Genomic DNA, 115,343 nt, shown 5'->3' with positions numbered 1-115,343 from the left:
ATTTGAACAGTAAATCTCGTTAAATATAACCTAGATAATCCAGCGTTACCAGATAAAAACATTCATTACTTACATAAATCATCATTTAAGTAAGTTGAGGTTTTTAAAGGGGTGTGAAGTTGATGGGAATGAGTATTTATGTAAAATATTTTGGGTGTTTAGTTGAGAAGCTGTTTTATAATACATTAGGTACATTATTGAAATATATAGTTTTCTCAATATGCTACTGAAATAGGAGGGTTACCCTAGCTTAAATAATTATCAAGGAGGACTGTTGTAATAGAGAACCAAACAAAAACATTAATATCAACCGCTTAAATCCTTCATTCTTGCTAAGAACTTACCAGGGCTAGTATGTATGTGTGAAAGTAATTCAAAGGCATCTTTTTCCAATATAACTCTATGGTGGAGCGCTGCAGGTATAAAATTTTCCTTTTGACTCAAGTCGCCAATAATTATAACGCGATTGAGGTAATGTGCAGATGCTAAAGCATCTAACTCCTGTTGGACTGCATCAACTTCGTCAACTTTTACTAGTATAACTGCGGAATGATCAATAAGCTCTTTTACTACATTTAGCCAATCATCATCAGATTGTAATCTGAGAGACCAGGTATTTGTGAGAGCCAATTTTTCAATAGCCGCGGAAAAATCTTCCATTGTATTTGTTGGTGAGTCTGAAAGAGCAACCGTATCATGCAATAATGAAATCCATTTAATTCGGGATATATTTCTAATTTTTTTAAACAAGATGTGAGAATCTAAACTTGAACTTCCCATATATAAAGCTATGGGAAAGTTCATTTTGAAACATACCATTATAAATGTAGCAATGAATAGACTAGCGAAAGCGAAACTAATCAGTGGGGTCCAATAGAGGAGAGCAATAAACACTATTATTAAGAGATAGGGACGATATGACCACCCTTCTCCTGATTTAGTATATAAAAAGCGATACCAACGATAAAACCAGATTTGCCTGATAGTATTGTGGAATTTAGAGCCTAAATTACTATAGTTTCCTACTCTATTTTGTGATTCATTATAACCATGTATATTGCCAGGATGGACTGATATTTCACGTATGACACCATGAATTGTATGAGCTATAACTAGAATTGATATTGAAAAGAATAAAGCTGCTGTTGCACCTTCCCACGCATAATATTTTATCAAGACTACCCAAATCATAAATAAGACTATTAAATAAAGCCATAGGTAGCCATTGAAGTCTTTGTTTAAACTGATTTGGTTAAAGTCGTATTCATCTACTTTCGATTGTGCTTTTAGCCACTTATCAACACCATCCTTGCCAAATTTCACGCCAAGATTCAAAAAAGTTCTCAATAGCAATGCTTTTATCCAATTATTTATCATAACAGACCCACTAAATTTTCGTGTCATCATTTAACTATTTGGTTATGATCGTCATGTATAATTATTGTAAATTGCCAGCTTCTTTTAACTATAGACAGGGTAAATGTATTTAACAGCAAAGCTGCTAGTAAATAAGCGTGAGCTTATATGATCAACTTTACCACTTTTAGGAGCAAACTTTAGCTGTCAAAATAGTTGGGCAGCCGTAAATTAGCTCTGAGATATTGAAAAATATGCAAGACTAAGGCAGTTTTTTTGTCCCTTTTAGAACAAAAAAACAACCTTTCAAATTTACCTAAAAAAAGACCAATTCACTATTGATTTCCCCGTAAATTGGTCTTTCCTTAATAATGCTATCCAAGTCCAAAAGGAAAGCACCTATTGCAACACTCCCACCAATGAACTGCTGCAATAACAACCGTTACTACTAAAGCAAACGTAGTAACTTAAGTCGCAACCCCCGAGTGCTAGAGACACCCAGAGGTTGCTAACCACCACGAACTTCTCAAGGAGTACGTAATGGCTAAATATCATCATACGCCAGAGCCTGCCTCGGCAAAAGTAAAATATCCCATTTATCGGCAACTTACCGTACAGGAAACGGTTTGCAATACTGCGTCGAAAACCCGTGGCATAGGGATTAACTATGTGCCCGTCAAGCTGGAGCCTTGTGTAGTGCTCAGGGGGAAATGGCTGCACCTGGCCGGTTTCCCTACAGGGCAAAAGGTCAGTATTGTTGTCAACCAGGCGGAGCTAGTTATCAGGCCGAAACAGTCGGAGCTAAGCCAGGCTGTTGAAAACTAACCCCGTGCTTTATTGAAAAGCCATAAGGTAAGCTGCTGTATTTTAAACAGGTACAGCAGCTTTATCATGACTGCAGCGATCGGTTCAGAGCAGTCCAACATATAATGCATTGGTCAGATGTTTACGGTAAATACTCAATTCGGCATGTGGGGGCAAATTGGCGTTAAAGGCATGAATTAGTTTGGCTGATGTTTTTTGATGGCTGTTTGTTTATTGAACTAAATAATTGCTTTGATTAATTTAACAACGTAACATTTTAAAAATAACTAGCAAGGAAAAGCTAATGTCTGACTATATGGAGCCTAGTTCTTCGTGTTTCCGTTTTCGTCCCTGCCTTGCCTATTTGCTTTATCCGTATTCAGTCTGGGAGCCGATGTGTTTGGTTGGTTTAAGAAAAAAGAAGCCTACCTTAGTCCTGAAGTTAAAGGGGTAGTGACAGAAAACGGCCAGCCCGTTGCCAATATTCAAGTGTCTCGTTTATTAATTTATGTAGATGAGGTTGAGCGTATTGACCATGTAAAAACTGATGATAAAGGGCAATTTTACTTCCCCGAGAAAACCATAATGTCTCGTATTGCTGTTAATGAACTGGCTGAGCAGCGAGTGTCTCAAGATATCTATATTGAACGAGATAAGCAAACTTATACCCTTTGGGGGGCTGACCAAACGACTTTCAAAGAAGTACCAGAGTACAGTAAGAAACTGTCATCCTTAAATTGTGACTTAACCAATAAGTTAGTCATGTTCGAATTTGCTCACTATAACCCAAACCGTAAAAATATGGCCTCCAGTATTTGTCGATGGCAAGAAGATTATCAGCCATTTTTATTGCATGACGGGGATAAAAAATATTATGTCAATGACGGGGATTTAAATAATTTAACCGAACGAAAAACCGATATGGAAGGATACTAACCATGAATGAAACGCTTTTCTCTGCAACAGCACAGAAGTTTCAATCGTGAATTACATAGCGATTTTATAAAACGCGCAATGCGAGACATCCACAAACCTGCATTTATCCATCAAATACCCCTAAATAGTTTAATAACACCAATAAAACACAGGCAAAACTTGAACTCATGAAAAGCCAGTAAAAACAGCACCTAGAATTTGGTCAAATTTACTCGTATTTTCAAATAGTAAGTCTGAATTGGCGTAAAGGTAAGAAAGCGGGCCTTTTTCTAATTTCCGACTCAAACGGCGGGGTGTTGCCTGTGCTGATGCAACATTAATAATATCCCAGCCACTGGCGTACTCCATACCCAAAGAATTTTTGTTTTTGGTTTTTTCCTTAATTTTCTTACTGTTACTTGTCCAAATAGCACATATAAAACACAAGACAAGAGTATAAATAAGAAGTCAAAAGCTAATAACTTTGAAAATGTACTCATAGTCTTATATTCCTAAAGTATTTATTATAGCGTCGTACCAGTTGCCGCTAGTTTGTTGAAGTGTGTAATTTGCCCCTAGTGATGCTCCGGCAACTGCGCCTACCACCAGAATACCGCCGATAATTAATCCTACCCAGCCTATGGGAGTCGCTGTGATTAAAAAACCAAGCCCATAACTGCCTGCATTAATCATCATAGTTCCGGCAGCTGCACTTGCTATAAAACTGGTGGATTCTATAAAAAGTTGCTTGTGCCAGTTGCCACCGGCTCTATGGGTATTTTGAATATTACCAAGGCGACTCGTAAAGTCGATCACTGCCAGACCGTTACCCAAGAACTTGGTATATTTGGCAAATTGAGCTATTTCGCTGGCTTGTGCCTGATTGGTAACGTCAAGCTTAGTGACATTTCGGCTGCATCGATGATACTTTTTCCTCTTTCCTGGTTGCTCAAAGCGGTGCCTTGTTCTGATTAATTATTCTGCTCGAACCTTTTTTAAGGTGAGAGATTTTCCGTAGTGATGGCACTGGTATGAATGTGGTGGCATCGCATTAGTTTCTGATTATATTATCGGTCGTGTTGCTACTAACAATGTTGCGATAACCTAGGCCTGATTATCATATTAAAAGCTCTTCAATATTGAGTTCCAAGTATGTGCAGACCGAAAACATCTCGGTGAAATCATGGTTGGCAGTGATGAATATTAAACATCCGGAACAAATTTCAAATGATAAAAGTATTCCTGCTGATCTACAGAATTAGTCTTTACTACCCGGTTAAAGACAGGCTTTCACGAGTAAGTTATCTCGTACTTACATTTATCGATTGAGGCTTATGCTATGAAAGTAATACTCAGTTTTATAATATTCATGTCATTATTGTTTCAGGGAGAATTACAGGCCAGTAACAGGGATGCGAGCGACCAAATATGGAAAGACTTCCGCAATATTTTTCCTTATTCATTTCAGGGGATTGCCGCGGAAAAACTGAGCGGGAATGAGTATGTTATCATAGCTTCAGAGCCCCCTCCTCATGTCACCCCGGAAGACTTGGAAACTCTGCTCCCAAACGCTTCCTATAAAAAGCATACTGTTGGTTATAAGGGCTGGGTTATGGATGCCGTAGCTCAGCTTGAACTTACCGATATCAAATATGTTGAACTGATACAGGATCTTCATAAGCTTTACTATGACACGACATATAAAGCCCATGTGATTGATATTGCAAACAGCATCGAACAAAAAAAAGAAACTCCTCAATTAGATTATGAATTTTTCCCAGGCGAGCTTGAGATGTGGTTAAACTCAGGTATGACCAAGGGCGGATATTTTTTTAAATCACTCACGACTGCACAATCGCAAGCTATTTCAGATATTGACCTTGATTACGTAGATGTATTTCATAGTTCACCTTATGGTATGGTAGGGCTTTGGATGCCTGATAATACCGAATTGTCATGTTGTAGAGCCCAACTCAGGCAATTTGCTGTGGACAGCGATTTGATTATTGGTGCTATCAGAAACCAGAGTGGTTTTATACTGCTTGCGCGTGCTCGCCAAGTGTCATTAGAAGCTTTACCTCCATTACGGGCGGAAACGATCTTGCAGTTAAGTCAGGTACGTAGTAATGAGTTGATGCAGACCATAAATCCGGCGACACTCAGTAGTTTTGTTGTCGGTGGCGATAATAACATAGAGCGTTGGGAGCTTAATATTTTAAGCCCCGAGTTAGACAATACAGAATTTGGCATGCTACTCACTATTGCCGATGTATTGCTAAAAAGCTGGTCTTTAAATGGCCTTAATGCTGTGTATGGCTTTCGTGACTATCCCGCCCCCAAATCCTGGGCATTTAAGGAAAATTTAATCACACTTCTTAACGCCGATTCACTTATCTTTAACTATGACTCGGAAGCTGCAGGTTACATTGCCAAAACGGATAACGGGCATACACTGTACGGAGTTAACCGTACAGGTGTGCTTCCCTTGGCATATTTACCGGATGAATTAATTGTTGATGGTACCATGCCTCCTAAAGTGCAAAAAGCTGAGCTTGATGGCTTTGATTGGTTTGCCAAGCAGCAAGATCCATATCTGGTCAGGGTTGTTCAATATACTGCAATATTACAAGCTTTCAGGGCTTGCAGAGAGATAGGGGAAGACTTTGCATCAAGAAAACTACTAGAAAAAGGCCCGTTGATGCAGAGCTATCGCATGATCATTGAGTCTATATTAAAGAAAATCACACAGCTTGATAAAAAGCAATTGATGACACTGGCTGACAACATAGCCGATAACCCACATAATTGGAAACTCTTTAAGCTAGAAGCATTATCTTATAGACCGGGCATATCTCAAGAAAGTTTAAATTCCCGTTACCAGGAGTTTTTAACAGCTTTCAAGCCCAGGTTGTTATTTGATTTACAAAAAATCCAGCGAAGTGCAAAAGGTTTCGAGGCTGCCTGGTCGCAAAGGCTGACCAATGCTCGCTACCTGACTGATGAGGAGACCCAAAATATCTTAGAGTTTGTACGGTCGGGTTTGCCTAAAAGTCAATGGCCGCACTTTCAGGAAAAAAATCTATCTTTGGGAGAGATAGAAACCGTGAGGGGTTTACAATCTACTTTTTTATCACTCTCTAGTGCATTAAGGTTGGATAATTATCTTGCAGCACATCAATCCAAACAAAGTAAATACAGCTGGATACACACGCCCGTCTTGATTTACGACCTGAATAAAGGGATATTGGCTAACTCACAGGGCGGTCACAACCTCAAAACATTTACTGAACGCATCACTGCTTCACCTCTAATGACTCGGGGAAAAATTGAAAGAGGGAGTAACGGTGTCTGGAAAGTACATACTGATGACCTTTCGAAAGTGAGATTTTTGGGGCGGGGTAGAGAGCCTGTATTAATGGCTTCTGCTCCTAAGCCGGTAAGTTTGGCGACAAAATTTTCACTGAATGAGAGTTTTCATTTTTGGGACTCGAAATTTTGGCGGGGCCATACCCGTGCTGTATTGTCTGCCCGGGAAAAAACGTTAGTCCAAGATATCTTTGCCCAGCAGCCAGGTGTTCTGGCGGTTATTCGTAGGAGTGACGGTACGTATCTGATAGATAATGGCAAATTTGTTACAGTAAAACATACCCAGCGGGAGTTAATTGATAGTGTTCAGGATTTGGCAGGAGGTAGAGCCAGATATAATGTGATTACTGCGGGGTTCAAACCCAATGAAGTTGACGGTCTGGTTTATTCTTTAGCTTCGCGTCGAGCTCCCCCGGGAAAAACAGGTCATTTTCGTATAAATCGAGGCGGGCGTGACCCATACCTTTTTAAACTCATTGATGAGCCGTTTTCGCCGAAAAAATTAGATGCAAACTCTGCAAAAGTTAGTCGGTTTAAACCTAAGGCGGGCTCGCTATATGGAGAAGTTGTGTTTCAGGTGAAAGGGCTTCAAGGTCAGCAACGAAACATAAAGTTCTTCGCAAATGCCTACAATAAAATCGTCAAAGCGACTTATTGGACAAAGAAAAAAATATCTGGTTGGTTTAAAAATTCAGTGCAGGAATCTCAAACTGCTTTTGAGTTGAAGCAGAGTCTTACCGAGAAGCTGCGTAATGATTTAAAAGAAACCTTTCCTGGACATAATTTTAAAGATGCCAATATAAAAATCTATATCCCAAGTGAGTTGAGTGGCGAGTACATAACAGAGAAGATAATGAAAGTCCGGGAGGAGTTGTCATCATGACATTAAATGCAGGCAAGCATACTTCCCTAAAGGATTGTACGCTTTGTTTTGGGGTCCCACTGAATAAAGGTGAATATTACGATGCCGCGGATGCGGCACGCTTTGACTGGATTCCAAGCCGCTGTAATGAAATAAGCCAAGTGTATAATATTAGTTATGAACAGGCAGTTGAAAAAGATTGGCGTGATTATCTAGCAAGCGGCATATGTGACATCCTTAATGCCCTTGCTGATACTGCGGAGGCTTTACAGATTGACGTCCGAAGAAATGCAGGTTTGCGAGATGTTCATTATTCGTTACAACATCAAGAAGTAACTATTTTGATTGCTCATTGGCGATCCAGGAACTTTGAGGTTGAAGATATCTTCGATTCTGAGCAGATCATTTGTTTGGCAGATAAAGAGTCTGATTGGACGTATCAAGAAATAAAATATGCACTTAAACGTTATAAAAAACACGCTATAGCCGATACCAGGAACTGGGTGAAAGAATCTTTGTCGTTTTTAGTAGACCGGACTAGGACAAAAAGAGAGAAGCTGGAAAATAATCGATGTTCATTATTTTCCTTTTTTGATACTTCTCCGGATATCGGACGACCATGGCTGGAATATGTGTTGGGAGCTAAATTGCGTCAAGGAGAATCAATGGAGCTTCGCGATAAGATGCATACTGCGGAGTCTATCTGGAAGCTAATTCCTAATGATAAGCACCATATTCTTGATCTTTCCTCCTGTAATGCCACGGAGTTAACACAAATTATTTCTGTTGAGCGGCGATTGTGTCATGCGATTGCTCCTTTTCATACTAAGCATCCACAGCTGGCAGGGCATCTGATAGGCAAGACAATCAATCACTTGAAAGATTGCTCATATTTGGACGCCCGCAGAAAAGCATTGGATGAGATAAAGGTATTGATGGATCTGTGACAAATAGACAGGAGAATGAAACCTATGAATCAATCGAAAACAACAATACCTCCTGATGTAAATGCGTTGCTTGATAAATGGATATCAAATTCTGAAAAATACTCAGCAGCCCATAAGGTTGAGGCAAGCACTCTTAAAAAGCGGCATAGCTTGTTAGGCACATCAAGTATGATATTAATCGCTATTGTTGGTACAAATATTTTCACTGATATTCAGCAAGTGGCTACAACACCCGAATTAAAATGGCTGTTGGCATTTTTAAGCATGGTGGCATCGATATTTGCAGCATTGGTCACTTTTTATAACTTTTCTGAACGGTCGGCAAGCCACCAGTCAGCATCAAAAGAATATGATGACATTGTTTGCCAGTTAGAAATTTTAAAAACATCTGTTATGGCTATGAAGCCCATTGATTGGCGAAATAACTTAACTGCATATAGCCATCATATAGAGGCAATAGGCCGTCGTGTTGAGCTGCCGAGTTCAATGGTGATACATAAAAAGCTTGCTCATAAGCCGAGAGATTTTTCTCTTGGCTCAGGAAAAGGAACAAGAATTATTGTTGAACGAATTCCCAGGGAAGGTTACGTTGAGGAACTTAAGCAGGTATTTATTGCCAGCTGTAATCGGTAAGTAAAATAGTGTTACGGCTAGATCTGTCCTGAATTTTGGTGCCAGAGTTTAAAATAAACATTGAACTCTGGCCCTTACCTATTGATGTTTCTTTTATTTTTATTAAATAAAGCCTGCCTTAGGTAAATTTTTTACGTATGCTTTCGTAATACTTTTGCCTTTTTCTGTGGGGAGCGAATATATCTGGACAGCCATTCAAATTTTCCTTAAAAAAGACAAATTCACTATTGATTTTCCAGAAAATAGCTCTTTCCTTAATAATGCTATCCAAGTCCAAAAGAAAAGCGCTTATAGCAGCACTTCCATGAATGAACTGCTGCTATAACAGGCGTTACTACCAAAGAAAATATAGTAACTTAAGTCGCAACCCTTGAGTGCTAGAGACACCATGGCATAGGGATTAACTATGTGCCCGTCAAGCTGGAGCCTCGTGTAGTGCTCAAAGGGAAATGGCTGCGCCTGGCCGGTTTCCCTGCCAGGCAAAAGGTCAGTATTGTTGTCAATCAGGCGGAGTTCGTTATTAAACCGAAACAAGCGGAGCCAAGCCTGGCTGTTAAAAACTAACCCCGTGCTTTATTGAAAAGTCATAAGTTAAGTTGCTGTATCTTATATCATGAGAGGAATAGCTCACTTGGCTTTGTTCAACACCTAATACACAGGCGCACGCTTACTATAAAGCTTATCCGCTGAGCATTAGAGTTGATGATAAATACACTCTATAAAACCACCAAAATGCGATAGATAGGGTATTTTAGATAAAACTGATATTTTCACATAGCCATAAACATGGCGCGATTAATAATTGCTATCCAGCTTCAATAGTCATAATTTAAAGAAGTAAATTATTGCCCCAGCCCCCCAGAATATTACATTGTTCAACATGAATAAATAGAAGCCGAATGTAAATAAACGCCGGGCCTTCTTAGGAACTTGATCCCTTTTCTCTAATAGATTAATTCGTTTAGCATACCAGTCATTAAAAAATACCGGGCCATAATGTAAACAGCCCTGACCTGCCAAAAGCAAGTTTAAAGAAAAATATCGACGACCATCCTCCAGGATATCCTCAACCTGGGGTAGCCATTTTAATTTCAAGTAAAAAACAAAACCGATCCAAACAAGAAAACTAAGCGCGCTAACACAAATAACAATAAACATTATCCAACTTAATAATTCAGCATTCATAATGACTTCACTTCATATAATTTATTACCAGCCCATTCACCTAGCATACCTCCGGCGTATCCCCCTGCGCTCCCGCCACTGGCACCAGCAACTACAGAACACCAAAAGAAACTTGTACCGCCGGAGGGTAAACTAAACACTAATGTACAGGTGCCCCAAGCTGCCAAATATCCCCCAGCCAGACCGCCTAAAATATTAAGCCCCGCTTTGCCCGACTCGGTATGTTTTGTCTTACTACACGTTGCATCATCACCTTCGATGCAAGCTTTACGGATATTGATACTGGCATCTAAACCCGTTAATGCCATACCAACATAACCCACTCGCTTTAGGTTTTGGGCCATTTTAGTCACGGCTTCATGATTTCGGGCAAACTCAGGTATAGTTTCAGCAATCCCGCCTAGCTTCTTCCACTGTCGGATGGTACTTTTAGAACTTAGTCCAAGATTACGGCGAATATCACCAGAAACAAGTCTTCCGCTAATTTCAGGTTGCGCTACCCGAGCCAAGGCCGCGTCTAAGCTAGCAAAGTGCATTTTTCGCCGTTGAAAAAAGATTTGATTATTCAAATTTCCCTGTCGGTTATAGCTAGTAACATAAGTTTCTTCTATATCCTTCAAAATAAGTTCCACTTGCTTTACATGAGCAGTCCATGAGGTATTTGCAACCCCAAGTAGTAATCCAGAATAGGTACCAATACTAGACAGCAGATCATAACGTTTTGCTAATAACTCCCTTTCTGAATTTGAGAGTTGTAGCAAAGTGAGATCCACTTGTTCAGCAACGGTTAAAAACGCTTGCTCTTCTATCGTGCATTGAGTGGCATCAGCGGGAGAAAGCAGTACCAGCTGTCCGGGCCAAACTTCGCCGTTTTTAATATGAGAATTAACTAGCTTAAAATGCTCAAAAACTATTGGCTTGGGAAAGTCATAGAGGATCATGATCAGCTGATCCACCGGCATTGATTTCTCAACAATATGAATCGCGTAATCTTCAGGGATAGGCGTGGGGGCCAAGTTTGCAGTAGTCATCCTTCATTCCTTTGATTGTAGACTTCAATGTTTTTGATTCTGCTAGCGATGTAACTCACATAGAATAGCGTATAAATAAGCAATGTGGGATATCCGCAACTGTCTTTATTTCCCGTTATTTTTCTGGCAGTGAAGCTCGCTGTGGCCCAGGCTCGGTGTTCTCAAATTTTGCTTTTCGGAGTAAGTAAGCAGCGGATAGCCATTAATTGGCAAGAAGGTAAATTTTGGATGTCCATGTTTGATCGGCGGCTTTTTCCTAAAATCATTGAGTTGGCCGATAAGTTAACTCGTCACAAACTGAGGTAAAACTAAAACCTATAATTCATTTCTAATAATACTTGTCGCCCAGGCTGCGGATAGTCATCAGCAATGCTACCGTTACTTGGCTCTCTTGCTTCAGTATCCAAAGCATTGTTAATAATAATGGCCGCGTCTACTCCTTTAATAATGTCTGTAAGCTGCAACTTACTAGTGATCCATGTATAACTTGCTAACTTGTCTCGTGTATCAGTTATTGCCCGTACTCGATTACCAACCCATTTAGCATTAAGGTTCCATGACCAATTACCTGAAGGTTGCCAAGCAATGCCTAAATAGGCCATGTTTCTCGGTATATCAGGTGTATCAACGCTTGCTTCATTTTCTGATTGAACAACAGAGTAATTAGCATCTAAAGAAACATTATTATATGGCTTCCATTTAAATGATAATTCAGCTCCCTTTCCCTTTAGCTCGCCAATATTTTGCGCTACATTGCCTCTTTGTTCTTCATCAAAAACAAACTTAACTAAGTCTCTCGCGTGATATTTATAGAAACTGGCTGATATCAGCATATTCTCGTTAACGAAATATTCTAAGCCCATGCCTGTTTCGAGCGTTTCTACTTTTTCAGACTGTAAGGATGAGTTACCAAGACCTACAGGGTTATTTTGTGAGTATAATTGTGCAATTGAAGGTGCTTTTATTGCAGTGCCGGCAAAAAACTTCATCGTCAAGGCATCACTAGTTTGCCAAATTAATCCTAACCTTGGGTTTGTCCTGGCTCCGAAATCTGAATAATTATCATACCTTGCTCCCAGGGTGAATTGTAAATTAGGCTGTACCTGCCACTCATCTTGAATAGATAAATAATAGAAATTTCTCTTAACATTAGGTAAATAAACATAAGGCGTACCGCTAACATCGGTTAAACGACCGGTTACCACGGTTTCAGTTCCTAAAAGTACACTCGGGCCAAAGTTTTTACGTTCAGTGGCATTAAACTTTAAGCGCTCATAACCCGTTTCCCAGCGAAATAAGTGGTTTTCATTAATATTAAACAAATGGGTTAGCCGGTATGCTGTTACATTCCCTCCCGATGATGGCGTACCTATATAACCATCACTAAATAAAGCCACAGTTGTCGGAGTCGAAAAATCCAGGTTACCGTCAGCCCCAATCGGTAACACGCTGCCTGCCGGGAATACATTTAAGTACGACTGATTCCATTGGTTTTTATAACTAAATGTTGCAATTAAATTGCTGTCAACATAATCGCTTAAGTCATATTTGGCCAAATACTGATTATGCTTTGTTGAAGCACTCCCTTTTGAATCCAAAGCTTGTGCAATTCCTCCTCCTAAACCCATATCAAAGTTTCGCCAAGTGAAGTAATTTAAACTTAACTTATGCCAACGCCACTTTGCCATTGCACTCATTACTTCATAGTGTTCGTCAATTGGCCCTGGAGCTTGTGATGCACTCGTAGCAAAAATACTGTCAAAAACCGATTGCAAATCAGTGTTAATAATTCTTTTGGGGTCATCATTTGACTTGCTGTAATCAAATGATAATTGTAAATGGCCATTACCTATGAACAATTCATGCTTAGCAAACAGATCATAGCTATCAAAACTACCAATGCGTCCGCCAACGTTTGTCTTCATCTCATTTTGTTGATAGGAGACCAAATTAATAATACCTGCAAAGGCATCCGCACCATAAACGGCTGAACCAGGCCCTTTTATTACCTCAATTTGTTTGAAACTTGTAAGTGGTAAATGAAAACCGTTGGCAATACCACTACTTTGCATGTTGTAAAAAGGCTCACCATCTATCAGTATTTTAACTTGAGAAGAGTAATCTCCGGACAAACCACGGATTATGAATTGTTTATGATTATATTGGATCTGTGATTCACTGACATGCACGCCTGGCACACTTATTAAGACATCTGACAGAGTACGCGCTCCACGAGCTTGCAATTCGTCATTAGTGATAATAGTTACTGTTGCCGGAGCTTTGCTTGTTTTCTGCTTAAACCCTGAGGCGGCATAAACGACAGATATTTTTGATAGTTCTTCAAGTGACATATTAAAAAGTAACTTTGTTTCTTCGGCATAAAGAGCAGGAGCCACAACAAGCCAAATAATACAAAAAAACATTCTTGTTATAGTCATATTGATAATGACCACCGCTAAACTTTAGGTTAGCTTTAAGTTTAAGAGCTATCTGGTTATTAGCTAGGCTAATTCAACATGCAAGTGCACCAAAACCCATGAGATATTATTAATTAAAACTCTTCCGAATTAAAAAAGGTTATGTGGATGGCAAATAAAAAACACTTAAATACCCTTAAATGCTAAGCGATTATATGAAGATGGTGTTGAGGTGATCCGCATAACTTCAGCCCGAAGAGCAAATAAGAATGAACGTAGAATGTATGAAAAAGGACATTTTCAGCATTGGTTTAAGAAAAAAGAAGACTATCTTAGCCTGAAGTTGAAGGGCTAGAGAAAGAAAACGGCCAGCCCGTTGCCCGGCTCAAAGCCAGGCATAACCTAGACGATACGAGAAGTGCCACTGCCTGAAGCTGCATCCATATGCGCAGAAAATAGTTCAACGACTTCTTTAACCGCTGGCATCAGCAATGTTTCCGGTTTTACTAAACAGTTGCATTGCCATAAAACGTCGACTGGAAAATTAACTTTAACCAAATCACCATTTGCTATTTCGTCCCGAAACAAAGATTCCAGGCCAATGGTAATAAAATCAGAATCAGAGATGATGGTTTTCGCCATTGAATAATTGTCGCAACGAATATCAGGCAAAATCTCCGCATCCTTTACAAAATCAAGCAATTCACTTCCCATTTTACGGGGTAGATGGGGAGCAATAATGCGGTATTGTTTTATTTTTTGCAGGGGGACTTGATTATACTGGCAAAGGTCGTGTCCGGAACGAACCATAAAAACGAGTTTTTCCGACATGGTTAACGGGGCAGTAAAATCTCCGGCTAATTCGTCTGTCAGGAAAGGTCCAATCGCTATATCTATCTGGCTATTTTGTAACTGATTAATCAGCACTTCGGGGGATTCTGTAATCACTGAAACTTTGAACTGATATTCTTTTTTGGCAAAGTCGAGTAGCATCTTAGGCAGGATTAACTGCTCCACTATTGGCCCGACGCCAATGCGAATACGACCACCGACCATATTAGCCATTAATTCCAAATGACGCTGGATAATTTGCAGTTGCGTTTCTAAATTCTCTCCTTCTTTTAGTAAAAACTTGGCAGCTTGGGTCGGCACCATACCGACACTATTACGATTGAACAAACTCAATGCGAGTTTTTGTTCAAGGCGGCTGACTTTTTTGCTTAAGGTTGGCTGCGACATATGTAAAACTTCTGCAGCACGGTTAATGCTACCAACTTCATTGATAACTTTAATTAGACGAATGTCTGATATATCTATCATGGTTGCCCCAAAAAGCGAGTAAACTCGTTAGCATTATGTTCATTCTTAACAATTAACCTTAGCTAACGTAAGTGAGAGCATAATTCACAAGTGATAATTTGATACGGTAATATTTATTCATTTTTAATTGCATTAACAATCAAAAATCTGGGGTTAATCAGGCTCTGACAAGCCTGTGAAATATCTTTAACCCTTTGTAAAAATGGCCTGATAAACACAGTCGCAAAATATAATTTGCCCACTGCAATTTATACTTTGGAAAATAACTACTGACGCTTGACCACCGGTGCTACTTATATTTTTTGTATTCATGCAGGCACCAATGGGTTAGGGCATCAACGTATTCCTCACCCGCATCTTCAGATGAAAAATGGGACGCATTTTCAAAAATAACCACTTTGTTATTGGGAATTGCCTTGGATAAGACATCTGCGTTTTCTACTAAAACAAACGGATCTTGTTTGCCCCAGGTGATAAGAGTAGGGACTTTGATATCTTTCAATCTTTTTTCAATCCAAGGTAGTTCGGTTGAATAAGTCGCAAAGAAACTAATAGAGCTTCGATGGCTTGCATCGTTATGAGTAATGTCATAGTACTCTTTGATCGCCCGCCTGGAGGGACGGTACCGGTAGTATCCTTCTTTAACTGCCGTTAAAAAATTAGTCTTCATAACTGACTTTTTATTTAAGCCTTTTGCTAGCCACCTGACAAAACCAAACTTAATCACGGCCATCAAAATAGGAGACAGCTTGGGCGGATAAGTGCCGGGGCCATCAAAAATATTGATACTTTCAAAACGTTTCGGGTGATTAATTACTGCTGACAGTGTAATAGGCACGCCAACATCAGGCCCCACCAGATGTGCTTTTTGAATCTTAAAGTGATCCAATACCCGGATGATCACTTGCCCCAGGTTGCTAGGTGACATATCGCTTTCTTTGGCTTTAGATAAGCCGAAACCGGGTATGTCAAAGGCAATCACATTAAAGTGGGCGGAAAACTTTTCTAAAGATGACTCCCACATGCGAATACTTTGAGGCAAACCATTTAGGAGTACAAGAGTCGGGGCATCCTGCTTTTCTTTGTATAGGTATCGTATATCAAAACCTCCAACTTTAATAAAACGGGGTTCAAATGCATCTAATGCCGGTTCGCGCTTATTGGATGAATAATTGTTCAGTGCTTTGTTGAGTAATGCCTGGCTCATATTGCTGCCTTATAAACTTTTTCAAAGGAAGACAAAGATTAATCCGTTACTTTGCTATTGATATTGAATATTGGTTACTAATATATACTAAGGTACAGTATTGATTGTTGAATCACAATAAGGCACTATATTGGTGCTTAGTTACCTTTTAGTAACCCATGAGAGAGGCGATATGGCTGAGAGTAATAAAACGGGAAAAAGAATCTTTTTACAAAGTGAGGACTGCCCCATTCGTAATGTCGTTGCTCAAATAGGCGATAAGTGGTCGATATTGATTATATTTAGCCTGGCTGATGGCCCTGATCGCTTCAATTCTCTGAAATCCAGAATTGAGGGGATATCACAGCGCATGCTAACGCAAACCTTACGGGACCTGGAAAGGGATGGATTTGTAAAACGTACTGTCTACCCTGAAGTTCCGGTTAAGGTGGAATATGAATTAACCGAGCTTGGAAGAGGGTTATGCAAGTCTGTTTGGGGACTTGTATCCTGGGCGAATACGCACCATGACGAGATTAAAGCGGCACGCCGCAATTACGATAACAAACCATAAACAGCCGGCACGGTTTTTATTGGCGCTTAGGTGATGCGCCCGATAAAAGCCGTGAGCCGCTCCCTAGGTGTTTACAAATAAATCATCTTCACATCCTACATGTGCAAATACATTTTAGAATAACAGGCTTAATTAACTCTTAAGAACGCCGGGAAACATCCGTTTAACCGCGATTTAAAAAGCCCTATGAATAATCTTTGTACCCCCTGCTAAAACTTATAATTACTACCGTTAAGCATAATTCTATAAGCTTGTTAACAAACTGAGAGGTTTAATTGTTAGGACGCGAAAGTAAGCGCAGTTAAAAGATCTTTGCCGCTAAAATCAGTCACAACCCTGTTCAGCAAATGTGGTACTCGTTGGAAAAAACCTCTGCACCTTCTTTTAGTCAATAACGGTTTCAATGCTTGCTATTGCAAGCATACGACCTGTTTTTAATTTTGACGCACACATCTATGTTAAGAGGTTTTTGCGTGAACATCAGATTTAACTTAATCAACAATATACCCGTTAAATTAACAAGAAGAATGATCAAATGCTTAGTCGGCGTTTCACTGGCGATGACATTTACTTCTGGTCAATCCGTTTTAGCATTTGACAATACCCTCTATGGAACTGACGCAGGTGCTTCAATAACCACAGGTGAAAGTAATACGCTGATTGGAGCCAGCGCGGGGAAATCCATTACTTATAGCGACTACAACACCTTTATTGGTGACCAGGCAGGAATGACTAATCTTGCCGGCAAAGATAATATTTTTTTCGGATATCAGTCTGGGCAAGTTAATTACAATTGCAGTGACAACACTTTCGTTGGCTATCAAACAGGATTAGTCAATTGTCCGAGTGGTAGCGGCAATGACAATAGCTTTTTGGGTTATCAGTCTGGTTACAGTAATACTACCGGAAGTGACAATACTTTTTTCGGTTATAAAGCCGGCTATGGCAATACAACGGGCTCTAATAACGTAAGTTTTGGCTATCAAGCCGGAGAAGGCCTCACCGTGTCCGATGAAAATACAGCGGTTGGTCGAGGTACGCTAAGTGCTGAAACACAGACAGGTTACGGTAACTCTGTATTAGGCCACTGGTCTGGCGGCAGTATTACCAGCGGCGTTCATAACACTTTAATCGGCCATGACATAAACCAGGTGAGTGAAGGCAACTTCAATACCTTAATTGGTTTTGAAAGCGGCGAATTTAATGAGCATGTTGATTACAACACATTTGTTGGTGCGCAAGCGGGCTGGAATAGCAATCGCAATATTAATAACGACAATGCCAGCCGAAATACTTTTTTTGGTGCCAGTGCAGGAGAAGATAACAGGAGCGGGGCGGACAACCTGGTTATTGGTACCGGCGCCAACATTATGAATACAGGTCTCGATCGTGGAGTAATAGTTGGTGCTCTTAGCAAAGCATATGCAGATGAAACCGTCCTGGTTGGTGCTGATCTCTACGCCGACGGAAAAGGCGCTATTGTATTGGGCGCAGGCGGAAGTGGCAGGTATACCGATGCCATCAGTATCGGAAATAATAATTATAGTCGGGCGGCCAATGCTCTACAGCTTGGTGATTCCAGCACGCTAAGCTGGGATGCCGCAAGTGATGTGACTGTTGATTTAGGCGATGTCAATTATCGTTTTAGCGACCTCTTCAGTAGCGCGGTTACCCTAGTTGCCGGTTCGGGCAATGCATCCTCCTGGAATTTTAGTGCCGACGCAGGAGAAGACTATGGTGACAGTTGGCAGTTGCTCGCTGCCGATGGTGGTACTTTCACTATTGCCAATAATATCAGTGGCAGCCAGGTGGAAAAATTAAGTATCAATAGCGGAGGCGATTTAAGCCTTGGCGGCGTGCTCTATCTTAACTCTGATAAACGTTTAAAAAACCACATACTTCCCATTGCTCATGCACTGGCCGATACTTCCCAGGTGCGATCCGTGCTTTATCGGCTACGCGAAGAAAATAATGCCAAGGCCAAACATTTGGGATTAATTGCGCAACAAGTTGAGTCTGTTTTTCCTATGTTAGTGAATACCGACAGTAATGACCGTAAATCGGTTAACTATATCGGCCTGACGCCTGTATTGGTTGAGTCAGTGAAGGAGTTAAATGAAGCCAACCAGTCGCGCCGCCAACGACTGGCACTACTTAAAGCGCGGAAGGCGCGCATCCAAAAATTATTAGTTTCAACGACAACCTCAAGCGCGTCGCAAAAGGGGGATTCATAATGATTTTCCTTAATGGCAAAAAAGACATGACTAAAACTTTAGCGATATCCTTGATCTTGCTACTGTCAAACAATCTCCAGAAAGTACGGGCAGAAAATGTCACTTACGGCACAAATGCGGGTGCCTCTTTGTCTACCGGAGATGAAAATGTGCTGCTCGGAGACAGTGCCGGTGCAGCGATGACATCAACGGATAAAAGTGTTGCCCTTGGTGCAGGTGCCGGTCAAGCAATTGAGAATAGAGACTATTTAGTTATTGCTGGCTATCAAGCTGGCTCTCAGGACACCTATTTTTACAATAGTGTATTCATGGGAACCAGAGCTGGTTTTAGTTTTTCCAGTGGTTATGCTGCTTTATTAGGCTATGAAGCCGGTTATGGTCTCAGTGACAGTGGCAGGCAGGCGATTGCCGGAAGTGGTGCAGGATTTTCCGGCGGTGATTCGAGTGATGATAACGCCTATCTGGGTTATCAGGCAGCCTATAATCTTGCTGGTGAGGATAATATCGCTGTCGGTAGCGGAGCCTTATATGGTAATACTACCGGTGTTGCACCAGCAGCGAGTGTGGCATTAGGATATCGGGCCGCATACGGAATTGGTAAAAATGCCGGCAATGTCGCCATAGGAGAAGGGGCTGGCTATAACCTTGGCAATGGCGGCTACAACACGCTAATCGGTGCGCGTGCAGGTGAAAATGTTCAAGACAATAATAATGAGACCTATGACTATAAAGCCAGCACCATGGTCGGCTCACTGGCTGGGCTAGAGACTCAAAATGGTGCCGAGGCGAATAGTTTTCTAGGGGTTGCTGCCGGTTCGGCCAATCAGACCGGTGATTACAATGTCGTCATTGGCGCTTTCGCCGATTTTGCCGATTGGAGCAGTTATAGCGACAGTCAAAAAGAAACAATCTTTACCTCAGATTTCGGCACGCCCACGGGGTTAACCGCGCTGGATACTGATGCGAGATGGGGGACTTTAGTTGGCGCCTATGGAATGCTATCCGGTGATGTCGCAACAGCGATTGGTTATAGTGCTTCTGCGACTGCCGAACGTGCTTTGGCATTAGGGTCAGGAGCCAGCGCCAGTCATAGCCAGTCTATCGCAATCGGATACGGAGCAAGCAGTCATGGCGACTATATCGCTGTGCTTGGCAATACCAGTACTACAGCATGGCATCCTCATGCAGACGGCGTGACAGCATTGGGGAATAGCAGTTACCGTTTCAGCAACCTGTACAGTCAGGCTGTAAACGTTGTCGCAGATAGTGACAGTAGTGCGCTCGTGACAATCGCCGCAGATGCTGCGGCAGACGCAGGCGACTCCTGGCAATTAAGCGCTGCAGACAACGGTGACTTTTCTTTAAGTAATGATATTAGCGGCAGCCAATCAACCTTGTTTAGTTTAAATAATGGCGGTGACCTGACAGTCACCGGCGATGTTAATGTGCTTTCCGATGCCAATTTCAAAAAAGACATTTCCCCAATTGATAATGCCCTGATTTTAGTCAACCAGTTATACCCGGTGAGTTATTACTGGCGCCCGCAAGCATTTCGCGATGACCGTCAGCATTTAGGACTCATCGCTCAAGAAGTCGAAATGTTATTGCCTGAAGTGGTGAAGACCAATACCGACGGATATAAGTCGGTCAATTATGCAGCACTTTTACCTTTACTGGCACAAGCCGGTGGTGAATTAAACAACAAACAAGACGTACAACAACACCAGTTAGATTCGCTCGAAGCGCGACTGGATGCCATTGAGGCGGCGCTTGTCAGCAAGCGAAATTAAGGGGGAAGCATGAATTTCAATAAAACATACTGGCTTGCTGCCGGTTTAATCGGCTTATCGCTTAATGTCGCTGCGGATAATACTGAGCTTAATGCTAATGCCGGCATTACGACAGGAGATAATAACACGTTAATTGGTGTTGATGCCGGTCGTAATACCACCACTCAAAATGGTAATACGCTTATTGGCAATCAAGCGGGTTATAACAACCAGGCCGATGAAAATCTATTTGTTGGTTACCAAAGCGGTTATAACAATACCACCGGCGCACATAATAGTTTTGTTGGCACTCAAGCGGGTTACAGCAATGTCACCGGTGAAGACAATACCTTTTTAGGTACAAAGTCCGGATACGAAAATACCACGGGTTCGCGTAATACTTTTATCGGTGAAGAAGCCGGCCTTGATAATACCAGTGGTTATGACAATACATTTTTGGGCGAAGATACAGGTTCTAATCATTTATCAGGTTATCGTAATACTGCCGTAGGTGCCTCCGCTTTTTATGGCTCCGGGAGCGCCAGTAATGATGGTTGGGGTAATACCATGTTCGGCAGTAAGGCAGGGTACGGGCTTGGAAGTGGTATTCGTAATACTTTTATCGGTAAGGAGGCAGGATACGATGCCGATCAAAGTCATTTCAATACTATGGTCGGTACGCGAGCCGGTGAAAACACAGAACATGGAGACTACAATACCTTCGTGGGTATGCTTGCGGGACGTGATAATAACCGTAACAGCGAAACAGACAATGCGAACCGAAATACCTACTTGGGTGTTGGGGCGGGTTCGGTAAATTGGACCGGCTCAGATAATGTTGTATTGGGTGCCTTTGCTGATTTTGCAAGCTGGGATGACAGTTCAGAAGATATAGAAACAGGGTTTTTAGGAGATAGAGGCGATAGTACCGGCATGCCCAACATTGCCCAACTTGGTCAAGGAAGCAGTTACGATCTAAGCCGAATTACAATAATAGGTGCATCTGCAGTAGGAAGCGCGAGCGACGTAGTTGTCATAGGTTACGGCGCTGAAGCTAGCGTCAATGCCACTGGCGGCTCGATTGCTGTGGGCACTAACACCTATGTTAATCATAGCAATGCGGTTGTTATCGGTGATAATGCGGCTAGCCATGCCGACAATACAGTTGTTTTCGGTAATGATAATACTACGAGTTGGGAGCCCTATGTCGATGGTCAAACTGCCCTCGGTAGCAGCAATTACCGTTTTGCCGATACCTCAGTAAAAACGGTTAATACCATAGGCGATACGGATAGCGCAGCTACCTGGACATTGACGGCAGATAACGGGGAAGACGATGGCGACAGCTGGCAAATTAGCGCAGCAGATAACGGCGATCTGACCTTCAGTAACGATGCCACTGCCAGTTATGTCGCAGCACTAAGCTTAGCGAATAATGGTGACCTAAGCATAAGCGGCGACCTGAGTTTAGCTTCCGACGGTCGTTTAAAAGCAGGAATCACGCCTATTGAAAACGGCTTGCAATTAGTTTCTTTGTTGCAAGGTGTAAGTTATAGATGGAAAGATGAACTTCATCGCGACAATCGTACGCATTTGGGGTTTATCGCGCAAGAAGTCGAAGCAGTGCTGCCTGAATTGGTGAGTGAAAATAGTCAAGGGATCAAGTCAGTCAACTATGTAGAAGTAACGCCTTTGTTAATTAAGGCGCTACAACAATTGGATGCTGAACGTATCGCCGTCGATGCTGAAATCGCGCAACTGGAAGCAGAAATTGAACTTCTGGCAAAGCAGGCGGGGCTTGAATAATGAAAAATTATGGTCTTAGCTTACCAATAAGCAAGCTGCTGATTGGTAAGCTCTTTATCGCTTTTTTAATGGCTGGAAATGCCGCATTGGCCGGCGAGCTTAATATTGCAGACGGCGGAAAATTAACAGGCAGCGGAACCGTTAGCGGCGGAATCGTAAATCTGCAATCGGGCGGCGTAATTGCTCCGGGAAATAGCCCGGGCTGTATGCTGGCTGGTGATTTGTCGTTAAACAGCGGCGGCTCATTGGATATCGAAATAGAAGGGACGAGCGTATGTACCGAATACGACCAGCTTGATATTACCGGCAGTGTTAGTCTTGGCTCAGCAGCACTGACTATTGATGCTGGTAACTACAGCCCGAATATCGGTGATACTTTTACCCTTATCAATAATGACGGTGCTGACACTATTAGCGGTACTTTTGATAGTTTACCGGAAGGCGTTGAAATTGACCAAAGCAGTTACGTTTTTTCTATCAGTTATCAGGGGGGAGATGGAAATGACGTTACCCTGGCGACCCTTTTTAAGCAATCTATCGATTTCAGTGTTATTGCTGATCAAGAATACGGTGATTCGCTGACGCTTTCAGCCACTGCCAGTTCTGGTTTGGCTGTTTCTTATTCGTCAAATACCCATTCGATCTGTACTGTAAACGGCAGTACGGTTTCTCTGATCAATGTTGGCACTTGTTCTATCCTTGCATCGCAATCGGGGGATGCCAACTACCTGGAAGCTGATGATCTAACCCAAAGCTTTACCGTTAATAAAGCCAGTCAAACCATTACTTTTGCAGCACTGGCCGACAAAAATTCAGGTGATGTTGATTTTGATTTAGCTGCTTCTAGCAGTTCGGGGTTAACCGTCAGTTTTGTATCGAGTACGTCGTCTGTATGTAGTGTTTCTGGCACAAGGGTTAGCCTGTCAGATGTAGGTACTTGCAGCATCACGGCTTCACAAAGTGGTGATACTCATTATTCTGCTGCCGCCGATGTCAGCAGAAGTTTTAGTGTTCTTGATGCCACTGCACCAGTGATCGTATTAAATGGTGATGGGGCTATCACCATTGCACAAGGAAGTAGTTATTCCGATGCCGGTGCAAGTGCTTCGGATAATGTCGATGGGGATATTTCAAGTTCAATTGTGAGCATTGAGTCCGTTGATACCAGTAAGGTCGGTAGTTATACCGTGACTTTTAATGTGACCGATACCGCGGGCAATGCGGCGGTTGAAGTGACCCGAACTGTGACGGTGACCGATCAAACCGTGCCGGTAATTTCATTGATTGGTGATAGCAGTATCACCATTGCCCAAGACTCGACTTACTCAGATGCAGGTGCATCTGCCAGTGACAATAATGATGGCGATATTTCGGCGAATATAGTTATGAGCGGTTCGGTCAATACCAATAGTATCGGCACTTATACCCTAAGTTATGATGTAAGCGATGCCGCAAATAATGCAGCGATTACCGTTAACCGCACGGTTGAGGTGACAGGTACCGATACCGATGGCGATGGCATAGGTGATAATGCCGATACCGATGACGATAACGATGGTGTTGATGATAGTGACGACGCATTTCCGCTAGATGCTTCAGAGGACACTGATACCGACGGTGATGGCATTGGAGATAATGCCGATAGCGATGATGATAACGACGGTGTCGATGACTTAAACGATGCTTTTCCAAATGATCCATCAGAAACCACGGATACTGATGGCGATGGTGTTGGTAATAATGCCGATACCGATGATGATGGTGATGGCATTTTAGATGAAGATGACAATGAGCCGTTAATTGCTAATACCAATGATAACCAGGCCCCGGTTATTGCTGATATTGAAAATGTAGAGTTTGAAGCAACAGGTGTATTAACCCTTGTTAGCTTAATAGCGCCGGCGGTAAGTGATGATCGTGATACTTCACCCAGTATCAGTTCAAATATCACAGGAGGTTTATCACTTGGCGAGCATGTGGTTATTTGGACAGCGACCGATTTTGCAGGCAATCAGTCAACTCAAGAGCAGTTAGTCACTATTGTCGATACCACGCCACCTGAATTTGGCGAGTTGGCTAGATTAACAATAAATGCTCAAGGGCAAATCAGTGATATTTCAACAGAGGTAAATATTACCGCCATTGATTTGGTTGATGGTGATATTAGCCCGGTTATTTCAGGGGAAACTAAGTTTGTTTCGGGGCGTCATAGCGTTGAATTATCAGCTGTCGATAATGCTGGAAATAGTGCCACGGCCTACTTAGCTGTTGATATATTACCTGAAGCCACTATTGCACCTGTAGTGAATATTGCTGTTGGCGGCAGTAATCGCCTTGATGCTTACTTAAGCGGTCAAGCGCCGAGTGGCCCTGTTAAGGTGGACTATCAAGTATCAGTAAATGATATTGTCATCGAGCAATCGACGGTATCAATCAATACCGGATTAACTGGTGGGTTTTTAGTGAATCTGCCTGCAGATGTCAGCGCCAATGATAACGTGGTCGTTGAACTGATAACGGCAAGTAACGCTTTTATTGGCCGCAATAATCAAGCGCAAGTTCATGTCGTTGAAAAGAACCTTGCACCTATGCTTGAAGTTAGCATGAGCCAACAAGGAGGGCAGGTAAGTGTGATTGATCCGAGTAAGGGATTAGTCACCGTAACGGCCAAAATTGAAGATGTAAATGCACAAGATACTCATGATATAAACTGGTCATCATCTGAGCCATTATTAATCGATGCGAGTAACAGTCTAACTTATGCGTTTGAGCCAGGTACTCTCGATCCCGGAAGTTATAACCTTGAAGTTACAGCGCGAGAAAATAATACTCAAGAGGCCTTATCAGTCACTCAAATAGTGCAAGTAGTGGTGGAAAATTTACCCGGGCTTTCTTCAGCACTTGATAGTGACCATGATGGCATTGTCGATGAAGAAGAAGGTTATGGTGACAGTGATGGAGACGGTATTGCTGATTATTTAGATAGTGATAGCAATATCAGCCGTTTACCTATTGGCAGTAATAGTTATTCAATAGAAACAACGCCAGGCTTAAAAATGTCTCTTGGCTCATCTATCAGAGCACTATTTGGCTCTGGTAGCCGGGAAGCTATTTTTACTCCTGATGATGTCATTGAGCTTGCTTTAACAAGAGGCTCAGATGCAAGCGATAATCATTTTGAAGCAATATCTCCGCTATACAACTTTATTATTGGTGATTTACTAATACATGGTGATTCAGTGGCGGTGATTATTCCTTTAGAGCAAGGTGCCTTGCTGCCCGAAGGCGCGGTATATCGTAAATACAACATGCGCGATGGCTGGTTTAACTTTGTCGAGGATACCCGTAATAGTGTTAGCTCAGCTTTAGCAGATGTAAATGGTAATTGCCCCGCGGCGTACGATGCAAGTTATACCTTAGGACTTAGTGTCGGCGATAACTGTATTCAGCTCATTATTGAAGATGGTGGTCCTAATGATGCAGACTTTATAGTAAATGGCTCAGTGGAAGACCCGGGTACGCTAGCTATAGGGCAACCAAATCAGGCGCCTGCCATAGATTTGGCTGAAAGCTATGATGTGGATGAAGAAACTGCCATCACTCTTGATGCTTCAAATACCATCGATGCCGAGGGGGATGTATTAAATTATTCATGGACTCAAACTTCTGGTACACCAGTTGAATTAACCGATACTGCCAGTGCAGTGCTAAGTTTTATCAGCCCGTCTGTGAGTAAAGATGAAGTGCTTTCCTTTGAGCTGAGTGTCGGTGATGGCAGAGAGACTAGCATTGCCAGTGTGGAAGTGACCGTTTATCAGGTTAATAAAGCGCCGGTTGTCACTATCAATAATCATGCCGCTAGCTATCAAGAAAAACAAACAATTACGCTGACAGCACAAGGAAGTGACCCTGATGGGGATATTATCAGTTATCAGTGGCAGCAGTTATCGGGATCTGCGGTTAGCATTGAAGATATTAACCTGGCACAAGCGATCATTACCTTACCGGAAGTGGCAAGTGATGAAGAGATTGAGCTTGCAGTGACGGTAACTGACGGGCAAACAAGTACGAGTATGACAACAAGCGTTACTGTTGTTAATGAAGCTGAAGTTATCCTGGTCACACCTGATAAAGACAGTCGTGGCGGTTCAATGGCTTGGTTATTAGCTCTGATGCTGGTCGTCAGCTATAGAAAATTTTCTGGCTTGCAGCAAGCTGCTTAATTCATATTTTTCAATTCGTTATTAAACATAATCTTTGAGCCGTTGTTCAAACTCAATCATAAAACGGCTCATTGCTCCTTTCTTGTTTTTAATCGGCATTGACCATTTCTTCGAGGCATCTTTTATTGCCAGGTAAATGACCTTTTTAGCAGCGTCGTCACTTGGAAATCGCTTTCGCTTTTTAATCGCTTTTCGGATAGCACTATTAAGTGACTCTATGGCATTGGTGGTGTAAATAGCCTTAGCTATATCTTCAGGGTAGCCAAACCAGGTATTGAGGTTATTCCAATGTACGCCAGGATTTGCTGATTCTGTGATATTTGCTATCCCAGTGCTCTGCGAACTGGTCAAGGGCTAGGAGGGCTTCATCCTCTGTTGCTGACTGATAGATGCGCTTTAAGTCAGTCGTAATGGCCTTATAATCTTTCCAGGGAACGAATTTCAATGAGTTACGCAGCAGATGCACAATGTACAGCTGAATCAGTATTTCCGGGAAGATGCGATTAATCGCATCGGGAAAGCCCTTGAGGCCACCTACACAGGCAATAAGGATGTCTTTGACATCTCGGTTTTGAAGCTCTGTAAGCACACTGAGCAGAACTTAGCATTTTCGTCTTCAGGCAGCCATATGCCCGGTAATTTCTTATGGTCTTTGAGGTTGATGCCTAGGGCAAGAAACACCGCTTTGTTTATCACTTGCTTATCCTGGCTGATTTTGCCCATGATGTAATCAAGGTAAACAATAGGGTAAACGGCATCCAGTGGCCGAGACTGCCACTTTATCACTTTGTCGATAACCGCGTCGGTAACCAGGGAATAAGCGCAGGCGATACGTCTGCACCATAGAGTTCATCGAGGGGAAGCAACAATCTTTCTTGTGGTCATTCCTTTAACTTACAGGTGTTAGCCTACAGATGTAAGATTTTGTCATCTATCGAGATGAAGCTGGATTGGTGTTTTTTGGCTAATTGAGGCGCAAAACTGCCGTCTCTGTCACGCGGTGTTTCCAGTTTAAATTAGGCATCTTCAGTTTTGATGATCTTGCTAAAGTGACCGTTACACCGATTGTTTGAACGAGATTTTTCATGTTTGGCATAACCGAGATGATTTTCCAATTCCGTATTGAGGGCGGCTTCGACGGTGATTTTGGCAGGCATCTGTCTGAAGTCGGTCAGATCTTGCCCGGATTTGATATTTTTTAATAGCCTACCCGACAAAGGCTTCAAGTTCTTTATTATTCATAATCTGCCTACCCTTAACTCTATAAAAAGTCGTCGTGATAGGCAGTTACATAAAATTTAAGCTAGTCTCGCTAACCTTTTACTTCTCAACTATACGATGTTTGATTGAGTGCTACTTTCTCGTTCGAGTTTGTCTCGCTACCCCGACAAGACCCAATAAAAATATTGCTAAAGCACCTGGCTCCGGTACTGGCAATGCTGCCTGAGCACTAAAAACACGTGTCGTGGCCGGCTCATGGGCAAGAACACCTTCACCTGGTGATAACATGGATAAACTCATTGCGCCACTGCCATCGTCAGTTTGTCCGAATTGCAAGCTATAGTTATTCTTTTGAAAACTAATCAACCTGTTATCGTCCGTTAAACCAACTAAAATATCGAATTGCCAAAGGTCGTTACCTAAGTCAGTAAAAGTAAAAAACTGTGCAAGTAATTCATCGTCGTAGCTTAAAACAAAGTCATCAATTAACTGGTAACCAAGATATGCTGTGTCATATGAAACCCAAAGAACATCTGACATTGAGACGCCAGTTTCGAGATCTGCTTCACTGTCAACGGCAATACTAAATTTATCACCAATTTGACCGTTTATATTTATTGGGCTAAATGAGTCAATTTCAAAGTCGAAGATAAGAGTTGCCGACGCTTGCGCTGAACAAATTGCCAACAAAAATGATATTGCCATACTGCGAATACTACACATTTTCTAAAATCCTTCGTTTTAATCTAATACAGTCTTGAATTCTTACTTAATTCAAATGGGGTTAAACAGCCCTTTCGTTTTGCAGTCAAGGTCTGTCAAAAAATCATGCTGCGGCGTATTCCGCTATACATTTTATCGTGTCGGTATTGTAGGTATTCGCAACCAAGTGCGGAAATGAAATTTTTTGGCCACCCTTCATAAAAACAGTCATACTCCATCGTCTGTTCAACCACTGATACACGGGTGAACAAGCAATTCAGAATGTAAAGTTGCCTGTTTAACTACCATAACAGGCCAACAATTCATAAATCATTTTCAATGAATACGCACAACTCACATCTATAAATCTTATTGTTATTTAATTACTTAAGACGACAACCAATAAGGCTCTTTTTAAATAGCTAGTGTTTTAGCCGGATACTTAGCTAACTGCATATTTGCTTTTTATCATTACCGCCATCAAAAGTTTGGTTTTGCTATAAGCATTTGGTTGCTTGTATGCGTACTGGCCGTGTTGGGGTTAAAGCACTGTGGTCAGGGGGGATTAGTCTGATGGAGTTAGTTGAGTCTTTGAAATTACTGAAAGAGTTAGATGATTTGTGTTCAAGAAACAGCCCATAGCAAGCTAAGTGAGAGGGAACAAGGGCAAAACAGACATCTTATCCCTGCTTTTAATTATGTAAATCTTTCTCTTCGCCGAAAAACTGTTTTTGTTAACCCGTCCGGGTAACAAAGTAGGGCGGAATATGACCCGCTTGCCCTCCTAAATAACATCAACACTTTAAAAGGCCCTTTGCGGAGCCGTTATTTCGCTTGCTATAACGGCTTAAACGATAATCCTGTCACCTGGCAACCTAATTGCTTTGCTAAATCACAAGAGAGCTGAGTTCACTGATAACAAAGTCATAAGGAATTACCAAGATGAGTGCCGGTAGATCAAGAAAAAGGCCTCTAAGTGGCAACTCATCGTCTTCGTTTGTCCCGTTACCAACCGCTTCCCATCCTCCACCGGCTAAGCGTCACCATAGAGCACAGCAGGGCACAGAGGAGGCTCCGGCTGTCGCTGTGGCCGTTATGCAAAGGGTTGCGCATCCGGTCACAGCTCCCCCTTTGCCTCAGTCACCCACTCAGACATCGTCACCTATGCTTAGTTCGCCACCACCGGCAAACACTGCGGCGGCAGCGGCTGCGGCGGTTTCTCACCCCAGAGCATATCAGGCATTACCGACTGCGGCACCAGCGCAGAAGTTATCACCGGCATTACGGCCTTCGCCACGAACTCTGGCAGCAAGGCCTGCCCGGGCAAGCACAGCAGCAACAGATCCACTTGGCCCACAATACGCTCGGCTACAAGAAACATATCCGCAATTAAGGCATACCAGTGCTCGTATGTATCAACGGCGCCAAACAAAAGATTATTTTGGCCGGGTCGGGCAGGAGTTTACGCCAATTTATAATGACGCATCCGAGGATATAGCCGGAGACAAAGGACCGCCTTTGGTGGTAAACCCGCACCAGGGCGAGGATGTGGCAACACCACCGCCTTCACCGAGCAGACATGAAACCGCGATGAGAACACATGTTCCTGATGAAGAATATAGGCCCGGGCAGGACTTGATGGTTAACCTGGGAGCTAAGATGAGAGGAAGAAGATCTAGTTATGATCAGTTCGACGAGGTTTTCGACGACCGTCATAGGACCAAACCATTAAATCAAGCAGACCGCAATGAAATAAGGGCGTATGCGGCATTGACCAATGACTACCTGCAAAGTCAGGGAGCACCAGTTACTCCGTCAAGAATAGATAAAAATGTTGATCGGGTAGCAACAAATATGCAAAGCAGAAGCAGAACACGCGATAGCCATAAAGGGAAAAAAGCCAGCAAAAAAAAACCGGCAATTCCTAAAGGGCCTAAGGTCTTGCAAAAAAAAGTATTTGGCCATGTACCGGATAAACCATTAACCGCCCCGCGAAAAGCCGCCTCGCAAATGGGCGTATTACCTATGAGCAATAAGGCCAACTATATAACCGGGCGCGAATCCGGCCTGGGCGACTTCGTAAGGCATCAAAAGCCTGCGGCAAGGTTCTTGGTACGGGAACGAGATAACCAATATTATCAATACCACAGCCCAAGCTCTGCAGCTATGCTGCCTTCTGCGGCAACCGCTACATCGGCAGCGGTACCGGTGGCAGCAACGACAACTTCAGCCGCGGCATCAGTGGCAACGTCCGCCACCAGCAGCACAACATCAACAGCTCCCCTAACTGCTTTACCGGTACCTGTTGCGACACCAGCCCCGAAAAAAACTAAGAGCTAGCAGGAGCCGCCTTAATATAACCTGAACCCGATAATCTAAGCCGGCACTGTCCTTTTAACGGCTCTCGGCGTTAAAAGAGCGGCACTGATTTAATTAAAAACTGCCGTAAAGGGTTAAGCGCAAGAGAAAAAATTGACCTAAAAAAAGACCAGTCCACCATTGACTTCCCCGCAAATTGGTCTTTGCATTAAAAATGCTATCCAAGTCCAAACGGAAAGCAGTTATTGCAACACCTCCGGCAACGGACTGTTGCAATAGCAGGCGTTATTACGAAGCTAAAGCAAACGTAGTAACTTAAGTCGCAATCCCTGAGTGGTAGCACACCCAGAGATTGCTAACCACCACGAACTTCTGAAGGAGTACGTAATGGCTAAATATCATCATACGCCAGAGCCCGCCTCGGCAAAAGTAAAATATCCCATTTATCAGCAACTTACCGTACAGGAAACGGTTTGCACCACGGCGACGAAAACCCGCGGCATCGGCATTAACTATGTGCCCGTCAAGCTGGAGCCCTGTGTCGTGCTCAGGGGAAAATGGCTGCGCCTGGCCGGTTTCCCTGTAGGGCAAAAGCTCAGTATCGTTGTCAATCAGGCAGAGGTCGTTATCACACCCAAGCAACTGGAGCCAAAGGTGACGGCTAAAAACTAACCCCGGGCTTTATTGAAAGGCCATAAGCTAAGCTGCTGTATTTAAAGCCGGTACAGCAGCTTTATTATCATAGGTTCAGTCGGCTCAGGTCCGTGCAACATCCAAAGTCTCGGCAGGCATTTCCGGTCAATATCGAATTCACCATACGGGCGAAAACGGGCCATACAGGCGCACTAGGTTTGATTGATAAGCTGACACCTCTAAGATTAAGTCGATCATGTATTCTTGCAATAATCCGCTAATCCGCTAATCCGCTAATCCGCTAATCCGGGAAACAGGGCTTAACGCCATCAGTAAGCTGCATGTTCAGATCTCTGCCGCTGGCCAATGCTTTATCACATTTGCCAAGCAATACGGGACATACACAATTTGCACAGCTAAAAAGCTGATGACTATCAATCAGGTTTTAGCTGTCAAATTCATTGTGGGTTTTAAATCCGGCGCGGCAACTTTATCATTGAAGATCCGGTTATGGTGATATGGACCAACGTCTGTAAGCCTTATAAAGGCTACTATCATGAAATTATAACTACTGACATTGATGTTCAACGATTAAGCTATTTGAATTAACTGGCTTAGGTAAAAGCAACAAGTTTAACGTAAACCTTTAGCCACCAGGTAGTTCAACAAGGCTTCTGGCTCATCGGTCTGGAACATGCCGACACCAAGTTCCACCAGCCGCCCCCAGTGGGCGTCGGGATCTTTTATGGCTAACATATCAATATGTCCGGCGGCTTTTTCAGGGGTAGCTGATAAGGTATTCACCCATAATCTGGCTCCTATTTCAGCGATATCATCAGCCCCTTCTATAAGATAAGCTTCCATCTTGGCCTTAACTTCAAACGCCACCGGGTTATAGCTGATATATTGCGGCGCCAATATACCCAGCGGCCCATTGCCTTGGGTAATTTTAGGCATAAAGTGAATTTGGGGTAAAAAATTAAAAGCGCTTAGTTTGGCATTGCCCGCCGGTACTTCTATTTTGATAATTAACTGCTTTTCCATGCCTAATGATGAAGCCTCTTTTACCGCCGCCACAAAAACATCTTCTTTGGCATCAAGGTTAATCAGAATCTTGCCCTGGGTGCTGAGTAAAACCTCCTTAAATGTCGGAATACGTTGTTGAGTTAACATTCCCTGCTGACCATTACCCGTTTTTAGTTGTAGCTTTTTTAATTGCGCCAAGGTCAGCTCTGAAACTTTGCCGGTGCCATTGGTGGTTCGATCTACCGTACTGTCATGCATCAACACCAAAACGCCGTCTTGGCTTCTGCGCACATCAATTTCAATGATATCGATCCCTAAGGCGATACAGTCGTCGATAGATTTCAAAGAGTTTTCAGGTGCTTTTTGCCAACAGGCGCGATGCGCGACAATCATCACCCCGGCATCGGGGTTTTCCAGGCGGTTTATCAGACGTTCAATGTTCGAAGGGGGCAGGGCGCAAGAAGCCAAAAAAAGTAGCAGTAAGTTCACACCGGTTATGCGCAGTGACAAGTATGTGCCGACAATATCTTTCATGGGTAAAGCACACCTATAGTGATCTGAAATACAGCTGTTATTGCTATTGTTGTTCCTGGAGTTGAAGTGGACCCCAAGCGGTAAACGGCTTATGCTTATATCATTTTAAACCTTTGCTAACTAAAGGCAGTGCCTTACCGAGCTATAGGTAAGTGGATGGCAGTTGTCTGGTATGCCGTTACTTAGTCAATTGGCTCTATTTAGAATATGACCCGAAATTAAAAACGCATACTGAGTGTCACCATAAAGTTCCGTCTTGTCTGTGGGATAAGGGAATTTGCCCAACCTTGCGAACGATGCTCAAAATCGTCACCGCTAGCCGCCGCTTCTGCGCCGGAGTGGTAATATCTTTCATCAAATAAGTTTTTAACTTTTAGCCCAATTTGAAAAGGCTCGAACCGATAGCTGATATTTGCATCGACGGTTAAGTATTCATCATTTTTTCTACCTTTTGCACGTAGCGCGTTTCTTAAATAAAGTCGCTTACTTGCTACCCAATTGGCTTTAACATTGACATTAAACGATTCTGCTATTGGGACGTTGATACTTGCATTGATTTTGTGAGGCGAAATATCTCCAAGATCTATATTCATATCACTACAGGGATCGTATGACAGCGTGTTGCTTGCAGCGATTTCATGACAATTTTCGATCCCCTGACCTACCCACAAATCCAGCTCATGGTCGTAGCTAACACTGCTTTTCGATTTAGTATAGGTATAGTACAGGTGTCCGGTAATATTACTTGCTCCTTCAATAAAGTTATCGAACTGAAATTTACCGCGATATTCCAGACCTATGGTACTGCGTTTCCCTGCATTTTCTGCTTCTTCTTTTATTACATTGTCATATCTTGCGGTGAATAGTGACAAGTCATGCAGCCAATTGTCTTGCTGGTACATATAGATAAGTTCAAGGTTTTTCGCTTCTTCGGGTTTGAGGTTAGGGTTTGCAGCTCGGCCGCTCCATCCTCCCCAAAGCTGAATCGGTGCCGGCTCCTGAAATGCAGTGCCATACAACAGCTTTATGGTTGATTTGTCTGAAAGATAATAAATAGCAGAAGCTCTAGGATTAACTGTACTGCCATACAAGCTATTTCTGTCGTATCTAATACCCGCATTTACTCGCCAATCGTCTATGCTCCAAATAGCCTGCAAATATGCCCCTCTATCCGTTAAATTTGCCAAGTTTTCGTCTGGCATCTTACTTAATGTATCAGGCTGAATATTTATTGTGCTATCGGTGTTGAGTGCAACACCATCTCCAGCAGTTTCAGGCGTATCGGACGAGCAAAAAGTTTCGGCATAATAACCGCATGCATCATAAGCTTTGGTGAGTTCTTTATCTTCTAATTTGATCCCTCCGCTGATTATTAATGTGTCGCTATAGCCGAATTCGTAATCTTGTTTAAATAGCCAGCTTTTATTATGTGTTCTCCAATCTGAAATAGTCAGATATGAGACTACATCCGGGCCAGACAAAGCATTTGAGCCAGGAAAAGCTTCTACCCAGTAGCCGCCATTGCCACTGGTTCTGCTGAGCACAAGGGTATTAATTTGAAGTTGTTCGTTAAAGTCTACTGTATGCCGCAAGTAATATTGTTCAGAGTTTCGATACCATTCAGCACCGGGTTGCGCTCTGTCATGAGGATATTGCGGACCCCAACCATGACGCATATCCCAGGTAATAACACCCAGTGTAAAATCCTTAAAACTTACATCGGCGAGAATACCCCATTCTCTCTGCGGATCGTGGTAGCTACCAAAGTCGTTGTTATTAGAGCTATGGGGACAACCATCCGCCGAGCAATTATTAGCAAGCGCTGTGTCATATATTACCGGCCCCCAAATATCTCTGTTGCTCAATAGATCGTTACTGACAAATCCCCAAGGTGATAGATCATCTATGCCAGCTTCATCACTTAAGTAATATTTAGCAGAAAGGTTATAGGTAAAGTGGTCACTATTGCCGCCAGCGGTTAAATCGACACTTTGGGTATCGTAACTTCCTGTTTGAATATTCACTTTGAAAAAATCATCATTCTGGTGCGTATCTTTGGCATCGAGTGTGATTAAATTGATGATTCCTAAAAAAGCATTAGGTCCATACACTGCCCCTACCGGGCCATATAAAACTTCGATCCTGTCTATGTTTGATAAAGGGTAATTTTTTGAGAGTGTTGCCTCGTGGTACCATAAATGATTATCTACTATGCCGTTAACTAGCATCAGGGTTCGTTGAGTTAATGGCGTGCGATACCCGCGTTGATACGTTATGACGCCACCATTACCATTAGTCACTGTGCTATCGAACCCTGGTAAGTCCAAAATTATTTCGTCAAGACTGGTGTAACCACGTTGTTTTATATTGGCTGAGGTAATGATAACCATGGCGGCTGGGGCATCACGCAGAGTTTCTTCAATACCAGATGCTGATGATACCGTTAAATTGAGTAAGTCTTCTAAGCTGATATTTTGCAGTTTGTAGGGTTCATCGTTTTGTGCATGACTACCTGAATGAACCAATATTGTGCCGGACAATAGCAGAGCTGTTAGATTTTGTTTGTGATGTTTAGGGGTCATACGTTCCCTTTAAATCGACAACGCGCAGTGCAATAACTATTTGCCACACTATCTAAATTTTGACATCTAATAGTTAGTAAAGCACTTGCTCTATTCTTTGAGACTAGGATAGATCGCCTGTATGTCAAGAGTGTCAGAGGGGGCAGGTGTAACAGCTTTGTTCTCGCTTAAAAGAACCTATAAGGTCAGTGTCATTGACTTGAGGGTATATCATCAATAATTTCTGAGTTTTACACAGCAATGCGGGACATCCTCAAACTTGTATTATCAGCTCAATCTCAGCCAGAAGACGGTCCCCACCAGGCATGAGTGCAAAAACAAGATCTGGGATCCCACGTTTTTTTTGCTGGCTGTAATGGTGGTGTAATACCTTTTTACAGTCATCTGAGTCATCTTATCTCAAGCTAAAAAACAAAAGCTAAAAAACGGGACACTCATTAATTAAATTACGAATGGCCAGTGGCGTGCAGCTCCATGGCTATCAATTTATGGATGCCCGTAACAGTCCATTTAAAAGGAATATATTTATGTGTACCGACTTTTCTATTAAAGCACTGACATTAGACCCTAATAAAATCATACCTGTTATTGGCCGCTCGATGGAGCTGGGTCCAAATTTAAAGTCAGAACTATTTTTCAGAGGAAAAGGCTTTTCATACAAGCAGATGGCGGCTCACTCACTCGAACGATTATTAAAGGATAAGGACCGAACACAGTTTATTCCTCGCGCCGATATAAAAAGGATTATCCCTAATCTACTCACTTGGACCGGCAAATATAACTTTATGGCACTTAATGGTTTTGCCACAGAAATAAGCCAAGCCCTACAGGGGGCTGCCAAAAAAAGCAGTGAAGACAACGATGATTTATATTCAAACATTGCGACAAATGGCATGAATGATCAGGGGCTTACAACGGGCACTATGGTATTGGCTCAATCAGTGTATCAAAATCCATTTGATGAAGATGCTAAACCTGTCGCCTCGAAAGGCGTCGTGTTTTATCAGAGCATTACAACTTGGATCTTATCGAATTGTGCAACCTGCCAAGATGTTATTGACAGTCTACAGTACGGCTCGTTGACCATTAACTCGAATGGCTCATCTCTGGTTGAGAGTCATGTTAAAAACAAAGATAAGATCTTAGTGGCCAATCCCTTTGAGCCGAGTTCTGTACCCAGTGCAATGAATTTTCATTTTCCCGTGCATGATGCACAAGGCAATAGCATTGTACTTGAGTATGTTAAAGGGCAATTGCAGATCACAGACTTGAACCCTATAGGAGCACTGACAAACGATCCCTTGATTGGTTGGCAGCAAGAGAATGTTATCAATAATTATGTCAATGTGGTGCCATTTAACTTTCAGGATGATGAAGGTGTGCCTGATACACCAAGTATCAAGACGTATAAACAGGCTGCTTATAAATTCCAGAGTTTTTCACACGCCCAAGGGACGGGGTTTTCGGGTTTACCCGGCAGTTCTACACCTGTTGACCGCTTTGTCCGTGCGTCGATGATGACTAATTTTTCATTTCCAGTCTTCCAATTGTTAACTCAAAAAGAAATTGACGAAGCGAATAAGTTTAAGAAAAGTTGCAACTGCTGTGCACAAATGTACAGGGAACAAGCGCCGATCGATGCTGATATTGCCGTCGGGAAAGCTGACGCAACCACACTGGCTTTTCATATTCTCAATACCGTTGATATTCCTCTTGGTACCAGCAGAGACTCAAGAGGAAAGAGTGTTCATGACTATACCCAGTGGGTCACTGTATCAGACTTAACCAATCGCACTTTTTCTGTGCGTATGTATCAATCGCCACAGGTGTTTGAATTTGACTTACAGAAGTTAGATTTTAAAGGGCTTGAATCAATTTTATATAAACTGGATGATTACATTCAATCCCTCGATTTAACTGAGGCGGTCAACCAGCTTGCAACCTTGCAACAACCAACTGAAGAAATTATTTAATGTTGTTTATGTCGTAGCCTTGGTGGTATGGCCGAATAATTCCTCCTGGATTCAAGTTAAAAGTGGTGTATTTGAAACTTGAATCCAGGTTGTTAATTATTGTTCCTATAAAAACTATTAGGCTCAGACTTTACTGCTATGGGTTATCTTGCTGAGAATCCCATATTCCTATAACGTTCCGATTAATAGCAACTTCACCAGTATTTTGTTGCTGCTACAGGCTTGCTAATAACCGGTATTCGAAGCCGGGCTCATGCTCTGTACCTGACGGAAAAAGCGATTGCTCTATGCCCGCAGCCGGGCAGTTATACGACACACAATACGGCAGCCCCGTGTTATGCTCGACAAAAAAGAAGCTAAGCCGGTTATTTTGCCATTGCGGTTGGTGAACACGCTTAACATCAAATTCGGGATGCTGGCGGTACAAAGGGGCAAGCGTTTCATCAAGCTGCTCTTGCAATAACCGTGATTGATAACTCTTTTGAAACTCACCAGCATTGGTAATAACCCTGTCGTGCTCTCCCCGGTGTAGAAACAGCAGGATCTTGGCCGTTATCTCTGCCGTTTCCGCCTGTCTCAGGCAAGGGTAGTCTTGCAGCAGTTGTGCGCCATGTGAGTAAGCCTTGCCGCTCACCAAAATGCTAAATGAGGATTTTTCTCTGTTATCCGCTTGCTCACAGCCAATAAAAAGGCTGTCGGCAATTTTCCATTGAGATTGTGTTTGTTGCATTGTGCCTCCTAGCTATATTGGCTCATGTCGGTGAGTATCGAACTAGACGCTGAAAACCATTTATCGGCATCTTGAGTCGTCATTATCCCATGTTCATCTATCTGAACAAATTTTACGGTACTGGTATGCGAACTTAAGGTATAGCCAAATTGTTTATGGTTATCGCCTGTGCCCCAGTTGGTATCTGCGACAATAACCGTCTTTTCATCTGGCAGCATATTGCCCAGGCTATCACGTGACTTCCACAACGCTTCATCGAGTATATCACTGGCTAACTGATCCGAGTTATCCAGTTGTTCTGTGCTTAACTGGCTGTTTACACTGTGGTCGCTTGAATACTGCCTAAAATATTCATCCATGGCGGTCATCATACTTTCAATGACAACTTCACGAAAATTAAGATCGTCGACTTCGTCATCTTCATTGCCGATAGAGATCTCAACCTTAGATGTGATAGTCTCTTTAAAATCATCTGTGATGTCCGGTAAGTTCGCAAGCACCGTTCGGGCATACGCTAATAATTCGCCTTGGCTTCCTGTGCCGAAGTCATCTAGATTATCGACGCCTATATCATAGTCATCGCCGAAAGTTGCTGCCATCCAGTCGGGAATATCATCGCCTGAGGTCACACCTGCCATTAATTCCGGGCTGAGCTTAAGTAAAAACGCATGGTGCCCGGTTTGAATAGGCACAGAGAAGTTTTCATTGGCTGCCAGCTTGTTTTCCAATGCGCTGTCATCATTCATACTTCTTAACGTTGAGACGATAAAATTTAACGAGTCTATGGTTGCGCCTTGGTCCCCATGGCCCATTGTGGCTTGGGTCGGTTTGTCGTCCAATTCAAAATAATGCTGCATGGTCACCCGGGTATCGGCACCTGACTTGATCCCCCATGGTTCATAGTCGTCTTCTTTAGAATCAGGGGCTGTCGATTTCAATTTTGCCTGGCTGTAGGCAATAAAGTCATCGTCGCCGGCATAGGCTTTCAAACCTGTCCCCAGCTGGGTAAAGAAGGATTTGGCGGTGTCGTCATCGGCGTAGGTTTCATCTTGCTTTAATTCGTCCACCGCCTTGTCGACAATTGTCTGCATCATTTCTTTATACTGCTGCTTATTATCGATTGAAACTAAGTCGTTTAGACGGTTACCTGACGGGGAAAAGTGCATTTGGAAGCCGCCGCGATCTGAGCTGCCGTCTTCCGATAAACCGCTACCTGCTTGATAATCGGCGTTATACAGTACATGCACATGTTGCTTGACCTTGGCCTGGATCTGGCTCACCAGGGCATCGCTGAGGCCTTGCTCGGTAAGGGAGTCATCTAACTCTATGTCAAAACTGTCTTTTAACGCGGTCGCTTTGGCATCTAAGCTGAGTTTTGGTGTGCTATCCAGGCTGCCAAACATCATTTGATAGAAGCTGTTATTGGCCAATTCATCTGCGGTGCCATGCTCTGCCATCGACGATACCGTGTATTCCCAGGCGCGTAACAAGCGGTTGTCGGTTTCAGACGAGGCCAGGCTGTTGGCGGCTACCCAGGCTTTGGCATAACCCTTGGCTTTTTGCAATAAGGCGCCGTCGATTTCGTTGCCTTCGGCTAAACCAGATTTTACCTGTGCCAGTTGTTCTTCGCTGATATCAAATTTAGTGCGTAATACCTGTTTCAATATTTTTGCCGCAGAGATCTCTATCGTGTCTGCGGCTTCGGTATTTAATGCGGTAATGGCATCTTTGACTTTCTGCAGCTGAGATTCTGCGGCGATACCGGAAGCTTTCATGGCACTTTTAAAGCTGGGGTTGTCCATTAAGCCCACTGCCTCATCGAGATCTTGACCGTCCATTTTGGTGATCTGGGCATCGGCATTGATGGTTAATTTCGCTTCTAACGACTTGCTGCTTACCGACATATTGATGGGGGTTTCAACGCCGCCACGGGTCAGGGAGCCTTTTTCCATCAACGACTTCATGTCGGTCATAAACTGCTCCGGTTTATGATTTTTGACCAGAATGGCTGTCGAGGTGCCAAAACAGCTACCGGCACTGCCCTGGCGCAAGTCGCACATAAAGGCCGTTAACGCGGCCCGTCTGGCATCCGCTTTGTCTACGAAGGCTGTGGTGCCCAATCCTAATGTTTGGCGAATGGCATTTTTGGCACTGTTATGGGGGTTGTAATCTTTACAGACATTGGTTAACCCGGTCTTTAACTCATCGCTGTCTTTTAGCTTGGTCAGCATGTCGGCCATGCGTTTTGACTGTTTGGGATTAACAAGATCAGCTTCTAATTGTTCGATCGCCGTATTGAGTTTATCCCCGTCAATGGTGCCGTTTTCCTTGATGACCTCTGCGGCAATAGAGCGTGCTTTTGCTATTGCTGCACTGGAGGAAGTATCACTCATGGAGGATTCGACAATTTCCATGGGAACATCGTCACCAATGAGGGGAGAATCCACCAGCTCCAGCAAGCGATCCCGCATGGTGCGCACACCTGACTCGGCAAGCCCCTCGCGGTTGCCGATATCCGGCGTCTGTGCTGAGGTGACCGATTTTCCGTCCAACAGTGATTTTACCTCCAGATGCTCGGCATCAAGAGATGTTTGTTTAAATGCCGACGCCTGATTAATCGTATCCATTATCAGACCCCCTAAGCTTGGATCATGCCAAAGGGCATGTCGGCAAATGCATTGGCTAACGGCGCTGTGTTATCGGTAAGCTGGTTTGATGCTGCGATATCGCTATCAGCGCCGAGGCTGTCGCGAAATTCTTCATACAGGGTGACAAACCGGGCCACGGCCAGTTCAAAATGCGCGTGGCTGATATGCTCAGTAGTTAAAGTCTGGCACAATAAAACCTGCTCCTGCGAGCTGTCCAGCGCCAATCTGGCGCCGGCTAAGTTTGAGCGAAAGTTGTCATGCAGCAAGCGGGAAAATAAGGCGGCTTTATCGTCAAATGGCCCTTTAAGTACAATGCCGATAAGTTCAATTTGGTCACGGACAACATCCAGTTCAAAAGTCACGATAATATCGGATTCTATTTTGATACTGCTTCTGCCGTTGTGATCCAGCACCAATTCGCCCAAACCTAAGTCATGGTGAAGCTGTGCCAGCACTTCTAATGATTTCATCTTCTGTTCCTTTTCAAGTTCAACACCCTGTGAATACTTGTCGGGGAACAATAGCTGATTGTTACCCAAGCAAAACACCTGTATTAACTGAGGAACAGATTGACGCAATAAGTTGTCAATTTTTGAACAATAATGTTTGAAAATTAACCCCCCATTTTAAATACGAATAATTATGCTGGTGTTTGTAAAGTATCTAGCAGGTGATAAGGTGGTGGCTGAAAATCAAATTTTAGTTGTCTGATTTTGTGCTTAAAACAGAGGAAAAACTTAAAAGTCTGTACGGGTATTATTGACTACTACAATTATTTATGTTGTATAAGTCTATGTATAAGAAGATAAAATAATGCGGTTCAGCATATATAAATATTCTCAGCTTAATCCTGGCGCAAACCGGGCCAAGTAGCTAAGTAAGATACCAAGCGATCTTTAAGGATGATGGCTGAAGCCGATTTTTGTGGCCCATAAGAGGCCTGATAATAGGTGGCATCGCTGAAAAATATCCGGCTGCCGTTGGCAAAGGGCTTAATTGCGGTTATCACGCCGGAAGATTTCGGTAAATTAAAGTAGTCTTCACTAGCCGGGCCTGCTACCAAAATATCCCAGCCATATTGCTCAAAAACTTCACTATTTCCGGCATGCCAGGCAACTTTTTCTTTTATCTGGGGTTTATTCGGCTCAATATGAATCCAGTTCTCCCATACGTCGGCAACATTATTAGTGTCGGCATCAAGGTCAGAAGCTAAAGGAGTTGATGCAAATATCGGATGTGATTGCCCACTTGGGGTGAGCATACCATCTTCTAAATGGGCCGTATCATAGAGAGTGGTTAAAAAACCTCCGTTAAGGCCTTCTTGCGGTACATCAAAGTCAGCTACCCAGCTCCAGGTAAAGCTGGCATGATTCTGCTGGGCCAGGAAAAGCAGCTTATCATTGTTATTTTTGATGAAGTCGATAAGCGTCTGCCGATACCTTACCAGGAGGTCAAATTGAACATATTTAGAGGCGTCAAAGCCGATCACTATAACATCATAATTGCTCAGGTTTTCTAAATTAAGCACCACATCCCAGGTCGAGTTATCCCAATCTTGCCACTCGTGCGCTCCTCCAAGGTGATATTGATCATAAATAAGGTTATCGAAATAAATACCTTCCCGGCTAAAGAAGTCGATGGCGCGTGGGAAAGGTTCGGGGTCAAACAGTGCTATTTTAACGTCGGCATTGATAGCGGGTTGTCCAGTAAGCTGAACCGTCACCTTAACTTCCTCTTGATCGGCTTCTAAGTCAACAAAAGTGGAGCCAAAGTAAACCATCTGAGTCGCCTCGTTTTTATCGTAAGCGTTAAAAATAAGCGGCGACTGCAAAACATTGAAGGTGATGTTATTGAAGGTATAGAGGCCGGCTTCATCCGTGATAAACCGGGCCAGGGTCAGTTGTCGCTCTTTAGCATCTGTCGGCGTCTGCTCTACTGTCTGCACCGGATTTAAGGTTGGGATACTGCCTATGACGGCACCGGGTACGGGCAAGCCTTGCTCGTTGATTACCTCTATGCTTAAGGAGCCTATATTGACAATTTGTGCTTGCCCTTCGCCTGGTGGATTTTCCGGCTCAGGCAACTTGATGGTTTCATCTACCGAGCATGCTGGGGCAAGCAGTACAAAAATGATGAATATTAACGGGTATAGCCTGATATTTTTCATTGACTATCTCCTTTGTTAAAACCTGGCGGTAACAGACAACACCGCTTGCCTGCCTTCAAGCGGAATATCATGGGGTAAAGCCTGGGCTTGCGTGATATCCACCGGGCTAAACCGTTCACTGTCAAACAGGTTGTCTATGGAAAGTGACAGTTTGAGCGACTGAGATAACTGATAATGGCCGCTGAGTTGAACCCTGTGGTTATCTGAAATGGGCTCCCGGTTGTCCATCGGCTCGCGCTTCATTTTAGAACGATATGTATAGTTGCTCGCCACACTGAAAGCGTCGGTAACCTTGGCACTTATGCCCAAATTAAACTGGTGCTCGGGGTAGAGGGGAGCCCCCGTACCTGAGCCTTCCTTTGGCTGATGGTAAGTATAATGTGACCAAAGATCATAATCTTGCCAGACTCCTTTGATTTCTATTTCAATGCCCCGGGTGCTGCGTTTACCCTCATTTTTAAATTGATTGGTGTCTGTATCGAAGATCACTTCGTCTTTGGTACGGGCATAAAATGCAGAGCCTGTTATTGTCCAATGTGCATCAAACTGATAACCCAATAAAAATTCCGAAGTACGTATTTCGGCCCCTTTTAAATTGGGGTTGCCAAACTGACGAGACTCGTTTTGGTCGGTAACGGTTTGATCATACAAACTGATAAAGGAGGGAGGATTAAACGCTTCACCGTACATGGCTTTCAGATGGATGCGATCAGACCATTGCCAGGTCATGGCGATACGCGGGCTGGTGGAGTGACCAAAGTCATCAAAGCTGTCATAGCGAATGCCGGCAACCACTGAAATATCTTCAGAGGCTTGCCAGAGTGTTTGCAGGTAACCTGCCAGCAACTCCCGGCTAACGTCTTGGGCAATCCAGAATGTCGGCTTGTTGTTTTTGGGATCTAGTACTTGAAGATTAACAACCTGACCCAGGTTGATTGATAACGGACTGCCGTTGATGGCGCTGGTGACATTGGCATAGTTTTTTGTATCGCCCAGTTGATACTTTTGCGCAACCATACCTGAGGTAATTGACAGCTCTTGGCTAAATTGCCAGAGGTTTGACAATTCAAGTCCGTAAATTTCAAATTCATAGCTTCTTATTTCCTGCTTGCCATTAGGCCAGCGTTCACTGATGCCGTCAAAATCTTCGTCATCATTTCGTTCGTAAGGCCGTGTCAGTTGTCCCGACGAGCGATTGTAGAGGTAGGTGTAGAATGCTTTGGCGGCGATTGACAATGCATGGTTGAGCTTTTGATCATAGTGGACAGCAAATTTATTCAGATCGTGTCGTAGCTCTAAATTGTTATCAGAAGGGATGGCAAGCAGGCGGGAAAGGCGGGGCCATTTATGTTTTATGATATGCAGCCCCTGAACAGACAGCCCTTTGGCCCAGCCCTCTGTCATCGCCAAATGATAGCCGGCGGTATAAAACTGGCTTTGGGTGCGCCTTTTGGTGTTGGCGCCGCCAATAGCGCCAAAGGTGTCAAGTGCTTCACCTCTACTGATAAGGTCATCTACGGCGTCGGATTTGATGGCGATAGACTCAGAATCGCTATCATAGCCTTCGAACCAGCCTTTGAGCGCTAAATTGCTAAGCTGTTTCGAAATCGTTATCGCTCCCCCCTGGTAGTCATGCTGGCCAAGTGTCACTTGAGCCTGGGTTATTTCCTGAGTATCAGGAAGCTGTGTGATGATATTGATCACCGACAACATGGCATTACCACCGTAAAGTGCAGATCCCGGACCTCGTATGATCTCAATTTTTTCAATAGCGCCGACCGGAAAGTCGTAAAAAGCAAAGTTACCATCAAGCGGGTCATTGAGCGCCACGCCATCAATCATGATCAAAGCACCGGCAACAGCCCGCATACCTCGAACGACCAGAGAGTATGCGCCCGCTTCTTGTTTTCGGATCATAAAACCCGGCACCTGATCCAATACTTGCAGTAAGGTTCGCCAACCCCGTTTCTGTATCTCTTGACGTGTCACCACAAATACGATCGCAGGGGCTTCTTGTATTGTTTGCTCGGTTTTACTGGCAATGGAGATATTAATTAGCTGCTCTATGCTGATCTCAAACAACTCTTGTAAGATTTCATTCTCTTCTGCCGCAGATGCAGGCGCGCACAGGTAACTCAGACTTGCTCCAAGAACAAGGCACATTGAAACGAGCGAACGTTCAAAAGGCATGGGCTATTTAATTAGAAGGCAATAGCGTTTGGAATAATGGTTAGTATAGTTGAGAATTTTCCGCTTATTTTGAAACAAGCAATGCGGGACATCTACAAACTTACACAGCTAAAAAGGTGATGGTATAAATCAGATTTTGGCTGTCCAATGCTGTGCTGGCTTAGTTACAGTTAAGCGAAACCCGAGCTATGGGGTATCTTGCTGATAATCCCATGCTCAGGTATCGTTCCGCTTAATATTAGCTTCATCACTATGAAGTTGCTGCTACAGGCTTGCTAACAACCGGCATTCTAAGCCGGGCTCATGCTCCTGATCTGACGGAAAAAGCGATTGACCCATGCCCGCTGCCGGGTAGTCATATGACACAAAATACGGCAGCCCCGTGTTATGCTCGACAAAAAAGAAGCTAAGCCGGTTATTTTGCCATTGCGGTTGGTGAACGCGCTCAACATCAAATTCGGGATGCTGGCGGTACAAAGGGGCAAGTGTTTCATCAAGCTGCTCCTGTAATAACCGTGACTGATAACTCTTTTGAAACGCGTCTGCATCAATAATAACGCTGTCGTGCTCGCCCCGGTGTAGAAACAGCAGGATCTTGGCGGTTATCTCTGCCGTTTCCGCCTGTCTCAGGCAAGGGTAGTCCTGCAGCAGTTGTGCACCGTGTGAGTAAACCTTGTCGCCGACCAGAATTGAAAATGAGGGTTTTCCTCTGTCATCCGCTTGCTCACAGCCAATAAAAAGGCTGTCGGCAATTTTCCATTGAGATTGTGTTTGTTGCATTGTGCCTCCTAGCTATATTGGCTCATATCGGTAAGAATTGCAGTGGACTCTGAAAACCATTTATCGGCATCTTTAGTCGTCATAGCCCCATGTTCATCTATCTGAACAAATTTTACGGTACTATTTTGCGGGCTCAAGGTATAGGCAAATTGTTTATGGTTATCGCCTGTGCCCCAGTTGGTATCTGCGACAACAACAGTTACTGGATCTGGCAACATGTTGCCCAGGCTGTCACGTGACTTCCACAGCGCTTCATCGAGTAAATCACTGGATAAATGATCCGAGTTGCTCAACTGATTTGCGCTTAACTTACTGTTTGCACCGTGGTCTATTGAATACTGTTTAAAATATTTATCCATGGCGCTCTTCATATTATCAATGACAACATCATGAAAATTAAGATCGTCGTCTACGTCATCTTCAAGGCTGATAGCGTGCTCAACTTTAGCTGTGATGTCTGCTTTAAAATCATCTGTGATGTCCTGCAAGTTCGCAAGCACCGTTCGGGCATACCCTAACATATCGCTTCGGGTTCCTGTGCCGAAGTCATCTATGTTATCTACGCCTAAGTCATAGCCTTCGCCGAAAGTGTCTGTCAGCCAATCGCCAATGTCATCGCCTGAGGTCACCCCCGACATTAATTCTGGGCTGAGTTTAAGTAAAAACGCATGGTGTCCGGTTTGAATCGGCACAGAGAAGTTTTCATTGGCTGCCAGCTTGTTTTCCAATGCACTGTCATCGTTCATACTTCTTAACGTTTTGACGATGAAATTGAACGAGTCCAGGGTCGGGCCTTCTTCAGTATCGCCCAGCGTTTCTCGTGTCGGTTTGTCGTCCAGTTCAAAGTAATGCTGCATGGTCACCCGGGTATTGGCGCCTGACTTGATCCCCCATGGTTCATAGTTATCTTCTTTAGACTCAGGGGCTGTTGATTTCAATTTTGCCTGGCTATAGGTGACAAAGTCATCGTCGCCGGCATAGGCTTTCAGACCAGCCCCCAGCTGGGTAATGAAGGATTTGGCGGTGTCGTCATCGGCATAGGTTTCATCTTGTTTTAATTCGCTCACCGCCTTGTCGATAAGTGACTGCATCATCTCTTTATACTGCTGCTTATTATCGATTGAAACTAAGTCGTTGAGACGGTTACCTGACGGGGAAAATTGCATTTGGAAACCGCCGCGATCTGAGCTGCCGTCTTCCGATAAATCGTCACCAGCTTGATAGTCGGCGTTATACAGCACATGCACATGCTGCTTGACCTTGGCCTGGATTTGGCTCACCAGGGCGTCGCTGAGGCCTTGCTCGGTAAGGGAGTCATCTAACTCTATGTCAAAGCTGTCTTTTAACGCGGTCGCTTTGGCGTCTAAGCTGAGTTTTGGTGTGCTATCCAGGCTGCCAAACATCATTTTATAGAAACTGTTATTGGCCAATTCATCTGCGGTGCCGTGCTCTGCCATCGACGATATTGTGTATTCCCAGGCGCGTAACAAGCGGTTGTCGGTTTCAGCCGAGGCCAGGCTGTTGGCGGCTACCCAGGCTTTGGCATAACCTTTGGCTTTTTGCAATAAGTCGGCGTCGATATCGTTGCCTTCGGCTAAATCAGATTTTACCTGTGCCAGTTGATCGGCGCTGATATCAAACTTAGTGCGTAATACCTGTTTCAATATTTTTGCCGCAGTGATATCAATGGTGTCTGCCGCGTCGGTATTTAACGCAGTAATGGCATCTTTGACTTTTTGCAGCTGAGATTCTTCGGCGATGCCGGAAGCTTTCATGGCACTTTTAAAGCTGGGGTTATCCAGTAAGCTCACCGCTTCATCGAGATCTTTTTCATCCATTTTGGTGACTTGGCCATTGTTATTGATGGTTAATTTCGCTTCTAACGATTTACTGCTCACCGACATATTGATGGGGGTTTCAACGCCGCCACGGGTCAGGGAGCCTTTTTCCATCAACGACTTCATGTCGGTCATAAACTGCTCCGGTTTATGATTTTTGACCAGAATGGCTGTCGAGGTGCCAAAACAACTGCCGGCACTGCCCTGGCGCAAATCGCACATAAAGGCCGTTAACGCGGCCCGTCTGGCATCCGTTTTGTCTACGAAGGCTGTGGTGCCCAATCCTAATGTCTGGCGGATGGCATTTTTGGCACTGTTATGGGGATTGTAATCTTTGCAGACATTGGTTAACCCCGTCTTTAACTCATCGCTGTCTTTTAGCTTGGTCAGCATGTCGGCCATGCGTTTTGACTGTTTGGGATTAACAACATCAGCTTCTAATTGTTCGATCGCCGTAGTGAGTTTATCCCCGTCTATGGTACCGTTTTCCTTGATGACCTCTGCGGCAATGGAGCGTGCTTTTGCTATACCTGCACTGGAGGAAGTATCACTCATGGAGGATTCGACAATTTCCATGGGAACATCGTCGCCAATGAGGGGAGAATCCACCAACTCCAACAAGCGATCCCGCATAGTGCGCACACCTGATTCGGCAAGCCCCTCGCGGTTGCCGATATCCGGCGTCTGTGATGAGGTGACCGATTTTCCATCCAACAGTGATTTCACCTCCAGATGCTCGGCATCAAGAGAGGTTTGTCTGAATGCCGACGCCTGATTAATCATATCCATTATCAGACCCCTAAGCTTGGATCATGCCAAAGGGCATGTCGGCAAATGCATTGGCTAACGGCGCCGTATTATCGGTAAGCTGGTTTGATGCTGTATCGCTATCAGCGCCGAGGCTGTCGCGAAATTCCTCATACAGGGTGACAAACCGGGCCACGGCCAGTTCAAAATGCGAGTGGCTGATATGCTCGGTGACTAAAGTCTGGCACAATAAAACCTGCTCCTGCGAGCTGTCCAGCGCCAACCTGGCCCCGGCTAAATTTGAGCGAAAATTGTCATGCAGCAAACGGGAAAACAAGGCGGCTTTATCGTCAAATGGCCCTTTAAGGACAATGCCGATAAGTTCAATTTGGTCGCGTACAATATCAAGTTCAAAGGTCACGATAATATCGGATTCTATCTTGATACTGCTTCTGCCGTTGTGATCCAGCGCCAACTCGCCCAAGCCTAAGTCATGGTGAAGCTGTGCCAATACTTCTAAAGATTTCATCTTCTGTTCCTTTTCAAGTTCAACACCCTGTGAATACTTGTCGGGAACAATAGCGGATTGTTACCCAAGCAAAACACCTGTATTAACTGAGGAACACCTTAGCGCAATAAGTTGTCAATTTTTGAACTACAACATTTAAGGAAAATAAATAACCATTTAAATACAAATAGTTATACTTAGACTTTGATAGTATCTATCAGGCAATGAGGAAGTGTTATCTTTTTTGAGCCTAGTACCCTGGGGCTTTCTATATACAATCTTAAGAAGCCGTTTGAAAATCACCGGCTTATTAAGATGTGACAACCTTAGCATCAATAACAGTAAGTGCTGTAAGAGAATGTCGTTTTAGCTTTATAGCCTGACCCGCAGATTCGATGCACGATTAGGGAAATTAGCGTTTTATATCATAGGTTTTTTAAACAGTTCTTTACCGGCACTGAGTAAATGTTGAACCGCCGGGTGCTTAACCTTGCGCTCGGGGGAAATTAGGTAAAAGGTTTCGTGAATTTCATCGGTGCGGCCTAATATCTTGACGTTGAACTGTTCCACCACGTGGTTTTCTATAATGCTGGGGGCGCAAAATACCCCGTAGCCCGCCTGGCCAAAATATTTGGCTAAAGCCGAGTCGTCGAACTCGCCGATGATCAAGGGCGTGACATCGTTTTGTTCGAACCAGGACAAGAGGTTCATACGTTGGTTGCTGCCTTCCCCGGCGATAAAAAAACGCTGGTTGTTCAGGGATTGGGGAAAGTCGTCCTGTAACTGCTTTGCCAGCCCGGTGGCGGCAAAAAAAGTGATACCGCATTTACCAATTAAGTGGTTATAGGCCTTGATCGCTGAGTTCGAAGGCAGGGGCGTGTCGCTGAGCACGGCATCGAGTTTGTTGGTGGCCAGCTCTCCCAGCAGCACTTCCAAACTGGTTTCTTTGCACACCAGTTTGATGGCATCGTCCATTTTGTAAATTTCCCGGAGAAAATTAAAGGAAAATACTTTGGCGATAATATCGGTGACGCCGATGGCAAAGCTGAAGGCAAAGTCGGTTGAGTGGTTCTTGATCGAATTAACCAGTTCATCTCCCAGGTTAAAAATTTCATGGGCATACCCTAAGGTGATATGGCCGATGTCGTTTAACACCAGCTTTTTTCCTCTGCGTTCAAATAGCTGATATCCCAGCTGATTTTCTAAAGTCGTCAACTGCATGCTTAGGGTTTGCGGCGTGATATGTAAAATCTCCGAGGCCCTGGCGATACTGCCTGCTTTGGCAATGATATAGAAGTATTGCAGGTGGTGATAATTGAGCCTGGTCATCATAAACCCCGTGTAATTTTTTCTCTAACCCCTGGTAAGCAGTATGACAACAATTAACCTACTATCAACTTTTAGTTGATTATATGTCAATTACATTCGACTTTTTATTGTTTGATTCCTGTCTTATAACTATTGCTTATCCATTTTCAGTACTGAGAGGGAAGGCCATGTCAGAGAGTGCCCTGATTCTTCACTGGAAGAATTTTATGAAAAATGATGCCAGTCCGGGCATCATCCTGGTGCTGAGTGCCGTTTTGGCAATGTTTTTGGCAAACAGCCCTTTGATGGCGGGCTATCTGTCTTTCCTTGAGTTTCCGGTGAGTATTCAACTGGGTACCTTCGCCATTGCCAAACCCCTGGTGCTCTGGGTGAACGACGGCCTGATGGCGCTGTTTTTCTTTGTTGTCGGTTTGGAAATCAAGCGCGAGCTGTTTTACGGGCAGCTGTCGCGGCCGGATCAGGTGATCTTGCCTTTTACCGCAGCCATTGCCGGTATCGCCGTGCCCGCGGTAATTTATGCCGCTTTTAATTATCAGGATATGCAGGCCATGAACGGCTGGGCCATACCTTCGGCCACCGATATTGCCTTTGCCCTGGGGATTTTCATTTTATTCGGCAAGCACCTGCCGCCGGGGCTGAAACTGTTTTTGCTGTCGGTGGCGATCATCGATGATATCGGCGCCGTCATTATTATCGCCTTGTTCTATTCACAGGATCTGTCCACCACCTCTTTGATGATTGCCGGTATTGGTTTGGCTATTTTATTCGCCTTTAACCGCATGGAGCTGTCGAATAAGACCCCGTTTATTCTGGTATCGATTGTGGTTTGGGCGGCGGTACTGAAATCCGGCGTGCACGCTACCCTGGCAGGATTTGCCGTGGCCTGGTTTATCCCCGTCGCCCGGGAAAAAAGCACGTCCATGTCTTACCAGATAGAGCATGCCTTGCACCCCTGGATCGCCTTTTTCGTATTGCCGCTGTTCGCCTTTGCCAATGCCGGGGTTTCGCTCACCGGCGCCGGTGTCGATGAGCTGTTCACGCCGATATCCATAGGCATTATCGCCGGGTTGTTTGTCGGCAAGCAACTGGGGATCTTTGCCGCCTGCTACCTGGCGGTGAAACTCAAATTATGTAAGTTGCCTCAAGGCGCCACCTGGGGGCAGGTATACGGGGTGTGTTTGCTTTGCGGCGTCGGCTTTACCATGAGTTTGTTTATCGGCTCCCTGGCCTTTGAAGAGCAGGGGCTGGCGTACCAGACACAGGTAAAAGTCGGTGTGCTGGTTGGTTCATTATGCTCTGCCTTGGCCGGCGCATTAGTGATCCGCCATTCATCAGCGAAGCTTGCTAAAACTCAGTCTAATAACGCCAAGTTAAATAAAACAGTGGAGATTGGTCATGGTTCTGAAATTATCTCAAATGAATAGCAAAATAAATAAAGCCCGGGTGCTAGTGCTTGTGGGTTTGCTGTCGGCAATGTCGTTTTCGGCAAGGGCCGATTATAAATCCGAAATTATCGACTCTTGCAGGGCTTACCAGGGCGGCGGGGATGTCGGGCATGTTAATGCCTGTAAGCTTTATATCGACGGCTTTATTGATGCTGCGGTGTTTACCGAAAGCGCCACGGTTGTTGATGAAAAGCCGGGCTATGCGGGCCAGGTGAAAGCCAATGCCTTTTTGCAAAGGGCGTATCAGACCCGTTTGCCGCGCCGTTTCTCCAGCGAGTTTGATGATATCAGCTATCAGTTTTGCCTTGAAAATGGCGAAGACCGTAAAGCGATAGCGTCTAAAATAGCCAAGACATTAAATATTGCAGAGCTGGAGAACAAACCGCTGAAAAAAATTCTCTTTGAAACTTTAGTGAGAATATTTCCCTGTCAGCAGTAGCCAAAACTAACAATAAGATGGGGAATAAAGATGACATTAGCAGTGAATACCTTAACTATTGAAATTACCCGTGAAGCCGCTGCCCGGATAAAATACAAGGCCCGGGCAATGCGGGACAAGCATAAACTTGCATAACGAAAAAGCTGGTGGTTATCAATCAGATTGTTGCAGGCAAATTCTGCGTATTTAAAACCCGGCGCAGCAGCTTTACCCCTGTCGGCCAGTTATTTACACAAGAAAATAATTCAATCGGACATCTTGGGTGTCATGGTTATTTATTTTCCGATGATAAAAAACCGCTTCCGGGGAAATCCGGGAGCGGTTTTTCTTTTCTCCATAACAAAGCGGTGTTCATCTGAAAATTAACTTTTCATGATGCCGCCTTATGGCGTTAATTTTTAGGTACGATACTGATAATCAAAGGGGCTTTTGGTGACACTGTGTATTCAACCGCGCCAATATCCGGCAATGAACCTCTCGGGTTGCCCAAAAAGTCTGTACTCGGAATGGCGACACCGCCTACACTCCCTTGATAACCCAGGTTATAAGCCGGTGACTGGCTATCCTTGGGATAAGGCCTGTTTGCCTCAAGCTCCATGGTCTTGATATCGTACGCCGTGTGGCGGATATTGGGATCTACCCTTAAAAAGTGAGGGTTGCTGGCTATGCTGTAATCGGCATCATTAAAATAGGTCGGCATATTATTTTCATCCCTGTTGGTGACGATAGTACAAAGTCCTTCATTGGCGTTATCACCGGTTGGGACATTGTTGTTAAAGGCATTACAGGGATCGCCGAAGTTTTTCACCTGATGGATAATATTGTTGTGAACCTGACGGTTGGGGAAATTCAGCCCTTCTTTATGGAAATACAAGCAGCTGTTTTGCGCATCCCCCGGCGTTTCGTCGATCAAACCATAGAAAATATTGTTAACCGCATACAATGACTGATTATCAATCCCCATTTTCAGCCGGTCATTTGCAGAGATGATACAGTCACCTTCAGAAATCAGGGTATTGTTCAACAACACGCTTTTGTCATCGGCGGCCGCCCAGCCAACAATGACTGCCGTGCCGGCGGCGCGACAGTGCTCACCGTTGGCGCCTAAGGCTGCGTCCTGATCCGCGTTCCAGCCACAGTTGGAGATAATCACGTTATTCACCAGTTCGGCATTGCCGGTGAGTTTAAGCTGGTTGCCGCCGTTACCTTCGATACGGGAGTTTTTTACGGTAATCTTACCGCCCAGTTCATGATAAAGCAGGTCGATACCGTCACTGTTGTTATACATTATCTTAGTGTTTTCAAAGACCCAGTCGCCACCGGTTTGCCCGGTGCCTAAGCCATCGCCATAACCGCCAAGATCCTGCTTGGCACAGGCATGCGGCTGATCATGGCTATCGCTACCCGGTTGGTAGATTAATCCACAGCCACTGAAGGTAATTGCCGAGTCTTTAAAAGTAATGGTACCGGTGACATTGTCTTCACCGAGGATATCGCCGTTCCAGCCGGCCCCTGAGTTGGCGAATAATTCAACTCTTTCCAGGGTGACATCACCTAAACGCCCGGCACTGATGCCGGTAGTAAGCCCTTTGACACGGATATCGGTGAGTTTGATATTGTCGGCATCCGCCAGGTAAATCCCGATATCGGCAAACGGTTTATCATAGGGGCTGGAACGATCACAAACCAGGGAAGCATCCGGAAAACCATTGGCCTTAATGCAGCTGCTGTGGTCTGTGATTTCCAGGCATGACATTTCTACATTTTCGCTGCCGTCAAGGGTAAAAAGCTGTTTGGCCCGGCCCGAACCCCATAACGAAGGTGGTGCGCTACAACCCTGGTCCCAGCCTTCACCGCGAATACGGGTAGGGTTGGCGACGGTGCCGGAGGGAATGCTTGGCATTGTACAGCCATAGGCCCAGCCGTCATGACAGCCTCCGCTGGTATATTCTCCATGGCGGCCCATCTCATATTCTGCAACCGAACCGTCGGCATTATTGGCGATATTGATGGTATCGCCACCGGCAATATGCGCGACTTTTTTTTGCGGATCGAGTAATTCGAAGATATGTTTTACGGCACATAAACCGTCTGGTATCGCCTCATCATAAGCTTTATCTACAGTACCGTTACATTGGCTTAAGGTGCCGCCGTCGGGGCGAACGAAATATTCTGTAGCATAGGCCTGGCCCAATACACAACAGCCGAGTAGGGGTAATAATATTTTTGACTTCATCCTAAAACGCCTTTAAAAAATTTAATAAAATATAGGGAGAATCTAATTGCTGACCTGAAAATAAAATTCAGCGGAAGTTTCACTTTCCATGCCTGTGGTACTGAAGGCTTTCATGGAGAAGTAATATTCACCGTTAGCCAAGTTGTATAGTGTCAGGCTTTCAAGCTGGGGATCGGTTACGGTAACCACAGTATCAGGACTGCCCTGAACCGTGCCGTAATAGATTTTGTAACCGGCGATACCTTCTAGGGCGCTATTATCAACATTGAGTGTCGGCGCCTGCCAGTTCAGGGTGACACCGGGTCCGGCTGGGGTCGGTTCTTCTGTACCGCCTTCATTGCTGCCACTTTCATTGCTGCCGCCTTCGTTGCTGCCGCCTTCATTGCTGCCGCCTTCATTGCTGCCACCTTCATTGCTGCCACCTTCATTGCTGCCACCTTCGTTGCTGCCGCCTTCATTGCTACCGCCTTCATTGCTGCCGCCTTCAGTACCGCCATCGCTATCGGTAGCGTTAAGGCTGAAAGAAAATACATGAGGTGTTTGGCTGGTATTGCCTGCTTCATCCTGACAGCGGGCATAGAGCAGGTAAGCATTGTCGGCAGCAACATTTGACCAGCTGGCCTGGTGCGTCAGGCCGTCGGCTGAAGCCGTCAGCAGGTATTGCATTTGCTCAAAGCTGGCATAGGGGGAACGGTCAAAACGACATTGAGAAATCTCGTTTGTTTCCAGTAATAAATCAACACTTTGCGTTGTTGATAAAAAAGCCGCGCCATTAGGCTCTGAGCGTAAAACCAAAGGCTCCAATTCATCGTCGGCAAAGGTGATGGTTAATTGCGGTCGGTACTGAACTTCACTGTGCTGTGAAGTGCCGGTAAAGTATTGGATGTTGGCATCATCACTGGCATGGGTTAGTGCCCAGCCGTGGTTAGGGCATTGTCCCAGCTGCATGCATTGAACATCTGAAGTGACATCTACAGTGTAAGCGCTGCCGACAGCATCTGTTTGTGCCGGGCTGAATGCCGGTGCTTCATCAGCACTGCGTAAAACCCCTGCAAAATAATCGGCATTAAGATCCTCCGGGCTGTCGGGATCCGATAAGCGCCATTTGATATCTGTGCCTGTGCTGTCATCCCTGGACTCCAGGTTTGCGCCGGTGCGAAATCCTTCGGCGAGTTTCCAGCCGCTGGTATAATCCCCGCCCAGGTTATCCGGGTCCAGTATTTGGCGAACGTCAATATCGGATGCGGTATAGGCCCAGCCGCCCACCCGGTAAAATGTCAACTTGGCATCAAGCACCCGGCCTTGTCGGTTAAGGTCGCCGAGGTCGAAATATTCAATATTGTAACGTCGGTTAACTCCGCTGTATCTGAAATAATGAGCCGTTTTGTCTGTGCTCTGGTGACGGCCACCATCGAATATCACTGAAAGTGCGCCATCATAACCATTAACTCCCTGTTGATAGCTTATCTGCTGATCTGCATTGGCAGCATAGGCGCAAAGCCCCAGCAAGGTGGCAATAACAGTCTTAGATCTGAATAACATGATAATTTTCCTGTTAAGTAAAATAAAAACAACGTAAAGCTCGAATCTAAATTGCCTTCCCCGGTATTTTTTAGTGGAGATAAGGGGAAGTTATTGTTAGTTAAGGTAAAAATCAAAGTAGAGGCTGGAAGCGGAAATTAGCTAAATAAATTAAAAAAGTGAATAACGGAGGAACGATCTCAAGCTAACCGTATATAGGATGTGCTGTTACAACGGATGAAGAATTGGATGATTGTTCTGTTGTTAGTGTCAAATGTACTTCAATGATCATTTATCAACTGCTTACGGCCAACTTTGACAATTCCATGTAGACCAACTGAAAACATTCTGTAATAAAAATGATGACGGCGCAAGAGCTTGATAGAAGAGTCTTTGATATAAAAGCAAAAAATCAGCACAGAGTAAACAGATATGGGCACACAAAAAACTGGCCCCTAGCGAATAAAACACGCAATGCGGGACATCCACAAAGCTGCACAGCTAAAAAGTAGCGGCTATACGTCACCTTTGGCTGGCCAGTGCTGCGGATTTTAACCCCGGCACGGTAACTTTATCCTTAAGGAGCCGGTTATGGCGATATAGACCAACGCCTGTAAGCCTTGTAAAGGCTGCTGCTGTCATAAAAACATAACTGCTGACATTGCTGCTCAACGGTTAACTTATTTTCAATTCCCCGCTGGGCCATGCTCTTTCTTACCTTATCCAGTAATTTGCTAAAACTTGTCTGCTCGGCTTTGAGTTTACGGTATAGGGTAGAGCGGCTCATATGCAGCTGTTCACAAACATATTGCTGCTGAGAATAACGGCGCAAGTCAAAAGATAATAAGGCGTTTATTTGCTCCGACAGGCTTTTATTGGCCGATAACTGATGCAAGATAGATTTTGCCCGTTCACCAATAACTTGCTTCAGGTAGGGATTGGCATGGGGGATAGGTAAACGCATCACCTCCCGGGAGAGCACAAGATAATTAGACCCGGCACTAAAACGAACCTCTTTACCAAAAACCTTATCGTAATCACTGTGATGCTGTGGGCGCGCATAAGCAAACCCGGCGCGGATCACAGGTATGGTAAAACCACAAAAATAACCTGCCCAGGCCAGTAAGGCCGACATACTCCGCTCGATTGCCGCCACGGGGTAGCTGCTGTCGAGAAATTTAAAACTCAGCACATAGCTGTTTTTCTTTTTCGACAAGCACCAAGTTTCCGAAGGGTTCAATAACATAATATGGCGGTTAAAAATGTTGAATATCTCTGCAAGCGTCTCCGCCTGAGAAATCCAATTTGCCAAAATACCTTTGGCTTGCTCATTAACCCTGCAGCCTATGGTTAAACCAAAACCTGGCTGTAAAGTTTTTTCCTCAGCCAGCAACCATAAGCGCAGTAGATATGCCTCAGGTGATCGCTGCTCCTGCACTAGCGTCGAGGCCGGCTCTGACCAGTACTTGTCGGTGAAATATTGGCGAAGTGGGGGAGCGATCAACTCAATATCTTGCCGCGTGATGATGTTTAACGCCAATAACTGACGCGCCAGGTCAATCACGGCAATGGCTGACACAGACTTTTCCGAGATGTTTTCACTGTTCTTGTTGAGCATAAGTCCTTTATTACCGGCCACTGACAAGGTTTTGGTTAAATTGACACAAAAAGCCGCAAAGTTGAAGCCCCGGGACATAACTTAAGCAAAACAATGCCTTTAAGATAAATAAACAGAAAAAATAGGAGGCTGCTGATGTCATTTACCGCAGATATTTGCAATGAACAAGAGTTAAGAAAAATTATCCCGCCTTACCACCAACGTATGGATAAGCGCATTCAAACCACCTTAGATCACTATTGTCTCGAATACCTGGGCCAGGCTACACTCGCCTGCATTGCCTTCGCGCATCCGGCCCTGGGGTTTTATTATCTCGCGTTAAACGAAAAGACCTTGTTGTCTGTCACACCCGAAGCCCTGAATATTTGCTTGCCCGCCAAGTCCAGCCAACCAGCCTTTAATAACGGGCAACTAAACGGGCTGCTCACTGAGCAGAATACCTGCAGTCTCTACTTTTTTATTCCCGGCATAGGTCATGGCTTGCGTTTAAATGGGTTTGCACAGGCAAATATGCAAACCGGCACAGGTGAAAGCACGCAAACCATAATATTTCATGTGCTCAGTGCTTATTTTCAATGTTCGCGGGCCGCCGTCAGGGCGGGTTTGTGGCAGCCGGTGCAAACAGCAGATATGCAAACAAAAGCTTTTACCAACACTGACACCACCACGCTCACCGATGATGCCATAGGAATGATCGCCTTGGCCCCTTATTTATTATTGCTGAGCCAAAATGAACAGCGAGCCACCGAGCTTTCTCCCCGTGGCGGCCAAGCCGGTTTTGTCAAAGTACAAGACAACCATACTTTGCTGATGCCTGAATGGCCGGGTAATAAAGTGGCCATTAGCTTACGTAATATTCTTAAGCAAAAATTTGTGTCACTGTCTTTTATTATCCCGGGTTGTGACTTCACCTTAACAGTACAGGGAGAAGCGAGCTTAACATCGGATAGCCGGGTTTTATCGACTATGGCAATAAAAAACAAAACGCCTTTGCTGGCCATTGCCGTATTGGTTAAACGGGTGATCATTGAGCAAAATGCAGGCTTAAACCCAGCTTTGTTCTCGCAGGCAGATAACCATAAAGATGCCGGGCAGTTAAGTGCATTTTCCAAGGTGATGGCGGAGCATCTCAACGGCAAAGGATTACTGGGCAAGGTATCACGGCCTTTGGTTCATTCGGTGATCCGCCATGATTTAAAGCATTTATATTAGGGTTAGCCCCTCAATATTAAGCGTGTTCCTGCTTCGGCGTTTTTATGCTTAATCCGTAGACGGGTCAGTTAAAGTCAGCGATCAACCATTCTTTATCATCGCTAAAGTACAGGGGGCGGGTTTTGCCCTGGCCCTGAATATTCACGATATCGAAAATTATGATGAAGAATGAGCGGTAAACTAAAGCTGTGAACTGCCCTTGCTGTCAGGACAAGGGCATGGGCTCAGCTGATGGCAAAGTTGGAAGTTTTTATAATGTGCCAGAGCGATCAGGGTTGCCCCTGCGACGGTTAACAGCTTCTCTCCTGTTTCTCCCAGCAGGCTTTCACCTAAGTACAGCGCCGCGATCAGCCCTGCCAGGCCGAAAAGCCCGCCAAAAAGCACGGAGCGTTTTTTGTGCTTTTTACAGCCTAAGGTTAATGCATAAATACTGGTGGGGATCACCGCCAGCACCATCCACAGGTGAAAGCTTTCCTGCTCCAGCGGTAATGCCGCTATGCTTGGCAGCAAAACAAGTATCAGCGGAAAGGCCAGGCAGTGGAGCACGCAGAGCATAGACAAGCTAATGGCTAATTTATCGGTAGAGATTTGTAACAGCTTCATTTAGTTAACCTTTGTTAAATTTGGCTATGGGCGGTGTTGGCATTGCCATCCCCTTGGAGCAGGCAGGCATTGCATATGCAGTTCAGTTCTATTTGCGGAGATAACAGCCGATAGCCGGTTTGTTTCATGGCGCCGGCCAGTTCGGCCCGCATGGCTGAATCAAGGCGGGTTTCATCCACCCGCTGGCATTGCTGGCAAAACAAAAACTGCGACAGGCCATGCGAGTGCCCGCAGCCGATATGGGCACAGGCAACGTATTTGTTGGCAATATTCAGTTTGTGGGCTAAGTGCACACCCTCCAGAAATTCCAGGGTGCGGTAAATAGACATAGGCGCCAGTGGCTGATTGAACTGGCTTTCAAATAAATCCAGTAATTCATAGGCGGACAGGGCTTTTTCGGCTTGCAGCAGCAGGGAGAGTACCCGTTTACGCTGCGCCGTGAGACGACTTCCGTGTTGCTGGCATTGCTTTTCTGCCTGCAAGAGATATGTTTGTACTTGCTCCACTGTATCTACCTTAGGTTAATGGTTTTGTTGGACGGGGTAAGCAGGGCAGAGCCTTGCTGCGATGACCTGAGCCGCACGGCGTGTATTTTTTCAAGCGCAGCAAACGGCCTGAATAATTCAAGTGAAACCGATGTCAACTCTTCGGATGATTGGCAGTGAAACCGGTAGCCGGCAATGATTTCTGCATGCTCAGCCGGCGCCGGTTGAGGCTGGCGGGGTAAGGCTGCCTTTTCACTTGGCTCAATGGCGCTGATATTGATCTCGACATCTTTGAGCAGGCAGCTGGTGCCATGGAAGCGGATAATATTGTTGGCTAACGAGATCTGCTGCTTAATATCGGCCAGGTGTGCTCTTTCGGCCCCGGTAGCGGCCCTATGCTCAAAACCGGCGAGGCTTTGGGCAGGGGCGCTAAGCTGTAAATGTATGGCGTTATTTTCCATGGCTAAGTTCAGCGTAACCGTGAACATGTGCGCCGTGATCGCCGGCCAGACTCGGGCACGAATAAGCCAACAAGGGCAAGAAGATAGCGCCAATCAGCCGCTTGGTGCCGGGAAGAAGTTTGGTCATGGCGGCTCAGTCAATAAAGTCCAGGGTCAGTAACAAACGCTGTTCATTTGGAGGCAGGGCCGGTGAGCGGTGCACTAAACCTGCATTTTCGTTGCCAAACCATCCTTCACCTTTTAACAGGGCAACGTCGCCGGCGGTTAATTTTTGAATGTCGGATTGGGCACGCATAAGTCCCGAGCTTTCATCGGGCAAACCATTGCAGCCTGCACCCAGTTTTGAACGATCCAGGGTTTCATGTGGCAGCCATTCGGTGGCTGTGCCGCAGAAAGTTGTTACCAGGCGGCAAGGGACTTTATCGACATGAAATTTGGGACACATAGGGCGATCTAACAGGGTAAGCCTGAGGCCGGCCCGCTTTAAGTCAAAAAGCGTGCAAAACATGTCGACTAAGGTGCTGATATGCTGACATAGCTCATCTGTTGCTGCTAAATCCGCTAAATGCTCAGATATCTGCGCGCAGGCATCTTGCGGCGTAACCGAAATGACCGTTTTTAGGTGGGGAGTTTCAGCAATCAGTGTCTTTACGCTGTCAATCAGTGTCTCTGAACAGGTGTACTGCCAGACAGCCAGGTTGACGTCTTCCCGGTAAATATCGGCCAACACCGACGGTTGCTCTGATATCGATGCTCGCCGGGGGTTGGTGGCCGGTAAGTCTGTTGCTATAGCCGCTGCTGAGTTTGTCATAGGTTTACCTGCTCTGATCTTGCTTTTGAACTGCATAGTTCAAAGAGTTATCCGTTAATGTCCTTGCCTAATGCTTTGCCATTTGTGAGTTCACTTATACATTCCGTGTAAATGTTTATATTTATATTAATGTGATATTATAACAAAAGTAAAGAGGTGTTTTTCATGTGTTATGGTGAAAAATAAATCTGATGAGGTATGTTTATATAGTTATTTTACGATATAAAATGGAGTTAATAATTTTTTTGCTGTTGATTTTAAATGAATTTGTTTTTATTTTATGTATTTGTGAGAATTTTAATTTAAATGAGCACAATAAAGACAATAGCGTTATAAAGTATGAGTTCTTTTGTTATAAGGTATCCTTTGTGTTGACCTGCTTATTATCCCTTTCTGAACTATGGGCAAACCCCGGTCAAAGTTAGGTAGCAAGAGTGCATGGCCTGGATTAAAAACGATACTCCAAACCTATGTGTATTTGTTTTTGTGGTAAAGGTAGCCCTTTAACTTAACAAAGAGTTGGCTCGGTTCAGGATCACCATTGAGCTTGAATACTTGTTCAGGCCTTAAGAGTTGAGTTTTCTCTGCTTGCTTAGCTGGCAGCTGAGAGTTGACGCTTAAAGCAACAGCCATAAGTAAAAACCAATAATCAGGACTGAACTTTTCATCGCCATGCTCTAAGACCCCAGGCAAAACTATAATGCTAGTTTTACAGAAATATGATTTGTCATAATATAAAGAGCAATATGCTTCCATATTTTTGGAAGTATAGATGTTGATGTGAATAAATAGAATGTGATCTCTAACAAGTTTCTCCGCAGGTTCAGCATAGATTCAAGCAAGCTAAAGTGATCAATTAAAGGGAGTAGATTGTTATTAATACAATCGGCAATGGCTCATTGCGAATAGCTGTACGTTCTACTTTGGCAATAATAGCTGTTCTGGCATAAACTTTTCATGGGTGACAGGAAGTCGCATCAGATAACATCATTGGAGCAAATTATTTGTTATCGAATTTATTCACAAGATACTGTCCTGTAACTGAATAAACCCATATCAATCTGAAGATATTGGTTTATACACCAGATAATGATAAGAACATAAATATCCACCTATATCATTAAAGAGTAAATTCAGTAAAAACAAAGGCTTTTTAGCCTTCCCATTGGTTACTATTAAATATTGGAGGGTCAATTGTGAAAATCAACCTGGAGGAGCAATGTATTGCAGGGAAGCAAAGCGGAAATAAGTCGTATCCATCATATTCTATCAATACAAAGGGTTAAAGTACTCTGTAGGAAGATAAGTACTCATTTGGCTAAGCAAGAAAGCGATAAACAATTAAGGTACTGTAATTATGCTAAAAATTAAAATCTCTCACAAAATTTACTTTATGGGAGCAATACAGTTTTTACTTATCCTGCTCGTTGGTTTAATCGGTTATCTGCAAATGGCAAAGATAGGTGCAGAGCTCGTTACCATTGCAGAAGAAGACATCCCGTTAACCAATAAAATATCCATCATTACCGAAAATCAATTAAAACAAAGCATTCTCTTTGAGAAGTTAATGTTTAAAAGTGCCATATTACTGCTGGATAACAGTGTTCCCGGCGATGACTACAAGCAATTAATAGAAGAGATTAAGCAGCTAACCCTGGATGATAAAGCGAAATTAAAAGAGACTCTCAACTTTATCAGCCGCATTCTCAAAATTGCCCATAGCGAAGAAGTTACAGCTGAATTTAAATCCTTACAGAGACAATTAACCGTTATAGAAGCAGATCACTTCGAGCTGGCAGAGGCCATAGACAAACAAATTGACTTGTTATTGTCCCGGCAGCTTTCCACAGCCATTAAAATGGCCAGTGCGACAGAGCAGATGCAGCACGAAATAAATGACAAACTGGTTGATGTTGTACATGAAATTCAAAATTTTACCGCCCAAGCCGCCCTGCAAGCCGAACATGACGAACAAAGCGGTATCGTACAAATTGTGATCTGGCTCGTTATCGCCTGTATTGTGGCAATGATATTGCCTTACCTGGTAGCTAAAAGCATAACCACACCAATCCACTTACTCAATGCCCGTTTAACCGATGTATCCCAAGGGGAAGGCGATTTACGTCAAACATTACCTGAGCATACCCACGACGAAACCGGGCAGACAGCAATAGCCTTTAATGCTTTTTTGAAAAAACTAAGAAATATCATTGCTGAAATAAATGCTTCGGCCGAACAATTGGCGGAATCATCCGGCACCGCCAGTGAAGTTGTAGAACAAACGCTTGATAATGCAGAAAAACAACGTAATGAAACAGAGCAGGTTGCCACGGCAGTTACCGAGATGAATATGACCACACAGGAAGTGTCAAAAAATACCGGCCGGGCATCTGAAGCGGCAGAAGGGGTGCGTGCAAAAGTAGAGCAGGGCAATAACTCTGCGGTAGCCGGTCATAGTATCATGGAGCAGTTATCGGTTGAATTAACCAATGCATCGCAAATTATCGAACGACTGGCGGAGAAAACCACAGGGATAGGCACAGTGCTCGATACCATACGCGGCATTGCCGAGCAAACCAATTTACTCGCGCTTAATGCGGCTATAGAAGCTGCCCGCGCAGGAGAGTCCGGACGCGGCTTTGCTGTGGTTGCCGACGAAGTACGTAACCTGGCGCAGCGCACGCAAAGTTCAACCCTGGACATCCAGCAGCTGGTGGAAGGTTTGCAGGGTGAAGCAAAAAATGCCGTTAACGGCATGGTTAAGGGGAGCGAGCGGGCAAAAGTCTGCTTGCTTAAAAGCACAGAAACTACCGAAGCGTTTGAAAGTGCTTTTGATGCCGTTTCCAATATTACCGAGCTTAATGCCCACATTGCTAACGCCACAGGTGAACAGTCCACTGTGGTAGAAGAAATAAACCGTAATTTACTATCCATACAAAACATAGCGGCTACCACCAGCGAAGGGGCAAGAAAAACTTCAGACGCCAATATGTCTATTTCGGTATGTATCCAGCAGCTGCACACCAGTCTTTCGCAATTTAAAGTGTGAGCAAGTCAACGGCTAATAAAAGCAACCCGTATCCCGGGATACGGGTTGACATCATGACCTCGTGATTAACATAAAAAGAAAATTACGATGTGTAATCTACACCCTAAATCAATAGACAGGTCAAACGGTGATTCTCGGTCCTGTTTTTTAACTGCAATCTTCCAATTTTGCAGTTAAAACAGCCGGGGTTGTCGCATTCTGAGCCCGGAAGTATTCTATTCGACATTTATGTGGTGTTGCCGCCTGGGTATGATCAAAAACTGCAGGTGAAAAATTGCCATCAAAAGTAATATTATCAGTATCAAATTCGACTAAGCTGTTAATTGCTAAGCCTTTCCCTTGCTCTGAACCGTCTCCTCGCTCAATAAAATCAGGATAACCGTTATAAATGGCATAATATGTGTCGCCAATTTTTATATCGCTTACAGAGTTAGTGGTCCCTGAGATGATGCTTTTGGCATGCGCCATGACAATCGCGCTGCTAAGGCTTGCTTGAAGTGCTTGCATTTCAGCAACTCTGGCATCACCTGTTAAATCGATGAACCTGGGCAGGGCTGTTACGGCTAAAATACCTAAAAGTACAAGTACAACAACCAATTCTATTAGAGTAAAACCTTTAGCACTCATATACACGACAAAAATTTATATGTTTCTTTGGGGTATTGTATGTGAAATGAACAAGTTTGAACATTCTAATGGCGACGCCTGCACTTAAAGCTATCATTCTACATGCCCTGAAAGTCATCGAAGATCTATACCGAGGGACAAATTTAATTTCATAAAAACGCAGTCAAGCCCTTGGCCAAAACCATCCTTTACCACAGTGGCTCTTTTATCTCTGTAAAAACACGCCGCAATTGCTAAAAGCAATGATCAGCTCTAAAGGTTTAATTTTATTTCCACCGTACCAGCAAGTTTTGTTAAGGCTTGATATTTTGCCTTGACCAGGCCCTGATTTTTTCTATTTCATCCGCTTTACAGCCCAGCGACTCTAAAAAGTCGGCATGCATTTCCGGCAGATCTTTTTCAAACTCAACATGCCAGCGGTGCCTGGCTTCGGCATCCATGCCCGAGGCTTTAAGGATATTGACCCACTGCTCTTTATTCATGGTTCTTGACGTTCTTATCAAGGAATCACGCCCCAGCAGCCCGACAATTAATTGCTGCTGTAGTCTTAGTTTACTGATTTCACTGTTAAGGTTGATCAACCTTTGCTCTAACGCTTTTGTGGATTTTGTCTCGCCGGAATTGAGAATATCGGCAATCGACTCCAGCGATAGACCGGCTTCCCGGTACGTGGCGATCTTTTCCATGCGCTGAACATCACTTGGGGAGTACAAACGATAGTTAGCCTCAGATCTGGCTGAAGGCTTTAATAAACCGATTTTGTCGTAATACAGCAAAGTGCTTCGCGACAGATCATACTTCTTTCCTAACTGGTTAACCGTATACATAGGTGACTCCTCATTCTTTTTTCTGCCGACTTAGCTACTATTGACGGTTACAGGTGCTGGTTGATTTTATCCATATGGCTGACGATCAAGTCCCGCCATTCGACCATCATTTTGGCATAACTGGCCTGATCGTAATGCTTAAGCAGCTTTTTATTTCCCATTGACGTAAGCGCCGTTAATTTATAAGTAACATGAACCGTCGAGCCGCCCCTGCCATTTGCTTTTAATAATACATCAACAGTCCCGGTATCTGAGTCCGGGTTTATGCGGTGGTAACGGGCATGTTTAGTTTGTTTATCATAATCCAGCACCTGCCAATACGTTGTTTTACCGTTATGCCCGGTCAAAAATACGGTATCCGGTTCAAATCCATCGCCGCTTAAAATCACGGGATCCCATCCCGGCACCCAAAGTCTTTCGCCGGGGCCGGTAAACAGAGGCAATGCCTTTTCAGGTGCTATCTCTATTTCAAACGAACCGCTGCGCGAGATAGTGAGTGCATTTTCTTTAGAGAAACCAGCTCCTGAAATATGTGAAAAGTCAGAATTTTCCGTACTTTCATGATGATTTGCGTATAAGTTTCCGCTAAAAAAAATGCTTAAAGCACAAAGGCTGCCGGCTAGTGTTGTTTTGTTCATGATATTCCTCGCAGGTAATGAACCGTCTATAAGTAAGCCTGTACCCTAAAGTATGAAGCCATAGACAGGTCAACCGCTTTTTCATCAAGCTGTGCGAGTCTTAAGTTGACTATAAACCTTTTTATCATGGCTGTTTGACCTGTCTACAGGTTCACCCTTTAAGCTTCAAAGCTCTCCCGGTTTTCTAATGAACAAGGAGAGAAAAATTTTCAAATCGACATTTATTTCATTTTGACCAAGCAGCTAAATTAGGAAGACCCTGATGTATAAATCAATATTTTCAACGCTAGATCACCACCCAGGCATATCAGAGCTGTCAACTGCAGACATCTATGGCGCAGCCCGCAAATATGCTCAGCTGGCTGACGAGCTCGGCTACCATTGTTTTTGGGTTGGCGAACATCATTTTTTACAAAACGTAGGCAGTATTCCCAATCCGGCAGTACTGCTAAGCGCTTTGGCGCAATGTACCAAAAACATTCGCCTCGGGCCGGCGGTTGCTGTTTTACCTATGCGTGATGCTGCCTTAACGGCAGAAAACTACGCTATGGTTGATATCATTTCCGGTGGTCGCCTGAATATGGGGGTTGGCACCGGCCAGGTAGCTACCGAATACCAGCATATGGGCATCGACTTTGAAAATCGCCGCGACGCTTTTAGCCAAAGCCTGGAGGCCATCATTGGTTATTGGACACACCATGACTTTGAAGCTGAGTCTTCCCTGAATATACGGCCTGTTCAGTCTCCTATGCCGCCCTTGTATATTGCGACAGTAACCCCCGAGTCTGCATATCGTGCGGGTAAAAACGGCCAGTCGGTGATGACCATAGTTTCTCCCGGCGGAAAAAACCTGTCGTTGCTGCAAGAGATCATCGAGGCGCATAACAAAGGTAAAGCCGAGACTACAGCGCCAGACATAGAGACCGAAGTTGTTGTCACCGTATTTGCCTATGCGGCAGAAACGAAAGAAAGCGCCATTGAAACTGCGGCAACTTCACTGAGAAACTTTTCCCCGGCACTGCAAGATAAAAACCTGGCAGAAGTTCGCTCTGAGGTTCAAGGCATGGTCGCCAATAATACCGCCCTGTTCGGAACAGTCGGGCAAATTAGTGAGCAACTACAACATTACCGAAACATTGGTGTTAAACATATTAACTTCTTAACAAATTTCGGCGGCATGCGGCCAGAGCAAGTAGTTGAGAGCATCAGGCTATTGGCATTAGCCTGATACATAGCTGCTGATATCGGGGGAATAAATCAGAGGCTCAATAGCAAAATATGCTGACGAAGGGGCAGGGTAAACATATGCTTCTCAGCAAATTTCAAAAGATGTTTGTTACCACAGCCAAACCTGCCCGCCGAAACTCCTCCGGGCTTTATGGAAAAGCCATAAGTTATGCTGCTGTACCAAAAGCAGGTGCAGCGGCTTAATGTCGGCAGCAACCACCGCCTTAGATCAGTTCAACATCCAACGCATCGGCAAGGCGTTTACGATAAACATTTAATTCGGCATAAGGGCGCAAATTGGCGATAAGGGCGCGAATGAGCGTTGAGTTTACCGCAGGTTGTGACAATTCATTTTCAATAAGGGATGATGTTTCCAGCACTAAACTTTTCTGGCCGGCCGCCATGTCTTCGGCCTCGCGTTTAATGGTTTCCAGCAGTTTCAAAGCCTTTCGTTTCTGGTGTTGTTCATTATCTATATTTTGCGTAAGCGGGAAATTCTCTTTGGTTAATAGCGGCGAAAGTGTCGAGTTGCTTAACGCGGTTATCGCACTGTCCAGGCAAAATGCCACTAAGTGCGCACAGCGTTTTATTGAGAAGTCGGCATCGTCCAAGGTTAAATAAACCGTGTATTCCTGCAGTAATCCGTTTACCAGGGAAACAATATCATATAACCAGGGACTGATATCTTTGCCATAAGCCTGCAGCAGCACCTTTTGTTGTGATAAGTGGTAGTTTATGCGGCATTCCTGCACCACTGTCATCACTTCCGAGTCCATGACTATCATATCATCAGTCAAAAATACTTGAATGAATGACCGTTCATTCAATACTTCCTGATATTCCTGTACCAAATATGCTTCCAGTAACAATACGCCTTTTTTATCTTCATTTTCCAACAGCTGATCGACTAAAAACTGGTTTTTTTCATCGGACTGTAAAAACAGTGCTCTGACAATGTCGAGCTTGCTGGAAAAGTATGAATAAACCGAACCTTTGGCAATACCGGCGGCATCGGCAATATTTGCTATGGTGGTGCCGCGAAAGCCTTTTTCGATAAATATCGACTTTGCCGTCGCCATAATAAGTTCACGTTTTGAAGTCGCTACTGTCGACATAATAAAGATGATTTCCTTGATCAGATTGCGGGCGTATTGTGCCATAAATTTGGGAAATGACCAATAAGTCAGTTGACATATGACCGTGCGGTCAATACGATAAGTACATATTGGTCATTTTGTTGACCGTACGGTCATTTTAAAGAGGTATTTATGGATAAATCATCGGGTGATACCCAGTCATTGTGGCAACTGCTTTCTCCGCATAAGCCCGACAGAAAATCATTTGTCTGCTTAGGCTTACTGGTCGTTATTACTACAGCGCTTGAACTGGTACTGCCTTTGTACTCCAGTCATTTAATAGACTCTATCGGCGCCAACGGTGTCGGCACTGCTGTGGTATTAGGTTTAATTGCCCTGGTTTTATTCACCGCTGTTTTTGAGGCGGTATTAGCCTGGTTTGGCGGCAGGCTGGGGCATCAGATAAGTTTTCGTTTGCGTTATAGTTTGATTGGCCGCCTGCTGCACAGCCAGAGCCAAAGCTTAGATCAGGAGCACAGCGCCGAGCTGAGTGCGCGGGTCGTCAACGACTCAAAGGAGGTTAAATCGGTATTAGCGGAAGATCTTATCGGTTTGCTCAGCGGCCTGGTTTCTTTAGTGGCGGTGATCACTATTATGTTTGTTTTAGACTGGCGCTTAACCGTCGTTTTAGTGACTTGTGTCCTGGCCGGTTTTATTCTGATCACGCCGATAGCCTTAATGATGAATAATATCGGTAAAGCCACGCAGGCGGCAGAAGCCAACCTGTTAAAACATGTCACCGAATGGCTGCGCTACGGCAAACTGGTGAAATCCCATAATGCCGGCGGCGAACTGCACAAGCGCTCCCGGGACTTGCTTGACGAATGCTTTACCCAGGAAATGCGGGCCACTAAAGTGCTCTCCCTGATCGGGCCTATCTCTAACCTGGTACTGATGCTGAGCATGATCGCCATTTTAGCCTTTTCCGCCTACTGGCTTGAACAGGGCACTATGACCTTAGGCACAGTCACGGCATTTCTGCTGTACTTATTCGGCCTGACCTTCCCGCTAATGGCCATGGCAATGTTTTTCAGCAACCTGAACAAAGCCAGCGGCGCAGCAACGCGCTTATCCGAAATCAGCCGCTTGCCCACAGAACCTTCAGCAGCGCCGCTGGTGTTAGAAAATATTACCGATTTGGCGGTGAAAGACTTATGCTTTGTCCGCGACGACAAAACCATTTTAAACCAAGTGAATTACCGGTTTCCTGCAAGTGGTTTATCCATTGTTTTAGGCGAAAGCGGCAGCGGCAAAAGTACTTTACTCAATCAGTTTTTAGGTTTTTATCCTGAAACCCATACCAGTGTATTCATCAACGGCAAAACGCTAAACGAATATAACCTATCCTCGGTTCGCCAATCGATAGCCTGGGTTGATCAGGAGCCTAAACTGCTCCATGCCAGTATCCGCGACAACCTGACTTTAGGGCTTAAACAACAAGTAACGGATGACGAAGTTTTCAACGCATTAAAATCGGTAGGTTTGCACTCCTGGTTAGAGCGCATTAATCATGATCTTAAGCTTATGGTGTCTGAACAAAGCCATCAGTTCTCCGGCGGAGAGAAGCAGCGCTTTGCCATAGCCCGGGCTATCTTACGGCAAGCCAAGGTATTGCTGCTGGATGAGCCTACCTCGGCATTGGACGACAGCAATAAAATGGAATTGATGATTTTGCTCAGGAAACTGGCGGATAAAATGCGGGTTATTATGATCAGCCATCATCTGGATCTTATCGAACCTGAGGATAATGTGATTGAAATGGCTGCGGGGGAGATTATCAATAGCAATGCTTAATCGTCTGTACCGAGTGCGAACAGGCCGGTGACAGATTGTTGTAATGAAGAAAAAATCGGTCATTGACTTACATAAAAGCTGAGGGAATGATGGTTTTTTGATTTTATTTATAATCAACTCAACAGGTTGCTATCATTTCTTGGTTTTGTTTTGGTATTAAAATATCATTTTATCCGTAAATTTATTTACAATAAAAAATGACTGCCAAGAGTATAATTTCGTATTTGTGCCATATAGGCGGAAACACTCCGCCTTTTAACCAGCTAAAGGAACATAGCCTTCATTTTGTGCATGCTATACACCTGACTCTTTACTCTCCAGGCACTTATTAAAGATAATTTATCGTACCATTTTTGAACGTTTCTTATTTCTCCCGCATATCCCTACTTCTGTTGAAGTATAAAGCCGGCTAGCGTTAGTTAGTTGAAATAAAACAGTTTTATTTCATTTCTCAGAACTTTTCAGAACTTTTCAGAACTCTTTACAGTTAGTTACATTGCCGGGTGGTAGCTTGATTTCTCCGGCGTTATCGAACTGCTGATTTTCCGTTAAATGTTTTTCAGTTGCCGCGGAAATGACAAAACCAGGTGTTCGATAAATAACCGGGCGGTTTCGGATAGTGGAGTTATCGCCTCATATAAAAACACCAGTAAGTGGTAAGGCCGGAATTGATGCTCAGCAAGATGGAGATCTAATAGTTTCAGCCCTGATAGCGGTTAACACTATTGGTCAAAGTACGCTGATTTAGCAGTTTTAAGAAGGAGAGTTTATATGTTAAAAAAAGTTTTCCCTTATTGCAGCCTGGCTGCAATTATTGCATCGCTTTCACCGTATGCTAATGCCGGCCTCACAGAGGAGCATAGATCACATGTTCCCTGGAAATATCAGGAACTCAGTGCTGCCGAATTTGGCGGTGATTGGGGCAAGCTCAGCGAAGTTTATATTGCCGATATCGACGGCAACGGCTCTGCCGATCTCATCCGTCAGAATAAGGACATCGATGCTGATGCGCTGGATATCTTTTTGAGCCATGCAACAACCGAAGGGCGGCAAGTTGGCCCCGACGATTCGTTATTCAGGAGCGGAGAAGTTGGTTTTACCGATGTTAACCTGACAGACAGTTTCATTTGGCAGTTTGCCGGTGATCATACCGACCTGCATTTTGGCCAGTTTAACGATGGCGGTGATGATCTCTTGCGCCAGGAAAACACCAAGGAGTGGGCAAAAGATGAATTTAACTCCGGTGATATTTATAGCGGCTATTTTTTTGGCACACATTCCTATCCGCTGGTCGACACGCAAGACCTCGGCGATGCCTACAATGGCCTTAACAACGAAAACCAGCTGTCGTTGGGTGATTTCAACGGTGACGGTCTGACCGATGTGCTGATCAGGGATAAAGGTCCTGATAAGGAGGAAGACGGGACTTATAACGTGTTAGTTGCTTTTAGTATTCCGGAATCAGGTACGGGGAACCGCCATAAGGCCAAGTTAGACGGTCGCAGCCACGTAACCATGAACAGTGAAAGCGACGGCGACAGTGACGATCCTAACTGGTTATTTGCCGCAGACAACTCAAATGTCCGTATCGGTGATTTTAACGGTGATGGCCGCAGTGATATTTTACGCTGGGACACTAAAGATAATATGCCTAATCTTAGCGATGACCATGCCAAGGTAGATATCTGGTTTGGTCTGGGAACTACCGGCGAATTTCAACGCAGCAGTATTTATCTTGATGCCGATGCCGACTACCGTAAAACCTCTTCCGATAATATTTTTGACGAGTCGTTTGTTGAACTTGCACAAAATAAAATCCGTATCGGCGACTTTAACGGCGACGGCAGTGATGACTTTGTCGTACTCGACGGTCACGACTATACCGTTTATATCAGTCACGCCGTGCGCATTGAAGAAGACAGCGATGGCAAGCGGGAAACCTTCAAACAAAATATCGCGTTATTTTCGCAAAATGGTTTTAACGACGAATATGTTAATCTCAACTCACCCGAACTTATAACCATAGGCGATTTTAATAACGATGATAAAGACGACATCGCTTTATGGAATGGTATTCCTTATATTCTTTATTCTACCTCCGGCGCTATCGGCGGTGACAGTAGTAGCGGCGATGAGGCCACTGCCACAGAATTAACCTTTACCGGTATCCATCATGACAAAACAATCAATGGACAAGGGGCCATTAACAGTCATTTCAGCGGACAACGCAGCACCTACCAAAAAATGCAGTCCGCCGATTTCAGCGGCGACGGCGTACCTGATTTATTGCTGATCCCAGAGGCCCGGGACGAGTCCACGCCTAATGCCGTTATTTATATTACCCCGCCGTATAACCCGGTATCTGCGGTATCGCAAACCCCGTTAACGAATGTTAACCATATGCAGGGTATTACCCACCAGGAAAAACAATTTGTTTTCTTTGGGGAAAACGATGCTATCAAATATATTTTCAGGGACGAGGCCGGCTGGCACGAGCCGGAAACACTGACCTTATATGAAAAAAATAATGATCCGCGCTGTAACAATGATAAACCCGAAGGCGCTGAGTTCCTGGCAAGCGCTCATTTGACTCCCGGCGGCGCACTTCCCCAGGACAGCGCGGTAGATAAGTACCTGCAACCTGTATGCGATGCAGCCTATCAGGGGCAAACATTTGATGTTGTATCAGACGGCCAATACCTCTACCTGTTTAGGGGGCACGGCACAGCAGTCGCCGCCAAAGTGCTGGTGGAACGGTTTGATTTCTCCGATGTCGATAATAAGTTGATCCGCCTGGTAGAGTCGCGCTTTTCTTTATCCGGCAAGCGTTATGTCAATTCAAGCGGCAGTGAAACCATCACCGAAGCAAAACACACACAAAACTTTGGCGACCAGGATGACTTATCAACCGTAGATGCTGTGGGGGATACTTTTTACGAACCTGCATTTTTGGTGCCCTTCGCTGCTTCGGAAATAACGAATAGTCCTGATTGTAAGGTAAAGGCCGTAACGGTTGTCCGGGTAGACGAAGGCAATGGCCGGGAGCGTTTTATGCTCAGCACTAAAGTCAGTGATGCATGCATGACCACAGATGGATATACCGTAAAGCTGCTCAACATACGCAAAGGAACTGAACAGCTTTTTGCCACCAGCAATTTGACTTACCTTGATGATCGGGGAGAAGAAATCACCAGTTACTGGTATTACGATAGAGGTCTTTTAAAGTACACAGGGAATTATCTTGATTCTGTTGTCATTGAAACCATAGCAACTGCAACCCATAGTGAGGGCGAAAAAACTGACGAAGTTGTTGGTACAGAGTATTTACTAGCATCAAGTAATGGGGATAGTGGCTTTATTGTTACGCATTACTCTTTAAACGAGGATACAACCATAGCTGCTAATATGGCGAAATCATCTATTTCCGGGTCTGACGTGGCAACCCAGCCTCGCTTTTATAGCGGTAGCGACGGCCTGACGCATTTATATTGGCGGGGCAACGGCAGTACTACGCGTCAAAAGGTATTGCAGGAAAATATCATGGATCCGTATTTATCGGAATCGAGCAGAGGTTTACAACCTAACTGGGGAACGAGTCCAGGCCAGAGCGTCAGAGAAATGAGCTTTGCCGAAAGCTGGCCTATGCCGGATGACGAACAAAATCCGGCGCAAGCTTTAGCCGTACCACGTGACCTGCCAAACTATGTCCCTGCCAAGTGGACACCTAAGTTTGGCACCTATTATCAAGGCAACGATAAGCCTATTGCCCATACTATAGCGCCGTTGGCCTTTGAAACATCACGCCTTATCGATAAAGGCGGCCTGAAATCCGGGTTATTGGTGCGGGAGTTTGTCGAGCTGCATCAGGAGCAGGACGGTCGTTACCGGGTGGCCTTTTCTGAAGTGCCGCTTGTAGAGTTGGAAGCCAGGCTCACGGGCAGGGTAACGCTGGATTCAACCCCGATAGGTTTTATCGAAGGTGCGCCGCCGGTTCCCCGTGAAAACTTGGGCAGGGATCAAAACGGCAAGTGGGGCTACTCCGCTGAGCTGTCATCGGTGGAGTTGCGGATCGAATCCGGCACCACTGTTTCTACCAACGCCAACGATGCCGGAGGCGCTACTGCATCGGGCCGCTTAACCGTCGGCGGTAAATCGCCCTTTATCGAAATATCTATAGATACGGTTGTTAATTTAAAAACCGGTGCATTTTCCGGCAGGGATGAAAGTTATGCTTTAGAAGAAGAAATATCCCGTCAGTCGTTTATTACCGGCAGTGTGCCAACGAGGGAGTGTATGGGAGAGGAAAGCCCTTATCTTGATGCTTGCTATACCTTAAATGCAGACGGCAGCAAAGCGGTTGAACTTTGGGCGCCCCATACCGAAGGTGCAATCTTTGTTTCATCCTTAAGCGGTTCGCGTTATTCGCTGCATAATCCTGACGACGGAAAACTGGTTGGCTATGCGCTTGATTTCTCTGATGCCACCGTTCAGGAGCAGGTGTATAAGGTCAAACTTAACAAGGCATATCAGGTCGCTGGTTCACTAGACGGTTTTATCGGTCCTGATCAGGTGCAAGGTCTCGGTCAGGGCTACTTTAACCCCAGGCAGGAAAATGCCTGGTTACTGGAGAGTACCCGGCAGCAGCAGGAGCTTGAAGAGCGTTATGCTAAAGCCAGAACTACATCTGTTGGCCAAAGTGCGGAAGAGTTCGTCAACGATCAGCTATTAATAGCAGACATTGCGGTAACCGATGGCGCCTTTAAGAGCAAGAGTTCTAAAGCCGTGAGCTCCATTACCGATTATTATGGTTATGAAATAGAAACTGATGCCAGTTCAACCTTTAATTTTGAAAACCCGCCGACAGGCGCTGGTTTTGGCGCCGGCGCCGGTGGCTATTACAGCCGTAATTTCCAGCAGGGACAAACGGTTGGAGAATCTATATTCCTTGAAGCTGATATTGATCGCGCGGTAACCAGTGAAGTGCAGGATGAAAACAACAATACGCTGCCCAATACGGTTGACCGCTACAATACCCGCAGTTATTTGCTGCCTGCCAGTGAGGGTAACTTCCAGGATTTGTTTGACTATGTCATAGACCCTAAATTACTTGAGGGCGATGATTTTCATGAAGGTGACAAGAGTACGGTGGACATGCTGCGGATAATACAAAGCAAGCCGAACCCCATGTGGCGCATAGTGCACCGGGTTGATGGCGTTAGCCGGCCGATTGTTAATCCCGGCAATGGCAGCGAATAGCTTTTAATCTTCATTATTGTGTTAAAGAGAGGATCACAGCGGTGCTTTGTACCCTGTGGTCCGCCTCAACTTTTGATTCTTACCGGGTAAGCTTACCCGACAATAGGTTAAAAATTATGAATAAATCTTTATCTGCGCTTGCCCTGACCGCTGGCTTGTTAGCGCTTGGCGCCTGCAACTATGAGTCATCTCAGGCTGCGGCAAGGGCCGGGAAACAGGCCGCTGCACCGGTTAGTTCCCGGGACTCACAACAACAGTCAAATACAGCCGCTTTTAGCGAACAAAAGCCATATCTTAGAGAGCAAAGTGCAACCCTGGATTACCTGCAGGATTTAACCTCGCAGCAAGTGGCTGACCTTGTCGGTTTTGGCAATCAGCAGTTATTAATGCTACAGCAGGGCACAGGATCGGTTTTTAGCTATAACCGGCACCAGCGCCCGGTGAAATTACTGGCCGATGAAACTGCACCACAGGGAAAAGCGGTAGCCTGCCAGGACTATAAAAGCGAGCAAATTAACTGGTTTACCCTACCGGGGAAAAGCAACAACGAAATAACCGGGCAACTGAATCAGCAAGAGATTGTGGCTGCCATCTGCGGCAATATTACCGCCGAACTTTCGCCGGAGGTTTTTGTGCTTACCCGGGCAAACGAACAGCTAGCGCTTTTTTCTGTTTCGCCTAAAAAGCTGTTTGATTTCAATGCGTGGCGGAAAATCACCACAGTAACGGCGGATGCCGGGGAAGCTTACTCTCTGTTGCCGCATTTCAACCACCACAGCGCCAGAAGTTTACAAATAGCCCGGCAAAAACAAGGACAGTGGCAATTTATAAAAACCTTATATCCGAGAGAATTTACTCAGCCGTTTAAATACCGTCCGGGTGATGATACCGAGATCTGGATGAAGTACCTGAATCTTGATCGGGCATCCGCCAAACTGATGTGGCATGCGGGTGCGAGAAGCATCGGACAGTTGGATGATTATTTCGATTCCGTCAATCCGGCACTTACCAGCCATACAGATCAAAACAGGCGGGAAATCATCGAGGTACTTTATAACCTGGATCCCAACGACAGGCTTGGTGTCTCGCAACGTTTAGCGAATATTTTTGTCGACTGGAGGCTTCCCCAGCTAAATGCCGGCGCAGGAAATTTGTAAGCCGGCGGCAGGCAAGGTAGACCAATACGTGCTTAAGTCCCAATCAGAAATTTGCAGGTACAAGTTTTGTCAGTAAGCCATGTGATAAATGGGGGAAAACATACGGGCAACCGGATATTCGGCTGCCCAAACCTGATTTATTACAGGTTGAGTGATGAAAGACCTATGCTTTGTCCGCGACGACAAAATTATTTTAAACCAAGTCAATTACCGGTTTCCAACAAGTGGTTTAGCCATTGTTTTAGGCGAAAGCGGTAGCGGTAAAAGTACTTTGCTCAAACCAAGAAAACTTTTCAAAATACAGGCCCGGCCCCAGCGTTCTGGCCATTTAAAACCCCTGAATTCAATTTTTCAGTATCGGTTTATTAAAGTGGTATTCAATATGCAGGTATTCATTTGATTTAACTCAACAGGAAATCAAAATGATATTAGGTCATAAAACAATGGCGGAGTTGTTCAGTCAGCTTGGCCTGGCAAACACTGAAAGTGAAATAGAAATATTTATCAACAGCCATACGCTCGATCACAGTATTTCATTAGAGTGCGCCCCTTTTTTAAGTCCTTGGCAACAAGAGTTTATCAAAGATGCATGGATAAATGATTCTGACTGGTCGGCAGCAATAGATGCGCTAAATGTGGCTTTAAGAAAATAAAAAAGCAATTGTTAGCTGACAAGTTTTTATAAAAAGGGGCTATTAATAGCGCATTAACTAAGTTCCTTATCGGGTTGTCATTATGACAATGCACTGTTCAGGTGACTGTCCATAAAAAGTCAAATTGACTACTTTGATATTGCTTTATAGAAACTCTCACTATGTTGCAGATGAATTTTGTTATGTCATTGTCACCATGCAATGAAAGGCTCCAATCCATGATCAGTTGTCGGGATACCAAAGGAAGATTGCTGTCCTGCTTTATATATCAAAAGGGGTAAAGTATGAGATTTCATCAGTTAAAAGAAGTATACCAACACGTTATTGATATTAATAAAGAGCTAACGTGTTTATATGAATATTTTTTAGCAAATATAACGGATGAGAGAACACGCATCTTTGTGCATTTTGTGATACAGAAACAAACCGATGCCATCTCATATCTTAACGGGTTAATAAAAACAGAATCAAAGAGCGTTCTCGATTCATGGCTTGATGAGGACATCGAGAATAAGTCGATAAGCTACATTAAAACCCTAAAGCAGCAGCCAAATGTAACCATAGATGATGTGCTTGCTATTAGTGCCGACATCAATGAAAAAATAAACAGCTGGCTAATGATCATTATTGATGTCTCAACCAATCAAACCGTCAAAGAACATATTCAAAATCTTATTGAACTTCAATCATCTAAATACCAGCAACTTCTACATTCTGCCCATAGAATGGATGATATATGATTAAATATTCATTTAATCATTTTCACAAGTAAAAAGCCGCAAACAAGCCTTAGATTTCACCTCAAAAAAAAGACCAATTCGCCATTGATTTCCCCGCAAATTGATCTTTCATTAATAATGCTATCCAAGTCCAAAGGAGAGCAGTTATTGCAACACTGCCACCAATGAGCTGCTGCAATAACAGGCGTTACTACCTAGCAAAAGATAAAGCAAGCGTAGTAACTTAAGTCGCAACCCCTGAGTGGTAGCACACCCAGAGGTCGCTAACCACAACGAACTTCTACAGGAGTAAGTCATGGCTAAATATCATCATACGCCAGAGCCCGCCTCGGCAAAAGTAAAATATCCCATTTATCGGCAACTTACCGTACAGGAAACGGTTTGCAACACGGCAACAAAGACCCGCGGCATAGGCATCAACTATGTGCCGGTCAAACTTGAGCCCTGTGTGATACTCAGGGGAAAATGGCTGCGTTTAGCCGGTTTCCCTGTCGGGCAAAAGCTCAGTATTGTTGTCAATCAGGCAGAGCTGGTGATCACAGCTAAGCGGCCGGAGCCAAATCTGCCCACTAAAAACTAACCCCGGGCTTTATTAAAAAGCCATAAGCAAAACTGCTGTACCTTAAAGCGGGTGCAGCAGTTTTATATTCAAGTCTTGATACAAGTGTAAGCGCTTTCATGGTAGGGTTTGTTTGATTAACCAATACCGCGACTGCCTTAAATATTTATCAGCAAAGCAATGGTTAATCAGGTTTTTCAAGGAAGGGGAGGCAAGTTATTTAACAACTTGGCCTAAACGACTCGTTCCCCCAATAAAAAGATAATTATAAAATAAGGACTCTACCCATGAATATATTAAGCCCTTGGCCCGCAACTATTACGCTGGCGATATCATGCCCCTCTCCGGTGGCAATGGCCGGACATCCCCTCGAAATGAAGAATACAATCAAGAGGATTTCATCATGTTGCTGAGCCATAAAACGATTTTACTATCTGTCTGTTTTTTCTTGTTTTCATGTGATGGTTCATCCTCCAATAACACCATGCAGATAACGGGCGTGGTACTTGATAGCAGCGATCCGGCACAAGCGATAGCCAATGCCAGGGTCCAGCTTATAGACACTGAGCTGCAAGTCTTTACCGATGCACAAGGCAGCTTCAGCATCGAAGTAACCGATAATGTCGACCGGGAGCATTTGGCGGTTTTAGTGAGTGCCGAGCATTACCGCCCCAGAGAAAGCAATGTTTCACTGCAAAGCAGTACCACAATCGGCCTTTCACCAGCGCATAGTTATCACTACCATCAACCGGTGCAGCTAACCGACGGTATTCAAACCGGAGATCTCAACAGTGCGGGTTTAGACAGTACCCTGATTAGTCAACTTATGAATAAAACAGTGCTGGCTGATGCCAGTGCAGGCTATCAGGAGTTACACAGTCTTTTGATCTACAAAGACGGTGTGCTGGCCGTTGAAGAGTATTTCCCCGGCAACAATGACTTTATCGACTTCAACAATAATATTGCCCGGATCTCGACACCGGCGCCTGTACAATGGGGACGCACCGACAAACATTATATCGCCTCCGTCAATAAGGCATTAACTGCTACCCTGGCTGGTATCGCCTTTGAACAATTTAATGTCTCAACCAGTGATGCCGTTGCGCCGCTACTACCGCAGCAAAGCCATTTTTTTACTGACGATGCCAACAAAAATGCCTTGAATTTTCATCATCTACTTACCATGCAACTTGGCTTTTCCTGGGATGAATGGGGCAGTAATGATCTGGCATTAATGTGGCAATCAACTGATTTCACTGACTTTTTACTTAGCCGTGATAACCTGGGTCCCCAATCGGCCTGGGTATACAACAGTGCCAGTCCGAATATGCTGTTAAAAGCCCTTGATAACTTAGTGCCAACACCGATACGGGATTGGGCAGACGCCCAGTTCTACCGTAAATTGGGGATCACAGATTACGACTGGCGCTCACAACCCGATGGCCTGCCGGAAGGGGCGGCAAGAATGCACATGCGTCCCAGGGATATGTTAAAAATTGGCATTAGCTATTTAAATAACGGCGTATGGCAAGGTGAACAGGTAATACCCGCCCAATGGGTTGAGGAAGTTGCCAAGGTACAGGTGGCTGGCTTTGCCGGTGATTATAGTTACTTTTTCTGGCACAGAGAGCTTAATGGCGTGCGCTATATTTCCGCCGACGGTGATGGCGGCCAATATATCAATATCTTCCCGGAGCAGAATATGGTGATAGTCATGACCCAGGGCAATTACCTGGAGTGGCCGCTATATGTGAACCAGGCCGATGATATCATGGCCAACTATATAATTCCCGCAGCCTATTAGCACAGGATATGATCTTTAACTGGGTCACTGAAAAATACCGGCAGCAGGCAAACATGCCTGCTGCCGGTAATGGCAAGGTAAATGCTGCAACTTCATTCCTTGCTGTTGCTTTCATTTTTTTTGTTGATAACTGCTCGTCAGCTGGCAGCCTAAGTCAGCTTAGCCAGGCCCGACAATTACTGTCTGCCTATGCTCACGGTGATCCCCGTTAACTCATAACCGCTCCTGCTACCAACAGAAATATAGCGCAAGCCACGATTTGCAGTGATCACCAGTACTTCTTCATTATCTGCAGAAATTGACTTGGCTTGGGCATTTTGCGGTGTGGCCCAGGTATCAGCATTAAAAAAGAGATCCGCATTACCTGTACCGCCTGTGGTGCTGATATAAAGGACGGTATTATCTTCTGCGACTTCAAAAAAGAAAGCGTTGTTGCCGCCTGAAATACACTCCATTTGATCCAGCGGTAACCGGCCACCTTGCAGGGTAACCTCAGTACACTGCCTGGTCATGCTTAACGGCAAGCCATTTTTGTTGATGGCCCTTAATTGCAGGTTATCCGGGTCACCACGTCGAGGGTCTGGTAACCATTTGCTCATACAACGGGCATCTTGGGTGCAGGGGTCGGTCAGCGCGTGTAAAAAGGCGATCAGATCAGCTTTTTCATCATCGCTCAGCTCCAGGGGGAGCATAGCCGGGATCCCCAGCTCACGTAAGGCCGCTATTTTAGCCAGTAAACCGCTGGCAATGGTTTCCGCTTCGGGAAACAGGGTCTGACAATTTTCGCTTTCAGCAAATTGTGCTTGCTGGCACCAAGACTTGGCAGCAACAAATGCAGGCAAGTGGTTATCGACATCATTGTAATGGTCCACCACTTGTTCCAGTGTTTCATAAGCACCGGCATGTCCGTAAGGTGCTGTTACGCCGACATTGAGCAGGGTGGGGGTCCTAAATGCGTTGTTATTTGCTTCCAGCAGACTCTCGCCGCCACGGCCATGATCTTCCCATCCGGAATCACCGTGGCCTTTACCTGGGCCAATCTGCGGAAAGCCAACGTTAAAAAAGCCCTGATTGGTAAAGGTCTCGCCACTATGACAGCCAGAGCAACCGGCACCTTCTGGGGCTGCGGTGTAGAACAACACTGCCCCCCGTTTTGCCGATTCATTCATGGCATTGATATCCCCTTTGATATAACGGAACCAGGGGTTATCGGTCAGGTTCATTGAGTTTTCATAACTGGCGATGGCACGCCTGACATTATCAAAGTTGACGATATCTTCGCCTTCCTGGGCCTGGCTGCCATAGACCCCTTCAAACAGCTGGCGCCATTCATTTTTGGCCAGCTCATTGACACCAATCCCCGTGTTTGCCAGGCGATGGCCCAAATGATCACGAACCGCCTGATTCGAGTTACCGGTTTCAAAATTTTCGGTGCGCATTTCTTCAACAGAAGTTACCGGAAACCCCGCTTGTGCCATTAACAAGTTGTCGCCGGCAGCCTCATCGGTTTCGCCAAAGGGGGAGTCTGGGGTACTGATGGTATCATCGGCGAGTTTTTCAACCCGCGAATCCCAAAACAGGCCTTGTGTCCATATCCAGGCATTCATCACCGATGGGGTGTTGCGGGGGTTATTAAAGATGCCGTCCGGGTGTTTTCTGCCATCACCGAGTAGCAACGGGTTTTCAGCGTCAACGCCTACTGCCAGTGCCAAAGCATCTCCCCCCGCCAGATAAGGGTGATGACAACTGGCACAGGCTGCATTTAGTTCTCCACCAAGCGCCTGACTAAAAAACAGCATTTTCCCCAGGTCGGCTTCCGGTTCGTCAGGCAAAGGCAAATCAAAGTCTTTTGCCGGATCACCGGTGAATCCCTGAGCAGTAATGATCGCTTGTAAGTCTTCATCTACCGTTGCCTGAGCTCCTTGGGCCGTAAGCCCCATAACTAGCACTAACGAGAGAAATTTGTTTATTGCTTTCATAAACTTCTTCCTTTTTATTTTATTTATTTTTCCTAAAAGCCAGCTTAGTGAATTGCCAAAACAATGAACTAAGCTCAACCAGCCTATGCCGGATAAGATCGACTCGCCAGTTTTACTCCTGCTCTGCAACAAACTTTCTTTTTTCCTACACGTTCTCTTCATGATCCTTGCACATTTGCCGATTTTATTTACATATCTTTACATAGGGGGCAACAGCAGAAAGCAGAATCGAAATGGCTTTGACAAGTTCAATGACGCAGTAAGAACATTCAATTTCTGCGGCCGGTTGGCCTTAGCCGGTCTGTTTCTTGGTGGTGAACCCGAATTTATTAGCGCTTACTCTATTTTGCGGCCCTTTGTGGGCGCTTATGATCAAGGGGATGATTTTCAATCTTTTTGTATCAACCGTATGAATACTTGTTGTTATTTCTTCGCTTTATATACTGATGGTTGAAAAGCCGGTATGTAGGTTATGCCGCATGCTGAGCAGCCACATTAATAATGGCTGTTTCATGACTGCTCTAATTGGCGCACTACTTCGAGTACTTGTACCGTGATTTAACGAGCTACGAAAAAGTAATCTATAGCCAGGATACGCCCCCTGGTATTAAGGTTATAAACCTGAATAGTTTGCATATCAGGGCTGGGAGCTGGCTTATGAAACTAAACCAGCCACTTTGGATGGGGTGCCGGACGTTTGATGCATATCGTTAACCGCAACTTTTAATTTGTTATGTATGATATGTCCGGGAATACCCAGTGCCGTAGCTCCTTCGGGTACGTCTTTTGTCACCACAGCATTCGCGCCAATTTTGGCATTTTTTCCAAGACAAACCGGCCCGAGTATCTTGGCACCGGCGCCGACACTCACACCGCTCTCAAGGGTTGGGTGTCGTTTGCCTTTACCCGGGCTTTTTCCCCCTAAACTTTTTCCTCCCAAAGTAACGCCATGGTAAAGGGTTACATCATCACCAATTTCCGCTGTCTCGCCGATGACTACCCCCATGCCATGATCAATAAAAAACCGGCGGCCGATGCGGGCTCCGGGATGTATTTCTATTCCGGTAATAAAGCGACTCAAACTTGAGACAAGTCGCGCAACTAACCTGAAATTCTTATTCCATAATACATGGGCCAACCGGTGCATAGTGATCGCATGCAGCCCGGGATAGCTCACGAGCACATCTAAGGTATTAGCTGCCGCAGGATCTCGTTCAAATATACTTTGTATGTCTTCTTTTAATCGTCTAAACACTATAATTCTCCAGGGGTAACAATAAAAAAGCATTTTTCAGTTTGCTCGCAGCTGTTAGTGCCACGCCATTAAACAGACGGGAAAGAGGGCAGTAAGATGCAAAAAAGCGTGCTGGAAGATTATTTTCCCCTGAGTAATATTTTTTGCATCCTTATTGATGATTTGACGTCATAAATAAATAGCACCATCAATGAAAGCAGTTTGAGGTATTCATGCTTACCGAGTGGAAAAATCACAAAGCACAACTTCGCAGTTACATCGACATGCGATTGGACGACCCGGATGTTGTCGACGATATACTGCAAGAGGTCTACATTAAAGCCAGCAGCAATTTACATCAGCTTAAAGTACGCGGCAGTCTGAAGAGCTGGCTATACCGTATTACCCATAACCTGATCATGGATCATTATCGCGCTCATCACAGTTATGACGAGTTGCCGGAAAGCCTGGCCTCTGAAGAGCAAGACCCGATAGAGGAAAACTATAAAACCCTGGCCCTTTGCCTCAAACCTTTGATTGGCGAGTTACCGGACAAGTACCGTATTCCACTGCAACTTGCCGAACTGGAAGGTTTAAGCCAGCAAGACATCGCCGATAAGTTGGGGCTGTCGTTATCCGGAGCAAAAAGCCGGGTGCAGCGAGGGCGAAAGAAGTTTCGAGAACTTATGATGAGTCATTGTGACTTTGAGATTGGCAAAGGCGGCGTAACCGACTTTGCCCCTAAGGATGACAAAGGAAAAATGTATTATAAAACCCTGTGCAAATAGCCAAAGCCGCCGCCTTTGTACCTTGGCTTATTATCTTACCTAAATACGGGCAAGCCGCAGCGGCCTATGTTTGCGCTTGCCCGGACCATTAAGCAGACAACTTCTGCTGTAGCCGTTTAAAAGCTTCTTGTATCTGTGCTAAAGGCGAGGCGATATTCATCCTGAACATTAACTCGTTACCGCTTTCGAACCAGGCGCCGGGGGTCAGTGCCATGCGGGCATCCACCAGCAGCTGCTTAACCTGCTCTGCCGGGAGGTCGGTATTGCTAAAGTCCAGCCATATCTGGTAAGTCCCTTCTACCGGGTACAAGCGTACCTGGGGTAGTTCCTGCTGCAAAAAATCTTGTATCCAGTTGATTGAATTTTCAAGATACTGAAGAAATTCATCCAGCCAGATCTCACCTTGGGTATAAGCTGCAATGGTGGCGTAATTACTCAAGACATTGCTATGACCTAAGTACATGGAATCCAAAGAAGCTTTCGTTTTTGCCAATAAATCCTGGTTGGCGCTATAAATATAACCATTGGAAATACTCTGCATACCAAAAGTTTTAGAGGGTGAGCCAATCAAAGAGGCAAAATTCTCTCCGGTGAATCCTGCCATGCTATGAAAGCTATGTCCGGCAAAGATAATGTCCGAATGAATTTCATCGCTGATAATAAACACCTGATACGCCCGGGCAAGCTTAAGCAATTGCGCTAATTCATCCTGTGTCCATACCCGGCCTACCGGGTTATGGGGATTGCACAGTAACATCACTTTCACTTTACCGCTTGAAAATTGCTGCTCAAGGTCATCAAAGTCCATCCGGTAATGACCGTCAATAACCTGCAACGGACTTCTGAGCACTTCACGGCCTGCTGAGCCAATGACCTTTTTGAACTGGTGATAAACCGGCGTTTGGATCAAAACACCGTCGCCCGGCTTTGTTAACTCACGAATAAGCATAGCGACTCCGGTCAGTACCCCGGGCACTTGCACCAGGTTTTCCTGTTTCAGCACCAGGTCATGCCGGCGTTGATACCAGTCAACAATCGCTTTGAGCACATCCTGGCTGTTGAACTCGTAGGCAAAGTGGGCTCTTTGTGCCAGTCTGAGCAATTCATCGCGAATCGGCGTAGCAACTTCAAAGTCCATATCCGCGACCCAGTAGGGCTCGACATTTGTGGTGCCATAGACAGAATTGAGCATGTTCGGGTCATGCCGTATAAATTTGTTCTCGTGTTTAACATTGATCTTGTCGAAGTTAGTCAAAGGAGTCTCCCGCATTACATTTATCGGTAAAGCCTTTAAGGCCATTTGCAACATTTAAGACGGGCTTTGACGGGAAAAGACGCAACTTTTTAACTATCCGGCATATTCACAGGCGCGCGATTAACCCTGAAGGGAGATTGCTCGGGGCTCGGTAAGGGACGGAAAAACATCACCGCTATCGCTTAATGATTTTCCGGTAGCAAAGAGGGAGGAAGAGCCAAAGACTGCATCAGCCTCAGGCTGCGCTAACTTGGCTCTCTTAACTGAAAGCGGTTATTTCATATGAAATAACCTTATATTTTGATAAACCTGCGCGAGACTAATCCCATCAACCCCAGAGCCAAAAGCATAAACATTGGCGGCTCCGTAACCTGGGCGGCATTACCTGTAGATACCAGCAATAACGAACCTGAAGGGGCTGAAATACTGCTGGCCGGATCTAAGCCTATATCAAAGTAAATACTGGCGACCCCGGTGCGGCAACATGAAGCGAAACTATAGCTGATTGCACCGATACCGCCGTCATCCTGCAAAAAATAAGCATGATTACCTGTACTGTCTGCACCTTCCAGGGAAATTTTAGGTTTGCTATAGGTAAAGAAGTCATTTACTTGTGCCGATGTCCATGAAAGGCTGTGATTACCGGCATAACCCCTGTTATCAGCAGGTAATGCGTCACCGGGAAATAATGAAAAGATGCTGTTCCACAAGGTAATTGCTTCCGTTTCTGTTGCCAGGCGAAATCCATCCCAGATCCCCGCCTGGTCAACAAGAAACTCATCCCAGCCAGTTGATGCTGACGTTCTTAATTTAAGAAATGTTGAATCGCTGCCTTGTACCTGGAAACCATTTCTTTGATGGTTGGGGTCAAGGGTTAAATCGACTTCATTTATAGTAATCAGTGCCGAGTGGGCGTTAAAGGATAACAGTACCACCAAAAACACACAGCTTCTCTTAAAAATATCAAACACTTTTTTTACACCTTTGTTGTTTATTTGTAACATTCGCAATCAAAAAACATGCCAAGCGCTGACAGCCGTTAAAAATAACAGCCAAGATGTAAGCTAGCTGGCAGTCTGTAAAAAAAGCTGACAGTTCCAACTTGATTTAATACCGGTAACTTATAGATTTATCAGATATTTTTTCTGAATAAAACAAACAAAAGACACGGCAGTGATAGTCTGTTTTTTGTTCGCTTCGTGGTTTTCCTCCTTTTCCCTCAACAGAGTAATGCGCAAATTAAAACTGTAATGAAATATTGTATACATATTCAAGGTCTAAAAGGGTCGGGGATAATGGAAAAATTTCATTTAGCCTTGCTCAAAATGAAAATGGTTTGGCTTATTCATATTTATTATTGTGATAAACGCGTTTTTTGAGTAAAAGTTTGAACCAGCACTGAGTCCTGAAATACTTGCTTATGCAAACAATGCCCAAGCAAAATGTTGTGGCTGGAAGGATATAAAATGAAATTCTGCAACGATTTTTTCCCAGGTTTTAAAAGAATCGTGTCATGAATTACCAACAAGGAAAATGAATATTGAATACTAGAGTTGGCAAATGGCTGATAGATGAGCAGTCCCACAGTATTACCCATGGTGATGTCACCATCCCCCTTAACCTGGCAGCTTTTAAGTTATTGCAGCTTTTTATCGCCACCCCGGGCGAGATTATTCCTTTAGCTAAGATTAAAGAGCAGATATGGGAAACGGAATTTACCACAGATAACCTGGTCTACCAGACAATACGTGCTTTGCGTAAGGCACTGGAAGGGGATTCAGGTGAAAGTTATATCAAAACGGTTCCCCGCCATGGCTATCAATTGCTGGTGAGCATTGAAACTTGCTCCCCGCCCCCTGAAAGCCTTGTAGAAAAAACAGATAAAGCCAATATAAGACCAGAGAAAGCAACTTTTCCCATGCGCAGACGGGTATTTGCGCTGGCTATCAGCGGTTTGCTGCTGCTAGTCCTGGTGACAACTTTTTGGTTCAACAAACCGGATATAGCAGCAAATGCCGACGGCCACCTGATTTTTGTCGAACATAAGCTTGAGGTGGCAGAGCAGGAAAATCAAATTCTCAGACGTTATCAAAGCAGCATTGCCAAAGATCTTAATACCCCAGGGACTAAGCTCGCCGCTAACACAGCTTTATTAACCAAGTTGGACCAATTAGGCGATACCAAGAAATTAGTCATTAAATTGCTCCCCAAAAAGAAAGCGGTATTAAATTTGCTGTTTGTCGGCAAACCTTCCCGCCTGGCCCACCTGTCTATCCAGCCGCTCAGCAAACTGGTGGATGCGCAAGGTCTGGCAGCGGTTTCCGGTGAGTTGCTGGAAGTTTTTCATGAGCCCGCCTTAAAACAGGATAATTCAGGCATTGCCGAACTGGTAAATGGCAACAGACAAGTTAAAGCATTGGCATCTTTGTCTTTTGATCAGCCACAACCTTTAGCCCAAGCCCGCCGGTTAATCAATGAGGACATTGAAAAAAACAGCCTTAATGAGCAGCAAAAAAAAGCTAAGTATTATTTTATGGATGCTTTATATGCCTTTTACCGCATAGAGTATTTTCAAGACCAACATTTGAGCCAGGGCATCAACCACCTGCTGTCGCATTATAACCAAAGCAGCTATTCCCTGATGGCTGCGGCCTTTTATCTGGCTAACCAGGACAATGTTGATATTGCCTTTGAACTGCTGAAAAACCTGGATCAAGACCCTTTTATTACCTTTATCCAGGGCTTGTTTCATTTAGAGCTTGATGAAGAACTGCCGGCGTTAAAACATTTTGAAAAAGGCTATCACAGGGACAAGTACTTTGAAGATAACAGCTACTTTTATTTTAAATCTTTGATACTGAGCAAACGCAGACAAGAGCTTGCCGCCATCTATCCCGGGTTGGAACATGAAAACTACCTGTCGACGAATATTTATTATGTCTTCTACGACTGGCTGATGATAAACGGAAATTATACCGAAGCCATGAACCTGCTTGCCCGCTTCAGCGGACAATTGCTGTGCAACAATGACCTGTACGGCAATATGGCCCTACTCAATAACAGCTTGCAGGCCTTTAATGCTGCCGATACCTGGCAACAGCAGCTGGCTGCTGTTGATAACAGGGATTGGCGTATTCCCTGGCTGACCTATGTAGAAATGCTTAATCAAAATAAGCTTTCAGCTTATGCCCCCTGGTATGCCGGTTATCGCAGAAGTATTTTAGGGGAAGATACTTTTGCCGATCCGCTGATTTTATCTTTTTTCGCACAACTGGCATTGGGGGAATATAAGGAGGTTAGCCATGCATTGCCCCTGCTGGCAAGTGCAGAAGCAAGCTTTAACAGCATAACTTTTATCGAAATAGCAACGGCTGTGATAAACGCAGACATTGCCAGGCAAGCAGGTAAAAATGAAAACCTGGTCCGGATACTGGCACCGATGAAAGAGCAGGCATTGGCGCTTCAATGGGATGAACTGGCTTTTATCAATCAAGTATTGGCCAGTTATTTTACCCTTAACCGGGACTTAACCCGGGCAGAAGTACATTTAGTTGACGGATGCCATAAAAATCCCGCCATTTGCCTGGGTTGGCAAAACATTCCCTTGTTAAGCCCGGTTATGCAAACCGATAAACTGCAACAAGCCCAGGCGAGGGCAAAGCAGCTGATTCACCAAAGCCGCGAGCAGCTTGATAAGTTAAACAGGCAAATAACAGGGCAATGTACAATCGCAGATGCTTAAGCATCTCTTGTGTCGGGGGCTTTCAGCCGCCCTGATCATTCATCTTTAGTTCCGCTTAACAGGGCGGAACTCCTTTAAACATCATTTCAGATAAGTAGCAGCTAAAACTTTACCGGCTTATTATCAAATCGCTTAAATACAGGGCTTGCTTTGTGCGGCCCATGCTCCCTGTTAACCAGTTGCTTATGTGAATATTCATTAGGGGATTACTAAAATCGCGCTGGCTACAGCAAAGCCCTTTGCCTTTGCTATAGCCAGTCAAAATAGCAATGCATCCGCATGCCTCCAGCTAATAAACAATACCTGTGTCCACACCTTTTAACCGTTCCAATTTGGCAGCAATAAATATCAACCACTTGCGTTCCAGTATAAATATTGTACTGATTTACTGTGATTCAGGCTGATTCAGAGCAATTCAGAACTATTCAGAACAATAAATGCCTGACCATTTAGTCAACAATAATGCGGCCTGTCGGTTATTTTCAGAACAATATTTGATTTTTCCTGCCATTTGCTCGCTGTTGTTCGTATTGAGCTCATTTTAAAAATTCTCATAATGATTTGGTGCTTATTTAAACAAGGTTAACGGTAATGTCTTCAAATAAGCACTTAACAGAACTATCAAAGGAGTATGAAAAATGAGCTTTAATAAAAAACCACTCAGTTGGCTGATTGCCTCAATATTAACCGGAAGCAGTATTTCAGTTGTGGCAGCCGAAGTGATCGAAGAGGCGGTCGCTTATGAGAACGGCGGGCAATATGCCATAGGCACAGTGGTCGACCACAACGGCAATTATTACCGCTGCGAAGGGGCATTTTGGGCCTACTGCGGTAACGCTGCCTATGAACCGGGTAATGCCAACGGCTTTTGGCAAACAGGTGCCTGGACTTTAGTCGGCCCGGTGCCAACAGAAGGTAATGCCCCCGAAGGGGAAGAGCTCAGCGTTATGGCGGAAATTGACTTCTACCACGGGGAAATATGGGGTACAACCAGCTCGGTCGAATATGTCTTTGCCACCGACCTGACCGAAATGGTGATCGCTTACCCGCCAAATACCATTGCCGATATCACCAGTGCCTGGGGAGCCGATGCCAGCATTGAAAGAACAGCTAGCAGCGATATTATCACCTTGACCAAAAAAACCGATATCACTTATGAAGTGACCCAGGTTGGTTTTAATCTGGTCCTTCAGGACGATGTTGAATTTCGCAGCCTGGCCACCATCAGCGCCGTACTTAACGGTGAATCGGTACAGGTAAACAATAACGGCGTTAAAGCGGATGCGGTTGTGGTTGAAGCATCACCTGTGCCCGGCTTTGATCCCTTCCCAAAAACCATAGACGACAGGGTGATCACCCATTACAACAGCGCCAGGTCGACCCATAAAACCTTCCAAAACCCGACTTATACCGATGCTGCCGGCAATGAGCATGAGTATTTAATCGGTGGTTATTATACCGACTGGGGCGTTTATTCTCCTACCGCCTACACCCCCAATGAATTGCCGGTCAATAATATGAACTTTATCCAGGTTTCTTTTGCCGCCATTTGCAGCGAGGGAGACGCCAGCAACTGGTTCGGCAATGAAAGTGCCACCATAGAAGCCAGACCGAAAATTGCCGAACTCTGCGCCGACAAACCCACAGGCACTATGATCATTCCCGACCATTGGGCCCATTACGGCAAGCCGGATATGAACCTGCCCGAGTGGAAAAGGGAGTGGAACCAGACGGCTTACCATGTGATCGACTACAGCCGGAATACCCCAAATCCTTTTGCATCAACGCCGACCAAAGAATTCTACAATGTCGGTGACGTCACCCTGAGAGAGCAGGGAGGCTTTGACTACGCCTGGGGTTTGAAAAACGATTTATCCCATATGGAGCGGGTATTAAACCGTAACGGCAAAAACTTCGATATGTACCTTTCCATCGGCGGCTGGACCTTAAGCGATCCTTTCCCGGTGATCGCCAATAACCCGAGTTACCGGGCCACCTTTATCAACAGCGTCATCAACTACCTTAAGCTCAATGAACATATCACCGGCATTGACCTTGACTGGGAGTTTGTCGGCGTTGACGGCGCAAAAACCGGTATTATGGGAGACAGAGACACCAACAACCATACCAAGCTGGTTTACGAGCTGCGCCAGGCACTGGATGCCCTGGGCAATCAACGCGGCGTTGACTACCAGTTATCCTCCGCCATGGGCACGGCCCCAAAACACCTGACCAAGGTAAACTGGCAGCCGGTGACCATAGACGGCGTCGATTACCCGGGTATCGGCGACATGTTAGATCATATCTTTATGATGTCTTATGACTACTACGGCGCCTGGGACAATACCGTAGGCCATCATACCGCCCTTTATACCAACGGCGAACTGGAAGGGCACAGTATCGACAGCGCCGTGCAATACCTTAAGCAGCAAGGGATCAACTCCCGTAAGCTCATCATCGGCTATGCCGGTTACGGACGTTTATGGGCCAATGTCAATCCGTCTGAATTGAATACCAACGGACAATATGCCTTCCCGACCGAAGCTCAGGGCAATTCGCCCGGCAATATCGGTACCTTGGAAGCTGCCAACGTTGCCTGGCGCCATATCAAAGCCACCGCCTATGACGACCAGGGCAATTTAAAACCCGGTTATGAGTATGTGCGCGATGAAAAAGCCAAAGCCGAATACCTGGTTGCCACCAATCCCGACGACAATACCAAGAATGTGGTGGTCACGTTAGACACCCCATGGGCGGTACAGAAAAAAGCGGAATATGTGGTCGCCCAGGAGTTAGGCGGTATGTTTACCTGGGCACTGGATAACGATGACGGTGACTTGTTAAATGCTGCCAATACCGGCTTAGGGGCAAGAAAGTTATATGACGATATGCGCCCGAGCGCCAGGGAAAACTCCCTGATCCTTTACCGCTCTAAAGAAGCCGAGTTCTGCTCGAACCCTCATACCAAACTGGCCTATGCCAATGAAGTGCTGACAGATTTTGTTATCAACTTCCTGACCTTGGGAGTGAGCGGTTTAAGCAAAACCATAGAAGCAGGTATCAACGCCTTTATCGATGCGGTAACCGTCGACAATAAAACCGTGCTTGAACTTACCGATGAAGAGTGGCAAATGTACTTTGATGTCCTGCGCGGTTTAGAAACAGCCGACGGTCAGCCGCTGGATGAGAGCAAACTGAGCAAGGAATATGTCACGACGCTTGCCGACAGCGTATTGGAAGCCGGCGCCGGTGCCCTGGCCGACACCCTATTGACATCAACCCCTTTGTTGATCGACTTAGGGATCTCTATCGGCAGTGATTTCGTACTCGACTTAATTATCCCGGCCAACGGCGATTACTGTGACCGCATTACCCGCGACACACTCGATCCCTGGCAGCAGTTAAGTAAAGACCATCCGGAGCTGAAACATAACTTCGGCTATTAAACTCTGTAGCTGGAAATAGCTTTGATTTAATAAAGCTAATGCTCACCGGGCCAGGAGAATTATTCCGGCCCGGGTGAAAAGCTCAAGGCAAGTGTTGTTCTGCTTTAGCGGAGGAATATTTGCCTTTTTACTTTTTATGGTTAGTTTTCAATGCCAAACCATTTTTTATTTAATTCAGTCAGCCGGCCACTGTCGATAAGTTTACGTTTCCCCTTATCGTAAATATCCAATAAGGCCATAGCGCGGGGTTGGTTGTTTAATGAGACGACAAATTCCCGGGCGGGTTGGAATACGGGAATTTGTCTGAATTTATTTTCCCAGCCCTGTTGTTTCAAAACATAATCCCAGCTTTGTTTGTAACCGATAAAGCCGTCAATGTGTCCCCGCTCCAACATTTTAAAGCCATTCACTATTTTGCCGACATCGTATTTTTTCACCGAGTTCAGGGCATTCCATTCATCACCGTAATTAAAGCCCCTTTTAACGCCGATAACTTTATCGTCTAATGAAGCGAGTCCGCGCCATGAAAACTCCCCGGCTTTAGCGACATAAATAACAAAATCAACGTTATTGACGGTTTCTTGTGAAAAATGAAAAAGCTTCAATCTTTCCTGATTTTTCCCCATAGGAAAAAGTACATCGCCATGGCCGGATTTCAGGGCATCCACAGCCCTGGCCCAGGGAACTATAGTGAATTTGATGGTATAGCCCATTGCCAGAAAGCTGTCGCGAAATACCTCCCAGCTAAAGCCATCAACAAGCTTGGTAGCTTCTTTCCCGGAGACGACCCCGCTGACTCCTTTAGCAGCCTTATTAACAACAAAAACAAAAGGAGCATAATCTTCCAGGCTCAAGACCTCGACTACTTTCTCCGAGGCATTTGGCAAAAAACTGATAAAAAGTAAAAACAGCAGAATGATTTTCAACTTATTCAGTTTATTCAAGTTACTCAAAAATAACACCATCCTTTGTCACTCTATAAAAGAAACCAATACCAATGAATAAGACAGATCGTTAATGCAGGTTATTTCTTTCTCTAACCTTACAGCATCTGGCGTTATTTTTCCCGGCTGTAAGTTTCGGGAAAGCTAGCCCCTTTATCATGACTCCAGAATACGAAACAGGCCAGCTGCAGTGTCTATCCTGCGCCGCCAGACGAATACAACAAGCTAAATTTGGAGTTGCTAGAATGAAGTTAATCACCTATGCCGCGTTATTAACAGCCTTAACAATCGGTAACGTTTTCGCCGAAAGCCGCTGGGGACTGGGATTAGGGGTCAGTACCGGTGATAAGGGCTATGTTGATGTCGGTAATGAAACCAATGCCATCCCTATCATTTATTATCAATCGGAAAACTTTCACCTGCTTGGCCCTAATTTCGGTTATAAATTGTTGGGTTTTGATGAGCTTGAATTCAGCTTTGTCGGCCAATACCGTTTTGACGGCTATAAAGAAGATGACGGCGATATTTTTGCAGGCATGGAAGAGCGTTCGGGGGCCCTGGATCTGGGTTTGTCGCTGGATTATAACACTGACTTTGGCGAGTTCTCGCTGCAATACCTTACCGATGCCACCAGTGAACATGAAGGTAACGAGTTAAGCCTGACTTATGCCAAGTCATTCCATTTTGGCGATTATCAGCTGAAGCCTTATGTCACTTTTACCCGCCTCAGTGAAGACCTGGTTGATCACTATTATGGTGTCCGTGCCGTAGAAGCAACCGCCTCCCGTGCCATGTATCTTGGTGAAAGCACCAGCAATGTTGAACTGGGCATTCAGTCGAGCTGGCAAGTGGGCAAACACCATAACTTTATCGGTTATGCCTCATATACGGCGTATGGCTCTGAAATTAAAGACAGCCCGCTGATCGACAAATCCGGCAACCTCAACTTTATCCTTGGATATATGTATGTTTTTTAATAACTATCGCACTTCACTGGCAGCTTTATTACTGGCAGGTGCGTCTTTATCTGTCCTGAGCGCCTGCGTTGCTGAAGAGCACCCGGCGCCGGGCAGGCAACAGCAGCCGCTGGCTGATGCGCTGCTGACCAATGCCCTGGAGACGCAAACACTGGAGCAAACCCGGTATCGGCAAGCATTGCAATTTCACGGCATAGCCCGGGGATTTCACTCATACAGTGAAAGTGTTTTTGAACCGGGAAAAATTGTCACCTTAAATGCCAGGGAAGGACAGAGAATCAATAAAGACGAGGTGATTGCCGAGCTTTACTCCCCGATATTGGCTGAAAAGCTGGAGCAGGCAAGGGCCAATCTAAAAAAAACGCAGGCACAGTTAACGCTGGATCAGGAGTCGTTAAGCCGGAGCCTGAAGTTGCACCGTAAAAACTTGATTGCCCAGCAGGCGCTGGATGAAGCCAAGCGCGACTTTGATACTTCAAAGCAGGCGATGATGGAGGCACAGGCTGCCGTTGACCTGGCAAAAAATGAATTTGCCGAAACCTCAATCAAGGCAAAAGAAGCGGGTATAGTGGCAAAAATCTATAAGCGTGAGGGAGATTTTATTAACCCGGGGGAGCCGGTTTTCAGGTTTGAGTCGACGGCAAAACAAAAAGTCAGTTTTGCCGTCCCGGAAAAGTTTGCCATTGCCATGCAAAGGGGAGACAAACATCCGCTTTTTCTTCCCGCTGACGGCCGGGAATACACAGGGACTGTGATTGAGAAATCCCTGCCCACCGAAAACGGTGTCCCCCTGCATACTGTCACTTTTGAATTTGATAGCTTAAAGCCTGAGCTGGTCGGTTTACGCATTGTCCTGCGCTATGTTGCCGGATCGGTGTTGGCCTATAAAGCCGACTATCGTGCAATACGTTATAACGTGGATAACCAGCCTTATATTATCAAGGTAGATAATAGCTTAAGCCGTTTGCCGGTATCGATACTGGATATGCAAAACGACACCGTCCTCATTGTCGGAGAGCTTAGTCAGGATAGCCAGGTATTGATCGGCAACGAAGTCTCCCTTCCGGTGAATTTATATAAGTTTTAGGTCGTAATATGAAGCAGCAAGATAAATTCTGGTTTTTGCGGGAACGTCTGATTTTTGGTTTAGTGATCATACTGAGCCTGCTCGGCACCTTTACCTGGTTTAATATCAATGAACAGGAAGACCCGTTTTTCCCCTACCGTAACGCCAATGTGACGATTGTCGCACCTGGGATGTCCGCCAGTGCCATCGAAGATACCATAGTACAGCCTTTCGAGCGTTTGCTGGCCTCGGTCGACGGGCTTAACCGGGTGTCTTCAAGTGTTTCCGACGGCAGCGCCTCGGTAGATATCGAACTGCAGGAAACCGTATATGAGACTGAGCTGGTGTGGCAAAGGGTCCGGGAAAAAGTCAGTGAAGCACAGGCAAGGTTTGCCAGCCTGGTATCCGTTTTTGAGTTAAACGACCGCGCACAGGACACCGCCGGTGTGCTGCTGGCCATAGATACCGAACTTTCACTGCTGGAGGCGCGCCGTTATGCCCTTTATGTCAGGGACGAATTATATAAACTGTCAGCCATCCGGAAAATTGACATTATCGGCGATCCCCAGGAGCAAATTGAAGTCTTTTATCCCCAGGAACTCATGCTCGAGCTGGGCATTTCGCCGCAAGATATCAGCAGGCAGATATCACAAGCCAACTCCCTGAAAAATATCGGCTTGCTTAAAGGCCGGCAGTACCAGAGCAATATCGCTTCAATCACGCGCCTGGATAATGTCCAGGCATTAAAGGCGGTAGAAATAAAAACAGCCGATAACAGCATTATGACCCTCTCTGATATTGCCGGGATCAAACCCGTACTCTCTCCCGTTGAACTGGAAAGTTTCTGGGTCAACGGCGAGCAAAAGGTCGGCCTGTCTATTGTCGTGCCGCCGGATCAGTTAAGGGTGACCGATTTCGGCGAAGCTTTATTGGCTCAGGTGGCCAAACTGAATGCACAAAACGACGGCTTTGTGATCCGCCCGGTGTTCTTTCAGCCGGAATGGACCGAAAAGCGCCGCAACGATCTTGCTTTATCTTTGCTTTACAGCAGCATAGGTGTCGGTATCGTGCTTTTCCTGCTGATGTCTAAAAAAGTGGCCCTGGTGGTGACCCTGACGATCCCCGCCATTGCCCTTTCTTCCATTGGCTTTTTTGGTATCTACGGCGGCGTATTGCACCAGATGTCCATTGCCGGGTTAGTGATCAGCCTGGGCTTGATGGTCGATAACAGTATTGTCATGTCGGAGCTTATCTCCCGTTACCGCCAGCAGGGACTTGGCCGCATTGCCGCGTCACAACACGCCATTAAAGACTTATACAAGCCGCTGGCAACTTCCACCTTTACCACCATAGCCGCTTTTATTCCCATGCTGCTGTCGGAAGGGGATGTCGCCGACTTTATCCGCATGATCCCTGTGGTGGTGATAATCGCGATTATCACCAGCTACCTTTATTCTCTGGCATTATTACCGGCCATCACCAATAACCTCGCCTCTTTCAAAGAAGGCAGCAACTCGGGCCACTTTAACCGCCTCGGAGCAAAGCTGGCGCAGTTGGGCACCCGGCAGCCGAAAACGGTGATTTTGGCCTTTATTGCCCTGGTGGCTGTTTCTTTTGTGGTCTCAAAAAGTCAGCCGGGTGAATTTTTCCCGAAAACGAGCCGTAACCAGGCGTTCATCGATATTGAAGGCAGCTTTGGCTTAAGCCATGGTGCCACCTTGCAAACCGTCAGGCAGGTTGAGGCCTTGCTGCAAAAAAATAGCAAGATTACCGACATCGTCAGCTTCGTCGGCAATTCGGGTCCCCGTTTTTATTACAACTTATCCGAGTCCGGCAATGAACCTAATATTGCCCGGGTGGTCTTTAAAACCGAAACAAGCGAAATGATCCCGGATTTAGTCAAACAACTAAACCGGGAGTTCGCCGGACAATTCAGGTCAACCCGGGTCAGGGCAAGAGAAATAGGGCAGGGGCCTTTAATTGAAGCACCGATCGAAATCCGGGTGTTGGGTGATGACAGAAAAAAACTGCTGACGGCATCGGAAGAAATCTTCGCCTTGCTCAACGCCGCCCCGGCAACTATTGACAGCCGCCGTGGTTATGTTGTCGGCAAACCTAAACTGACATTGGATATTGACGAGCTTAACCTGCAAAAAGCCGGCATTACACGTTCGGAGTTATCCGCATTTATCGCCTGGCGTACCACCGGCATGCATATCACAAATATCCCGATGGAGCGCGAGTCTGTCAGGGTCATGATGCGCGATCATCAAAACATCAACCGTGCAGACAGCGATTACATTATGAACAGTATACTGATGAACAATCAGGGCCAGGCTTTTCCCCTAACAACCTTTGCCCGGCAAACATTTACCGGGGAAGCTCCGGTTTTAAAGCGCTGGGGTGGCTTTAACAGTTATATCCTAATGGCAGATGTCAAACCCGGCTTTGATGCCGAACAGGTACTGGCAAGCCTGGCGCCGGCATTAAAGAACATAGCGGAGCAGTATCAGTTAACGCTGGCATTTGGCGGCCAGGCAGAGGAAGAGTCAGGTTCAAACGCAGCCCTGATCAAAACCTTACCCATAGGGGCTATTTTACTGTTTGGCGCCCTGATCTTACAATTTAACTCCTATCGGATCGCCGCACTGATCATGTTAACCATACCTTTGGCCATGATAGGGGTAACCCCGACTTTATCCATGGCCGGGGTCACGTTTGGTTTTATGTCGGTATTGGGGTTATTGGCCCTGACCGGCATAGTCGTCAATACCGCGATTATTTTAATTGATACCGTAGTAGTAAAAATCAGGGAAGAGGGCGCCTCTTTGTTAAACGCCATAGAGCAGGCAACCCAAGAGCGCTTTCGCCCGGTACTGTTAACGGCCTGCACCACCATTATCGGCATGATCCCGCTGACCTCGCCGTCCAGTCCGCTGTGGCCGCCGTTGGCCTGGACCATCATCGGTGGCTTAATCACATCCACTGTTTTAACATTAATTGTACTGCCGGCATTGCTTAAGTTAATGCTCAATGAAAATAAAATTAGGGGTGGGCAGCTTTGAGAATACTCATTACCGAAGACAACGGCGAACTGGCCGAATTTATCCGGGAGGCATTGTCTCAGGAAGGTTATTTGTCGGACATTGCCAGAAGCGCCGGCGAGCAAAGGCTATACCTGCAAGAGAGCAGTTATGGCGCCATTATTCTTGACTTGGGTTTACCCGATATCGACGGTATCGAGGTATTAAAAGGCTTGCGCCGGGCCGGGAATATGGTGCCGGTACTGATTCTTACCGCCAGGGGAGGAGTGCAGGACAGAATTAAGGGGCTTAATCATGGCGCCGACGATTACCTGATCAAGCCCTTTGCCGTTGACGAGCTGATCGCCAGGTTACGTGCCCTGCTGCGCCGTCCCAATGCCCTCTCCAATACCCGGTTAACCGCCGGCAATGTCAGTATGGATGTTATCTCTAAAGCGGTAACTGTGGACGGCAACAACCTGGTGATGGGCAAAACCGAACACGCCATTTTAGCCAGCTTGATGCGTAACGTTGGCTTGACCGTTTCTAAAGAGTCGCTGGAGGATATGATTTACCAGGACGGCTATGCCCTCTCCGATAACGCCCTGCAGGTGGCTGTGCACAGGGTGAGGAAAAAACTCAGCGACAGCGGGGCAACAACAAAAATCACCACTATCAGGGGAATAGGTTATCTGCTCAAGTAAAGTAAAACCGGCCCGCTCGATTGCCAGCCGGTTACTGATTTATTTTATCTCGTCCGGCAGTATTTTCTTCGGCTTATTGCTGGTGATATTTTTGGTTTTTTCGGAGAAGTTTGCCGAGCTGTCGCTTAAACATAGCATGAAGGGCTTAAATGAAGATATGGCGGAAACTTTATATATAGACGATGCCGGTGATATTAAACTCGATGACTCTGAAGTTGAGCTGAAATGGGGTTTTGATGCCTTATATTCCAACCTGGCTTATCGTCTGGTTGATATTGATAGCGGCCGGCTGGTTATGCTTTCCGTGCCCGAGGAAACGCAGGGTTATTTATTCAATGGTATTGGTTTAAATATTCCCTTATATCACTCGCGCCTTGAAAACAGGAACATCAGCCTGCATCGCATGGAAGTGACCATAGGACAGCAAAATTACTACTTTGATATTGCCCGCAGCGACCTGTTAAAAGATTTGGCTAATGAAGCGGTTGAGGCGACGATTGTCGATGTTGCCATAGGTATTATCCTGGTCGCTTTTTTACTGTTTTTATCGGTAGGTTTTATTGCCATACGGCTGGTTGTCAAGCCGGCTAATGCCTTGACCGTAAAGATCCAAAAGATAAAACCTGAAGATCTTAAACAGCGTATCCAGGTGCAGGACGTTCCCAGAGAGCTGTTTCCCATCGCCAGCGCCATGAATGATGCGCTTGAAAAGGTGGAAAATAGTTTCGAGCAACAAAAGCGCTTTATTGCCGATGCCGCACATGAACTGCGTACCCCGCTGACGATATTTTTAAACCGCTTAGAGCTGAAAATACCGTCATCGCCGGCCAAGGAGCAGCTGATTAACGATGCCCAATACATATCCCGCATCGTCGAACAATTGCTTGACTTGTCCAGGGCGCAAAATATGACGGGGCAACAGCTGTCAGATCTTATTCTGGCGGATGTGATTAAAAATGTTTGTTCGCACCTTGCGCCTATGGCGGTTGATAAAGATCAGGCATTGGAATTGGTGGATAACAGTGATGCCGGCACCGTAAAGGCCGACGAAGGAGAGTTGACTGTCATAGTAAAAAACCTGTTAGAGAATGCCATCAAACACACTCCGCTCGGCGCCGAGATTAAAGTCTCGATATCGGACAAGGCTTTTTCGGTTGAAGACTCGGGGAAAGGCATAGCCGGTGAAATGCAGGAGCAGATCTTTGAGCGCTTTTGGCGGGAAAATCAATCGGACAGAAGCGGTAGCGGGCTTGGTTTAGCAATCACGAAAGAGTTATTAAGCCATTACGATGCGACAATTTCGGTAAGTAATAGCTCGAGCTTAGGCGGGGCAAAATTTTACGTTGAATTTGTTAACGGTTAAGGTGTAACTAGCGTATGTGAATAAGTTTTAACTTGAGCTGCCAAATTTGAATTCTAGGGGGTTAATCTGTAGTAGCTCATGCCTGACCTTACAGTATTGATAAATAGGTTCATGTTCACCTGACAGGCAGTAATGAGCGATTAGCAGGTATTTAATGGCCCGCAGTAATATTCAGGTAGCGTATTTATTTTTTGTTAATTCATCGCTTAGGAAATCAAAAACATATCTAATTCGTCTGTTTGTCCTGAGTTCTCGGTGAGTAACAAGCCAGAGTTCAGTAGAGTAAGGGCCTAGTTGGGGTAATACTTTTTCAACTCCACCTTCTGAGCTTCCTAGTGTTTCTGGTATAAAACCAATTCCACCTCCCTGTTTAAGTAGTTCCCAATAGACAGTATGGTTACTTGTCGTTAATGAGAAATTATCTTGCGTGAGGTAAAGTCCTCGTTGATTCAACATCGAGATTATTCTCATTGAATCTGGCAGCCCGATAAAATCAGCTTTATTAAAGTCATCAATCGTTTTAGGAGAGCCGATAGAATTTAAGTACTGTTTTGTTGCATAAAGAAAAAAGTCATCATCTCTGATTTTTTTTGCAATTAAATCTTGTTGCGTAGGCCTATAAGACCTCAGAGCTATATCTGCTTCTCTTCTTTTCAGGTCGCTGCTTGCGCTAGACGCTATGACTTCCACAGCGATTTTAGGTTCAGCCTTCCTTAATTTAGCAACGATAGCTGGCAGCTCATAAGCAGCCATGATTTCTGATGCGCTAATACACACATTGCCCTCTATAGATTCAGCTTTGCCTGATGCAGCTAGTGAGAAAAAGGAAGCTGCATTGCCCATTTCTCTCACGTATTCCAGTAGCTCTATGCCATTAGGTGTTAACTCTAGTCCTTTCCCCACACGTTCAAATAACGCGACTTTAAGCTCATCCTCCAAAGCATTAACCTGCCTGCTTAATGTAGGCTGAGAACAACTCAAGGCTTTTGCAGCAGCAGACAATGACCCTAACTCTGCTGTTGCAAGGAAAGCTCTTGCTCTATTCCAATCAAAATCTATCGACTTCCAATCTATACTCATATGAATACCTGTTATTCAAATTTAGCTCTACTTATTCATATTAGCATTGATAAAATACTGAGAAAACAAGTTAGACTATCTCGAAGCTTGATAGTCGGTGTAGTTTAAAAGTACTAAAAACACGAACTGGGTTTTAAATATGTATAAAGATGAAGAATTCTGGGATAAAGCATCAAAAGGATATGATAAGTCGGAGGAACGTTTTGAATATATTCATCACCAAACAGGAGAAAAAGCCAAAAAATACCTCAGTAACAATAAAACTATTTTAGACTATGGCTGTGGTACAGGTACGAAGTCTTGTGAGTTTTCCAGCCTGGTTAAAGAAATTCATGCTATCGATATATCATCAGAGATGATTGAAATTGCAAAAAATAAAGCAGCTGATGGTAATGTTGAGAATATTTCTTTTTCCCAAACCACAATCTTTGACAAAAAGTACAAAAAAGAATCTTTTGATGTGATTCTAGCCTTCAATATGCTTCATACAATAGAAAACCCTGTTAAGGCCATCGATAGAATATATGAATTATTAAAAACTGACGGTCTATTTATTTCTTCAACTCCTTGCTTAAAAGGCAGAAAGTCATTGTTAGTTTCGATGCAAATGTATCTTGTGAGGATACTGTCCAAAATAGGAGTAATCCCAATTTCAATTCGAAGGTATAGAAGTACAGATATTGATCATTTGATAAAAAGTGAAAAATTTCAAACGATTGAAGCAGAAGAGTTATACAAAGGAGCATCTAGTTACTTTATCGTTGCTAAGAAAGCAGAGCAGAAGTAGTAGCTAAACCCTGTAACGGGGAACTATTGACTGGTTTTCAGAATCCTGTAAAGGTCAGAGAAAAGCACCTGGATAAAATTCAATAAATAAGTCGCATAAGCGGCCGATACCAACACAAATGCGACTATCAGGTTTGATTGCATCCTAATAATAGAGCCGATAGATCAAGTTAAGACTTATTCACCTTATGTCCGCAGTGTGGCATTAGCTTAATTTCATAAGTTTCTCCTAATATCTACTTAGTACTCTTTACTAAAACTGAAGCCTAAAGCACTTGTATTATGTCTTCTTTTGCCAGTCTTGATTTTGGGAGCTTAGCATTCGTTCCTTCAGGGTGGTGATAGCCAACAGCAAGTGCAACTTCACACACATACCCAGCTAATTCATCCTCAAACTCTTGACTAATTAATTCTGGATCAATACCTTCCATAGCAGTTCCATCCACATCTAACCTTGCAAGTGTATGAAGTGCATTGCCAAGCGCTATGTATACCTGAGCCTTAGTCCACTCCGCATTGTTGCCAGACAAATCAGTTTTTAGTTCAGCAAACGAGAATTTGGCTAAATACTTATCCCGGTCTTCAATCACTCCTCTGCCATTTGCAATATCAGCATCAACCACTTTGGCATAATCATAGATTGAATATTTGGGGTTATGGGCAAACAAGATGACGTGCGACCCGTCAAAAACATGCTTTTTGTTATGAGGGTTTTTACGAGAAAAAGTCTTTGCCAATCGCTGTTTAGCTGACCTGCTTTCAATAACGATAAATTTCCAGGGTTGGGAATTTATCGACGATGCAGTCAAACGCAAAGAATCATATAGAATCTCCATTTTTTCTGGAGGCACTCGCTTTGATGGATCGTACTTTTTAGAAGTCTTGCGTTTTTCAAGATCGACAATTATTGGATGTTTTAACATATTTCATTTCCCTTCTTTTTGAATACGGCTAAGTAGCTCAAGGGATTTACCCGAAGAAATTTGGCTGACCATTTGATGCTGAAATACCGCCATCTACGGGCAAGTCAACACCATTGATAAAACTGGCGTCATCGCTTAACAGGAAGATGATGGCGGAGGCTATTTCGTCGGGCCTTGCTGCTCTTCCAATGGGGTTACGACTTTTAAACAGTGCCATCATTTCATCACTCTCGGTAAGAAAACTCGTCATATCAGTGTCTGTAAGGCTGGGAGCAACTGCGTTGACACGCATACCTTGATTACCCAGTTCTAGTGCAAGTGCACGGGTAAAGTTACTTAATGCCCCTTTAGAAGCATTGTAGGGACTAAAACCCCAGTCGCCTCCTAAACCAGAAACAGAAGATACATTGACGATAGAACCACCGACTTTCTTCAAATGCTCAACTGCCAAACTAATAGTATTGAAAACCCCTTCAACATTAATCGACATCACCTGTTTCCAGTCATCAAGGGTTACTTCGCTAATCGAGCCACCAATAGCGACCCCAGCACTATTAACTAAACCATCCAAACGGCCAAATTTGGCAATGTGCGAATTAATCAAGTTTTGTACATCATCACGTTGACTTACATCGCCTTGAACCGCATGAATTTTGTCAGGTTGACCAATATCAGCCAAGAATTTGTCTAGTTTTGCTTTTGTTCGCCCAAAGATAGTTACAGACCAGCCATTTTCTAAGAGTTTTCTCGCAGTCGCAGCGCCCATACCAGAGCCGCCGCCAGTTACAATCGCTGATTTTTCTGTATTCGACATGACTTCACCTATTGTTTTTCTGTAAAAGACTCTGCATCACTCTCAATTCGGACGAAATTGGCATACAAGTCAGCCGGATTAATTGTTCCGCAGAGGAATATTGATAAATTAGATGTAATCAACTACATCAAATGATTGACCAGTTTCACTGGTCGTAACGGCGTGCGCATAGGCCTTGGCTGTATCTGCGGCAGAAATACCGCTAGCGCTATCCATTCCCATCATTTCCATTGTTTCTTTTACGAAACGAGGGCTAACGCTATTTACTTTCAACTTACTACCAATCTCAAATGCCGTAGCCTTGACGAAAGAATCTATTGCTGCATTAACCAAACTTGCTGCTGAACCGCTGTGCATTGGATATTGTGCTAATACACCTGATGACAAAGTGATGCTTCCGCCTTCACGAACATATTCGCGACCAACCTGGAATATGTTGATTTGGCCAAGTAACTTGCTGTCGACTGATGCTTTGATTTGTTCAAACGTTAGGTCTTCAACTGGAGCGAATGCAATCATACCTGTAGTAGAAACAATGGCATCAACTTCACCAATTTTATCAAACAAGGCTTTTAAAGACGCTCTGTCTTCAATGTTTGCTTGATAGTCGCCACCTTTAAAGCCAACACAGATCACCTCGTGCTTTTTTAGTTCGTTTGATACTGCTTTACCGATTGTGCCTGTTGCACCAATTAATACTATTTTCATCATCGCTTTCCTGTTTTTGTCGAGGTTGTTTACAGATTTATTTAGCTGTTTAGCTAATGTGAAGCTAGTATTGCACTTGCAAATTATTTAAAAAATAACAAAAATATGAATTCATTTGTGAGTAAAACTGAATAATAAAAAGGAATACTGATGGATGTAATAAAATCAATGCAAGTATTTAGGCAGGTAGCAGAAAGTAATAGCTTTACTGGTGCCGCAGACAAACTCAACATTGTTCCTTCAGCCGTTAGTAGACAAATAAGTGAACTAGAAAATTGGCTAGGAAGACGCTTAATTCACCGTACGACACGCTCTTTTCACTTAACCCAAGACGGGAAAGAGTATTTAAGTAGGATGGAAGTGATTTTAAATCAAATTGACTATTTAAAGGATAACTCAGATGCAAGCGACAAACTTTCTGGCCGCGTGAAAGTCACTACTCCTGTTATGGTAGGGCAACAGGATATCTCAAAAGTTATTGGTCAATTTAAAGCTGAAAATCCTGATGTAGACATAGTGTTGAGATTGGAAAACCGAAGTGTCAATATAGTCGAAGAAGGTTATGATTTAGCCATCCGGTCAGGAGTTTTATCTGATTCTAACTTTTACGCAAAAAAAATTTCTGAAATATCTTTTAAAACTGTAGTAAGTCCTGATTATTTTGAAAACAGGCCTTCAATCAATTCGCCATTTGATTTGAGTTCACATAACTGCATTGTTAATACTGCATTGTCTAATTCAAGACGCTGGAATTATAAAATTGAAGGATTCAAGAAAGCAGTGAAAATAGACGGCACATTAGAAACAAATGACGCATTTTGTATCTTGGATTTTGCTAAGTCAGGAATTGGAGTGGCTCAATTACCTGTGCAATACGTCGGAAAATACATTGAATCAGGCGACCTAATCGAAGTCTTAGAAGATTTCGCTCTCGATCCAATAGCAATAAATTTAATTTATCCTTCAAATAGACTGTTAAGCAGAACTACTAAAGCCCTGATTGAAGCTATATTACAGTATTATGGTAAAGGCCCTGTTCATTCATAATAGACTTAAAACCAATCACCTAACAAAAGCAGGCAATTAAAGAGTATATAAATTTAATGCTATTACATATTATTGTGTACAATTTTGAATATGATGAGTCAGCACCACAAGGGCCAGGCCTAAGAATTGTAATTGATGATAATACTTAACAGGTTAAACCTGCGGATTCGCTATACCGCTGCTTAAAGCGTTACCAATACCTAATCTAAATCAATACAGAACTGGATAGCCAAAATCTGCTATGCCAACCTCAGCAACTAGTGATTTAGGCGTTATCGATACAAAATCTAATCCAAATCAGCTTTAAGTACCAACTATCTAATGTCTCGAATGTGGCATTAATTAGCAGCCGCTCCCACTGTTAGTTGAAGCCGCATCCAGATTTAAGATGCGTAAGTTCGAGTGTGAACCGATACAGATAATGCCTTCAAGAGTTTCATTAATTAGTCTTGGCATGTTGATGGGCGTAACTGTTTTTTGGTGAAATCAATTATACCTTGTCTTCATGCCATCTACTTTTTATACCGCAAAGATCAACACGCTTTAGCAAGATACCGGGAAAATAAATGTTTGCTGGCGGTTTCCTGCTCTGGTATGAACTGTGGTAGTGCATAAACCACCGCCACTACCCATACCACCCCAACCAATGGTTGGAGATACGGTAAATCCACCTGCATCTCTTGAAATCATATCTTCTACATCACTTGCTAAAAGGTCTTCAAAAAACTCTATAAAACACTGGCTAAATTCCATACCACGCATATCAACCCGTGATGCGTTCAAATTTTCTAGACCGAAACCTTCGATGCGACTGGCACCTTCTATCAATTTAAACGATAGTGCTAGTCGTTGGTTGTTTGAACTAGAAAAATGTCCGGCATAACTTACCTCAAAGGCAAGTAAGTTCTCTGTATGATCGTTCCATGTTATATGACTAAAAACTGGACGTTCTTTAATATCAAATTGAACGCTGATCTGAAATGAATCTTTACTTATGCCTAGCCCTGCGCCGCTAGAAACTCTGTCAGTTATATTACTCCACCAGCTGCTGCCATTTAATTTCCTTTCAATTTCGGCCGTCATTCTAAGTTTCATTCTCTCTTTTCCCTGAACTGTGAACCAGCTAATGGGGTGCTCGGAGCAATCTTCACTAGAACTCAGTATGTTATTTTTTTTGTTACTCATTACAGTTGTCGCTGCATTAGTTACAGCCTCGCGGAATTCATGGTCAATATTAAAGAAAGAACTAATAAGCTCCGACTCTTGTTCTAGAAAGTTTATTTGCTCTACAGTTATAAGCTTTTCGTAAATATTATTTGAGCTTGTGGTTACTTTGAATTTCCACGATTCGCGTGTTAATGGATTTGCGACAGCTAATAATTTGTATGTTGTTTCACAAAATTGATCGCCCGGTTGTGGTGCAGTTCCTGGGGGATTGTTCCAATGGCATTCAAGCGGGTTTGAATGTTGTTTTGCAACAGTAATCGCTTTAGCTGCGCTACAAGTATCGCAGGAGTATACTGGCAGATTGTGTTCTTGGGCCTCAGCTGGGCTAATGGCTAAAAGGTTGATTGCCGCTGTGATTATGAAGAGTGAAATCATTTTCATTGTAATACTTCCATTTATTAGAAAATTGCATTTTAGCAATCGGCTTTTGGTTTGCACGGTTTTCTTGTAAACATGGCTGGTTTTTGTCTATCTGCATTTGACTAGCTGTTTTAATCCGAAAACTTTCATGTACAGCCAGAAATAAAAGGGGCCGAATATAAAGTTAATAAACTGGATAACGAGGCTATCACACAGCAGATTCTAGGCTATAAGAAGTCACATAATATCACCAACAAGCGCTACACCCACGGGATCAGCTTAGACAGGCTAAAGGTGGCTGTAGAGAAAATTTCTTATAAATAACTAAAAATAACGTTCTCTGTAATCAAATCTGAGGGCGCTTCTCTACTACCCTAATACATGTCACTTATCAACTAAATCTACCTATATTGCCCTTGGGGGGGCAGTATGATGTGCATCATAGTTTTTATTGTATTCCTTCCTTTTATTTCTAGTTTCCTTTATATTTCCGCATGTACAAATACGGAAATATAAAAATATAAAGGAATCATTCAATGCCCTTCATACCAAGCAAAGATGACTTAAAGCGCGCCAGACTCTCTGTCAACCTAACCACCGAAGCGCTGGCGAAAAAAGTTGGGGTCAGCCGGGTAACTGTGGAGAAGTGGGAGAACGGCAAGAGTAAGCCAAAATATGATAAAGCCTTTCTTATCTGCATTCATTGCGGATTTGACCTTTCGGGGTTTGCAAAGCAATTCAAAGCACTTGAGCAACAATTTTCTCAATATAAGGATCTAGGAGATGAAACAAAACCTAACGCTTACCGGGCAGCACCAAAAACAGACCACCTCAAACAACCAATCAATCTACAAGGAACCGATGATCATGCAGAAGTTAACAACTGATGAACTAAAAAATATCACTGGCGGCAGCAATGGCGGTAAAGGGGTTAATCCAACAGCACTAACTCTTGACGACCTGAAAGCTGTCACAGGCGGTTCTGGTGGGTACAAAGGGGTAGATCCTAAGATGGCAGCTTTTATAGCACCTGTGGCTGATAACTTTGAACCACTCAAAAAAGAAGAAACCCCGTAGTCGGTCGAGTAATAAGGATTAGAATTACATGGTTAAGTTGTTTCAATTAACACTAATATTTGCAGGCGTGGTATATGCCATCATATCAAAGAACCCTTTTCATGTTTCAGTAATTATAAATGTTTCGTTACTGCTGATCATGCTGATGAACCGGGACAATATAAACGTGGTTCATTTGTGCGGTGCATTGTTGATTGTTTATGTGATAGAAATGTTGGTCTTTCAAAATCTCATTGTTACCCAAAGTGACACTATGAGTAATATGGCTGTAAATGCCATTATCTTTTCTTTCAATTTCGTTACTGATCTAGTGTTGTTCTTCCTACTGATATTGAGGGCACCATTCACAAGGGCCAGACTGGAATCACAAGGTAAGCCAACAGACCACATTTATAAATATAATGCTGAAATGGCGCTGGCAAGTTTGATGACTTTGTTTATGGTCGTTGACTTGATGGCACTTGGGGAAAACTTCCTACGGCATTTACCAGAGTTCGGGATAACCGGACCAGTGGCTGAATTCTTTTCTACATGGACATTGGCCTATGACCAATATGAGAATGTGAAGTTTACATTATTGGGGTTAACTTTCCTGTTGGTGTGGCTCATGGCCTCGAATCTTGGTCAACAGCCTTATGAGGAACCAGAACCAAGGTAACAGGCATTAGCACAGATAACAGCTGATATATGCATTGTGATTAAAAGGGCAAGTATTGAACTTGCCCTTTTTTGTGGTGGGATGGATGATAGAGGTGGGTATGGCATCGTCCTGGAAGGGATATGCCATCGTCCTTGATGACTCCCACAGGATTCAAGTAAAAGGAGTAGCAAAACACTTAAACCCTGTATGCTTCCATGCCCTTGGCGGGAGACTAGACCGCCTTAATGCCGTGTTATCGTATCGTTGCGTTGCGGGGGCTTATACGATAAGTAGGCTAAGTATTCAGGGCTACCAATACGCTTGCGTGATGCAAGCTTTCTTGTCACTGTTGCGCGCTGCATGAACTTAGGTCGCCAGACTGGCTCCGGTTCTCCGACTAAGGTTTTGAGGGTATACCCCAGTTCTGTCAGGTTGCTGAATATCTCCGCTTCCGGATCTCCGGGGAAGAAAAATCTTAGTTCACTTACGCGAAATACATCATGGTCGAAGAGCAGCCCTTGCAAGTTTTGCCTGAGCGTACCGGGCTGACATACTCCAATGCCTAACCCGGCATATATCCCGGCCCTGAACTCTGCCATCCCTTGAGGGCCAATACCACTAACACCAGATTCATTGATAATCTGTTCAACAGATTTTTGTTTATCTTCTGGTAAGTGCTCCTGTTGCTTTAGAGTCTGGCGAACTATGGCGAGTACTCTTTGAATCAAATCATCATTCAATTTTTTGTATCTTCCCTGGTGGTTTATCGATGATTTGGATCTTAATGATTTAACTTCAAACCTTCCTTTTCATTAAATTTTTTTTCTGAGTTTATTTTTTAATGAGAAGGAAGGTTTGAAGTTGTACCAGTAAACTAGCGCCATCAGTAATCAAGTGAAGCAAAAGAAATCAATGCACCCGGACGGATTCAAGGAAAAGCAACTCACTGATGCGCTGCTTAGGATAGTGAACAACAGGAAAGGCGCAGGAATACCGATAGAGCAGATCCTCAACGAAGCAGGTGTCACCAGACCACCAGTAATCACCATTTATGACATGGTGGAAGTTCGGGCACTGGTGTTATATGCGCTTGGTATTGACCGATATGGTGCAGAGCTGCGGGAAGCAATAATTTATTTCATAGCTGCAAACCCTGTATTTTGCTGGTCAGAACTTCGATATGGGTGCAGCGACCCGGAACTGGCCATAGAGGCAATATTGCATGAACTTAAATATGTATGCCGGGAACTTGAGATAGACGGTGAAAGGGAAAATGTGTGGTCTTCCAGGTGGGTATCCGTCAGGACAATTAGAAAGAAATTAGCGGGCCGGGAAAGAATTGGTGGTCCGGTATTTTTTGAGTTTTTGAATTACAAACCAAGGAAGTAAATCAATGTTATATAGCCCAACAGTAACCGCCATCATGGGATTAAATGGCGCACATGATTCAGCGGTATTGCAATTAACTAGGGTGAAATGCCCGGCGAGAAAGGCTGAGTATGAAAGGCAGGAACTAAGAATAATAAATTGCCTGATCGAACTATTGGATACTTTGCCGGATGAAGAAAAGAAGAGTGTACTAAAGGCAATAAAGGTAGAAATGCAATGAAGAAATGGCATAAGTGGGCGGCAATCTTAGTGATTTGTGGTGCAGCTGCACGGTATTGGTATCTGTATTCGAAACACTTAGACACCGCCCGGATGGTCTCTGTGCAAATGTGCTTAATAGATGGGGAGAAGCTGGCCCCGGTAAATGATGAACTTGTAGAGGTACTAACTAATCAGCTGGTAGAGAGAAAACTTGCTGGTGATGGTTTTATCGAAAGGGCTGCTTTGAAGAGTGCAATTATAGAAGGTCTTACATGTGAGCCGATGAAATATCTATAACCAAATATAAGGAGCAGCAAAGATGCAAGGAGGTGATGGACTTAGTTATTTTGGCTCAAACTTCATTTGACAGTTTTACCACTAATTCTGGATATAGCCTTACAGTCCGGTTAGTGCGCAAAGCGGACGAAAATTATCAACAAAAAAACATACTTTTTCTCATGTATGGTTAAAAAGAGTAAAGGCTGAATTAAAAAACCGTCTTTCTACCTAAAATAAGGGAAAACCCCGTATTTCAACGGATAGTTCAAAAGTCACAAACTTATAACTTATTGATAGTATGATAGTAAAAAGGTAAAATCGAAATATTGAATAATAACTTTGTCGGCAATATTTCTGGCAGAAATGCGGGATTAATCCGGCTAATATAGCTGTTAGCATACCTATTAAATTTAGACGTATATGAATAAAGAAAGACGTACTTCACAGAGGTTTCCATTTACCGGTGGATGCTTAATGATGCCGATATTAATATTACAGAAAGGAGAGATCGGGTATACACTGTTGGCAACAATAGTTGTTGTACTTCTATATCTATTTGAGTCAGATTTTAAATATTTGAAGTCTAACTTACCTGGTTTTAAAGTATTTTTTAAAATTTCGTTTGCTTCAGGGCTTTCGTTAGCTTCGTTAGGGTTAATTTTTCCAACATATTCAGTAGAGATGATTGTTGTATGGATGATAGCAACTTTTGTATATGGATTTGTATTAGCTGACAAAATTGATGAAGGTCAATGCTAACAAGCGCAACCACGCGGAGCTATTTTCCGCTGCGCTTCAAATAGCCCGATGTTGCGGGCGTTAGGGCTCAAGGAGTCTTCACTATCGAGGGAGCAACATGCCAGTAGGATATAAACCAACAGTATTTGTAAGCTCTACTTGTTTTGATTTGGGGCAAGTTAGAGCAGATATACGAGAACTAATTAATACATTTGGGCTTGAACCTGTATTATCTGAATATGACTCCTTTCCAGTCTCTCCTGATACAGATACTATTTCTAATTGCCTACGAAATGTAAGAGAAAAAGCTGATATTTTTATTCTTCTTGTTGGTAGTAGGTATGGATTTCAAACAAATAACGGTAAATCAATTACTAACTTAGAATATATAGAGGCAAAGAAAAAAGGTATTCCTGTATATGTATTTGTAAACTCAAATATTATGAATATTTTGCCTATTTGGAAAAACAATCCAACTGCTGATTTTTCTAGCCATGTTGAAAACCAAAAAGTACTTGAATTTGTAGAGAGTGTTTCCCATTTTAAATCTAACTGGGTTTACAAATTCGACTTAGCACAAGACATCAAGTCTGCTTTACTTCAACAAATCCCTTACTTGTTCATGGATTCTCTTGAATCTAGGAGAAAGCTCAAAGCAAATAAATTAACGTTACCTGAAAATAAATACCCTCCCATTGCAGCAAGACTTGTAATTGAAAAGCCCGAAGGATGGGAGTATTTACTGTTTGCAGAGTTATGTAAGTCGTACATGGATGATCTGAAGTATAAAAAATTTGACCTTGAATATGGTCTTTCATTTAATGATGTAGTTACAATTGATGATCCATTAGAAGTTTTTGAATGGATAAGCTCTCATAACTCAGAGATGCTTAAATTAATACGCATCACCACAACATTGATAAATACGGCTGTTACAAAGTCTTTTGGTGAACCTGGTGTTGAGGGTGACTATGAAAAAATTCAATATGTTAGCCAAAGATTGATTGAAGTGTATGGGCAAATAATTGATTGGAAATTGTCATTTACTACCTTAGAAGTCGATAATGAATTTGGACCTATATTAACAGTGCTTTCCGGGTTTCCAGATGATTCAATATTCAAAATAGAGGAACTTGTGCAACGGCTATATACTGAGACCCCTGCAGCTATCCAAGCTATTAATGATGGTGAAGAAAAAGTAACTTTAGACTTCACATTTGTTTTAGAGTCACCTGATGTTGATAGCTTTGATAAAGAGTTTGATCGTTTAATAAAGCTTTACAAATAAAAGAGCCCATACAAGCGCATATTATGGAAAAATTTCCGCTGCGCTCCAATTTTCCGCAAATGCGGGCGTATATGCTCTGCACGTTTGAGGTCCAAGTGTGAGAAAGATTAGAAAGAAAACGGATAAACTTGTTGATGAGTTAATCGCTCTTCGGAATAGTAGGAAGTCTATTGATGACTTCTTTTCCTCACATCAAATAAATTTCTATGAAAATTGCCGTTTGATGCATTCGTTTGTCTTAAATGATGACAATAAGAAAGACCTCTTAACAATTGCATATCGTCAATACTATGTGTTTCTTGTTAGTTGTTGGGAGACATTCTTTCGCGATGTTTTTATATATGTTCATACCGAGGATGAAAACCTTACCAACCGCTTGTTGGGAAAGATGAAACCAGCGGCAGACACATTTGATGAGAGCGATATCGCTTTGTCAGAATTATTGAGTAAAAGTTTTAACTTTCAGAACATCAAGGACTTAGAAGAGGCTTACGATGACTTATGGGGAGGCAGTTTTTTACAGAGTATATGTTCAAAAGATGCTGGGCCTTGCGGAGTTAATGGCCAAGTAGCAGATGAATTTGTTGTGAAGAACCTTTTTGATGATTGGCATGAGATTGTAAATAAAACCTTTTCAATTAGACACAAGGTCGTACATGACGCCAATTACAGGCCTGACGTTGATATTCAATTTATTCAGAAGGCTGAAGCTATTTTTCTACTTATCCCTCAGGTGGCCACTCATTTTATAGCAGAAAAATTTAACCTAAAACGAATCGCCTTTTCAAAAGATGGGCAATACTTCCCCTATATATTCACGGTATCTGAAATACTTTCGGATGACTGGGTGGTAGTAGAGTGATAAATGAAGCCGCATATAACAAGTCAAGTCACGCGGATTCCGACTACTGTCGCGGTTTTTGCAAAGACACGCAAAAACGCGCGCCAGCAGACTTCACCGGTGCTTGAGGCGTTATCGATAGAAAATCTAATCTAAATGAATAGTCATAGCTCTAATGTTAATGACCGCTCTGTGGCATTAGCAGTCGTTCCCACTGCTAGTTGAAGTCGCATCCTGATTTAAGATGCGTAAGATCGAGTGTGGAATCGATACATCTAATAGTTAAACCAAGGTTTGCGTCCCCCTCAACGGACACTAGAAGGCAGCTCCAGAAAGCCTTCCGTTTTTGAAAGCGTTAAAAGAGCCTCTAACAGTGGTTTCGGAGGCTTGACTAATCTTCTTTCGGATAAATCAAACCATCCACCGGTAGTAGTAACGGTGGCAGCAATTTTTTCGTCAAAACGATAAAAATCATTTCGCAATATCATGCGACTGGAGACTGTCCCGTATTCTGTGTAACTGCCAGTTTTATATAAAGTCTTTTAAACGGTCTTCGAACTCGATCATAAAC

At 44.3% G+C, this 115,343-nt stretch carries 87 protein-coding genes and 2 pseudogenes; 45 read left to right on the top strand and 44 right to left on the bottom strand.

Features of this window, described 5'->3' with window-relative positions; all coding sequences use genetic code 11:
* Positions 1-306: 306 nt before the first annotated feature.
* On the bottom strand, positions 307-1,377 hold the full coding sequence (locus tag QL234_RS10950; RefSeq protein WP_281557874.1) for a hypothetical protein: 1,071 nt from the start codon (positions 1,375-1,377) through the stop codon (positions 307-309).
* A 519-nt stretch (positions 1,378-1,896) separates the two neighbouring features.
* On the opposite strand from QL234_RS10950, the gene QL234_RS10945 reads away from it, so the two are divergent.
* Together QL234_RS10945 and QL234_RS10940 are read left to right on the top strand one after the other, a co-directional pair.
* Positions 1,897-2,181, top strand: a complete 285-nt coding sequence (locus QL234_RS10945; protein WP_281557873.1) for a SymE family type I addiction module toxin — start codon at positions 1,897-1,899, stop codon at positions 2,179-2,181.
* Between the two features lie 375 nt (positions 2,182-2,556).
* Positions 2,557-3,096, top strand: coding sequence for a DUF6795 domain-containing protein (locus tag QL234_RS10940; RefSeq protein ID WP_281557872.1), 540 nt, complete (start codon positions 2,557-2,559; stop codon positions 3,094-3,096).
* A gap of 483 nt (positions 3,097-3,579) precedes the next feature.
* Here the strand turns inward: QL234_RS10940 and QL234_RS10935 are convergent, their stop codons facing one another.
* Positions 3,580-3,891 (bottom strand): hypothetical protein, encoded by a 312-nt coding sequence (locus tag QL234_RS10935; protein ID WP_281557871.1) that lies wholly within the window; start codon positions 3,889-3,891, stop codon positions 3,580-3,582.
* A 523-nt stretch (positions 3,892-4,414) separates the two neighbouring features.
* On the opposite strand from QL234_RS10935, the gene QL234_RS10930 reads away from it, so the two are divergent.
* From QL234_RS10930 to QL234_RS10915, 4 genes are all read left to right on the top strand, one after another.
* Positions 4,415-7,324, top strand: coding sequence for a hypothetical protein (locus tag QL234_RS10930; protein ID WP_281557870.1), 2,910 nt, complete (start codon positions 4,415-4,417; stop codon positions 7,322-7,324).
* A complete protein-coding gene (locus QL234_RS10925) occupies positions 7,321-8,250 on the top strand; it encodes a hypothetical protein (RefSeq protein ID WP_281557869.1) in 930 nt (309 codons plus the stop codon). The genes QL234_RS10930 and QL234_RS10925 overlap by 4 nt, the downstream gene beginning before the upstream one ends.
* Positions 8,251-8,274: 24 nt before the next feature.
* A complete protein-coding gene (locus QL234_RS10920) occupies positions 8,275-8,883 on the top strand; it encodes an SLATT domain-containing protein (protein WP_281557868.1) in 609 nt (202 codons plus the stop codon).
* A 408-nt stretch (positions 8,884-9,291) separates the two neighbouring features.
* A complete protein-coding gene (locus QL234_RS10915; RefSeq protein ID WP_281557867.1) occupies positions 9,292-9,447 on the top strand; it encodes a hypothetical protein in 156 nt (51 codons plus the stop codon).
* 258 nt (positions 9,448-9,705) lie between these two features.
* On the opposite strand, the gene QL234_RS10910 is transcribed toward QL234_RS10915, so the two are convergent.
* The 5 genes from QL234_RS10910 to QL234_RS10890 form a co-directional block, all read right to left on the bottom strand.
* Positions 9,706-10,068: a hypothetical protein gene (locus QL234_RS10910; protein WP_281557866.1), complete on the bottom strand. Its 363-nt coding sequence runs from the start codon at positions 10,066-10,068 to the stop codon at positions 9,706-9,708.
* On the bottom strand, positions 10,065-11,099 hold the full coding sequence (locus QL234_RS10905) for a hypothetical protein (RefSeq protein WP_281557865.1): 1,035 nt from the start codon (positions 11,097-11,099) through the stop codon (positions 10,065-10,067). Before QL234_RS10905 ends, QL234_RS10910 begins: the two co-directional genes overlap by 4 nt.
* A gap of 308 nt (positions 11,100-11,407) precedes the next feature.
* Positions 11,408-13,537: a TonB-dependent receptor gene (locus tag QL234_RS10900; protein WP_281557864.1), complete on the bottom strand. Its 2,130-nt coding sequence runs from the start codon at positions 13,535-13,537 to the stop codon at positions 11,408-11,410.
* 381 nt (positions 13,538-13,918) lie between these two features.
* Positions 13,919-14,836, bottom strand: a complete 918-nt coding sequence (locus QL234_RS10895; protein WP_281557863.1) for a LysR family transcriptional regulator — start codon at positions 14,834-14,836, stop codon at positions 13,919-13,921.
* A gap of 289 nt (positions 14,837-15,125) precedes the next feature.
* Complete coding sequence (locus QL234_RS10890; protein WP_281557862.1) at positions 15,126-16,043, bottom strand: alpha/beta hydrolase; 918 nt, start codon at positions 16,041-16,043, stop codon at positions 15,126-15,128.
* Positions 16,044-16,215: 172 nt separating this feature from the next.
* Between QL234_RS10890 and QL234_RS10885 the strand changes: the two genes are divergently transcribed.
* The 5 genes from QL234_RS10885 (at position 16,216) to QL234_RS10865 (ending at position 26,628) form a co-directional block, all read left to right on the top strand.
* Positions 16,216-16,596 carry a helix-turn-helix domain-containing protein gene (locus tag QL234_RS10885; RefSeq protein ID WP_281557861.1) on the top strand — a complete coding sequence of 127 codons (381 nt, stop codon included), beginning with the start codon at positions 16,216-16,218 and terminating at the stop codon, positions 16,594-16,596.
* 473 nt (positions 16,597-17,069) lie between these two features.
* Positions 17,070-18,830 carry a tail fiber domain-containing protein gene (locus QL234_RS10880; RefSeq protein ID WP_281557860.1) on the top strand — a complete coding sequence of 587 codons (1,761 nt, stop codon included), beginning with the start codon at positions 17,070-17,072 and terminating at the stop codon, positions 18,828-18,830.
* Positions 18,830-20,620 (top strand): tail fiber domain-containing protein, encoded by a 1,791-nt coding sequence (locus QL234_RS10875; protein WP_281557859.1) that lies wholly within the window; start codon positions 18,830-18,832, stop codon positions 20,618-20,620. Before QL234_RS10880 ends, QL234_RS10875 begins: the two co-directional genes overlap by 1 nt.
* Before the next feature lie 9 nt (positions 20,621-20,629).
* Positions 20,630-22,405: a tail fiber domain-containing protein gene (locus QL234_RS10870; protein WP_281557858.1), complete on the top strand. Its 1,776-nt coding sequence runs from the start codon at positions 20,630-20,632 to the stop codon at positions 22,403-22,405.
* On the top strand, positions 22,405-26,628 hold the full coding sequence (locus QL234_RS10865; RefSeq protein ID WP_281557857.1) for an immunoglobulin-like domain-containing protein: 4,224 nt from the start codon (positions 22,405-22,407) through the stop codon (positions 26,626-26,628). The genes QL234_RS10870 and QL234_RS10865 overlap by 1 nt, the downstream gene beginning before the upstream one ends.
* Positions 26,629-26,649: 21 nt before the next feature.
* On the opposite strand, the pseudogene QL234_RS10860 reads toward QL234_RS10865, so the two are convergent.
* From QL234_RS10860 to QL234_RS10850, 3 genes and pseudogenes are all read right to left on the bottom strand, one after another.
* A pseudogene (locus tag QL234_RS10860) lies at positions 26,650-27,866 on the bottom strand (IS256 family transposase).
* 115 nt (positions 27,867-27,981) lie between these two features.
* Positions 27,982-28,572, bottom strand: coding sequence for a PEP-CTERM sorting domain-containing protein (locus QL234_RS10855; RefSeq protein WP_281557856.1), 591 nt, complete (start codon positions 28,570-28,572; stop codon positions 27,982-27,984).
* A 1,147-nt stretch (positions 28,573-29,719) separates the two neighbouring features.
* Complete coding sequence (locus tag QL234_RS10850) at positions 29,720-29,932, bottom strand: hypothetical protein (protein WP_281557855.1); 213 nt, start codon at positions 29,930-29,932, stop codon at positions 29,720-29,722.
* Positions 29,933-29,961: 29 nt separating this feature from the next.
* On the opposite strand from QL234_RS10850, the gene QL234_RS10845 reads away from it, so the two are divergent.
* On the top strand, positions 29,962-30,891 hold the full coding sequence (locus QL234_RS10845) for a hypothetical protein (protein WP_281557854.1): 930 nt from the start codon (positions 29,962-29,964) through the stop codon (positions 30,889-30,891).
* 366 nt (positions 30,892-31,257) lie between these two features.
* A complete protein-coding gene (locus QL234_RS10840) occupies positions 31,258-31,542 on the top strand; it encodes a SymE family type I addiction module toxin (RefSeq protein WP_281557853.1) in 285 nt (94 codons plus the stop codon).
* 594 nt (positions 31,543-32,136) lie between these two features.
* Here QL234_RS10840 and QL234_RS10835 read toward each other — a convergent pair.
* Both QL234_RS10835 and QL234_RS10830 read right to left on the bottom strand, forming a co-directional pair.
* Positions 32,137-33,063, bottom strand: coding sequence for a glycerophosphodiester phosphodiesterase family protein (locus QL234_RS10835; protein WP_281557852.1), 927 nt, complete (start codon positions 33,061-33,063; stop codon positions 32,137-32,139).
* A gap of 218 nt (positions 33,064-33,281) precedes the next feature.
* Positions 33,282-35,645, bottom strand: coding sequence for a TonB-dependent receptor (locus QL234_RS10830; RefSeq protein WP_281557851.1), 2,364 nt, complete (start codon positions 35,643-35,645; stop codon positions 33,282-33,284).
* 527 nt (positions 35,646-36,172) lie between these two features.
* On the opposite strand from QL234_RS10830, the gene QL234_RS10825 reads away from it, so the two are divergent.
* Positions 36,173-37,618, top strand: a complete 1,446-nt coding sequence (locus QL234_RS10825) for a linear amide C-N hydrolase (protein ID WP_281557850.1) — start codon at positions 36,173-36,175, stop codon at positions 37,616-37,618.
* Between the two features lie 214 nt (positions 37,619-37,832).
* Here QL234_RS10825 and QL234_RS10820 read toward each other — a convergent pair whose 3' ends face one another.
* From QL234_RS10820 to nhaR, 9 genes are all read right to left on the bottom strand, one after another.
* Complete coding sequence (locus QL234_RS10820; RefSeq protein ID WP_281557849.1) at positions 37,833-38,348, bottom strand: hypothetical protein; 516 nt, start codon at positions 38,346-38,348, stop codon at positions 37,833-37,835.
* An 8-nt stretch (positions 38,349-38,356) separates the two neighbouring features.
* Positions 38,357-40,975 (bottom strand): hypothetical protein, encoded by a 2,619-nt coding sequence (locus QL234_RS10815; protein ID WP_281557848.1) that lies wholly within the window; start codon positions 40,973-40,975, stop codon positions 38,357-38,359.
* Between the two features lie 11 nt (positions 40,976-40,986).
* Positions 40,987-41,466 (bottom strand): type III secretion system chaperone, encoded by a 480-nt coding sequence (locus QL234_RS10810; RefSeq protein ID WP_281557847.1) that lies wholly within the window; start codon positions 41,464-41,466, stop codon positions 40,987-40,989.
* 374 nt (positions 41,467-41,840) lie between these two features.
* Positions 41,841-43,163: a hypothetical protein gene (locus QL234_RS10805; protein ID WP_281557846.1), complete on the bottom strand. Its 1,323-nt coding sequence runs from the start codon at positions 43,161-43,163 to the stop codon at positions 41,841-41,843.
* A gap of 15 nt (positions 43,164-43,178) precedes the next feature.
* Positions 43,179-45,326 carry a TonB-dependent receptor gene (locus QL234_RS10800; RefSeq protein ID WP_281557845.1) on the bottom strand — a complete coding sequence of 716 codons (2,148 nt, stop codon included), beginning with the start codon at positions 45,324-45,326 and terminating at the stop codon, positions 43,179-43,181.
* A 291-nt stretch (positions 45,327-45,617) separates the two neighbouring features.
* Positions 45,618-46,133: a hypothetical protein gene (locus QL234_RS10795; RefSeq protein ID WP_281557844.1), complete on the bottom strand. Its 516-nt coding sequence runs from the start codon at positions 46,131-46,133 to the stop codon at positions 45,618-45,620.
* Between the two features lie 8 nt (positions 46,134-46,141).
* Positions 46,142-48,760: a hypothetical protein gene (locus QL234_RS10790; RefSeq protein ID WP_281557843.1), complete on the bottom strand. Its 2,619-nt coding sequence runs from the start codon at positions 48,758-48,760 to the stop codon at positions 46,142-46,144.
* A 10-nt stretch (positions 48,761-48,770) separates the two neighbouring features.
* Positions 48,771-49,247, bottom strand: a complete 477-nt coding sequence (locus tag QL234_RS10785) for a type III secretion system chaperone (protein ID WP_281557842.1) — start codon at positions 49,245-49,247, stop codon at positions 48,771-48,773.
* 399 nt (positions 49,248-49,646) lie between these two features.
* Positions 49,647-50,558, bottom strand: coding sequence for a transcriptional activator NhaR (gene nhaR / locus QL234_RS10780; protein ID WP_281557841.1), 912 nt, complete (start codon positions 50,556-50,558; stop codon positions 49,647-49,649).
* Between the two features lie 164 nt (positions 50,559-50,722).
* Between nhaR and nhaA the strand changes: the two genes are divergently transcribed.
* Both nhaA and QL234_RS10770 read left to right on the top strand, forming a co-directional pair.
* The gene (nhaA, locus tag QL234_RS10775) at positions 50,723-51,979 is read left to right on the top strand and encodes a Na+/H+ antiporter NhaA (RefSeq protein ID WP_281557840.1); all 1,257 of its coding nucleotides are present in this window, start codon (positions 50,723-50,725) and stop codon (positions 51,977-51,979) included.
* Positions 51,972-52,439: a hypothetical protein gene (locus QL234_RS10770; RefSeq protein WP_281557839.1), complete on the top strand. Its 468-nt coding sequence runs from the start codon at positions 51,972-51,974 to the stop codon at positions 52,437-52,439. The genes nhaA and QL234_RS10770 overlap by 8 nt, the downstream gene beginning before the upstream one ends.
* A gap of 391 nt (positions 52,440-52,830) precedes the next feature.
* Here QL234_RS10770 and QL234_RS10765 read toward each other — a convergent pair whose 3' ends face one another.
* From QL234_RS10765 to QL234_RS10755, 3 genes are all read right to left on the bottom strand, one after another.
* The gene (locus QL234_RS10765) at positions 52,831-54,675 is read right to left on the bottom strand and encodes a hypothetical protein (RefSeq protein ID WP_281557838.1); all 1,845 of its coding nucleotides are present in this window, start codon (positions 54,673-54,675) and stop codon (positions 52,831-52,833) included.
* Between the two features lie 42 nt (positions 54,676-54,717).
* Positions 54,718-56,217, bottom strand: coding sequence for a hypothetical protein (locus QL234_RS10760; protein ID WP_281557837.1), 1,500 nt, complete (start codon positions 56,215-56,217; stop codon positions 54,718-54,720).
* Between the two features lie 568 nt (positions 56,218-56,785).
* The gene (locus tag QL234_RS10755; protein WP_281557836.1) at positions 56,786-57,814 is read right to left on the bottom strand and encodes an AraC family transcriptional regulator ligand-binding domain-containing protein; all 1,029 of its coding nucleotides are present in this window, start codon (positions 57,812-57,814) and stop codon (positions 56,786-56,788) included.
* A gap of 135 nt (positions 57,815-57,949) precedes the next feature.
* Between QL234_RS10755 and QL234_RS10750 the strand changes: the two genes are divergently transcribed.
* Complete coding sequence (locus QL234_RS10750; RefSeq protein ID WP_281557835.1) at positions 57,950-59,026, top strand: hypothetical protein; 1,077 nt, start codon at positions 57,950-57,952, stop codon at positions 59,024-59,026.
* Positions 59,027-59,206: 180 nt separating this feature from the next.
* On the opposite strand, the gene QL234_RS10745 is transcribed toward QL234_RS10750, so the two are convergent.
* The 5 genes from QL234_RS10745 to QL234_RS10725 are packed head-to-tail and all read right to left on the bottom strand — an operon-like array spanning position 59,207 to position 61,386.
* On the bottom strand, positions 59,207-59,629 hold the full coding sequence (locus tag QL234_RS10745; RefSeq protein WP_281557834.1) for a MerC domain-containing protein: 423 nt from the start codon (positions 59,627-59,629) through the stop codon (positions 59,207-59,209).
* Between the two features lie 14 nt (positions 59,630-59,643).
* A complete protein-coding gene (locus tag QL234_RS10740; RefSeq protein ID WP_281557833.1) occupies positions 59,644-60,135 on the bottom strand; it encodes a Fur family transcriptional regulator in 492 nt (163 codons plus the stop codon).
* A gap of 5 nt (positions 60,136-60,140) precedes the next feature.
* On the bottom strand, positions 60,141-60,602 hold the full coding sequence (locus QL234_RS10735; protein WP_281557832.1) for a DUF2796 domain-containing protein: 462 nt from the start codon (positions 60,600-60,602) through the stop codon (positions 60,141-60,143).
* The gene (locus QL234_RS10730) at positions 60,565-60,702 is read right to left on the bottom strand and encodes a hypothetical protein (protein ID WP_281557831.1); all 138 of its coding nucleotides are present in this window, start codon (positions 60,700-60,702) and stop codon (positions 60,565-60,567) included. Before QL234_RS10730 ends, QL234_RS10735 begins: the two co-directional genes overlap by 38 nt.
* 6 nt (positions 60,703-60,708) lie before the next feature.
* The gene (locus QL234_RS10725; RefSeq protein ID WP_281557830.1) at positions 60,709-61,386 is read right to left on the bottom strand and encodes a DUF1826 domain-containing protein; all 678 of its coding nucleotides are present in this window, start codon (positions 61,384-61,386) and stop codon (positions 60,709-60,711) included.
* Positions 61,387-62,743: 1,357 nt separating this feature from the next.
* Here QL234_RS10725 and QL234_RS10720 point away from each other — a divergent pair.
* Entirely contained in the window at positions 62,744-64,435 is a 1,692-nt protein-coding gene (locus QL234_RS10720; RefSeq protein WP_281557829.1) for a HAMP domain-containing methyl-accepting chemotaxis protein, read from the top strand.
* Between the two features lie 147 nt (positions 64,436-64,582).
* Here QL234_RS10720 and QL234_RS10715 read toward each other — a convergent pair whose 3' ends face one another.
* The 3 genes from QL234_RS10715 to QL234_RS10705 all read right to left on the bottom strand — a co-directional run bounded on the left by QL234_RS10715 (position 64,583) and on the right by QL234_RS10705 (position 66,527).
* Positions 64,583-65,062, bottom strand: a complete 480-nt coding sequence (locus QL234_RS10715) for a prepilin-type N-terminal cleavage/methylation domain-containing protein (protein ID WP_281557828.1) — start codon at positions 65,060-65,062, stop codon at positions 64,583-64,585.
* A 293-nt stretch (positions 65,063-65,355) separates the two neighbouring features.
* Positions 65,356-65,889, bottom strand: coding sequence for a MerR family transcriptional regulator (locus tag QL234_RS10710; protein WP_281557827.1), 534 nt, complete (start codon positions 65,887-65,889; stop codon positions 65,356-65,358).
* A gap of 47 nt (positions 65,890-65,936) precedes the next feature.
* Positions 65,937-66,527 (bottom strand): hypothetical protein, encoded by a 591-nt coding sequence (locus tag QL234_RS10705; RefSeq protein WP_281557826.1) that lies wholly within the window; start codon positions 66,525-66,527, stop codon positions 65,937-65,939.
* Positions 66,528-66,789: 262 nt separating this feature from the next.
* On the opposite strand from QL234_RS10705, the gene QL234_RS10700 reads away from it, so the two are divergent.
* Positions 66,790-67,755, top strand: a complete 966-nt coding sequence (locus QL234_RS10700) for an LLM class flavin-dependent oxidoreductase (RefSeq protein ID WP_281557825.1) — start codon at positions 66,790-66,792, stop codon at positions 67,753-67,755.
* Between the two features lie 223 nt (positions 67,756-67,978).
* Here the strand turns inward: QL234_RS10700 and QL234_RS10695 are convergent, their stop codons facing one another.
* Positions 67,979-68,869, bottom strand: coding sequence for a TetR/AcrR family transcriptional regulator (locus QL234_RS10695; RefSeq protein WP_281557824.1), 891 nt, complete (start codon positions 68,867-68,869; stop codon positions 67,979-67,981).
* Between the two features lie 153 nt (positions 68,870-69,022).
* On the opposite strand from QL234_RS10695, the gene QL234_RS10690 reads away from it, so the two are divergent.
* From QL234_RS10690 to QL234_RS10660, 7 genes are all read left to right on the top strand, one after another.
* On the top strand, positions 69,023-70,684 hold the full coding sequence (locus QL234_RS10690; RefSeq protein WP_281557823.1) for an ABC transporter ATP-binding protein: 1,662 nt from the start codon (positions 69,023-69,025) through the stop codon (positions 70,682-70,684).
* A gap of 771 nt (positions 70,685-71,455) precedes the next feature.
* The gene (locus tag QL234_RS10685; protein WP_281557822.1) at positions 71,456-75,940 is read left to right on the top strand and encodes a VCBS repeat-containing protein; all 4,485 of its coding nucleotides are present in this window, start codon (positions 71,456-71,458) and stop codon (positions 75,938-75,940) included.
* Positions 75,941-76,056: 116 nt separating this feature from the next.
* A complete protein-coding gene (locus QL234_RS10680) occupies positions 76,057-77,097 on the top strand; it encodes a hypothetical protein (protein ID WP_281557821.1) in 1,041 nt (346 codons plus the stop codon).
* 422 nt (positions 77,098-77,519) lie between these two features.
* Positions 77,520-77,750, top strand: coding sequence for a DUF2789 family protein (locus tag QL234_RS10675; protein ID WP_281557820.1), 231 nt, complete (start codon positions 77,520-77,522; stop codon positions 77,748-77,750).
* Positions 77,751-78,034: 284 nt separating this feature from the next.
* Positions 78,035-78,490, top strand: a complete 456-nt coding sequence (locus tag QL234_RS10670; protein ID WP_281557819.1) for a hypothetical protein — start codon at positions 78,035-78,037, stop codon at positions 78,488-78,490.
* A gap of 295 nt (positions 78,491-78,785) precedes the next feature.
* The gene (locus tag QL234_RS10665) at positions 78,786-79,070 is read left to right on the top strand and encodes a SymE family type I addiction module toxin (RefSeq protein ID WP_281557818.1); all 285 of its coding nucleotides are present in this window, start codon (positions 78,786-78,788) and stop codon (positions 79,068-79,070) included.
* 313 nt (positions 79,071-79,383) lie between these two features.
* On the top strand, positions 79,384-80,853 hold the full coding sequence (locus QL234_RS10660) for a serine hydrolase (protein WP_281557817.1): 1,470 nt from the start codon (positions 79,384-79,386) through the stop codon (positions 80,851-80,853).
* A 176-nt stretch (positions 80,854-81,029) separates the two neighbouring features.
* Here QL234_RS10660 and QL234_RS10655 read toward each other — a convergent pair whose 3' ends face one another.
* Both QL234_RS10655 and cysE read right to left on the bottom strand, forming a co-directional pair.
* Positions 81,030-82,832, bottom strand: a complete 1,803-nt coding sequence (locus tag QL234_RS10655) for a cytochrome c peroxidase (protein WP_281557816.1) — start codon at positions 82,830-82,832, stop codon at positions 81,030-81,032.
* 736 nt (positions 82,833-83,568) lie between these two features.
* A pseudogene (gene cysE / locus QL234_RS10650) lies at positions 83,569-84,087 on the bottom strand (serine O-acetyltransferase); the annotation flags it as partial.
* A 212-nt stretch (positions 84,088-84,299) separates the two neighbouring features.
* Between cysE and sigZ the strand changes: the two are divergent.
* Positions 84,300-84,854, top strand: coding sequence for an RNA polymerase sigma factor SigZ (gene sigZ, locus QL234_RS10645; RefSeq protein ID WP_281557815.1), 555 nt, complete (start codon positions 84,300-84,302; stop codon positions 84,852-84,854).
* Positions 84,855-84,942: 88 nt separating this feature from the next.
* Here the strand turns inward: sigZ and QL234_RS10640 are convergent, their stop codons facing one another.
* On the bottom strand, positions 84,943-86,046 hold the full coding sequence (locus tag QL234_RS10640) for an aminotransferase class I/II-fold pyridoxal phosphate-dependent enzyme (RefSeq protein WP_281557814.1): 1,104 nt from the start codon (positions 86,044-86,046) through the stop codon (positions 84,943-84,945).
* A gap of 356 nt (positions 86,047-86,402) precedes the next feature.
* Entirely contained in the window at positions 86,403-87,080 is a 678-nt protein-coding gene (locus tag QL234_RS10635) for a hypothetical protein (RefSeq protein WP_281557813.1), read from the bottom strand.
* Between the two features lie 569 nt (positions 87,081-87,649).
* On the opposite strand from QL234_RS10635, the gene QL234_RS10630 reads away from it, so the two are divergent.
* A complete protein-coding gene (locus tag QL234_RS10630; protein WP_281557812.1) occupies positions 87,650-89,851 on the top strand; it encodes a winged helix-turn-helix domain-containing protein in 2,202 nt (733 codons plus the stop codon).
* Between the two features lie 638 nt (positions 89,852-90,489).
* Positions 90,490-93,297: a glycosyl hydrolase family 18 protein gene (locus tag QL234_RS10625; protein WP_281557811.1), complete on the top strand. Its 2,808-nt coding sequence runs from the start codon at positions 90,490-90,492 to the stop codon at positions 93,295-93,297.
* A gap of 140 nt (positions 93,298-93,437) precedes the next feature.
* Here QL234_RS10625 and QL234_RS10620 read toward each other — a convergent pair whose 3' ends face one another.
* Positions 93,438-94,250 (bottom strand): transporter substrate-binding domain-containing protein, encoded by an 813-nt coding sequence (locus tag QL234_RS10620; protein WP_281557810.1) that lies wholly within the window; start codon positions 94,248-94,250, stop codon positions 93,438-93,440.
* Between the two features lie 236 nt (positions 94,251-94,486).
* On the opposite strand from QL234_RS10620, the gene QL234_RS10615 reads away from it, so the two are divergent.
* From QL234_RS10615 to QL234_RS10595, 5 genes are all read left to right on the top strand, one after another.
* Positions 94,487-95,218, top strand: a complete 732-nt coding sequence (locus tag QL234_RS10615) for a MipA/OmpV family protein (protein WP_281557809.1) — start codon at positions 94,487-94,489, stop codon at positions 95,216-95,218.
* Positions 95,208-96,305 (top strand): efflux RND transporter periplasmic adaptor subunit, encoded by a 1,098-nt coding sequence (locus tag QL234_RS10610; protein WP_281557808.1) that lies wholly within the window; start codon positions 95,208-95,210, stop codon positions 96,303-96,305. The genes QL234_RS10615 and QL234_RS10610 overlap by 11 nt, the downstream gene beginning before the upstream one ends.
* An 8-nt stretch (positions 96,306-96,313) precedes the next feature.
* Entirely contained in the window at positions 96,314-99,349 is a 3,036-nt protein-coding gene (locus tag QL234_RS10605; RefSeq protein WP_281557807.1) for an efflux RND transporter permease subunit, read from the top strand.
* Positions 99,346-100,011, top strand: coding sequence for a response regulator (locus tag QL234_RS10600; protein ID WP_281557806.1), 666 nt, complete (start codon positions 99,346-99,348; stop codon positions 100,009-100,011). Before QL234_RS10605 ends, QL234_RS10600 begins: the two co-directional genes overlap by 4 nt.
* Before the next feature lie 82 nt (positions 100,012-100,093).
* Complete coding sequence (locus QL234_RS10595) at positions 100,094-101,374, top strand: HAMP domain-containing sensor histidine kinase (RefSeq protein ID WP_281557805.1); 1,281 nt, start codon at positions 100,094-100,096, stop codon at positions 101,372-101,374.
* A 171-nt stretch (positions 101,375-101,545) separates the two neighbouring features.
* Here QL234_RS10595 and QL234_RS10590 read toward each other — a convergent pair whose 3' ends face one another.
* Positions 101,546-102,454 (bottom strand): LysR family transcriptional regulator, encoded by a 909-nt coding sequence (locus QL234_RS10590; protein WP_281557804.1) that lies wholly within the window; start codon positions 102,452-102,454, stop codon positions 101,546-101,548.
* Between the two features lie 139 nt (positions 102,455-102,593).
* Here QL234_RS10590 and QL234_RS10585 point away from each other — a divergent pair, with 139 nt between their 5' ends.
* Positions 102,594-103,241: a class I SAM-dependent methyltransferase gene (locus QL234_RS10585; protein ID WP_281557803.1), complete on the top strand. Its 648-nt coding sequence runs from the start codon at positions 102,594-102,596 to the stop codon at positions 103,239-103,241.
* Positions 103,242-103,506: 265 nt separating this feature from the next.
* On the opposite strand, the gene QL234_RS10580 is transcribed toward QL234_RS10585, so the two are convergent.
* The 3 genes from QL234_RS10580 to QL234_RS10570 all read right to left on the bottom strand — a co-directional run bounded on the left by QL234_RS10580 (position 103,507) and on the right by QL234_RS10570 (position 105,688).
* A complete protein-coding gene (locus tag QL234_RS10580) occupies positions 103,507-104,163 on the bottom strand; it encodes a nitroreductase family protein (protein WP_281557802.1) in 657 nt (218 codons plus the stop codon).
* A 46-nt stretch (positions 104,164-104,209) separates the two neighbouring features.
* Positions 104,210-104,977, bottom strand: a complete 768-nt coding sequence (locus QL234_RS10575) for an SDR family oxidoreductase (protein ID WP_281557801.1) — start codon at positions 104,975-104,977, stop codon at positions 104,210-104,212.
* A gap of 108 nt (positions 104,978-105,085) precedes the next feature.
* Complete coding sequence (locus QL234_RS10570) at positions 105,086-105,688, bottom strand: short chain dehydrogenase (RefSeq protein WP_281557800.1); 603 nt, start codon at positions 105,686-105,688, stop codon at positions 105,086-105,088.
* A gap of 147 nt (positions 105,689-105,835) precedes the next feature.
* Here QL234_RS10570 and QL234_RS10565 point away from each other — a divergent pair, with 147 nt between their 5' ends.
* Positions 105,836-106,732: a LysR family transcriptional regulator gene (locus tag QL234_RS10565; protein WP_281557799.1), complete on the top strand. Its 897-nt coding sequence runs from the start codon at positions 105,836-105,838 to the stop codon at positions 106,730-106,732.
* 543 nt (positions 106,733-107,275) lie between these two features.
* On the opposite strand, the gene QL234_RS10560 is transcribed toward QL234_RS10565, so the two are convergent.
* Positions 107,276-108,340 (bottom strand): hypothetical protein, encoded by a 1,065-nt coding sequence (locus tag QL234_RS10560; RefSeq protein WP_281557798.1) that lies wholly within the window; start codon positions 108,338-108,340, stop codon positions 107,276-107,278.
* 515 nt (positions 108,341-108,855) lie between these two features.
* On the opposite strand from QL234_RS10560, the gene QL234_RS10555 reads away from it, so the two are divergent.
* Genes QL234_RS10555 through QL234_RS10545 form a run of 3 tightly spaced genes read left to right on the top strand, consistent with a single transcriptional unit; the run spans position 108,856 to position 110,054 of the window.
* Complete coding sequence (locus QL234_RS10555; RefSeq protein ID WP_053043444.1) at positions 108,856-109,206, top strand: helix-turn-helix transcriptional regulator; 351 nt, start codon at positions 108,856-108,858, stop codon at positions 109,204-109,206.
* On the top strand, positions 109,187-109,396 hold the full coding sequence (locus QL234_RS10550; protein WP_281557797.1) for a bacteriocin: 210 nt from the start codon (positions 109,187-109,189) through the stop codon (positions 109,394-109,396). Before QL234_RS10555 ends, QL234_RS10550 begins: the two co-directional genes overlap by 20 nt.
* A 28-nt stretch (positions 109,397-109,424) precedes the next feature.
* Complete coding sequence (locus QL234_RS10545; protein WP_281557796.1) at positions 109,425-110,054, top strand: hypothetical protein; 630 nt, start codon at positions 109,425-109,427, stop codon at positions 110,052-110,054.
* Between the two features lie 224 nt (positions 110,055-110,278).
* On the opposite strand, the gene QL234_RS10540 is transcribed toward QL234_RS10545, so the two are convergent.
* Positions 110,279-110,776 (bottom strand): hypothetical protein, encoded by a 498-nt coding sequence (locus tag QL234_RS10540; RefSeq protein ID WP_281557795.1) that lies wholly within the window; start codon positions 110,774-110,776, stop codon positions 110,279-110,281.
* A gap of 154 nt (positions 110,777-110,930) precedes the next feature.
* On the opposite strand from QL234_RS10540, the gene QL234_RS10535 reads away from it, so the two are divergent.
* From QL234_RS10535 to QL234_RS10510, 6 genes are all read left to right on the top strand, one after another.
* Positions 110,931-111,425, top strand: a complete 495-nt coding sequence (locus tag QL234_RS10535) for a hypothetical protein (RefSeq protein ID WP_281557794.1) — start codon at positions 110,931-110,933, stop codon at positions 111,423-111,425.
* A 4-nt stretch (positions 111,426-111,429) separates the two neighbouring features.
* Entirely contained in the window at positions 111,430-111,645 is a 216-nt protein-coding gene (locus tag QL234_RS10530; protein WP_281557793.1) for a hypothetical protein, read from the top strand.
* The gene (locus tag QL234_RS10525; protein ID WP_281557792.1) at positions 111,642-111,923 is read left to right on the top strand and encodes a hypothetical protein; all 282 of its coding nucleotides are present in this window, start codon (positions 111,642-111,644) and stop codon (positions 111,921-111,923) included. The genes QL234_RS10530 and QL234_RS10525 overlap by 4 nt, the downstream gene beginning before the upstream one ends.
* 402 nt (positions 111,924-112,325) lie before the next feature.
* Positions 112,326-112,664, top strand: a complete 339-nt coding sequence (locus QL234_RS10520; RefSeq protein WP_281557791.1) for a hypothetical protein — start codon at positions 112,326-112,328, stop codon at positions 112,662-112,664.
* A 97-nt stretch (positions 112,665-112,761) separates the two neighbouring features.
* Complete coding sequence (locus QL234_RS10515) at positions 112,762-113,931, top strand: DUF4062 domain-containing protein (RefSeq protein ID WP_281557790.1); 1,170 nt, start codon at positions 112,762-112,764, stop codon at positions 113,929-113,931.
* 97 nt (positions 113,932-114,028) lie between these two features.
* On the top strand, positions 114,029-114,793 hold the full coding sequence (locus tag QL234_RS10510) for a HEPN domain-containing protein (RefSeq protein ID WP_281557789.1): 765 nt from the start codon (positions 114,029-114,031) through the stop codon (positions 114,791-114,793).
* Positions 114,794-115,343 lie beyond the last annotated feature (550 nt).

The organism is Thalassomonas sp. RHCl1 (assembly GCF_947387555.1).
Lineage (GTDB): Bacteria > Pseudomonadota > Gammaproteobacteria > Enterobacterales > Alteromonadaceae > Thalassomonas.
The sequence above is the reverse complement of the archived record's forward strand: the minus strand, read 5'-3'. Positions and strand labels throughout refer to the sequence as shown.

Bases quoted from the DNA above. Each gene is read 5' to 3' on its own strand.
- QL234_RS10845 (WP_281557854.1), top strand. From the start codon at position 29,962: ATGTATCAACGGCGCCAAACAAAAGATTATTTTGGCCGGGTCGGGCAG.
- QL234_RS10725 (WP_281557830.1), bottom strand. From the start codon at position 61,386: ATGACAAACTCAGCAGCGGCTATAGCAACAGACTTACCGGCCACCAAC.
- nhaR (WP_281557841.1), bottom strand. From the start codon at position 50,558: ATGATGACCAGGCTCAATTATCACCACCTGCAATACTTCTATATCATT.
- QL234_RS10690 (WP_281557823.1), top strand. From the start codon at position 69,023: ATGGATAAATCATCGGGTGATACCCAGTCATTGTGGCAACTGCTTTCT.
- QL234_RS10555 (WP_053043444.1), top strand. From the start codon at position 108,856: ATGCCCTTCATACCAAGCAAAGATGACTTAAAGCGCGCCAGACTCTCT.
- QL234_RS10680 (WP_281557821.1), top strand. From the start codon at position 76,057: ATGAATAAATCTTTATCTGCGCTTGCCCTGACCGCTGGCTTGTTAGCG.
- sigZ (WP_281557815.1), top strand. From the start codon at position 84,300: ATGCTTACCGAGTGGAAAAATCACAAAGCACAACTTCGCAGTTACATC.
- QL234_RS10790 (WP_281557843.1), bottom strand. From the start codon at position 48,760: ATGGATATGATTAATCAGGCGTCGGCATTCAGACAAACCTCTCTTGAT.
- QL234_RS10730 (WP_281557831.1), bottom strand. From the start codon at position 60,702: ATGACCAAACTTCTTCCCGGCACCAAGCGGCTGATTGGCGCTATCTTC.
- QL234_RS10840 (WP_281557853.1), top strand. From the start codon at position 31,258: ATGGCTAAATATCATCATACGCCAGAGCCCGCCTCGGCAAAAGTAAAA.
- QL234_RS10665 (WP_281557818.1), top strand. From the start codon at position 78,786: ATGGCTAAATATCATCATACGCCAGAGCCCGCCTCGGCAAAAGTAAAA.
- QL234_RS10855 (WP_281557856.1), bottom strand. From the start codon at position 28,572: ATGTGTAGTATTCGCAGTATGGCAATATCATTTTTGTTGGCAATTTGT.
- QL234_RS10820 (WP_281557849.1), bottom strand. From the start codon at position 38,348: ATGCAACAAACACAATCTCAATGGAAAATTGCCGACAGCCTTTTTATT.
- QL234_RS10550 (WP_281557797.1), top strand. From the start codon at position 109,187: ATGCAGAAGTTAACAACTGATGAACTAAAAAATATCACTGGCGGCAGC.
- QL234_RS10795 (WP_281557844.1), bottom strand. From the start codon at position 46,133: ATGCAACAAACACAATCTCAATGGAAAATTGCCGACAGCCTTTTTATT.
- QL234_RS10655 (WP_281557816.1), bottom strand. From the start codon at position 82,832: ATGAAAGCAATAAACAAATTTCTCTCGTTAGTGCTAGTTATGGGGCTT.
- QL234_RS10715 (WP_281557828.1), bottom strand. From the start codon at position 65,062: ATGAGTGCTAAAGGTTTTACTCTAATAGAATTGGTTGTTGTACTTGTA.
- QL234_RS10710 (WP_281557827.1), bottom strand. From the start codon at position 65,889: ATGTATACGGTTAACCAGTTAGGAAAGAAGTATGATCTGTCGCGAAGC.
- QL234_RS10895 (WP_281557863.1), bottom strand. From the start codon at position 14,836: ATGATAGATATATCAGACATTCGTCTAATTAAAGTTATCAATGAAGTT.
- QL234_RS10750 (WP_281557835.1), top strand. From the start codon at position 57,950: ATGTCATTTACCGCAGATATTTGCAATGAACAAGAGTTAAGAAAAATT.
- QL234_RS10770 (WP_281557839.1), top strand. From the start codon at position 51,972: ATGAATAGCAAAATAAATAAAGCCCGGGTGCTAGTGCTTGTGGGTTTG.
- QL234_RS10900 (WP_281557864.1), bottom strand. From the start codon at position 13,537: ATGACTATAACAAGAATGTTTTTTTGTATTATTTGGCTTGTTGTGGCT.
- QL234_RS10920 (WP_281557868.1), top strand. From the start codon at position 8,275: ATGAATCAATCGAAAACAACAATACCTCCTGATGTAAATGCGTTGCTT.
- QL234_RS10910 (WP_281557866.1), bottom strand. From the start codon at position 10,068: ATGAATGCTGAATTATTAAGTTGGATAATGTTTATTGTTATTTGTGTT.
- QL234_RS10530 (WP_281557793.1), top strand. From the start codon at position 111,430: ATGTTATATAGCCCAACAGTAACCGCCATCATGGGATTAAATGGCGCA.
- QL234_RS10705 (WP_281557826.1), bottom strand. From the start codon at position 66,527: ATGAACAAAACAACACTAGCCGGCAGCCTTTGTGCTTTAAGCATTTTT.
- QL234_RS10605 (WP_281557807.1), top strand. From the start codon at position 96,314: ATGAAGCAGCAAGATAAATTCTGGTTTTTGCGGGAACGTCTGATTTTT.
- QL234_RS10610 (WP_281557808.1), top strand. From the start codon at position 95,208: ATGTTTTTTAATAACTATCGCACTTCACTGGCAGCTTTATTACTGGCA.
- QL234_RS10745 (WP_281557834.1), bottom strand. From the start codon at position 59,629: ATGAAGCTGTTACAAATCTCTACCGATAAATTAGCCATTAGCTTGTCT.
- QL234_RS10525 (WP_281557792.1), top strand. From the start codon at position 111,642: ATGAAGAAATGGCATAAGTGGGCGGCAATCTTAGTGATTTGTGGTGCA.
- QL234_RS10670 (WP_281557819.1), top strand. From the start codon at position 78,035: ATGAGATTTCATCAGTTAAAAGAAGTATACCAACACGTTATTGATATT.
- QL234_RS10800 (WP_281557845.1), bottom strand. From the start codon at position 45,326: ATGTGCCTTGTTCTTGGAGCAAGTCTGAGTTACCTGTGCGCGCCTGCA.
- QL234_RS10580 (WP_281557802.1), bottom strand. From the start codon at position 104,163: ATGTTAAAACATCCAATAATTGTCGATCTTGAAAAACGCAAGACTTCT.
- QL234_RS10785 (WP_281557842.1), bottom strand. From the start codon at position 49,247: ATGAAATCTTTAGAAGTATTGGCACAGCTTCACCATGACTTAGGCTTG.
- QL234_RS10700 (WP_281557825.1), top strand. From the start codon at position 66,790: ATGTATAAATCAATATTTTCAACGCTAGATCACCACCCAGGCATATCA.
- nhaA (WP_281557840.1), top strand. From the start codon at position 50,723: ATGTCAGAGAGTGCCCTGATTCTTCACTGGAAGAATTTTATGAAAAAT.
- QL234_RS10570 (WP_281557800.1), bottom strand. From the start codon at position 105,688: ATGATGAAAATAGTATTAATTGGTGCAACAGGCACAATCGGTAAAGCA.
- QL234_RS10615 (WP_281557809.1), top strand. From the start codon at position 94,487: ATGAAGTTAATCACCTATGCCGCGTTATTAACAGCCTTAACAATCGGT.
- QL234_RS10575 (WP_281557801.1), bottom strand. From the start codon at position 104,977: ATGTCGAATACAGAAAAATCAGCGATTGTAACTGGCGGCGGCTCTGGT.
- QL234_RS10625 (WP_281557811.1), top strand. From the start codon at position 90,490: ATGAGCTTTAATAAAAAACCACTCAGTTGGCTGATTGCCTCAATATTA.
- QL234_RS10735 (WP_281557832.1), bottom strand. From the start codon at position 60,602: ATGTTCACGGTTACGCTGAACTTAGCCATGGAAAATAACGCCATACAT.
- QL234_RS10720 (WP_281557829.1), top strand. From the start codon at position 62,744: ATGCTAAAAATTAAAATCTCTCACAAAATTTACTTTATGGGAGCAATA.
- QL234_RS10835 (WP_281557852.1), bottom strand. From the start codon at position 33,063: ATGAAAGATATTGTCGGCACATACTTGTCACTGCGCATAACCGGTGTG.
- QL234_RS10765 (WP_281557838.1), bottom strand. From the start codon at position 54,675: ATGAAGTCAAAAATATTATTACCCCTACTCGGCTGTTGTGTATTGGGC.
- QL234_RS10590 (WP_281557804.1), bottom strand. From the start codon at position 102,454: ATGAGTATAGATTGGAAGTCGATAGATTTTGATTGGAATAGAGCAAGA.
- QL234_RS10870 (WP_281557858.1), top strand. From the start codon at position 20,630: ATGAATTTCAATAAAACATACTGGCTTGCTGCCGGTTTAATCGGCTTA.
- QL234_RS10640 (WP_281557814.1), bottom strand. From the start codon at position 86,046: ATGCTCAATTCTGTCTATGGCACCACAAATGTCGAGCCCTACTGGGTC.
- QL234_RS10885 (WP_281557861.1), top strand. From the start codon at position 16,216: ATGGCTGAGAGTAATAAAACGGGAAAAAGAATCTTTTTACAAAGTGAG.
- QL234_RS10825 (WP_281557850.1), top strand. From the start codon at position 36,173: ATGTGTACCGACTTTTCTATTAAAGCACTGACATTAGACCCTAATAAA.
- QL234_RS10695 (WP_281557824.1), bottom strand. From the start codon at position 68,869: ATGTCGACAGTAGCGACTTCAAAACGTGAACTTATTATGGCGACGGCA.
- QL234_RS10890 (WP_281557862.1), bottom strand. From the start codon at position 16,043: ATGAGCCAGGCATTACTCAACAAAGCACTGAACAATTATTCATCCAAT.
- QL234_RS10875 (WP_281557859.1), top strand. From the start codon at position 18,830: ATGATTTTCCTTAATGGCAAAAAAGACATGACTAAAACTTTAGCGATA.
- QL234_RS10585 (WP_281557803.1), top strand. From the start codon at position 102,594: ATGTATAAAGATGAAGAATTCTGGGATAAAGCATCAAAAGGATATGAT.
- QL234_RS10565 (WP_281557799.1), top strand. From the start codon at position 105,836: ATGGATGTAATAAAATCAATGCAAGTATTTAGGCAGGTAGCAGAAAGT.
- QL234_RS10515 (WP_281557790.1), top strand. From the start codon at position 112,762: ATGCCAGTAGGATATAAACCAACAGTATTTGTAAGCTCTACTTGTTTT.
- QL234_RS10760 (WP_281557837.1), bottom strand. From the start codon at position 56,217: ATGTTATTCAGATCTAAGACTGTTATTGCCACCTTGCTGGGGCTTTGC.
- QL234_RS10755 (WP_281557836.1), bottom strand. From the start codon at position 57,814: ATGCTCAACAAGAACAGTGAAAACATCTCGGAAAAGTCTGTGTCAGCC.
- QL234_RS10950 (WP_281557874.1), bottom strand. From the start codon at position 1,377: ATGATAAATAATTGGATAAAAGCATTGCTATTGAGAACTTTTTTGAAT.
- QL234_RS10805 (WP_281557846.1), bottom strand. From the start codon at position 43,163: ATGAAAAATATCAGGCTATACCCGTTAATATTCATCATTTTTGTACTG.
- QL234_RS10945 (WP_281557873.1), top strand. From the start codon at position 1,897: ATGGCTAAATATCATCATACGCCAGAGCCTGCCTCGGCAAAAGTAAAA.
- QL234_RS10815 (WP_281557848.1), bottom strand. From the start codon at position 40,975: ATGGATACGATTAATCAGGCGTCGGCATTTAAACAAACATCTCTTGAT.
- QL234_RS10850 (WP_281557855.1), bottom strand. From the start codon at position 29,932: ATGTTTCTTGTAGCCGAGCGTATTGTGGGCCAAGTGGATCTGTTGCTG.
- QL234_RS10675 (WP_281557820.1), top strand. From the start codon at position 77,520: ATGATATTAGGTCATAAAACAATGGCGGAGTTGTTCAGTCAGCTTGGC.
- QL234_RS10830 (WP_281557851.1), bottom strand. From the start codon at position 35,645: ATGACCCCTAAACATCACAAACAAAATCTAACAGCTCTGCTATTGTCC.
- QL234_RS10810 (WP_281557847.1), bottom strand. From the start codon at position 41,466: ATGAAATCATTAGAAGTGCTGGCACAGCTTCACCATGACTTAGGTTTG.
- QL234_RS10520 (WP_281557791.1), top strand. From the start codon at position 112,326: ATGAATAAAGAAAGACGTACTTCACAGAGGTTTCCATTTACCGGTGGA.
- QL234_RS10545 (WP_281557796.1), top strand. From the start codon at position 109,425: ATGGTTAAGTTGTTTCAATTAACACTAATATTTGCAGGCGTGGTATAT.
- QL234_RS10660 (WP_281557817.1), top strand. From the start codon at position 79,384: ATGCCCCTCTCCGGTGGCAATGGCCGGACATCCCCTCGAAATGAAGAA.
- QL234_RS10925 (WP_281557869.1), top strand. From the start codon at position 7,321: ATGACATTAAATGCAGGCAAGCATACTTCCCTAAAGGATTGTACGCTT.
- QL234_RS10865 (WP_281557857.1), top strand. From the start codon at position 22,405: ATGAAAAATTATGGTCTTAGCTTACCAATAAGCAAGCTGCTGATTGGT.
- QL234_RS10560 (WP_281557798.1), bottom strand. From the start codon at position 108,340: ATGAAAATGATTTCACTCTTCATAATCACAGCGGCAATCAACCTTTTA.
- QL234_RS10905 (WP_281557865.1), bottom strand. From the start codon at position 11,099: ATGACTACTGCAAACTTGGCCCCCACGCCTATCCCTGAAGATTACGCG.
- QL234_RS10930 (WP_281557870.1), top strand. From the start codon at position 4,415: ATGAAAGTAATACTCAGTTTTATAATATTCATGTCATTATTGTTTCAG.
- QL234_RS10685 (WP_281557822.1), top strand. From the start codon at position 71,456: ATGTTAAAAAAAGTTTTCCCTTATTGCAGCCTGGCTGCAATTATTGCA.